Origin of the sequence: Gemmatimonas phototrophica (genome assembly GCF_000695095.2) — a bacterium.
Classification (GTDB): Bacteria; Gemmatimonadota; Gemmatimonadetes; order Gemmatimonadales; family Gemmatimonadaceae; genus Gemmatimonas; species Gemmatimonas phototrophica.
On sequence record NZ_CP011454.1, the window covers coordinates 3338452 to 3453144 of the forward strand.

At 64.9% G+C, this 114693-nt stretch carries 97 protein-coding genes (2 of these 97 cut by a window edge); 41 read left to right on the plus strand and 56 right to left on the minus strand.

Annotation, left to right across the window (positions count from 1 at the left end):
• Positions 1-1733, minus strand: partial view of a 1,4-alpha-glucan branching protein GlgB gene (glgB, locus tag GEMMAAP_RS14165; protein ID WP_145979153.1) — the 5' portion only. The gene continues 994 nt to the left of window position 1, outside the view; the window shows 1733 of its 2727 coding nt (coding positions 1-1733); the start codon lies at positions 1731-1733; its stop codon lies beyond the left edge, outside the window.
• A gap of 210 nt (positions 1734-1943) precedes the next feature.
• Here glgB and GEMMAAP_RS14170 point away from each other — a divergent pair, with 210 nt between their 5' ends.
• Both GEMMAAP_RS14170 and GEMMAAP_RS14175 read left to right on the plus strand, forming a co-directional pair.
• The gene (locus GEMMAAP_RS14170; protein ID WP_026848668.1) at positions 1944-2456 is read left to right on the plus strand and encodes a hypothetical protein; all 513 of its coding nucleotides are present in this window, start codon (positions 1944-1946) and stop codon (positions 2454-2456) included.
• Positions 2457-2567: 111 nt separating this feature from the next.
• Positions 2568-3071, plus strand: a complete 504-nt coding sequence (locus GEMMAAP_RS14175) for a hypothetical protein (protein WP_043579468.1) — start codon at positions 2568-2570, stop codon at positions 3069-3071.
• A 19-nt stretch (positions 3072-3090) separates the two neighbouring features.
• On the opposite strand, the gene GEMMAAP_RS14180 is transcribed toward GEMMAAP_RS14175, so the two are convergent.
• From GEMMAAP_RS14180 to GEMMAAP_RS14210, 7 genes are read right to left on the minus strand one after another with little or no spacing between them, the layout of a single operon-like run.
• Complete coding sequence (locus GEMMAAP_RS14180; RefSeq protein WP_026848666.1) at positions 3091-4605, minus strand: hypothetical protein; 1515 nt, start codon at positions 4603-4605, stop codon at positions 3091-3093.
• Positions 4602-5327 carry an ABC transporter ATP-binding protein gene (locus GEMMAAP_RS14185; protein ID WP_053333726.1) on the minus strand — a complete coding sequence of 242 codons (726 nt, stop codon included), beginning with the start codon at positions 5325-5327 and terminating at the stop codon, positions 4602-4604. Before GEMMAAP_RS14185 ends, GEMMAAP_RS14180 begins: the two co-directional genes overlap by 4 nt.
• Positions 5314-6537 carry an ABC transporter permease gene (locus tag GEMMAAP_RS14190; RefSeq protein WP_026848664.1) on the minus strand — a complete coding sequence of 408 codons (1224 nt, stop codon included), beginning with the start codon at positions 6535-6537 and terminating at the stop codon, positions 5314-5316. Before GEMMAAP_RS14190 ends, GEMMAAP_RS14185 begins: the two co-directional genes overlap by 14 nt.
• Positions 6538-6544: 7 nt before the next feature.
• A complete protein-coding gene (locus GEMMAAP_RS14195) occupies positions 6545-7426 on the minus strand; it encodes an ABC transporter permease (RefSeq protein ID WP_158514869.1) in 882 nt (293 codons plus the stop codon).
• Positions 7427-7448: 22 nt separating this feature from the next.
• On the minus strand, positions 7449-8246 hold the full coding sequence (locus GEMMAAP_RS14200) for a metal-dependent transcriptional regulator (RefSeq protein WP_082821343.1): 798 nt from the start codon (positions 8244-8246) through the stop codon (positions 7449-7451).
• A gap of 10 nt (positions 8247-8256) precedes the next feature.
• Entirely contained in the window at positions 8257-8697 is a 441-nt protein-coding gene (locus GEMMAAP_RS14205) for a universal stress protein (protein WP_026848662.1), read from the minus strand.
• Positions 8697-10070, minus strand: coding sequence for an Nramp family divalent metal transporter (locus GEMMAAP_RS14210; RefSeq protein WP_026848661.1), 1374 nt, complete (start codon positions 10068-10070; stop codon positions 8697-8699). The genes GEMMAAP_RS14205 and GEMMAAP_RS14210 overlap by 1 nt, the downstream gene beginning before the upstream one ends.
• A 146-nt stretch (positions 10071-10216) precedes the next feature.
• On the opposite strand from GEMMAAP_RS14210, the gene GEMMAAP_RS14215 reads away from it, so the two are divergent.
• Positions 10217-11335: a BamA/TamA family outer membrane protein gene (locus GEMMAAP_RS14215; protein WP_053333725.1), complete on the plus strand. Its 1119-nt coding sequence runs from the start codon at positions 10217-10219 to the stop codon at positions 11333-11335.
• Positions 11336-11350: 15 nt separating this feature from the next.
• Entirely contained in the window at positions 11351-14368 is a 3018-nt protein-coding gene (locus tag GEMMAAP_RS14220) for a helix-turn-helix transcriptional regulator (protein WP_026848660.1), read from the plus strand.
• 23 nt (positions 14369-14391) lie between these two features.
• Here GEMMAAP_RS14220 and GEMMAAP_RS14225 read toward each other — a convergent pair whose 3' ends face one another.
• Genes GEMMAAP_RS14225 through chrA form a run of 6 tightly spaced genes read right to left on the minus strand, consistent with a single transcriptional unit; the run spans position 14392 to position 20224 of the window.
• The gene (locus GEMMAAP_RS14225; RefSeq protein WP_158514870.1) at positions 14392-16146 is read right to left on the minus strand and encodes a gamma-glutamyltransferase family protein; all 1755 of its coding nucleotides are present in this window, start codon (positions 16144-16146) and stop codon (positions 14392-14394) included.
• Between the two features lie 60 nt (positions 16147-16206).
• Positions 16207-16806 carry an NUDIX hydrolase gene (locus GEMMAAP_RS14230; protein ID WP_026848658.1) on the minus strand — a complete coding sequence of 200 codons (600 nt, stop codon included), beginning with the start codon at positions 16804-16806 and terminating at the stop codon, positions 16207-16209.
• A gap of 35 nt (positions 16807-16841) precedes the next feature.
• Positions 16842-17198 carry a rhodanese-like domain-containing protein gene (locus GEMMAAP_RS14235; protein ID WP_026848657.1) on the minus strand — a complete coding sequence of 119 codons (357 nt, stop codon included), beginning with the start codon at positions 17196-17198 and terminating at the stop codon, positions 16842-16844.
• A gap of 51 nt (positions 17199-17249) precedes the next feature.
• The gene (locus GEMMAAP_RS14240; protein ID WP_053333724.1) at positions 17250-18203 is read right to left on the minus strand and encodes a S66 peptidase family protein; all 954 of its coding nucleotides are present in this window, start codon (positions 18201-18203) and stop codon (positions 17250-17252) included.
• 2 nt (positions 18204-18205) lie between these two features.
• Positions 18206-19057, minus strand: coding sequence for a D-amino acid aminotransferase (locus GEMMAAP_RS14245; RefSeq protein ID WP_043579464.1), 852 nt, complete (start codon positions 19055-19057; stop codon positions 18206-18208).
• An 18-nt stretch (positions 19058-19075) separates the two neighbouring features.
• Positions 19076-20224 (minus strand): chromate efflux transporter, encoded by a 1149-nt coding sequence (chrA, locus tag GEMMAAP_RS14250; protein WP_202969141.1) that lies wholly within the window; start codon positions 20222-20224, stop codon positions 19076-19078.
• Between the two features lie 151 nt (positions 20225-20375).
• On the opposite strand from chrA, the gene GEMMAAP_RS20610 reads away from it, so the two are divergent.
• The 7 genes from GEMMAAP_RS20610 (at position 20376) to GEMMAAP_RS14285 (ending at position 30086) form a co-directional block, all read left to right on the plus strand.
• Complete coding sequence (locus tag GEMMAAP_RS20610; protein ID WP_026848654.1) at positions 20376-23669, plus strand: Eco57I restriction-modification methylase domain-containing protein; 3294 nt, start codon at positions 20376-20378, stop codon at positions 23667-23669.
• The gene (locus GEMMAAP_RS14260) at positions 23662-26118 is read left to right on the plus strand and encodes an SNF2-related protein (protein WP_026848653.1); all 2457 of its coding nucleotides are present in this window, start codon (positions 23662-23664) and stop codon (positions 26116-26118) included. Before GEMMAAP_RS20610 ends, GEMMAAP_RS14260 begins: the two co-directional genes overlap by 8 nt.
• Before the next feature lie 30 nt (positions 26119-26148).
• Positions 26149-26793: an HAD family hydrolase gene (locus GEMMAAP_RS14265; RefSeq protein ID WP_053333723.1), complete on the plus strand. Its 645-nt coding sequence runs from the start codon at positions 26149-26151 to the stop codon at positions 26791-26793.
• 126 nt (positions 26794-26919) lie between these two features.
• Positions 26920-27483: an RNA polymerase sigma factor gene (locus GEMMAAP_RS14270; protein WP_202969142.1), complete on the plus strand. Its 564-nt coding sequence runs from the start codon at positions 26920-26922 to the stop codon at positions 27481-27483.
• A gap of 10 nt (positions 27484-27493) precedes the next feature.
• The gene (locus GEMMAAP_RS14275) at positions 27494-28321 is read left to right on the plus strand and encodes a hypothetical protein (protein WP_026848651.1); all 828 of its coding nucleotides are present in this window, start codon (positions 27494-27496) and stop codon (positions 28319-28321) included.
• Positions 28322-28329: 8 nt separating this feature from the next.
• Entirely contained in the window at positions 28330-29250 is a 921-nt protein-coding gene (locus tag GEMMAAP_RS14280) for a DUF4097 family beta strand repeat-containing protein (protein WP_145979154.1), read from the plus strand.
• Positions 29247-30086: a DUF4097 family beta strand repeat-containing protein gene (locus tag GEMMAAP_RS14285; RefSeq protein WP_053333722.1), complete on the plus strand. Its 840-nt coding sequence runs from the start codon at positions 29247-29249 to the stop codon at positions 30084-30086. Before GEMMAAP_RS14280 ends, GEMMAAP_RS14285 begins: the two co-directional genes overlap by 4 nt.
• 554 nt (positions 30087-30640) lie before the next feature.
• Here the strand turns inward: GEMMAAP_RS14285 and GEMMAAP_RS14290 are convergent.
• Positions 30641-30934 carry a 4a-hydroxytetrahydrobiopterin dehydratase gene (locus GEMMAAP_RS14290; RefSeq protein WP_026848649.1) on the minus strand — a complete coding sequence of 98 codons (294 nt, stop codon included), beginning with the start codon at positions 30932-30934 and terminating at the stop codon, positions 30641-30643.
• Positions 30935-31231: 297 nt separating this feature from the next.
• Between GEMMAAP_RS14290 and GEMMAAP_RS14295 the strand changes: the two genes are divergently transcribed.
• Positions 31232-32488, plus strand: coding sequence for a P-loop NTPase family protein (locus GEMMAAP_RS14295; protein WP_026848648.1), 1257 nt, complete (start codon positions 31232-31234; stop codon positions 32486-32488).
• Positions 32442-34160 carry a DNA polymerase Y subunit UmuC family protein gene (locus GEMMAAP_RS20780; RefSeq protein WP_158514871.1) on the plus strand — a complete coding sequence of 573 codons (1719 nt, stop codon included), beginning with the start codon at positions 32442-32444 and terminating at the stop codon, positions 34158-34160. Before GEMMAAP_RS14295 ends, GEMMAAP_RS20780 begins: the two co-directional genes overlap by 47 nt.
• A 40-nt stretch (positions 34161-34200) precedes the next feature.
• Here the strand turns inward: GEMMAAP_RS20780 and GEMMAAP_RS14305 are convergent, their stop codons facing one another.
• A complete protein-coding gene (locus GEMMAAP_RS14305) occupies positions 34201-35886 on the minus strand; it encodes a CocE/NonD family hydrolase (RefSeq protein ID WP_145979155.1) in 1686 nt (561 codons plus the stop codon).
• Between the two features lie 90 nt (positions 35887-35976).
• On the opposite strand from GEMMAAP_RS14305, the gene GEMMAAP_RS14310 reads away from it, so the two are divergent.
• Positions 35977-36681: a PadR family transcriptional regulator gene (locus GEMMAAP_RS14310; protein ID WP_053333721.1), complete on the plus strand. Its 705-nt coding sequence runs from the start codon at positions 35977-35979 to the stop codon at positions 36679-36681.
• 52 nt (positions 36682-36733) lie between these two features.
• On the opposite strand, the gene GEMMAAP_RS14315 is transcribed toward GEMMAAP_RS14310, so the two are convergent.
• The 5 genes from GEMMAAP_RS14315 to GEMMAAP_RS14335 are packed head-to-tail and all read right to left on the minus strand — an operon-like array spanning position 36734 to position 40960.
• Complete coding sequence (locus GEMMAAP_RS14315) at positions 36734-37576, minus strand: phosphate ABC transporter ATP-binding protein (protein WP_425482934.1); 843 nt, start codon at positions 37574-37576, stop codon at positions 36734-36736.
• A 7-nt stretch (positions 37577-37583) separates the two neighbouring features.
• Positions 37584-38381, minus strand: coding sequence for a phosphate ABC transporter ATP-binding protein (locus GEMMAAP_RS14320; RefSeq protein ID WP_053333720.1), 798 nt, complete (start codon positions 38379-38381; stop codon positions 37584-37586).
• A complete protein-coding gene (gene pstA, locus GEMMAAP_RS14325) occupies positions 38378-39280 on the minus strand; it encodes a phosphate ABC transporter permease PstA (RefSeq protein ID WP_082821349.1) in 903 nt (300 codons plus the stop codon). The genes GEMMAAP_RS14320 and pstA overlap by 4 nt, the downstream gene beginning before the upstream one ends.
• An 11-nt stretch (positions 39281-39291) precedes the next feature.
• Entirely contained in the window at positions 39292-40140 is an 849-nt protein-coding gene (pstC, locus tag GEMMAAP_RS14330; RefSeq protein WP_026848642.1) for a phosphate ABC transporter permease subunit PstC, read from the minus strand.
• Positions 40141-40147: 7 nt separating this feature from the next.
• Positions 40148-40960, minus strand: a complete 813-nt coding sequence (locus GEMMAAP_RS14335; protein WP_158514872.1) for a phosphate ABC transporter substrate-binding protein — start codon at positions 40958-40960, stop codon at positions 40148-40150.
• Between the two features lie 165 nt (positions 40961-41125).
• Here GEMMAAP_RS14335 and GEMMAAP_RS14340 point away from each other — a divergent pair, with 165 nt between their 5' ends.
• From GEMMAAP_RS14340 to GEMMAAP_RS14355, 4 genes are all read left to right on the plus strand, one after another.
• Positions 41126-43831 carry a cation-translocating P-type ATPase gene (locus GEMMAAP_RS14340; protein ID WP_053333718.1) on the plus strand — a complete coding sequence of 902 codons (2706 nt, stop codon included), beginning with the start codon at positions 41126-41128 and terminating at the stop codon, positions 43829-43831.
• Positions 43806-44747 carry a universal stress protein gene (locus tag GEMMAAP_RS14345; protein WP_026848641.1) on the plus strand — a complete coding sequence of 314 codons (942 nt, stop codon included), beginning with the start codon at positions 43806-43808 and terminating at the stop codon, positions 44745-44747. The genes GEMMAAP_RS14340 and GEMMAAP_RS14345 overlap by 26 nt, the downstream gene beginning before the upstream one ends.
• Positions 44747-45769 carry a sodium:calcium antiporter gene (locus GEMMAAP_RS14350; protein ID WP_026848640.1) on the plus strand — a complete coding sequence of 341 codons (1023 nt, stop codon included), beginning with the start codon at positions 44747-44749 and terminating at the stop codon, positions 45767-45769. Before GEMMAAP_RS14345 ends, GEMMAAP_RS14350 begins: the two co-directional genes overlap by 1 nt.
• A gap of 62 nt (positions 45770-45831) precedes the next feature.
• Complete coding sequence (locus tag GEMMAAP_RS14355; protein WP_158514873.1) at positions 45832-47055, plus strand: alkaline phosphatase family protein; 1224 nt, start codon at positions 45832-45834, stop codon at positions 47053-47055.
• Here GEMMAAP_RS14355 and GEMMAAP_RS14360 read toward each other — a convergent pair.
• Positions 47039-47470 carry a PAS domain-containing protein gene (locus GEMMAAP_RS14360; RefSeq protein WP_053333716.1) on the minus strand — a complete coding sequence of 144 codons (432 nt, stop codon included), beginning with the start codon at positions 47468-47470 and terminating at the stop codon, positions 47039-47041. The genes GEMMAAP_RS14355 and GEMMAAP_RS14360 overlap by 17 nt on opposite strands.
• 122 nt (positions 47471-47592) lie before the next feature.
• Between GEMMAAP_RS14360 and GEMMAAP_RS14365 the strand changes: the two genes are divergently transcribed.
• Positions 47593-51201, plus strand: coding sequence for a DNA polymerase III subunit alpha (locus GEMMAAP_RS14365; protein WP_053333715.1), 3609 nt, complete (start codon positions 47593-47595; stop codon positions 51199-51201).
• A 27-nt stretch (positions 51202-51228) separates the two neighbouring features.
• Here GEMMAAP_RS14365 and GEMMAAP_RS14370 read toward each other — a convergent pair whose 3' ends face one another.
• The 5 genes from GEMMAAP_RS14370 to GEMMAAP_RS20340 all read right to left on the minus strand — a co-directional run bounded on the left by GEMMAAP_RS14370 (position 51229) and on the right by GEMMAAP_RS20340 (position 55900).
• Positions 51229-52770 carry a two-component system sensor histidine kinase NtrB gene (locus tag GEMMAAP_RS14370; protein ID WP_043579457.1) on the minus strand — a complete coding sequence of 514 codons (1542 nt, stop codon included), beginning with the start codon at positions 52768-52770 and terminating at the stop codon, positions 51229-51231.
• Positions 52767-54212: a DUF7125 family protein gene (locus GEMMAAP_RS14375; protein WP_043579455.1), complete on the minus strand. Its 1446-nt coding sequence runs from the start codon at positions 54210-54212 to the stop codon at positions 52767-52769. Before GEMMAAP_RS14375 ends, GEMMAAP_RS14370 begins: the two co-directional genes overlap by 4 nt.
• A gap of 44 nt (positions 54213-54256) precedes the next feature.
• On the minus strand, positions 54257-54697 hold the full coding sequence (locus GEMMAAP_RS14380) for a hypothetical protein (RefSeq protein ID WP_026848636.1): 441 nt from the start codon (positions 54695-54697) through the stop codon (positions 54257-54259).
• Positions 54694-55404: a LuxR C-terminal-related transcriptional regulator gene (locus GEMMAAP_RS14385; RefSeq protein ID WP_158514874.1), complete on the minus strand. Its 711-nt coding sequence runs from the start codon at positions 55402-55404 to the stop codon at positions 54694-54696. Before GEMMAAP_RS14385 ends, GEMMAAP_RS14380 begins: the two co-directional genes overlap by 4 nt.
• A gap of 343 nt (positions 55405-55747) precedes the next feature.
• Positions 55748-55900, minus strand: coding sequence for a lmo0937 family membrane protein (locus tag GEMMAAP_RS20340; protein WP_145979156.1), 153 nt, complete (start codon positions 55898-55900; stop codon positions 55748-55750).
• A gap of 162 nt (positions 55901-56062) precedes the next feature.
• Between GEMMAAP_RS20340 and GEMMAAP_RS14390 the strand changes: the two genes are divergently transcribed.
• Complete coding sequence (locus tag GEMMAAP_RS14390; protein ID WP_026848634.1) at positions 56063-56251, plus strand: hypothetical protein; 189 nt, start codon at positions 56063-56065, stop codon at positions 56249-56251.
• Positions 56252-56282: 31 nt separating this feature from the next.
• Here GEMMAAP_RS14390 and GEMMAAP_RS14395 read toward each other — a convergent pair whose 3' ends face one another.
• Positions 56283-56738: a YidB family protein gene (locus tag GEMMAAP_RS14395; RefSeq protein WP_026848633.1), complete on the minus strand. Its 456-nt coding sequence runs from the start codon at positions 56736-56738 to the stop codon at positions 56283-56285.
• Positions 56739-56862: 124 nt separating this feature from the next.
• Between GEMMAAP_RS14395 and GEMMAAP_RS21080 the strand changes: the two genes are divergently transcribed.
• The gene (locus GEMMAAP_RS21080; protein ID WP_026848632.1) at positions 56863-57786 is read left to right on the plus strand and encodes a TerB family tellurite resistance protein; all 924 of its coding nucleotides are present in this window, start codon (positions 56863-56865) and stop codon (positions 57784-57786) included.
• A gap of 15 nt (positions 57787-57801) precedes the next feature.
• Here the strand turns inward: GEMMAAP_RS21080 and GEMMAAP_RS14405 are convergent, their stop codons facing one another.
• Positions 57802-58641, minus strand: a complete 840-nt coding sequence (locus tag GEMMAAP_RS14405) for a metallophosphoesterase (RefSeq protein WP_043579453.1) — start codon at positions 58639-58641, stop codon at positions 57802-57804.
• Between the two features lie 151 nt (positions 58642-58792).
• Between GEMMAAP_RS14405 and GEMMAAP_RS14410 the strand changes: the two genes are divergently transcribed.
• From GEMMAAP_RS14410 to GEMMAAP_RS14420, 3 genes are all read left to right on the plus strand, one after another.
• The gene (locus GEMMAAP_RS14410; RefSeq protein ID WP_026848630.1) at positions 58793-61231 is read left to right on the plus strand and encodes a TonB-dependent receptor; all 2439 of its coding nucleotides are present in this window, start codon (positions 58793-58795) and stop codon (positions 61229-61231) included.
• A gap of 57 nt (positions 61232-61288) precedes the next feature.
• A complete protein-coding gene (locus GEMMAAP_RS14415; RefSeq protein ID WP_075071535.1) occupies positions 61289-62332 on the plus strand; it encodes a CehA/McbA family metallohydrolase in 1044 nt (347 codons plus the stop codon).
• 81 nt (positions 62333-62413) lie between these two features.
• A complete protein-coding gene (locus GEMMAAP_RS14420) occupies positions 62414-65032 on the plus strand; it encodes a S9 family peptidase (RefSeq protein ID WP_026848629.1) in 2619 nt (872 codons plus the stop codon).
• A 250-nt stretch (positions 65033-65282) separates the two neighbouring features.
• Here the strand turns inward: GEMMAAP_RS14420 and GEMMAAP_RS14425 are convergent, their stop codons facing one another.
• On the minus strand, positions 65283-65957 hold the full coding sequence (locus tag GEMMAAP_RS14425) for a hypothetical protein (protein WP_026848628.1): 675 nt from the start codon (positions 65955-65957) through the stop codon (positions 65283-65285).
• Between the two features lie 107 nt (positions 65958-66064).
• Positions 66065-66277: a cold shock domain-containing protein gene (locus GEMMAAP_RS14430; RefSeq protein ID WP_026848627.1), complete on the minus strand. Its 213-nt coding sequence runs from the start codon at positions 66275-66277 to the stop codon at positions 66065-66067.
• Positions 66278-66639: 362 nt separating this feature from the next.
• Here GEMMAAP_RS14430 and GEMMAAP_RS14435 point away from each other — a divergent pair, with 362 nt between their 5' ends.
• The 5 genes from GEMMAAP_RS14435 (at position 66640) to GEMMAAP_RS14450 (ending at position 72776) form a co-directional block, all read left to right on the plus strand.
• Positions 66640-67653, plus strand: coding sequence for an alpha/beta hydrolase (locus tag GEMMAAP_RS14435; RefSeq protein WP_082821352.1), 1014 nt, complete (start codon positions 66640-66642; stop codon positions 67651-67653).
• A 66-nt stretch (positions 67654-67719) separates the two neighbouring features.
• Positions 67720-67896, plus strand: coding sequence for a hypothetical protein (locus tag GEMMAAP_RS20620; RefSeq protein WP_158514876.1), 177 nt, complete (start codon positions 67720-67722; stop codon positions 67894-67896).
• Entirely contained in the window at positions 67893-69749 is a 1857-nt protein-coding gene (locus GEMMAAP_RS14440) for a serine/threonine-protein kinase (RefSeq protein WP_053333712.1), read from the plus strand. The genes GEMMAAP_RS20620 and GEMMAAP_RS14440 overlap by 4 nt, the downstream gene beginning before the upstream one ends.
• A 57-nt stretch (positions 69750-69806) precedes the next feature.
• Complete coding sequence (locus GEMMAAP_RS14445; RefSeq protein WP_026848625.1) at positions 69807-70322, plus strand: hypothetical protein; 516 nt, start codon at positions 69807-69809, stop codon at positions 70320-70322.
• A 3-nt stretch (positions 70323-70325) separates the two neighbouring features.
• Positions 70326-72776: an ATP-binding protein gene (locus tag GEMMAAP_RS14450; RefSeq protein WP_026848624.1), complete on the plus strand. Its 2451-nt coding sequence runs from the start codon at positions 70326-70328 to the stop codon at positions 72774-72776.
• A gap of 55 nt (positions 72777-72831) precedes the next feature.
• On the opposite strand, the gene GEMMAAP_RS14455 is transcribed toward GEMMAAP_RS14450, so the two are convergent.
• Positions 72832-73680: a DUF547 domain-containing protein gene (locus tag GEMMAAP_RS14455; RefSeq protein ID WP_053333711.1), complete on the minus strand. Its 849-nt coding sequence runs from the start codon at positions 73678-73680 to the stop codon at positions 72832-72834.
• 12 nt (positions 73681-73692) lie between these two features.
• Here GEMMAAP_RS14455 and GEMMAAP_RS14460 point away from each other — a divergent pair, with 12 nt between their 5' ends.
• Positions 73693-74010: a hypothetical protein gene (locus tag GEMMAAP_RS14460; RefSeq protein WP_026848623.1), complete on the plus strand. Its 318-nt coding sequence runs from the start codon at positions 73693-73695 to the stop codon at positions 74008-74010.
• Positions 74011-74025: 15 nt separating this feature from the next.
• On the opposite strand, the gene GEMMAAP_RS14465 is transcribed toward GEMMAAP_RS14460, so the two are convergent.
• The 6 genes from GEMMAAP_RS14465 to GEMMAAP_RS14490 form a co-directional block, all read right to left on the minus strand.
• Positions 74026-74721, minus strand: coding sequence for a CAAX prenyl protease-related protein (locus GEMMAAP_RS14465; protein WP_082821353.1), 696 nt, complete (start codon positions 74719-74721; stop codon positions 74026-74028).
• A gap of 40 nt (positions 74722-74761) precedes the next feature.
• Complete coding sequence (locus GEMMAAP_RS14470) at positions 74762-75055, minus strand: hypothetical protein (protein WP_026848622.1); 294 nt, start codon at positions 75053-75055, stop codon at positions 74762-74764.
• Positions 75056-75195: 140 nt separating this feature from the next.
• Positions 75196-75879, minus strand: a complete 684-nt coding sequence (locus GEMMAAP_RS14475) for a DUF4412 domain-containing protein (RefSeq protein WP_026848621.1) — start codon at positions 75877-75879, stop codon at positions 75196-75198.
• A complete protein-coding gene (locus GEMMAAP_RS14480; RefSeq protein WP_053333709.1) occupies positions 75876-77231 on the minus strand; it encodes an aminotransferase class V-fold PLP-dependent enzyme in 1356 nt (451 codons plus the stop codon). Before GEMMAAP_RS14480 ends, GEMMAAP_RS14475 begins: the two co-directional genes overlap by 4 nt.
• A gap of 85 nt (positions 77232-77316) precedes the next feature.
• Entirely contained in the window at positions 77317-79014 is a 1698-nt protein-coding gene (locus GEMMAAP_RS14485; RefSeq protein ID WP_026848619.1) for a sensor histidine kinase, read from the minus strand.
• Positions 79015-79225: 211 nt separating this feature from the next.
• A complete protein-coding gene (locus GEMMAAP_RS14490) occupies positions 79226-79684 on the minus strand; it encodes a hypothetical protein (protein ID WP_026848618.1) in 459 nt (152 codons plus the stop codon).
• Between the two features lie 249 nt (positions 79685-79933).
• Between GEMMAAP_RS14490 and GEMMAAP_RS14495 the strand changes: the two genes are divergently transcribed.
• Complete coding sequence (locus GEMMAAP_RS14495; RefSeq protein ID WP_026848617.1) at positions 79934-81895, plus strand: alpha/beta hydrolase family protein; 1962 nt, start codon at positions 79934-79936, stop codon at positions 81893-81895.
• Between the two features lie 36 nt (positions 81896-81931).
• Here the strand turns inward: GEMMAAP_RS14495 and GEMMAAP_RS14500 are convergent, their stop codons facing one another.
• Positions 81932-84646 carry a TonB-dependent receptor gene (locus GEMMAAP_RS14500; protein ID WP_043579452.1) on the minus strand — a complete coding sequence of 905 codons (2715 nt, stop codon included), beginning with the start codon at positions 84644-84646 and terminating at the stop codon, positions 81932-81934.
• A 17-nt stretch (positions 84647-84663) separates the two neighbouring features.
• Positions 84664-85794, minus strand: a complete 1131-nt coding sequence (locus tag GEMMAAP_RS14505; RefSeq protein WP_053333708.1) for a FecR family protein — start codon at positions 85792-85794, stop codon at positions 84664-84666.
• A 148-nt stretch (positions 85795-85942) separates the two neighbouring features.
• On the opposite strand from GEMMAAP_RS14505, the gene GEMMAAP_RS14510 reads away from it, so the two are divergent.
• Positions 85943-86494, plus strand: coding sequence for an RNA polymerase sigma-70 factor (locus GEMMAAP_RS14510; protein ID WP_053333707.1), 552 nt, complete (start codon positions 85943-85945; stop codon positions 86492-86494).
• A gap of 98 nt (positions 86495-86592) precedes the next feature.
• Positions 86593-87504 carry a hypothetical protein gene (locus GEMMAAP_RS20625; protein WP_026848615.1) on the plus strand — a complete coding sequence of 304 codons (912 nt, stop codon included), beginning with the start codon at positions 86593-86595 and terminating at the stop codon, positions 87502-87504.
• Positions 87505-87714: 210 nt separating this feature from the next.
• Here GEMMAAP_RS20625 and GEMMAAP_RS14520 read toward each other — a convergent pair whose 3' ends face one another.
• The gene (locus GEMMAAP_RS14520) at positions 87715-88716 is read right to left on the minus strand and encodes a PorV/PorQ family protein (protein ID WP_026848614.1); all 1002 of its coding nucleotides are present in this window, start codon (positions 88714-88716) and stop codon (positions 87715-87717) included.
• A 17-nt stretch (positions 88717-88733) separates the two neighbouring features.
• Between GEMMAAP_RS14520 and GEMMAAP_RS14525 the strand changes: the two genes are divergently transcribed.
• The gene (locus tag GEMMAAP_RS14525; RefSeq protein WP_082821581.1) at positions 88734-89336 is read left to right on the plus strand and encodes a lysophospholipid acyltransferase family protein; all 603 of its coding nucleotides are present in this window, start codon (positions 88734-88736) and stop codon (positions 89334-89336) included.
• 78 nt (positions 89337-89414) lie between these two features.
• Here the strand turns inward: GEMMAAP_RS14525 and GEMMAAP_RS14530 are convergent, their stop codons facing one another.
• Positions 89415-91394 carry a methyl-accepting chemotaxis protein gene (locus GEMMAAP_RS14530; protein WP_026848612.1) on the minus strand — a complete coding sequence of 660 codons (1980 nt, stop codon included), beginning with the start codon at positions 91392-91394 and terminating at the stop codon, positions 89415-89417.
• Positions 91395-91640: 246 nt separating this feature from the next.
• On the opposite strand from GEMMAAP_RS14530, the gene GEMMAAP_RS14535 reads away from it, so the two are divergent.
• On the plus strand, positions 91641-93953 hold the full coding sequence (locus GEMMAAP_RS14535; RefSeq protein WP_026848611.1) for a 3-hydroxyacyl-CoA dehydrogenase/enoyl-CoA hydratase family protein: 2313 nt from the start codon (positions 91641-91643) through the stop codon (positions 93951-93953).
• A gap of 22 nt (positions 93954-93975) precedes the next feature.
• Entirely contained in the window at positions 93976-95142 is a 1167-nt protein-coding gene (locus GEMMAAP_RS14540; RefSeq protein WP_026848610.1) for a thiolase family protein, read from the plus strand.
• A 116-nt stretch (positions 95143-95258) separates the two neighbouring features.
• Here the strand turns inward: GEMMAAP_RS14540 and GEMMAAP_RS14545 are convergent, their stop codons facing one another.
• The 6 genes from GEMMAAP_RS14545 to GEMMAAP_RS14570 form a co-directional block, all read right to left on the minus strand.
• A complete protein-coding gene (locus GEMMAAP_RS14545; protein ID WP_053333706.1) occupies positions 95259-96359 on the minus strand; it encodes a phosphotransferase family protein in 1101 nt (366 codons plus the stop codon).
• A 6-nt stretch (positions 96360-96365) separates the two neighbouring features.
• Positions 96366-97580 (minus strand): acyl-CoA dehydrogenase family protein, encoded by a 1215-nt coding sequence (locus tag GEMMAAP_RS14550; RefSeq protein WP_026848608.1) that lies wholly within the window; start codon positions 97578-97580, stop codon positions 96366-96368.
• 23 nt (positions 97581-97603) lie between these two features.
• Complete coding sequence (locus tag GEMMAAP_RS14555; RefSeq protein ID WP_075071537.1) at positions 97604-98416, minus strand: SDR family NAD(P)-dependent oxidoreductase; 813 nt, start codon at positions 98414-98416, stop codon at positions 97604-97606.
• 126 nt (positions 98417-98542) lie between these two features.
• Positions 98543-99256, minus strand: coding sequence for a dienelactone hydrolase family protein (locus GEMMAAP_RS14560; protein WP_026848606.1), 714 nt, complete (start codon positions 99254-99256; stop codon positions 98543-98545).
• Positions 99257-99365: 109 nt separating this feature from the next.
• Positions 99366-100628 carry a 4-hydroxy-3-methylbut-2-enyl diphosphate reductase gene (locus GEMMAAP_RS14565; RefSeq protein WP_026848605.1) on the minus strand — a complete coding sequence of 421 codons (1263 nt, stop codon included), beginning with the start codon at positions 100626-100628 and terminating at the stop codon, positions 99366-99368.
• A 56-nt stretch (positions 100629-100684) separates the two neighbouring features.
• Positions 100685-101143 carry an acyl-CoA thioesterase gene (locus GEMMAAP_RS14570; RefSeq protein WP_043579450.1) on the minus strand — a complete coding sequence of 153 codons (459 nt, stop codon included), beginning with the start codon at positions 101141-101143 and terminating at the stop codon, positions 100685-100687.
• Positions 101144-101237: 94 nt separating this feature from the next.
• On the opposite strand from GEMMAAP_RS14570, the gene GEMMAAP_RS14575 reads away from it, so the two are divergent.
• On the plus strand, positions 101238-102158 hold the full coding sequence (locus GEMMAAP_RS14575; protein ID WP_026848604.1) for a universal stress protein: 921 nt from the start codon (positions 101238-101240) through the stop codon (positions 102156-102158).
• Positions 102159-102171: 13 nt separating this feature from the next.
• Here the strand turns inward: GEMMAAP_RS14575 and yjjX are convergent, their stop codons facing one another.
• On the minus strand, positions 102172-102729 hold the full coding sequence (gene yjjX / locus GEMMAAP_RS14580) for an inosine/xanthosine triphosphatase (RefSeq protein WP_202969144.1): 558 nt from the start codon (positions 102727-102729) through the stop codon (positions 102172-102174).
• 97 nt (positions 102730-102826) lie between these two features.
• On the opposite strand from yjjX, the gene GEMMAAP_RS14585 reads away from it, so the two are divergent.
• Positions 102827-103480 carry a CGNR zinc finger domain-containing protein gene (locus tag GEMMAAP_RS14585; RefSeq protein ID WP_026848602.1) on the plus strand — a complete coding sequence of 218 codons (654 nt, stop codon included), beginning with the start codon at positions 102827-102829 and terminating at the stop codon, positions 103478-103480.
• Between the two features lie 67 nt (positions 103481-103547).
• Positions 103548-104171 (plus strand): hypothetical protein, encoded by a 624-nt coding sequence (locus tag GEMMAAP_RS14590; RefSeq protein ID WP_145979160.1) that lies wholly within the window; start codon positions 103548-103550, stop codon positions 104169-104171.
• 113 nt (positions 104172-104284) lie between these two features.
• On the opposite strand, the gene GEMMAAP_RS14595 is transcribed toward GEMMAAP_RS14590, so the two are convergent.
• The 5 genes from GEMMAAP_RS14595 to GEMMAAP_RS14615 all read right to left on the minus strand — a co-directional run bounded on the left by GEMMAAP_RS14595 (position 104285) and on the right by GEMMAAP_RS14615 (position 111334).
• On the minus strand, positions 104285-104965 hold the full coding sequence (locus tag GEMMAAP_RS14595) for a sigma-70 family RNA polymerase sigma factor (RefSeq protein ID WP_158514877.1): 681 nt from the start codon (positions 104963-104965) through the stop codon (positions 104285-104287).
• Between the two features lie 125 nt (positions 104966-105090).
• On the minus strand, positions 105091-105708 hold the full coding sequence (locus GEMMAAP_RS14600; RefSeq protein ID WP_026848600.1) for a TetR/AcrR family transcriptional regulator: 618 nt from the start codon (positions 105706-105708) through the stop codon (positions 105091-105093).
• Between the two features lie 371 nt (positions 105709-106079).
• Complete coding sequence (locus GEMMAAP_RS14605) at positions 106080-108773, minus strand: DEAD/DEAH box helicase (RefSeq protein ID WP_026848599.1); 2694 nt, start codon at positions 108771-108773, stop codon at positions 106080-106082.
• A 127-nt stretch (positions 108774-108900) separates the two neighbouring features.
• On the minus strand, positions 108901-109887 hold the full coding sequence (locus GEMMAAP_RS14610; RefSeq protein WP_158514878.1) for a hypothetical protein: 987 nt from the start codon (positions 109885-109887) through the stop codon (positions 108901-108903).
• Positions 109888-110254: 367 nt separating this feature from the next.
• Positions 110255-111334 carry a 6-phosphofructokinase gene (locus GEMMAAP_RS14615; protein WP_026848597.1) on the minus strand — a complete coding sequence of 360 codons (1080 nt, stop codon included), beginning with the start codon at positions 111332-111334 and terminating at the stop codon, positions 110255-110257.
• Between the two features lie 165 nt (positions 111335-111499).
• Here GEMMAAP_RS14615 and GEMMAAP_RS14620 point away from each other — a divergent pair, with 165 nt between their 5' ends.
• A complete protein-coding gene (locus tag GEMMAAP_RS14620) occupies positions 111500-111976 on the plus strand; it encodes a pilus assembly FimT family protein (RefSeq protein WP_026848596.1) in 477 nt (158 codons plus the stop codon).
• A gap of 35 nt (positions 111977-112011) precedes the next feature.
• Here GEMMAAP_RS14620 and GEMMAAP_RS14625 read toward each other — a convergent pair whose 3' ends face one another.
• Both GEMMAAP_RS14625 and GEMMAAP_RS20355 read right to left on the minus strand, forming a co-directional pair.
• Positions 112012-113172: a DEAD/DEAH box helicase gene (locus GEMMAAP_RS14625; protein ID WP_053333703.1), complete on the minus strand. Its 1161-nt coding sequence runs from the start codon at positions 113170-113172 to the stop codon at positions 112012-112014.
• Between the two features lie 93 nt (positions 113173-113265).
• Positions 113266-114453, minus strand: coding sequence for a hypothetical protein (locus GEMMAAP_RS20355; protein WP_145979162.1), 1188 nt, complete (start codon positions 114451-114453; stop codon positions 113266-113268).
• 143 nt (positions 114454-114596) lie between these two features.
• Between GEMMAAP_RS20355 and GEMMAAP_RS14635 the strand changes: the two genes are divergently transcribed.
• Positions 114597-114693 carry the start of a hypothetical protein gene (locus GEMMAAP_RS14635; RefSeq protein WP_026848594.1) on the plus strand. 296 nt of this gene lie beyond the right edge of the window, so only the first 97 of its 393 coding nucleotides appear in the window; its start codon is at positions 114597-114599; its stop codon lies off the right edge, out of view.

Below are 114693 nucleotides of genomic sequence, written 5' to 3' on the forward strand. Positions count from 1 at the left end.
GTGCCCATGAAAAAGAGCGATTTCCCGGGGCGCGTGATGGAGTAGCCAATGAGCGTGCGCAGGTTGGCCAGCTTCTGCCAGGTATCGCCCGGCATCTTTTCCAGCATCGACTTCTTGAGATGCACCACCTCGTCGTGCGAGATGGGATTCATGAACTTCTCGCTGTACTCGTACCACATGGCAAAGGTCAGCTTGTCATGGGCGCCTTTGCGGAAGAACGGGTCAATCTTGTAGTAGTCGAGGGTGTCATGCATCCACCCCATGTTCCACTTGAAGGTGAATCCCAGCCCGCCATCACTGATGGGCGCCGTGACCTTGGGCCACGAGGTGCTCTCCTCCGCCACCGTGATGACACCAGGGTGCAATGACTGCACCGCGTGATTGAGCTGCTTGAGGAACGCCATGGCTTCGAGATTCTCCCGTCCGCCATGACGATTGCGCAGCCATTGCCCCGCCTCCCGTCCGTAGTCGAGATACAACATGGACGCGACCGCATCAACGCGGAGACCATCGAGGTGGAACTCTTCAATCCAGTACAGGGCGTTGGCCACGAGGAAATTGCGCACCTCGTGTCGAGCGTAGTTGAAAATGTGCGTGCCCCATTCGGGGTGATCACCCAGCCGCGGATCTTCGTGCTCATAACACGCCGTACCGTCAAAGCGCCGCAGGGCCCAGTCATCCTTGGGGAAATGCGCAGGCACCCAATCGAGCAGAACGCCGAGGCCGGCCTGGTGCAGTGTATCCACCAGAAACCGGAAGTCATCAGGCGTCCCGAAGCGCGACGTTGGCGCAAAATATCCCCCCACCTGATAGCCCCAGGAACCTCCGAAGGGATGTTCCTGGATGGGGAGCAGCTCGACGTGCGTGAACCCCAACCGACGCACATGTTCGGCCAGCTTGGGCGCAATCTCCACATAACTCAGCACCCGGTTGTCATCACCGCGCAGCCATGACCCCAGATGCACTTCGTAAATGAGCATGGGCTCACGCAGCGGGTCACTTTCCGCGCGTTGCGCCAGCCAGCTGCCGTCGTTCCAGCTGTACGTGCTGCGTCCCTGCACAATGGAAGCGAAGCCCGGTGACTGCTCCAGCTTGAAGGCATAGGGATCCGTCTTTACCCGCACCGTACCGGTGCGCGTGAGGATCTCATACTTGTACAGCGCCTCCGCGCCGACGCCGGGAATGAACAGCTCGAACACGCCGCTGGCGCCAAGAGCTCGCATGGCGTGTGCCCGTCCGTCCCACGCATTGAAGCCACCCACCACACTCACGCGGGCGGCATTGGGCGCCCAGACGGCAAAGGCCGTCCCTTCCACCCCATCCATCGTGCACGGGTGGCCGCCCAGCTTTTCCCACAGACGCAGATGGCGCCCCTCGTTGAACAGGTGCAGATCCATGTCGCCCAGCGTAGGCAGGAACCGGTAGGGATCGTCTTGCACCTGCTCCGTCCCGTCGGTATCCGTGACTGCCAGCCGGTACGGCAACGGCAGCGATCGATCCGACAGAAACGCCACGAACAAGCCATGCGGATCACGCTGCATGGGAACGTCGTGCTCGCCAAGCAGGACCCGTACCGCTGAGGCACGCGGCAGGAAGGCGCGGATGGCCACCCCCAGCACCCCATCGACTTCAGCCGAGTGGGCCCCGAGGAGATCGTGGGGATGCATGGACTCGCCCCGCACCAGACGGAGCGCGGCTTCGGAGAACGCAGATGGCAGTGGGGACGGGTTCATCCTCGAAATGTAGGGGACGAACGTCGCCGGTGGAGGCAGCAACTTCGGGAAACCGCCCGACGCGCGGGACAGGCATCCCGTCCCGCCCCGCATCGTCCGGAACCAGCGATGACACCTTCACGGGCCGTTGCCGTTTCGAAGCACTACAGGCCGTGCGACGGTCTGGTTGCTTCCATCGTTCAACTCACCGGTTTCGAGGAGCATATCCAAATGATTCGACTGATCATCGCCACCGTTGCCATCACTGTCGCGACCAGCACAGTTTCGGCCCAGGCGTTCACCACCGACGCGACCAACCGCAGCAGCCGCCGCATCATCGGCGTCCCGGCCCCGCTCTCGGCCGATGAACACCTCACCCTGGCTCGCCGCGCCGCCAGTCATGGCGACTTTGATATTGCCCGCCGTGAATACCTGGCCGCACGCGAACTCGAACGCGGCGCCGGACGCCTTGGTGTCGAAGCGACTATGGGGCTCGTGCAAGTGCTGTATGCCCTGTCATACACCCGTGAAGCCGCGTACGTGCTCGATGAGTTGGCCGACAGCGCGGCGCTGCGTGGCGATGACAACACCGAAGCACGGTCACGCGCCGATGCCCTGTGGCTCAAGGCGGAGGAGGGGCTCAAGCAGCAGGCCCGAGAAGACGCGCGACGCGTTCGCGCATTGCTGAAACAGGGACAGCTCAGTGCAAGCACACAGCGCTATGTGGCTGATCGACTGCGCTGATTTCAGGACGCGGTGACACAAAGGCCATCTCGCGGCGTAAGGCAGTCACGATGCCGCGAGATGGCGGACACACCGCCCGGCCCGTTCACATAGAGATTACGGAGAGACACCATGCTGACGATCGCTCTTGCTGCCCTCATCACTGTTGCACCAGTCCTGCCGTCTTCGCCTCGTGCGGTGGCGCAGGGTGGCGCGGGGCTGTTCGCACCGATGCTGGCGGTCATTGATTCGCCCCTCGAGCACATAGAGAAGGGGCGTACGGCGCTCGTGGCCGGCGACCTCGCAGTGGCAGAGCGCGAATTTGCGAAGGCCATTCGCATGCAGCGCACCGACGGTGTGCTGAGCGTTGATGCCTCGTACGGCGCCGCGCAGGTGTTCACCCTCCAGAAGCGTTTCCGTGACGCCGCCGATGTTCTCGATCAACTTGCCGCCGACGCCAACTTGCTGGGTGATGCGGAAACGGAAGCACGCGTGTTGCTTGATGCGGTTTCGCTCAAGATCCGTGGTCACCGTAGGGCCGCGGCGCGTCTGGATGCAGATCGCCTCAAGCAACTCGTGACGGATGTCCGCGTGTCCGACGCGACGCGCCGCCTGATCAAGGTGCGCCTCGTCTGACCACACGGCAGGGGGCGTGCTAGCGGTATGTCTCGAAAAACCCGCGCCCCCGTCCCTCCAGGACGCGCCCTCGAATACGTCCGCGCAGATTCGCCTCCCCGGCCATCTGGATGAACCAGGGCCGGGCGAGGCCGCGTGCATAGTTCCCCTCGCCCCGTTCAGCCAGACCAATACGCGTATCGGTCGCCACCGCATCATCAACGGTGAGCTGAAGGTGCAGCGTATCGCCGCCGCGCACATCAAAGAGGTCGGCCGTGGCCGGCACACTGAGATCGCCCGCCGCTGTGCGCACGACACGCGCATCGTTGTACTGAATGACCCGTGGGCGGAACAACGCGAGAAACCCACGTTCGTCAGTCACATACACGAACAGCGGTGACGTTCCACCGGTGGTGTCCTCGGGTGTCACCCGTCCGAACAGCAGGGTGTACGCACCGGCGCGCGTGGCGCCCCATTCCCACGTCACACCACGCCAGCCGCCCCAGTTGTGATCATGATACGCTTGTGCATTCTCGTATCGGTCACACCGGCCAGCCACGCAAATGGAACCTGTTGCCGCTGCGCGCAGCGCTGGCACGGCGTAGCCTGACGTAAAGTCACCACTCACGAGCGTGGCGCCGGGAAACTCCACGCGAGGTGCCGGAGAGACGACAAGGTCAACGGTCAACACCGCATTGGTGCCCACTTCGCGCCCAACCGACTTCACCGCATACCGGCCGTCGGGGAGCACCGTCACTCGGCCCTCACCAATCTGCACGTCGGCATCCTGCAGACTGAATCGCACCCGCTCCCGCGGGACATTGGTCACGAATCGCCGTGGGGGCCGGCCACGCTCGTGCAAGGTGACCAGCAGCTGGCCACCCCACTGCTGGCCACGCACATCGCCACCCACCAGGAAGGTGATAAAGGCCCAGCGTGACGCATCGGCCGACAGCACGTTGAAGTAGTGCCACTCGCCCCACGATTCGGCGTTCGCCATGCCATCGGCGGGACGGTGAAAGTGATCGATATCGTGGCGAAGCTCTGCGGCGGTTGGTCGCATCCAGCGCGCATCGCTGGCATCATCGTCCCATGCGCCCTGCGCAATGCGCGGCATGGCCCCCAGCTGGCGCGTGGCCGACGGGACTTCGCCCGACGCACGCACCGGGTACTCCACGCCGTCAGGCGTGGTGAGATACAGCAGCTTCCCTTCCAATTGCGGGGCAGCAACCCCTACGGCGTCGGCCAGCCGCGGTGCGCTCAGCACCTGACGGTGCACGAAACGCGCGTTGGGCACCGAAAAGAACAACCCGCCAAGCCCTCCGGTGGTGAGGACTTCAATGTCGATCCCTTCAGGAAGGACGGTGACTTGCCCGCCCCCCACCAGACGTTCCTGACTGGCTTGCCGCACCATGGCTTCGCCTACGGCAAGCAACACGATCATGACCCCCACGCCCACACCAAAGCCGCCGCACAGCAGCATCGCCCGCCACGGCCGAGTGCTGACGGTGCGCCACGCCAGCAACCAGGAGGTCGCCAATCGCCAGGCGTTCACGCGCGGGGATTCCGCGTATCGGAGGCGACGCGTCCGTCCAGGAGGCGAATGACCCGCTGCGCCGTATTGGCCACCACCGCATCATGCGTCACGAACACCAACGTGGTGCCGTCGCGATGCAACTGACCAAACAGCTGCAACAGGGTTTCGCCCGTTGCCGCATCGAGTTCGCCGGTGGGCTCGTCGGCCAGCAGCAGCGCCGGCTCATTGGCCAACGCACGCGCAATGGCCACCCGCTGCTGCTCACCGCCGGAAAGCTGTGTGGGGCGATGATCGCGGCGTTCGCCGAGCCCCACGTACCCCAGCAGCTCCGCGGCGCGACGACGACGTACCACCTTGGGCACGCCCGCTTCGGCGAGCGGCAACTCCACATTCTCCAGCGCCGACAACGTGGGCATGAGGTAAAAGCGCTGAAAGACGAATCCGATGTGACGCAGGCGAAAAGCCGTGGCATCGGCATCGTTCAACTGAGCCGTATCACGCCCATTCACCAGCACCCGACCGGCACTCGGCACATCCACCGCCCCCAGCAAATGCAGCAGCGTGCTCTTGCCACATCCTGATGGGCCCGTGATAGCGGCGAACTCTCCGCGACCAATGGTGAGGTCGATTCCGCGCACGGCCTGGACTGACGCTGCTCCCATGGTGTAGCTGCGTACCACCTGCTCGCAGTGAATCACCGGGTTGCCGGCGGGGAGATGAGGGAGTTCAGCCAACGGCATCCTCGCGCAACGCGCGCACAATGGGTATGGACGCAGCGCGCCAGGCGGGAATCAGTCCGGCAAGCGTACCGGAGACCAGCAACAAGGCCAGCGACTTCCAGGCCGCTTCCGGGCTCCACAGGAAGAAATCGAAAGCGGCCGGCAACCCGGGGAAATCGCGCAGAATGGCGTTGAGCCACTGCGCCGTGACAAGCCCCAGCACGAGCCCACCGGCAATACCGGCACTGCTCATGAACAGTCCTTCGAGAAACACCTGACGCAACACGCCGCCTTTCTGTGTGCCGATGGCGCGCAGCACCGCGATCTCGCCACGTCGTTCGTTCACGGAGAGCGTGACCAGCGTGGCGACCAGCAAAAAGCCAATACCGAGACTGATGGCCCCGAGCACAAAGGCGAGCTGCCGAAAGTACGACAGCCGCTCTTCCACCTGCCGAATGGCCGTCTCCGTGCTGATGGCGGTGATCCGCGGCTGTGTTGAGGCAATCCACGAGCGCACCGCTTCCACGCCGGCTGAATCACCGCGGCGGGATTCGGCCATGGCCACCGACATGCGGTCACGATAGGCCGGCCCCAGCAATGTGCGCACTTCGCGCAGCGGTAACGCCATGACCGGTGTTTCCGCCGGCACATAGAAGAAGCGCCCCTCACCCGTGAGGACCACCACGCGCGACCGTGCCGCGGTGCGCAGCTGCGCATCCAGCCCGGCAGCCACGGTCATGGTGTCTCCCAATCGTTTGCCACTACGCACCAGGAAGGTGCGATTCACGACGGCGGTGAGCGGCGCATTGGCCTGCACGCTGTCGCGCGGGCCGGTCATGTCCGTGCCGGCATCCAGGACATAGTCTCCCTGCACATCCCCTTCGAGTCCGAGCGTAAAGACCGAGGGGAATGTGTTTCCGGGAAGAGAGAGCGTGCTGCCCAGCGCCGGACTGACCGCGGTGATGTCCGGATTGGCCCGGAGCGCAGCGACGATGGCGGACGCCCCATCGATGGTGGCTTCGCTGTCGAACGGCAGCGTACCCTTGGGGGACACACGTAGCTGATAGCCGCGCGTGAGCAGCAGCGAGCGGAACGACTCGCGCATCCCGGTGGCCAGCATCACCATGTCGAGCAGCAGCGCCGCCGCCACGGCAATGCCGAGCACGGCGAGCAGCGTGCGCGCCGGGTTTCGGCGGAGCGTGGCAAACGCCAGGGTGACGCGCATGCTCATGCGGACCTCACCGTCCCAGCAAGGTGAGCGGCGGAGTGCGCACCAGTCGCCAGGCGGCCACCGTACCGGCGCCAATGCCGAGCGCCAGACTGGTGAGCGTGGCGAAGGCAAAGATTTCCGGCGTCAGCAGAGCAAACAGCAAAGGCGTGCGGTACACCTGCTGAAAGTGCGCGTTCACGATGAGGCTGGAGATCCATCCAATGCCCGCCCCAATCACGCTGCCGATCACCGACACGAGTGCCGCCTCCAATACAATCGCGCGCACGACGGTGCCGCGGGAAATCCCCATCAGCCGCAGCGCCGCAATATCCCGCCGGCGTTCCTCCACACTCAGCAGCAGCAGACAGAGCAGAAAGACCGCACTGGCGACCACCGTGATCAGACCAATGGCCTTGTGAAAGCGCTCCACCACCCGGAATGTGCGCGAGCTCTGCACGGCCACATCACTGGACTTGTGGGCCCGAAAGCCAAAGGCCACGTGATTGATGCGCGCCACGGCGGAATCCACGGATACCGAGTCGGGTACCCCCACGGCAAAGCGATCAACACGATCATCCAGTCCCAGCAGCGCCTGCAGGTGCCCCACGTGCGTGCGAATGCGATACTCGCGACGGGCCACTTCGGCGGGATCGGCCTTGCGCTCGAACACGGCGGCAATCTGTACACTGTCGCCCGGCACCCCGGGCGTCCCGGAGAGACGCACCACGCTGCCAGGGCGCAGACCAAAATCCTCCGCCATACGCACATCCACGGCGATGCCACGCAGTGCGGGGGCACGGCGTCCGTATGTTGGCGACAGCGCACTGTCGCCCTGCCCCTGCGCCGGGGCCGCGCCGGCAGCAACGAGCAGAATCGCCAGGGCGACGCGTGCCGCCATCCGGATTGTCATGAGCCCCTGCTCCCGCGCGGTGTCAGCGGGAGGATTTGCGGGTGCGGGGGCGTTCCACGGAAGGCACGTCGGCAGCAACTGAGGAGGACGCAGCGGCCGGGGCGGCGCTGACAGCATGAGCGGCAGTGGCAGAAGCAGACATAGACTCCACCAACACCTGGGCGGCAAGATTGGGTCCCACCACCGGCTCCTGTGCTCCCACCCGCAGCGTGATCGGCCCGTCGAAGGGCGCCCGGTCCACCAATGTGATCTCCGCGCCCGGCTGCAGTGCGATTTCGGCGAGATAGCGCAGCAACGACGGATCCTTGTCGCTCACCCGGACCATGCGCGCGCTTTCGCCCACCGCGAGATCGGCCAGGGTGCGATGGACGCGCTCGTCCACCACGCCGTCGGCGGTGGGGATGGGGGCGCCGTGCGGATCTTCGGTGGGGTTCCCAAGGGCAGCGGCCATTCGATCGATAAGATGATCGGAGGCCGCATGTTCGAGCCGCTCCGCTTCATCATGCACACGATCCCAGGGATAGCCCAGCACGCGCGTGAGGTACGTTTCGAGGATCCGGTGCCGACGGATGGTGCGCAGCGCCGCCTGTCGTCCGGCCTGGGTGAGCTGTACCCCACGGTAGGGCACGTGATCGAGAAACCCTTGCGTGGCCAGCCGACGAATCATCCCGGTGACGGACGCCGGCGCGACATCGAGCGCATTGGCCACATCGGAGGTCGCCGCCGCGCCGAAGCGGGTCTCGAGCTCGTAGATGGCCTTGAGATAGTCTTCGACCGGCTCCGTAAGGAGCGGTGGGGCGGAGGCGGCGCGCTCGGACATATGACAAAGATCAGCGAGGGCGACCACCAGCGGGACCCCTGACCATCAACACCGGCACCATGGTTCGGTGCCGAACGCCATTGGCGGTGGTCCCATACAGCAAGTCCTGCAGGCCGCGATGCCCGTGAGTCGCCATCGCAATGAGGTCACACTGCTCCCGATCGGCGGCCGCGGCAATTTCCGTCGCCGGGTCTCCCGCCGCCAGCACGGCTTCGGTTTCGTAGCCCTCCGCGCGCAAGGTGGTGCACAGCGCTTCGATGTACCCGCGGTCGAGCCGCATCTCCTCGGACTCCCGCAGCTTGAGCGAGAGTTGATTGCGCGCGGCCCAGCCATCGGCCACGTGAATGAGCACCAGCGACGACTGACACATGGCGGCCAACTGGCGCACATGCGCCAGAATGACCTGGTCGTACGACGAGTGCTCCAGGGGGACGAGAATGCGACGGTACATCAGGCCATCCATCCGCTGACGGTTTGCACCAGCAACCACACATTCAACGTCGCAATCACCGCCGCGACGGCGTACGCAGCCACCCTGAGGGGCTTCGAATTGACGAACTCGCCCATCTTGCGGCGGTCAGAGGTAAACTGCACCAGCGGGAACACGGCAAACGACAGTTGCAGCGACAGAATGACCTGACTGAACACCAGCAGCTTGGCCGTGCCACTCTCCCCGTATAGTATCGCCACGATGGCAGCCGGCACGATGGCAATGGCCCGGGTAATCAACCGGCGCAGCCAGGGGCGGATGCGCAGGTCGAGAAACCCTTCCATCACAATCTGTCCCGCCAGTGTGCCGGTGAGCGTGGAATTCTGCCCGGACGCCAGCAAGGCGAGCGCGAAGACGGCACTGGCGGCGCCCACGCCCAGGAGGGGCGTGAGCAATTTGTACGCGTCCTGAATTTCCGCCACTTCGGTGTTGCCCGTCGTGTGAAACGTCGCCGCCGCCACAATCAGAATGGCGGCGTTGATGAACAGGGCGAAGGTGAGCGCAATGGTGGAATCAAGAAAGGCGAAGCGCACGGCTTCCCGCTTTCCTTCGGCATTCTCGGCGTACTTGCGCGTCTGCACGATGCTTGAGTGCAGATACAAGTTGTGCGGCATCACCGTGGCGCCCAGAATGCCGATGGCGATGTAGAGCATCTCAGGATTCCTCACGATCTCCGCCGTGGGGACAAAGCCCCGGGCCACCTCGCCCAGGTCGGGGCGCGAGATGAACAGCTCAAAGAGGAAGCAGCCTCCCACCACGGCGATGAGCGCGATGACCATCGCTTCGAGCAGCCGAAAGCCCTTGTTCTGCAAGAGGAGGACGATCATCACGTCGAACGCCGTAATGGCGATGCCCACGGGAAGAGACAGCCCGAAGAGCAGATTGAGGGCAATGGCGGTGCCAATGACCTCGGCCAGATCACAGGCGGCAATCGCCAGCTCACAGAGCACCCAGAGGGCCAGCCCCGTTCGACGCGAGTAGTGATCGCGGCAGGCCTGCGCAAGATCGCGGCCGGTGACAATCCCCAGTTTGGACGCGAGCCCTTGCAGCAGCACGGCCATGAGATTGGACAGCAGAATGACGGACAGCAGCGTGTAGCCAAAGCGCGAGCCGCCGGCGAGATCGGTGGCCCAGTTCCCCGGGTCCATGTATCCCACGGCCACCAGATATCCCGGACCGGCAAAGGCCAGCAGCTTGCGAAACCACCCGGTCCCGTTGACTTCGACCGAGCGATAGACCTCCGCCAGCGACGGCGCCAACCGGGCGCGACGCCAGCCCGGTTCCCCTTCGGGCGTCTCCGGCGATGGTGTAGAAGCAGAATTGGGCAATATCATGCCTACAGTTTAGGCTCACCTAAACTTTGTGGCAAGTGAGTGCACGGGAACCCCCGACTGCGGCGCCTACGTCAGGTGACGTATCGATAGGACATCCCCTGAGTCGCAGTTTGCCGGAGCTCGACGCACCCCTTCCGGTTACCGCCATGATGAACCTCACTTCACGGCACGCGGCCACCATGGCGCTGCCTCTCCTGTTCGCCCTCGCCACTGCTGTGCCGGCCCAGCAGGCACCAGCCGATTCGACCGTCGGTCGTCGTCGCATCCAACCCTTTCCGGCCTTCGGCTCGGCGCCGGAAACCGGTCTGCAGTTTGGCCTGACGGTGCTCTCCGTCTTTGAACCTCCCGCCATGCGCCATGCCCGACCGGCCTCGGTGGTGGCAACGGCCCTGCGCAGCACCAAGGGGCAGACCCGCGTGAGCATTGAAGGGGAACGCTGGTCTGCCAACAATGACCGACGCCTGCAGGGGCTGCTGGCCTGGCAGAAATTCCCGCTTCCCTACTATGGCCTTGGCGCCACTTCTCCGGAACAGGCCAAAGAGCTGTATACGCCCACCGGAGTGGAGGCGACGGCATCGGTGCAGCAACGGCTGCGCGGCGCCTGGTATGCGCTGGCCACGGCCCGTTTCCTTTCGCAGGACATCACACCGGACAGCGCCACCGGTGCGTTGGCACTCAATACCCGCATTGTGGGGCGCACGGGCGGACGCGTCGGTGAACTGGGCCTTGGCGTACTTCGAGACTCGCGGGACTTCGTCTTCAACCCGACACGCGGCACCTTCGCGCAACTGACATACGCCGTCAGCGCGGAGGCGACCGGCTCCGAGTTCGCCTACGAGCGGCTCCGGTTCGATGCCCGCAAATACGCTTCCCTCGGCGGTGAACATGTCCTGGCGTGGCAGGCACAACTCATTGGGACCACGGGAGCACCGCCATTCGATCAATTGGCGCTCGTGGGTGGTGGTGACATCATGCGCGGGTACGCGCGCGGCCGTTACCGTGAAGCGTGGTTCACCGCCGCGCAGGTTGAATATCGTTCGCCCATCCGTCGCCGATTGGGGATGGTGGCTTTTGCCGGAGCGGGCACCGTGGCCAGCACGGCTGGAGGGCTCGCGGATTTCGTGGAGGGCACCCTGCTTCCCACCTACGGCGCGGGGGCTCGCATCCAGATTGATGCGCGTCAGCGCACAGCCGTGCGGGTGGACTACGGCCGTGGCACTAAAGGCGCGAGTGGGCTGTACATCGGGTTCAATCAGGCGTTCTAATTAGGCGTGCCCATCATGTCCGCTTTCGCATTGCCATTCAGCGGTCGCCACCGCGAACTCGAACTCGTGTCACAGGTGCGCGGCGAGGCCGCGGCCGGGCATGGTCAACTCCTGCTGCTCTCGGGCGATGGCGGTGTTGGCAAAACACGACTGGTGCAGGAAGCCGCCACGGCTGCCCGCGCTGCCGGATGGCAGGTTGCCATTGGGAACGCGTATCCGCTGGAAACCGCCATCCCGTACGCATCCTTTGCCGATGCCCTGGGACCACTGCTCGCCGCACTCGATTCCGGTGCGCTGATGCGACTCACTCGCGGCGATCGCGGTGTGATGGCGGCACTGGCTCCGCAACTCGCCGAGCGTACAGGATCGGGTGCGCTGTTCCCCGAAAGCGTGACCCCGGGCGAACAGCGGGTGCGGCTGCATGCCGCCATTCTGCAGCTACTCGCCAGACTGAGCGACAAGCACCCGCTGATGCTCTGTCTTGAAAATCTGCAGTGGGCAGACAGCTCGTCGGTGGAGCTCCTGCACTTTCTCGGTCGTCAATTGTCCGGTCACAGAGTGCTGCTCATCGGCAGTTGGAACGAGACCGACCAGCCACTCGCCGCCGACTTTCGACTGGCGCTGCGCTCCCTCCGCGGACTGGGCGCCGCCAACGATGTTCGCCTGGCCCCCCTCGCGGCTGACGATGTGCAGCTGATGCTGGCGCAGCACTTTGGCGTGGACAGCGAAGTGATTCATGCGTTTGCCTCGCGCCTTCATCACGCCACTCAAGGGAATGCATTCTTCATTGAACAAACCCTGCGTGAGTTGATCACCCGGGGAGATCTCCGCCAGCAGGGGGGAGCGTGGATTGGCTGGCACATTGAAAGCTTGGTGCTGCCCCCTTCGGTCCGCGATGTGCTGGATGCCCGATTGGCGCGGTTGAGCACGGCGGCGCGGCAGGTTGCCGAAATAGTCGCGGTGGCCGGAACGACCGCGACGCACGATGTGTTGCATGCGGTGACCACCTCCACCGTGCCACTCGACAGTGACACGCTCCGCAGCGCGCTCCACGAGCTCCGTGAGGCCGGGCTGATTACCGAGGGCGCGGCCGGTCAGGATATTTCGTACGCGTTCACCCACCCCATGTTGCAGCAGGCACTCGTGCAGGCGTTTGGCCTGGCGCGTGAGCGCGACATGCACGCGGTCCTGGCGCTCGCGCTCGAACAGGCCGCCGGCGGCCAGGCAAGCAATCAGGCGGAAGCCATTGCCGCGCACTGGTTGCGTGCCGACCCGCGTGCACACCCGGCCATTGCCGTCCGCTGGCTGATGATGGCGGGGCGTGTGGCGCTGCGGCGATTGGCCCGCCGTGAAGCGGCCGCATCCCTGCGGGCGGCGCTCGACCGCACTGATGCACATCCCGAGGTCGTTCCCGCTGCGACCGCCGCGGAGCTGGTGGACGAACTCGCGCGAGTGTATCGCCGACTGGCCGAATATCACGAGGCCATTCTCATGTCGGAACGCGCCCGCGATCTGGCGCACGCCGCAGGCACGCCGCAAGGTGTTGCCGTGGCCGAACGTCGCATAGGCCTGTCGCTGCAGGGATTGGGGCGACGCGAAGAGGCTTTGCAGCACTTCGATGAAGCCATTGCCATTGCGCGCACGCTGCGTGACGACACGTTCCTGGTGCGTTCGCAGTTGGCCAAGGCCGATTGCCTGCAGGCACTGGGGCTCGTGGAGGATGCCAAGCGGGAGGTAAACGAAGCATTGGCTACCGCGGAACGGCTCGATCAATTGCCAATGCTGGCGCGCGCCCATCGTATGCTGTTGCTGCTGCACGTTTGGACCGGCCCGGCGCACCGCGCCTGGACGCATGCACGCAGCGCGGTGGTGCTGGCCGAACGCAGTGGAGAACGCAATCTGATTTGGTCAGCCCATTACGCGGCCGCGGTGCTGGCCGCGCTGACCTCCAATACCGCTGCCCTCACCGCGCATTTGTCCGAGACCATGCGGTTGGCGCAGGAACTCGCTTCTCCGTTGCTGGAACTGCGGACCATGGAGATTGCCCTCGAATACCGCGCCGCCATTGGCGAGTGGGATCGGGCCTTGGCCGATGGCGAGCGGGCACTGGGGCTGGGTCGTGCACTCGATCAGACCACCCTGCTGGCACGGATCGCCCATTGGGTGAGCGGGGTGTACATGCAGCGCGGTGATCTCTCTGCTGCCCAGCGGCTGGTTCAGGAAGCCTGGGATGTGGCCGGTGCCGCCGGGCTCGATTTGTCCCGTCCGTTTGAAGTGCATGGTGTGCTCCCCGCCTACGTGGCGAAAACGCGGTACCTATACGCAGTGGGGGAACACGCGCAGGCACTCGTGCACGGGCAAACCGCGCTGGCCATTGCCGACCGAACTGGCTACATCGCCTGGGCGGTGTACCGTCTGCTGCCCACGATGGCGAGCGCCGCACTCATACTCGGTGATCGCGAGACGTTGCATCAGGTGCGCAACCGACTGGAAGAAGATGCCGAGCGGTTGGCCCATCCCATTGGACAGGCGTGGGTGCGCGTCATTGATGGTGAGAGCGCGTACGAAGCTGGCCGCCTCGACGAGGCGGTATCTCAGCTGCAGCGTGCCATTGCGGCCCTCGAAGCGATTCCCTATCCGTTTGATGCGGCCGAAACGCGCGTCCGGCTTGCCCGCGTACTGGCCGCACAGGGCGCGCGTCACGATGCGGTGCACGAAGCGCGCGAGGCCCTCACCATGTTTGAACGACTGGGGGCACGTCCGGCCGCTGAACAGGCGCGCACTCTGTTGCGTGAACTCGGGGCCCGCCTCCCCAGCGCACCGTCCACGTCGCTGTTGGCCAACCTCACATCACGCGAGCTCGAGATTGTGAAGCTGGTGGCACAGCGATTGTCCAACAAGGAAATCGGTGCGCGACTGGGCATTACGGCGCGTACGGCAGGCACGCATCTCGCCAACGTGTTCGACAAACTGAACGTGCGAGATCGCACGGCCCTCGGCGATCTCGCACGCGAACAGGGGCTCCATCGTTGAGCCCCTGAGTTGTTGGCGGCGCGCTACTGTCCGGCGGCCACTCCATCACGGCGCGGATCCGCCACCCCAATGCGTCGGCCATCCTTGCGCACATACACCGCGTGGACGCCACCCATGGTGATGTCAGCGACACGGCTCACCGGGCGATAGCCCCTGGTGACCAATGCCGCGTACACCGCCGACGTGAAGCCCGGCTCCACTTCCACGTCTTTCTGCGAGGCCGAAGCGTAGATACGCGGTGCCGCAATAGCCGTCCACGGATCTTCTCCAAAGGCCAGCGTGCGCACTGTGACTTGCGTGATGGCTGGCTGAATATACTGGGACCCGGCGGCACCAATGACGAGGCGTACGTCGTTGCCCTGCAAAATGAGCGTGGGCGACATCGTGCTGTTGGCGTAGCGATTGATGCCGCGTGTGCGCGCATCGAAGTTGGACCCCGACGAGTTGAGCCAGAAGCCATCGGTGTACACGCCCGACCCAAAGAGCACGCCAACCGTGGTGGTAGCCGATACGGCATTGCCGCGGGCATCAACGACGGACAAGTGCGAGGTCAGGCTGTGCCCCTCGGCGGGCTCGTCGCCCGCGGCGGGCGTTTCGGGTTCCGGCGAGGCGACCGCCGCCACCAATGCTGGGTACGGATCAAAGCGGCGGCAGGCGTCGGGGATAGCCGTGGTATCGAACGCCAGGGCATCACCGGCCTGAACGGTATCCGGCAACGCGCCCCCCACCAAACCGGCGCGCTGCTGCGCAAAGCCCGGGGTGGCCACGCCACGCGCGGGGACGCGCATGGTGAGCGGATCGCCGCGCCAACGTCCGGCGTCAGCGTTGGCGAGCCGCAGAATATCGGCCATCTTCACCACCGCGTCAGGTTCCGACGTAAAGCCGCCGGCCGTGGCCACACCAGACTGTTCGGCCATCTGCAACATCTCCAGCACCGACGAACCACCCATTGGTGGCGGGGCTCCCAGTACCGTGAACTCACGCCACGTGGTGCACAGGGGACGCAAGGCAGTGACCGGGTACTGCCGCAGATCGCTCACGTTGATGAGCCCACCGAGGGACTTCACCTTGGCGCTCAGCCGTTCGGCAATTGCCCCGGTATAAAAGGCGTCACGGCCACCGTCGCGCACACGCTCCAACGTATTGGCCAGCTCTGGCTGCACCAGTCGTTCGCCAGGCCGCAGCGCCTCACCACGCGGCATGAAGCGCGCCATGGCCACGCTGTCCGCCTGCATCTTGGCGCGGCTGGACGCAATCGTGCGCGACAACAGCGGCGAGACAATGAACCCGTCACGGGCCAGTCGAATGGCTGGCGCCATGACCACGGCGCGCGTGAGGGAGCCCCACTTGGCATGTGCTTCCAGCAGCCCCGCCACCATCCCGGGCGTTGCCGCCGCGCGCCCCATGGATCGCCCACGCGAGCTGTCGGCCTGGGCCCACAGCGGATCGTTGCCGGTGCGCGGATAGAACGACAGATGCTCCACGCGACGTGTCTTCGCATCGTAGAACGTCATGGCCCCCCCGCCGCCAAGTCCGGTCTGCGACACGTCGGTCACCGAGAGCGCAAACGCGGTGGCCACAAACGCGTCAACGGCGTTGCCTCCTTGTGCCAGGATTGCCGCACCGGCGGCGGCGGCATCGGGATGCGACGCCGCCACCATGCCACGGTCACTCTCCACCCGCTTGCCAGCCATGGGCGCCACAGCCGAGGGCGTGGACGACGAAACGCAGGCCCCCAACAGCACGGTGCTGCACGCCGCCATGGCGACGGATTTCACGGTTACGCCCATCTCACTCTCTCCAGGTTAAACGCCACCGCCTCCACGCACCTTGTGGAGTTACGGTTCCAGCAGCGCCAGCAACTGCTGGACAATTCGCTCCGTCAGTCCCCACACGATATGCTGCTCTACGCGGAACCCGGGGAAACGGGCCCGTACTCCGTTAATAGTCATCACGTGCTCGGCACGGGTGTCCTCGTGACGCAATACGGCCAGCGGCACCCAGAACGTTGCCGCCACTTCCTCACTCGGCGAGAAGATGACATCCGGTGGGACCACTGCGACAAACGGCCGGATGAGAATTGGAGGGAGCACAGGGTTTCGCGGCGCCAGATCGTCGAGCCGACCCAGGATGCGGCCGCAGGTGAGATCAAGCGCCAGTTCCTCCATCGTCTCCCGGCACGCCGTCGCCTCGAGCGACGCATCGTGCGGCTCGTGACGCCCCCCGGGGAACGCCATGTGTCCGCTCCAGGGATCTCCTTCGTGCTCGGAGCGCTTGATGAACAGCAACTCCACCGTCCCCTCAACCACGCGCAGCACCGCCGCCACGGCCGCGAGGCGCGTGTCCTCCCGCACCGTCGCGTCAACCGCCACCCGCGACATGAGATGCGACGACAGCAGCGCCACGTCCGGATGCTGCAGGGCGTGGTGCAAAGGCACGTCGAGAGGAGACCACGTCAACGGAGTTGACCCGCTCAGTCGGCGACGGCGCCGCCGGACGCCACCCAGTCACGGAAGCCACCCGCGAGCGATGCCACATTGTTGTAGCCCATTTCCGTAAGCGTCACCGCTGCCAGGGCCGAGCGGTTGCCGCTGGCGCAGATGAGCACCACGCGTGCGTCACGCGGCACCTTGGCCTCGATCTGACTCTCCAGCACGCCACGGCCGATATACTGCGCCGGCGCCGCATGCCCCATGGCCCACTCGTTCTGCTCGCGAATGTCGATGAGCGTGAGCGACTCGCCTTGCGCCAGCGCGCGTTGTACTTCCTGCGCGGTGACTTCGGTAATGGCGGCCTTGGCTTCAGCGATCAGCTGTTGGGCGGTCTTCATGAGAGTGTTGGGTTTGGAGTGGTGGGTATTGAGTGGTGTGAGCCGCAATGTTCACGTACTGAGCCGGTGCAACTGCAGGGTACGGGCGTCGGCGTTGAGCGTGGCGCGAGCGCCCAGTGGGAGCGTCCATTGCTCATCAATGTGCCCAACGGGAATTCCCATCAGCGTGGGGACCTGCAAGGCAGCGGCCAATTCTTCGATGATGGCCACGATGCTACGTGAGCCGTCGTCGGTGCTATCGGGACAATCCGTGAAGTGCCCCACGGCCAACGCGCGGCAACCGCGAAACGCATCGGCCAATCGCAGTTGCGTCAACATGCGGTCAATGCGGTAGCTGGCTTCGTTGATGTCTTCCAGCACCACAATGGCGTCGTCAAAGTGACAGGCCCATGGCGTGCCGCACAGTGAAGCAATCAGCGCCAGATTGCCGCCTGCCAGCCGTCCGGTTGCTTCGCCGCCGTGCACCACCAGCGCCTCCGACGCCTGCCACACGGGCGCAGCGCCGCGCTGCACCACGTCCACCAAAGTCGCACGAGAAAAATCGGACAACGGCGAGCGCGCCGTGGGCCCGTGAAAGCTCACGAGCCCGGCCCGTTGCCAGGCCGCATGCAACGCCGTGATATCGCTATAGCCAATAAGCGTCTTGGGGCGCATGACAGGCAACGCCTCCTGCACCCGCGGCAGCAGACGGGCCGCACCGTATCCTCCCCGAAGGCACCAGATGCCATCCACGCGATCATCGTGCATGGCGGCAATAAGATCATCGCCCCGCTGCGCATCATCACCGGCGAAGTAGCCGGTGCGGGCCAGCGCATGGGGACCCACCTGCACCGTCCACCCCAACGACTCCGCCGTCGCGACGGCCCGCTCCAGTTCATGCGGTCCGTTGAGCGGCCCCGACGGCGACACCATAGCCACGTGGGCGCCCGGCGGCAGCGGCGGCGGTTCACGCCACGCGCGCGGCGTGGGTGCCGAAGTGGACGGGTGCGACGCTGACAGACTCACGACTACGCCGTAAGCCGCGCGGCACGGGCCAGATAGCCCTCACGCAGCCGCTGCGTCAGCGGACCAGGCGCTCCGCTTCCCACCACGTGATCGTCAATGCGCGTGATGGGCAGAACAAAGCTCGTCGCGCTCGTCATGAGACATTCGTCGGCGGCCAGCGCCTGCTCCAGCGTAAAGGCCCGCTGCACGACCGTGACGCCCGCGTCATCAGCCACATCAAAAATCACGTCACGCGTGATGCCGGCGAGAATATCGTGCGAGGTGGGGCGCGTGTAGGCAATCCCGTCGCGCACAATCCAGATGTTGCTGGACCCCCCTTCGGTCACGAGCCCGTCTTCGTGCATCAGCGCTTCAAACGCCCCCGCTTCGCGTGCGGCCTGCTTGGCCAGCACCTGCGCCAGCATGGACGTGCTCTTGATATCGCACCGCTGCCAGCGCAGATCGGGCACCGCATGCACCCGTACCCCCGCCGCATTGGGGTCGTCGCTCAGCTTTTTGGGGCGCGCATACGCAAACACGGTGGGGTGCACCTGAGCGGGAAACGGGAAATCACGTTCCGCCGCGCCACGCGTGACCTGCAGATACACCAACCCTTCCTGAATGCCGTTGCGGGTGGCGAGTTCCTGCATCACCCCCATGAGCGTGGCCGCGTCGTAGGCCGCCGGCAGGCCAATTTCGCGCTGCGAACGCGCGAGCCGCACCAGATGACGATCGGCGTCGAGCAACTGGCCGTTGAACACCGCGGCCACTTCGTAGACCCCATCGCCGAACAGCAGCCCACGATCGAAGATGGAAACGTGCGCCTGCTCCTCGGCGATGTACGTCCCGTTGAGCCAGCAGGTTCGGAGAGACACAGGAGTGATGGCAAAAGGTCAGGAAGCGGCCAGCAGCAGCCGCAGGAGGCCGGTGACGGCCCCCCCCAGCAACACCCATGCAGCTCCCACGCGGGTGTACAGCAGGAGGACGCTCGCCCCGATCAAGATAGCCAATGCGGCGGGAGAGGGGGCGATTCCGCGGCCAATGAGCAGCACCGCCGATGCCATCAGGGCCAACGACACGGCGTTCACGGCATCCAGCGCGCGTGACAGCACCGGGGAGGTGCGCAGCCGGTGTACCAGGGGCGCCGTGAGGGCCACGCCCGCAAAGGCCGGGAGAAAGATCCCCAGCGTGGCGACGAGTGCCCCGGCATGTCCGCCCAGCTGGTATCCCACAAAGGTGGCGGCCGAGAACACCGGCCCCGGGGTGACTTGTCCTACGGCAATGGCATCCAGCAGTTGTCCTTCAGTCAATACTCCCAACCGAGTGACAAACTCACCACGCAGGAAGCTGAGCAGCACATAGCCACTGCCAAAGAGCACGCTGCCAATTTTGGCGAAGCTGAGAAATATCCCGCCCGCACTCAGCGTAGACGCGGCAGCGGCCGCGCCGGAGGGGAGCAGCGCGCCCATGGGAAACAGCATGCCGGCCTCGGGCGAACCGTTCGCTTGGCCGCTGGCACTGATCGTCAGGGCAATGGCGATGGCCCCCAGCAGCAGGTACAGCTCGGAGACCCCAAGCAGCGCCCCGATAAATGCCGCAATGGCCAGCCACCCGCCAAGCCGAGTGCGCGCCAGGCTGCCCTTGAGCCGCCAGATGGCTTGGACCACCACCGCCAGCACCGCCGGCTGCAGCCCCTGCAGCATGGCCTGCACTTCCACCCGGCCCCCGTAGCGGCCGTAGGCCCAGGCCAGCCCCCACACCATGAGCACGGCAGGCACAATGAAGCAGATGCCCGCCACCAGCAATCCCCTCCACCCGGCGCGGCGATAACCGAGGTGAATGGCCAACTCGGTGGAGTTGGGACCGGGAATGAGGTTGGCGGCGCCTACGAGGTCGGCAAACTCGTCACGCGTGACCCACTGCCGTCGGGAAACCAGCTCGTCTTCCATGGCCGCGACATGCGCCGCCGGGCCACCAAAGGCGGTGACACCGAGGCGGGTGAATACCTGGGCGACTTCGGCGAGCGGAGCGGACGGGGACATGTCACACAAGATGTCGCGGGCGCCTCCCATTCGTGCAGTGCGGGCGGAACAGGCGGAAGGACCGATCGATCCAACGGCGAGTGCGTTGGAAAGATGGCATCGCCGCAATTGTGGTGACACACGTTGCCGGCAGACGTGACATCGTGGCGTCGTGCTTACTCTCCGAACTGCCGCCCAGACCCTTGCCCGCGCGGACTCGCTGCCAGCGCTGCGGGCCATCGCCCAACTCATCGGCTTCACCAGCCCCCCTCACGTGGCCGATACCGCGCTCTGCCGGCGGCTTGGGGTGGCACCACTGGTCAGTGCCGCGGAACTGCTCGAAAGCCGCGGCGCACTGCGGCTGTTTTGTGCACTGCTCAGTGAGCCACGAGAACCACAGGAGGTGTCGGAACTGCGTGAACGCACCCGACGCCTTGCGGCCGCGCTCTGCCGCCACGCTCCCGACCGGCAGTGGTGTGTGCTCACGCTCGACATCGACAGTCAATCACTCTGCCTCGCTACCGTGACCCCCGCAGCGAGCGGCGTGCAAATGGCCGCGCTGCGGGTGGATGTGCACCGCGTTCTTGATTCCGATGCGGAAACGCTGCGAGCGCTCGCCGCGGTCACCGAAGACGATGATCTGCTGCGACACGCCCGATTCACCGACATTCTGCGGCGGGATGCATTGGGGCATCGGTTCTACCGGGCCCTGGAGCAGGTGGTCTCGGCCCTGGCAGCATCGCTCGCACCGGTACGTGGCAGCAACCGCGCACCCTCGACGGCTGAGCGTCGCGAGCTGGCGCTGCTCTGTGCTTCGCGCTGTCTGTTCCTGGCCTTTCTCGAAGCCAAAGGCTGGCTAAATGGTCGGCGTGATTTCCTGTTGCACCACTGTGTGCGGGTACTGGAACAGGGTGGCCATCTGCATGAGCGCCTGCTGCGACCGCTCTTCTTCGGCACGCTGAATACGCCCCGTGCCCAGCGTGCGTCGGCGGCCATGCAGTTTGGTGCCGTCCCGTTCCTCAACGGCGGCCTGTTTGCCCCTACGGCCCTGGAAAAGCGTCTCCGCCATTGGCACTTCGGAGACGACAGCATTACCACACTCGTGGCGTCGCTGTTGGACAAATACCGATTCACGGCGCACGAAGAGTCGGACCAATGGTCGGAGGCGGCCGTTGACCCCGAGATGCTGGGACGCGCGTTCGAAGGGCTCATGGCCGGCGAGGAACGTCGTCGCTCCGGCTCGTACTATACGCCGCCCGGGCTGGTGGCCCACACCGTGCGCGCTGCGCTACGCTCCACGTTTGCCGAGTCACCTGCCCTGCTTGGCCTGCTCGCCGATGAGAATGGAGCGCAGCGAACCACGACGGTACCTGCCACGTGGCCGGAGTCGGAACGGGCCGCGCTGCGAAGACAGGTGGAAACGCTGCGCGTGCTCGATCCAGCCTGTGGCTCCGGCGCGTTTCTGGTGCATGTGCTGGAGGCGCTCGATTCGTTGCTGGCAGCGTTGCACGATAGCCGCGATGCGCATACCCGTCGGCGAGAGATTCTGGCGCGCTGTGTTTTCGGGGTGGATCGACAGCCCATGGCGGTATGGTTGTGTGAATTGCGTCTCTGGCTGTCAGTGGTCATTGAGTGCCCCGAAACAGAGGCCTCGCGCATTCCGCCGCTCCCCAACCTCGACCACCATATCCGGGTTGGCGACTCGCTCGCGGGCGGCAGCTTTGCCTTTGCCCCTCCGGGGGGCCGAGCACTCACCGTGCTGCGCGAGCGATACGCTCGCGCTTCGGGCGCGCGCAAACAGCGCATGGCGTGCACACTCGACCGCGAAGAGCGTGGTCGTGCCGTCGCCGAACTGGCACGCCGGCGTGCCGCCATGCAGGAGGAACGACGGTCTCTGCTGACTGCCCTGCGGGGGCGTGATCTGTTCGGGCACCGCCGGCGCGTGCAACGCGCGGAGCGCCGGCGACTCGACACGTTGAGGAGCCACACCCGTGCCCTGGGTGCGGAGTCGCACCGGGTGCAACTGGGCGCTGCCCTTCCCTTTCGCTTTGCGGCCATGTTTGCCGACGTTGCCGCCGCCGGCGGGTTCACGCTGGTGGTGGGGAACCCACCGTGGGTACGCCCACACGCGATGCCCGCCCCGGAGCGCGAATGGCTGCGAAAGGAGTTCCGGGTCATGCGGCATGCCGCGTGGCAGCACGGTGCTTCGCGGGCTGGCGCCGGCACGGGCTTTGCCGCGCAGGCCGACCTGGCCACGGCGTTCATAGAGCGCAGCGTGCAGCTGCTGGCACCCGGCGGCGTGATGGCGCTGCTGGTGCCGGCCAAACTATGGCGCACACTGTCCGGGGGCGGCGTGCGTCGCCTGCTCCTCGACGAAACGCATCTGCGCGTGTTGCAAGACTGGAGCGATGCACCCGCGCAGTTTGATGCGGCCACCTATCCATCGCTGGTGGTGGCGCAGCGACCGTATGCAGGGACACGCGTGCCCTCCAACACTGAGAGCACCACGCCGGTGCGCTGCGCCGTCACGCGAAAGCAGACCGTCTCCTTCGAACGACCGTTGGCAAGCCTGTCGCTGCAGAGTGATCCGGGCGCCCCCTTTCTCCTCCTCCCGTCCGCCGCGTTTCAGGCCTTTGAGGCACTGCGCCACGCCGGCACTCCGTTGGCGACCACTGCGTTTGGCCGCCCATTGTTGGGTGTGAAGTGCGGCTGCAATGCCGCCTTCCTGGTACACGCGGAAGAACACCACGACGATGGTGCCACGGTGTCCGCTCTCATGGGCCCCCCACGACAGGCGGTCATTGAACGCACCCTGTTGCGGCCGGCGCTGCGGGGCGAATCCATCGGCGGTGGTTCCAAGCGGTTGCTCAGCACGACCGCACCAGATGCCCGCATTGTATGGACGCACGGAGCTGACGGGCGCCCGCTGCGAACGTTGCCCCCGGCCACCACTCGCTGGCTGGCTCAATGGCGTCCCCGACTCCAGACCCGTGGTGACGCGCGACATAGCCAGCCGTGGTGGACGCTCTTCCGCACCGAGGCCGCGCGCAGCGACACATCGCGCGTGGTGTGGGCCGATATTGGCCGCACGTTGCGTTCCACAGTACTCACCGCCGGAGACCCTACGGTTCCGCTGAACAGCTGTTACGTCGTGCGTGCACCAACGCAGGCCGATGCGCTCGCCCTGCACGCGCTGTTGTCGTCCACCATTACCAATGCGTGGCTGGATGCACTCGCGGAACCGGCACGCGGCGGCTTTCGCCGTTTCATGGGATGGACCGTTGCTGCGCTGCCCCTCCCCGCCAATTGGGCGCGCGCCGTACGACTGCTGCACCCGCTGGGAGCCGCACTGTCCGACCGTGGTCCCCACCTCTCACCCGCGGCGCTCGATGCCGCGGTGCTGGAAGCATACCAGCTCACACCACTGCTCATGGCCCCGCTACTGGAATGGTATCACCATGATTGATCGTTCACTCCTCACGGAAACCCATCTGCCTGACCGGCCTGGCGAGTCGGCAGTACCAGATCGTGTGCGCGCCATCAGACGACGCATGGCACTCGCCATTCTCCCGCCCCTTCCCTCACCGCGGCTTGGCACCATCACGCTGCTCACGCATCAGCAACAGGCCGCGGCTCGGCTCCTTCGTATGCTGGCCTGGCACCGCGGGGCACTGCTGGCCGACGATGTGGGCTTGGGAAAAACGTTCACCGCGCTCGCCGTGGCGCAGCGCTACCAGCAGGTCCACGTGCTCGCCCCGGCCGCGCTTGTGCCCATGTGGCAAGGTGCCCTGCTGCGCAGCCAGCAAGCACACATCACCGTCCATTCGCTGCACAGATTCTCCCGTCGCACACCACCACCGGTCAAACTCGTAGCGTCACCCACTACGGGCGCAGGCCCCCATCCCCTGATCATCGTGGACGAAGCCCACGCGCTGCGCAACCCGTCCACTCTGCGGTACCGCCACTTGGCTGCAGCCGTGGCTGGCTGCCATGTATTGCTTATCAGCGCCACCCCCCTGCACAACAGCCCACGGGACCTGCATGCGCTCTTTGCGCTATTCCGCGGCCAGCAGGCCGACACGCTTCGCCCGGATGTGCTGTCGTCACTGATCGTCCGTCGCGACCAGGCGCTGACACACCCACGCACGCCCCGCGCGCCGGCGGGTCGTCGGGAGCAGACCACCGTGTCGGGAGCCATTCGCCCGGACGTGCACACCCACCGTGCGCTGGTCGTTCCGCAGGACCGACGCACACTCGATCTGCTGCTCGCGCTCCCGGCGCCGCTCCCGGCCCACGATGGTGCCGTGGCCGGTGCGCTCATCCGACTGGGGCTGTTGCGCGCCTGGTGCTCTAGTGATGCGGCCCTCGCGCAGGTCGTGACCCGCCGCATACAGCGCGGCAGTGCCATGCGCGATGCTCTGCACGCCGGGCGACATCCCACCAATGCGGAGCTACGCGCGTGGGTGCTGGGCGACGACGGTGGCACGGAGATGCAGCTGGGGTTTCCCGAATTGCTGGTGCAGCAGACGGCCCCCGACATGACGGCCAACGGTAAGCCGCCGCTCGTATTGCTCGACCGTCACCTCGAAGCGCTCCGCCTGCTCCGCGATCATCATGCAGCAACGGCGCAGGCCGATGCGGTGCGTGCCGCCATGTTGCGCACGGTCCGCGAACGGCATGCGGGGGTGTCGGTGGTCGCGTTCTCGCAGTACAGCCGTACCGTGCAGGCGCTATACCGCGCCCTCAGCGATATCGCCGGCGTGGGGCTGCTGACGGGAAGCTCCGCCCGTATTGCCAGCGGCGCGGTATCCCGGACGGAGTTGCTGGAGCACTTCGCGCCGCGCGCGCACGGCCGTCCTCCACCGCCGACGCACCAGGCGGTCACGCTGCTGCTCACTACCGATCTCATTGCCGAAGGCGTGAATCTCCAGGACGCCGGCGTCATCGTCCATCTCGATTTGCCGTGGACATACGCGCTGCGCACACAGCGCACCGGCCGCGTGGCCCGCCTTGGTTCGCGCTTTCGCGTGGTGCATGAGTATCGCGTACAAGCCGCGGCCGCGGCCCGTCGCGCTTTACGGGCAGAGACGCGTGTGGCGCGCAAAGCGGCACTCACGGCGCGCTATGTGGGCGGCATACAATCCGGATGGTCGGGGAGCAGTCGCGTTGCCGTCAGTGCTGCAGACGTCACCAGTCAGTGGCTCAACTGTCTCGACTCATGGATGCAAGACGCGCCTGTCGCGCCGCAAGAAGACGCGCCATGGTTGGCGGTGCAGACGCGCGAGGGCACCGCATGCACCGCACTGGTACTGACCACGGTGGCTGATGGGCATACACTGCTGGCACTTATGCAGCACCACGGACGGTGGCGCGTATCATCGCGCCCCGCCGCGCTGTTGCGGGTGGCCGAGATGCAGCGACAGGCCACTCCGCTATCGGCGCCCTCGGGCGTGGACGCACATGCCTGGGGTCACCGGATTTGTCGAGTGGTACATCAATGGCATGTCCGGCAGAACGCGCGACGCGTATCGGGGCTAAGCGCCCATGCGCCGAACCCCGATGGCCCACCGCTGGCCCCTGCACAACGGCGCGCGATGGCGTGGCTGCTGCGCATCGTGTCGGCCCTCTCAACGGTGCACCGGCAACAATACGCCCATGCCATCGCCGCCGCCCGGGCGTGCATTGAGCACGCCTATGGCACAGCGGCAGAACGGGCACTGACCACGTGGATGCAGACCGGCCCCTCGGACCCTACCCGGCAATTGCTGGCGTGGCGTGAGTTCGACGTATTGGTGCGTGGGGTCCCGACTGTGAGTACGCGCAGCCGGGAGACCGTCGCGGCCTCGTCACACTCCGGCGGGGATGTGCTGGCCTGTCTGCTGTATATAGGAGTCACGGGCGAATCGCCGCCGTGATGCGCGGCGCGTCACCCATTACACTTGGGCATGACACGTCCTGCCCTGCTTTTTGATCTCGACGGTACGCTCATCGACTCCATTGGTCTGTTGTTGGAGTGCATGCAGTACGCCTTCGCCGACCGTGCGCGTAAACCGACCACCGCCGAGTGGGTCGCGGGTATTGGCACCCCGCTGCGCACCCAATTGGCGGAGTGGTGCGCTGGGCCAGACGACGTGGAGGCCATGGTCGGGCGCTACCGCGACTATCAGGATCTGCATCTGGAGCGGCTCACCAGCCCCTTCCCTCACGTGCTGGACACCATGCAGTGGGCGCGCGCCGAGGGGTTTCCCACGGCGCTCGTGACCAGCAAGGGCAAGGGTATGACCAAGCGCTCCCTCGACCACGTGGGGCTGGGGCAATCGTTCGACGCGGTGGTCACCTTCGAGGAAACCACGCGCCACAAGCCGCTCCCCGACCCCGTCTTTCTGGCCCTGGAGCGGCTGGGAGCCCATCCGGAACAGGCGCTGTTTGTGGGCGATTCGCCCCACGACATGCACGCCGGCCGCGCCGCCGGTGTAAAAACCGCCGCCGCCCTCTGGGGGCCGTTCAGCCGGACGGAGCTGGCCGTGGCCACCCCGGACTTCTGGATGACCGGATTTGGGGAACTGCCGGGCATTGTCGCAGGGCTCTAGCCCTTCCCCCGCCCCCCAGCGCTCCGAACCCGGTGGACCAGTTGGCAACCCGGTTCAAACCCTTGAGCCCCCCACGCCGTCCAATCGGGTGCCAAGTTACCGGAGCCCACACTGCTTGCCCTGCGCGTGACTGAACCCACCCTCGATACCCGGCCGTCCCAGCCTTCGGCGTTCTTGCCGGATGCCGCCGACGTGGCCGCCGCCGCCGGCGGCGACCGCCGGGCGTTCGAACGGGTGTACCGGACACACGTGCCCAAGGTGTACAGCCTCTGTCTCCGCATGCTGGGCGATCGCACGCTGGCCGACGAAGTCACGCAGGATGTGTTCGTGCGGGTCTGGGAGAAGCTCCCGGGCTTCCGCGGGGACTCGGCCTTTGGTACCTGGCTGCACCGGGTGGCGGTGAACGTGGTGCTTACCCGCCGCAAAACCAGCGGCATCCAGCACGGGCGCGCCGCCGACGACGACGCCCTGGAGCTGGCCCCCACGCGACACGAACCCGTGGGTGACCGGCTCGACCTCGAAGGCGCCATTGCGCAGCTGCCGAAGGGCGCTCGTACGGTGTTTGTGCTGCACGACGTACAAGGCTTCACGCACGAAGAGATTGGCGAGCAACTCGGCATTACGCCGGGGGGTAGCAAAGCTCAGTTGCACCGCGCGCGCCTGCTGTTGCGCGCCGCGCTGACCCGATAGGACATCTGCCATGACCACGGAACTCCGCCTCACCACATCCGCTGCCGACTGTGCCCGTTTCGAGGCACAGCTGGGCGCGTGGCTGGAACAGGATTTGGGCACCGCCGACCAGGCCTTCATGACACGGCATCGGTCCAGCTGCGCCACCTGCGACCGCATGGTGCGCGACCTGGAACAGCTCGTAGCCGACGCGGGGGCGTTGTCGGATCTCACCCCGCCCCGTGATCTGTGGCAGGGCATTGAAGCCCGACTGGAAGCGCCGGTTATTCCCATTTCGTCGGTCGCGGCGGCAACGCCGGTCCGTAAAGCCCGCACCGTCTCCGTCCGCTGGTTTGCCGTGGCTGCCACGCTGCTCGTGTCGGTCAGCTCGGCCGTGACGTGGAAATTTGCGCAGTCGCGGAGCGCTGTCGGTGCGGGTGGCTCCACAGTGGCCACACAGTCGCCACAAGACACCGACAGCACCACCGTGGAAACTGATGTGTTGCCCAGCGCGACCGTCGAACTGGCCGTGGGCATGCCGTCGGCCACCACGTCGCGGGGCAGCAGTACGCCCACCCGTTTGGCGTCGCGGTTCAACGACGAGGGTGAAGTGCCTGATGCGCACTCCACCTACGAGCGTGAAATCTCGGCGTTGCGGCAAATCGTGGACGAGCGCTTCGCCGAGCTCGATCCCGGCACAGTCACGGAGTTGCGCCGCAATCTCGATATCATTGACCGCGCCATTGCCGACAGCAAAGCGGCGTTGGCCGGCGATCCACGCAGTGCGCTGGGCTCCACGCAGCTGGACCGCGCGTTGCAAGCCAAGCTCGATCTGCTCCGTCGGGTGGCGCTGCTGTGAACTCGCACATGTCCTTTTCCCGAGTGTCGGCCGTGATGACCATCGCTGCAGGTGCCATGCTCATGGCACCTGCGCCGGCCCTGCAGGCGCAGTCGCGCGATACGACGGTGCGCGTCACCGGCAGCGCCGTGGTGGATGTTACCGTGCGCACTGGCAAGCTCGTGGTACGTGGGGTTGATGGCTCCACCGGCAGTGTGCGCGGCGGCAGCAGCAATTACGAACTGCGCAGCACCGGTGTGTCGCTCACGCTGGTCTCGCGTGACGATACGCGCCGCAATGCACGCGCCGACCGCGACGAGAGCACCATTGAACTCGATGTTCCTCGTGGGGTGCGGCTGGTGGTGTCCACGCTTTCCGCCGACGTAGACGTGCGGGACATCGGCGGCAGTGCGGAAATTCGCACCACCAGTGGTGACATCCAGCTGACCGATGTGTCCGGGCGAGCCATCGTGGAAACCATCTCCGGCGATGTGCGCACCACCGGCAGCGGTGCGCTATTGCGTGTCACTACCGTGAGCGGAGACCTGCGGGTGCGGGAAGCGCGCGGCGAGCTGGATCTGCACACCACCAGTGGCGACGTGAGTGTAAGCGGCGAGCGTATCGGCCGTTTTGCGGTCGAGAGCATGAGTGGAGACATCCAGTTTGACGGGCTGTTCACAACCGATGCCCGTGTACAAGTCAGCACCCACAGTGGCGACGTCACGTTGCGCGTGCCCGATGGGGCGCGTGGAGAACTGTCGCTGTCCACGTACAACGGCGAACTCACGGCCGGTGGCCCGCTCACCCTGCTGCCGGGCGAGTCGTCATCGGCACGGCGTGGGCGCAATACGCGGCGCTATGCCTTCGGGACCGGCCAGGCGCCGGGGGTGTTGCTCGACATTACCACGTTCACCGGCGACGTCCGCCTTGTTCGAGGAGTACGTCCATGACCATTCTGCTTTCGGAGTTCCGTATGCGTTCACGTGTCCGTCCGTTGACCGCCATTGCTACCATCACGGCGGCCTCGCTGCTGTGCGCCACCGCGCTTGCGGCTCAGGATACGCGTCGCGAAAACGCGTTCACCTGGTCGGGCAGTGTCCCGTCGCGCGGCACGCTGTTCATCAAGAACATCAACGGCGGCGTGGAAGTGGAGCGCAGCACCAGCGGCCGCGTGGAAGTCACCGGTGAAAAGCGGTGGCGCCGTGGCAATCCCGATGATGTGCGCATTGAAGAAAAGAAGTCGGGTGACAACGTGGTCATTTGCGCGCTGTACAACGAAGGGGCCACCTGTGACGAGCGGGGGATTCGCTCCGAGCGGCGTATGCGCTGGAACGACCGCAACGACGTGTCCGTGCGTTTCGTGGTGCGGGTGCCGGAAGGCACGCGGGTTGATCTTTCCACCGTGAACGGCGGCATTGAAGTGCGTGACGTGAGCACCGAAGTGCACGCGACCACGGTGAACGGCAGCATCACGGCACGCAGCGCTGGTGGCCCGGTGTACGCCAAGACCGTGAACGGCAGCATCAACGTCTCCATGGGGTCTCTGGGCCGCGCCGACGACCTGGAGTACGAGACCGTGAACGGCGCGATCACCCTCGAGTTTCCCGCCAACTTTGGGGCGGAGCTCGAACTGAGCACGGTGAACGGGCGTGTCTCCACCGACTTCCCCATTACCGTGTCGGGCACGCTCTCCCCGCGTCGGTTGCGCGGCACCGTGGGTGATGGCCGCACCCGCGTGCGCGCCAGCACGGTGAACGGTTCGGTCACGCTGCGAAAAGGGAGCTGACGGCAGCGCACACGCGCCGACCGTGTACGGTGGTGTACAACAGCGGCCGAGTAATGCCTGAAGGGCGTTACTCGGCCGTATGACTTTGGGGGTCATCCAGGAGTTCCGGGAAATACCCTGCGGCTGTTGAGGAGGCGGAGAATGACCTCGTGCGGCCTTTCTAACGAGGCGTGCCACTGCCACCGGTGCGTAGGCCGGCAACGCTGAACTGCATAACGAGGACTGGCCCGTGCAATCGGACAGAGCGTCCAGCGAGGACTGCAACGGTGGAAACGACCGGGACTCTCCACCTCCTCGAGATCCAAAAATCAAAAAATGAACGCCTTGCCGCAGCAGTACGCCGCCCGCCCGTGCCGGAGCCAGTCCTCGTTTGGAGGCCGTGTCCGCCCAATCGGAGCAGTCCTCGTAATGCAATTCCAACGGGACTAGCCACTCGTACTGGTGTATAGGTTTGCACCGGTGATACGGGCCTTTCCCGAACGTTCCGGAAGACCCGATGTTTGAGCGCCGGCCCGCGTGGCCTTCGTAACGGAAGGAGTTCTTCCGTGCAACCGTTACTCGGCCGCGAGTGTTTCGATGGCCGTGGCGAGCGTGAAATCTTTCACCGTAATGCCACCGCTATCGTGGGTGCTGAGCGCGAAGGTGACCTTCGTGTAGCGGATGTCCACGTCGGGGTGATGCTGCTGTTCTTCCGCCACGGTGGCCACGCGCGCGATGAACGCAATGCCGTCGGGGAAGGTGGCAAAGTGATAGCTCTTGGTGATGGTATCACCTTTACGCGACCACCCCGGGAGGGGGCCCAGGCTGCGCTGGATCTCGATGTCGGAAAGCGCGGGAGTAGGGTTCATGAATTGACAGTACGGGGAACGCCAGTCGGTCACAATGGGTCTTGCAACTTCGGTTTTTATTCGGTAGGGTCCAATGCAGGTCGTGACCACCCGCCCGACCATGGCACAATGACAGCTTCCCCTCGCCCCGGCGTTTCGGCGATCCGGCGACAGGAAAGAACAGCAGATACCAAGGAAGAATTACAGACACCCTTCGGTATTGTCAGACCGCTCCCTCTCTTTTGGCGCACCCGACCGTCGATCCCCCCGGCGGATTTTTCGGCCCTGATATTTCGGCATTTATTCGGTTTCTTCCCCATGCCCGTTCTGTCTTCCCTGGCGACAGCTCCCGATTTTTCCTCCATCCCCACCCCTCCCCCCACGCTCAGCCTTGAGGGGCTGCAGGCACAACTGCAGGCGGTGGTCGTGGGTGGCCGTACCGCCGGGGAGCCGTTCAGTACAGGGCTGCCGGCGCTCGACGCGGCGCTGGGGGGCGGTATTCCCCGTGGGCGCATTACCGAACTCACCGGGGCGCTGGCGGTGGGCAAAACCGCGCTGCTGCGACGTGTGGTGGCGAGCGTGCTGCACACGGGGGTGTGGGTGGCCTGGATTGACGCCACCCGCACGCTCACCCCGGCGCCGTGGGCCGATCTGGGGAAGCGCTTCGTGGTCATCCGTCTGCCCGAGGGGAAACGCGCCGCCTGGACCGCCGACCTCCTGCTGCGCAGCGGGGTGTTCGGGCTGGTGGTCATCGACGGGGCCCCGTCGCTGTCGCGGGTGCACGGCGTGCGGCTCGCCCAGCTGGCACGGGAGCGGGACGCCGCCTGCGTGGTGCTGGAGCATATCGCGCCGGGAGCCACCCGTCGCCCCAGTCGGCTGGCCGGCACGGTGCGGGTGCAGGTCGCGCTCGCGACGCCGCCGTCGCTGCAGGAGCCCTCGCGCTGGACCCCATTGGCCACACGACGACGATCACGCACGCTGGTGGCCGAGTCACCGCCGGAACCCATCGGACCACGGCCGTCGGCGTCCCCGGCGGCGCCCCCGTCGGCATTCCTCGCGGCATCCCCAGCCCCCGCCCCCGCCCCCGCCCGCCTGCAGGTCACGGTGGAGAAAGGGGCCTCGCTTCCCAACTGCAAGACCATCGAGGTGGATCGTGTCGTCGTCGTGGCGCGTCGCGTGTGTACGGATTCCGAGATTCCCGATCGGCGCGGGGTGGCGCGAAGCGCGCGTCGTGTCTGGACCGCCCGCGGCAACAGTACCGACGCCAACACCGAGCCCGACCGCCAGCAGCAGGAGCACCCCGTTACCTGGGGGGGACTCGGCGTTGGCGCGCACGACCTGTACGGAATTGACGTTCCGGGGCATCCAGCTCGACTTGCTGCTGGACTCGACCTCCCCGGTGACCGGCTCCCCAGCGACCGGCTCCCCGGTGGCGGCGACCGGCACGAACAGGAACTCGACCGCCGCACCCGCGACTGGACGACGTACAAAGGGCGGCGACGCGCTGCGGAGTCCAGCTTCGGGCGCCGTGGACGGCGCGAAGCCACGCGAAGCAGCCCCGCGCCATTGGGATGACATGCCGCGCGCGCTGGCGGTGGACACCCGCCTGCGCGCCGTCTCGCTGGCCGCCGGGCGCGCCGGTGTACGGGCCGGCATGACCATTCCCGAAGCGCGGGCGCGCTGTGCCGACCTCGATGTGCGCTTGTGGGATGATCACGCGCTGGCCGATGCCATGCTGGCCGCCAGCACGGCGCTGCTCGGGGCCAGCCCCCAGGTCACCCCCGCCGCCGGTACCCCCGGCATGTGGTGGGTGGGAGCGCAGGGCTTCGACGCCCTCGGCGGCGAAGAGCAGCTGGCGCGCACGCTGCTCGTGCTGGCGCAGCAGTGGCACCCCGGCGCGCGCGTGGCCATTGCCGACAGCTGTGTGGCGGCGCGGGCGGCGACGTGGGCGCCGATAGCGGCGGAGAGGAAGCAGGCAACAGGAGGGAGGCCTCCTCATATAACCATCATCCCGCGCGGCGGCTGCGCGCATTATCTCGCGCCGGCCCCGCTGGGGCTCGTGCCCATGGAGCACGAGCTGCGCGAAGGGCTGCAGATGCTGGGGCTGCGCACCGTGGGCGCGCTGGCCGCACTTGAAGCCGGCGATGTGGAGCAGCGCTGGGGGCACACCGGTCTCATGGCGTGGCGACTCGCGCGCGGCGATGACCCACGGCGTCCGGGGCTCGTGCGCGTGGAAGCGGCGCGCAGTGCGAGTGTGGAGTTGCCCAGTGCGGTGGAAAGCGCCGAGCCGGTGCTGTTCGTGTTGCGCGCACAGCTGCAGCGGTTGTTGCACGAGTGTGTGCGCGATGGACGCGCGGCCGCGGCCGTGGCCATTACGCTCGTGCTCGATGCCGGTCGGCAGTATCCCATTGATGACATTGGCAGCGAACTGCGGGGGCATGTGCATGTGCCGGAGACGAGTGATGATACAGCGCAGGGAGCAGGAGGCAGGGGGCAGGAGGCAGGAGGCAGGGGGAGCGTGCTGCCAGGAAGCAGGGAGCAGGGGGAAGGGGTCAGGGGGAAGGACCTTGGGGCGTCGCTGTTGGGCATTCCGCAGCGCACGATTACCCGGGAAGTGCGACCGGCGCGTCCGCTGGCGCGTCTCGAGCCACTTTTCGATCAGTGTCGCTCGCTGTTGGAGCGCTGGAATATTCCGGCCCCCATCATTGGCGTAACCGTCAGCATTCCTGCCACCGCGCCACTCGCGGCCGATCAGGGTGATCTGCTCGTGCCCTCGTGGCGTGATGCCGCCATGAACGCCGAAGCGGTGCTGGCGCGCTTGCGCACGGCCCTCGACCCGGACAATCGCGGGGATGTGGTGGTGCACCCCGAAGCGCGCGATACGCATCGCCCCGAACAGACCGGGGTGTGGAGCAGCGCCGATGCCATTACGCTCGCGGCGGCGCCGTTGCCGGCGGCGGCGGGAACCACCGCATCAGCGCAGGCCACCTCTACCGCCGTGCTGCGCTTGCTCCCCACCCCAGAATGCGTGGAGGTGGAAGCACCCCACGGTGCACCGGCCGCACTCTGGTGGCGCGGGCAACGCCTGTCCTTTACCGCGGTGCATGGCCCCGAGCGACTCAGCGGCGACTGGTGGCGCGGCGATGCGTACGCGCGCGACTACTGGCGCTGCACCGCCCACCCCGAGGGCGAGTATCTGCTCTTCACCAGCGACCACGGCTGGTATGTGCAGGGGTGGTATGATTGAGTTTCCCCGCATGGGAGAGCGGGTTGCCGGTAGGCGGCAATCACCGCACCACCGGCACCGTCAACCGGCACCCCTCACCAGCGAACTGCATGCGCTGCGCACCCGCCGCCGGCACCCGCTCAAAGCTCGGCGCATCCGCCCCGGCGACCGACAGGCGCAGCGACCACCCCGCCGGCAACTCGAACGCCACCGGCCGGATGCGCACCGTCGCCTGGCCGGCGCCAATACGCTGCACGCCTTCCGTGAGCAGCCGCACACGCCCTGAGCGATCGACCGACTCCACGTAGACATGCAGCGCCGCCTCCGGTGCGTCGAGCGCCACCCGACAGACGAACTCCGGCGCGCCGAAAACCGACAGCGGTGCCTCCAACGCGGCGGACTGCCACGAGATCACCCCCCGCGCGTCGGATCGATCAGGGGCATCGACGGGTCGCGCGAGCCCAGTCGTCCAACGCGTGTTCTTTCCGGTGGATGCCGAAAAGTCCACCGTCAGTGAACGCGGGGCACTCGCCGCGGCCGTACTCACCAATTGCTCGCCAACCAGATAGAGCGTGCGTGGTGCGGTAACCGGCCAGCGTTCGGCCGACGTCCACGCCTCGGTGCCCGCGACATACCACGACATGCGCGGAACCGCTGGGGCATTACGCTCCACCAGGTGACGCCGAAAGAACGCGACCACGGCGTCGAGATCGACCGTCGCGCGTTCGCTGTCGTCGCGACGCAACGGGCTGGCGTTGCTGGTGCCTTCGTGCGCCCACGGCCCAATCACCGCTTCGCGTATCGGCATCTGCTCAACGGCTCGGAGCACCGCGTCGGCCGTGGCACCATCCCACCAGCTGCCCCAGATGCCAACAACCGCCGAGGTCGCGGCCAACGCGGCAGCGTGGCCAGCGGGACCGAGTGAATCCGCCGGTGGACCACTCCGGCCGAATCGATCACTCCCGCGGCGCACGGCCACGACACTCCCCGCCACATCCGTCGGCGGACGGCGCTGCTGCAGCGACGTGAGCAGCACACCGGTGCTGTCGTCGTCGATCGGCTGCACCCCGCGAATACCGAGCCGGGCGAGACGCGGGAAAAGTTCGGGAAACCTGCCGTGATCAAGCGCATCAACCGAGCGGCTCCATGAACTGACGAAACCCACGTTGCGCACATTGCCGGGCGCGATGATCTCGTCAACCAGATTCCACTCCAGCTCACGCGCAAGGACGGCGCGGAGGGCGGGCCGACCAGCCCCCGCCGCCAGCAGTGCGGTGGTCCCCTCATACGACACACCGGTCGCCCCAACGGCGCCATTGGACCAGCGTTGCGCGACGATCCAGTCAATGACCGGCCCCATGTCGCGCACCTCGCCCTCCGACCATGGCCACGGCCACTCGCCCCCCGACGCGCCCGTGCCGCGGACGTCGGTCACCACCACAGCGAAGCCTGCCGTTACCAGTTTCTCGACGATTGCCTCACGAGGGCCCATCGGGACCGTGTTGTTCCGCGTCCCACCGCGCAGGTGGAAGCTCCTCCAATAGCGGGTCTGGATGAACACCACGGGCACCCCGCCGTCCGGAACAACGGGCGGCAGAATCACATCGGCGGCGATCCGGACGCTGTCCGCCGCCATGATGCCCTGGTGCGTCACGACCGCCGGCACGGCATGGCAGGCAGAAAGGAGTGCCGCCGCAGCGAGCCATGAGAACGCCGCGCGTGTTCGAGACTGCAAGAATGCGTTCACGTGCTTGATATGCTATGGGATTTATCTTATATATGATTCTACATATATCAACACATTGAACAGCAGGCGCAACCCCTACCCTGGCCGCCCTTGTCGCTCCGCTACGCCGTTCTTGGGTTTCTGACCATCCAGCCGTTCAGCGGCTACGACATCAAGCGCTACTTCGACAACTCCGTCAAACACTTCTGGAGCGCGGATCAGGCCGCCATCTATCGCACACTGAACGACCTGGAACGCGACCAGCTGGTGAGCTACGACCGTGTCGAACAGCAGCATCGGCCGGACCGGAAGGTTTATCACATCACCCCCGCTGGCGTCGCAGAACTCGACGCATGGCTGGCCACCCCGGCCGCCCCGGTCGTGCGTCGCGAGCCGTTGCTGCTCAAGCTGTTCTTTACCGGACGGCTCGACCCCGCCGGACTCGGCACAGTCCTGCAGTCCGAGCTCACCGCCGTCGACGACGAATTGGCGGCGTTCAAAGCGATCCTCACGTCAATCGAGCGCGACCGCGCGGATGTGCTCGGCCAGCTGGGCGAAGGTGAAGCCGCTGACGCGTACCGTCGGGTGCTCGTCGGCCCGCTCATCACACTTACCAATGGTCTCCGACTCGGCCTCGCCTATCGCGACTGGCTACGGGGGCTCGGTGAGGCAAAGGATCAGGGCACGCTGACTGACACCGCGATGCTGGCCGAGCTTCATCGACTCGTAGACCAGGTCGATGACCATCCGGGACGACCGCCTACGACTGTGGCAAACGCCAACCACCGTGCAACGCCAACGGAGACGTCGTACTGACGTCTCCGTTTTTCATTATGAAGCGATTTCAGGCCTTACTGAACCTGGTGAATCACCCGAACCGCCCCGCCACATAATCGGCCGTGCGCGTATCCCGCGCTGCCTCAAACAGCTGCGGTGTGAGCCCGAACTCCACCAGCTCGCCCATGAGCATGAAGCCGGAGTACGTGGACACGCGCTGCGCCTGCTGCATGTTGTGCGTCACCACAATGATCGCCCGCTCGCTGGCCAACCGCAGCATGAGCGCCTCAATGTGCTCCGTGGCCACCGGGTCCAGCGCAGAGCACGGCTCGTCCATGAGCAACACCGCCGGCCGCGTGGCCAAGGCCCGCGCAATGCACAACCGCTGTTGCTGCTCCGGCGACAGTCGCAGCGCCGACGTGTGCAACCGGTCCTTGAGCGCCTCCCACAACCCCACCGCCTGCAGCACTTCTTCCACCAGCACCGTGGCATCACTGCGCGACAACGTGCCATGCAACCGCGGGCCGTACGTGAGGTTCTCCGCCACACTGAGCGGAAACGGATTGGGACGCTGAAACACCATCCCCACCAGGCGCCGCAGCTCCTGCACCGGCAACTGCGCACCAAGCACATCCTGCCCCGCCACCTGCACCTGCCCTTGCACGCGCACGCCGGGCACCAGGTCATTCAATCGGTTGATGCACCGCAACAACGTGCTCTTTCCGCATCCAGACGGACCAATCAGCGCCGTGATGGTGCGATCGGGGATCTCCACCGACACCTTGGTCAACGCCTGAAAGGCGCCATAATGCAGATCCAGATCGCGTACCGCCACCACCGTCGGCGGCGCCGGCACATCCGCCGCCGGCAACACGTACCGATTGATTCGCCGCGCACTGCCCTGCTGCGCTACCACTGGCATCGCTGTCGTCATCGTCATCTCAGCCGAATTGACCCGCAAGATAGGCGCGCGTTTTGGGGTGCGACGCCGCGTTGAACAGATCCGGGGTGGGCGCCGTCTCGATATGTTCGCCCATCAAGAAGAAGCTCGTGGTATCACACACCCGCTCGGCCTGCCGCATGGTGTTGGTCACCAGCACGAACGTGATGCGTTCCTTGAGCGTACGCATGGTCTCTTCAATACGCGCCGTGGAGATGGGATCCAGCGCCGAGCACGGCTCGTCCAGCAACACCACCCCCGGGTCGAGCGCCAGCGTGCGCGCCAGACAGAGCCGCTGCTGCTGCCCGCCGGAGAGTTGCATCCCCGACAGCGACAGACGCGACGAGACTTCATCCCACAGGTGCACCGCTCGCAACGATCGCTCCACGATGGCATCGAGCGCCGCCTGCTCCCGCACGCCGGCAATACGCGGCCCATAGGCCACGTTCTCGTAAATGCTGCGCGGCAGCGGCTGCGGCGTGGCGAACACAATCCCCATCCTTCGTCGCAGACGAGCCAGACCGTGGGCATCCACCACCACGCCGTCACCCAAAATTGCCTCCCCATCCAACGCAATACGCCCGTCGGCCGTGGCGCCATCAAGCTCCACACTCATGCGATTGAGCGTGCGCAGGAATGACGTCTTCCCGCTCCCCGCCGGGCCGATGATGCCGTGAATACTGCCCGGCGCAATGCGTAGCGACATGGGCTGCAACGCCACATGCGCGCCGTAGCGGATCGTGAGATCCGTGACGTCGAGCGCGCAGGCGCTCGCCGGTGCCTCAGTCGCCCAGGTCACCGATACCGCCGCGTCATGCGGTGCATCAGGCTGTACGCCATGATATTGAGCAGCAGGATCGTCACCACCAGCACGGCCGCCGTGCCGTACGCCTTCTCGTCGGAAATCCCTTCCATGGTGAGCGTGTAGAAGTGCACACTCATGGTACGGGTGGACGAGAACAGCGACGTGGGCATCTCCAGCGCCACGCCGGCCGTAAAAATCACCGCCGCCGTTTCGCTGATCGCGCGCCCCACGCCCAGTACCACGCCCGTGGCCACACCCGGCGCCGCCACGGGCAACACCACCGTGCGTATGGCGTCCCACTTGCTGGCCCCCAGCGACTGCGCCACATGCCGGAATTCCCGCGGCACCGCCCGCAGCGCCTCTTCGGCGGTGCGAATGATCGTGGGCAGAATCATTGCACCGAGCGTGAGGCCGCCGGAAAGAATGGACCATCCCAACCCCAACGTGGTGACAAAGAATGCGAAACCAAACAGACCGAAGATGATGGACGGCACTCCGGCCAGGCTTTCCGTACCACTCCGGATAATCCGCGACACGCGCCCCTCCGCCGTGTACTCGGCCAGGTAAATCGCCGCCCCCAGCCCTATCGGTGTTGCCAGCAGCACGCCGGCTGCGGTGACATACAGCGTGCCCACAATCATGGGCCAAATGCCGCCTTCAGCACCCGACCGACTGGGCGCCTGGCTCAGGAAGTCCCACGTGACCTGCGAGAGGCCGCGCTGCATGACGAAGACGATAATGAGCACCAGCAACGCCAGCGTAAGCAACGTGGCCGACCACAAAGCCACGGTCGCCACGCGCTGTACCAGCAACGCGCGACCGGTTGATGGCGCCGTGGGACCGCCGGGATTGCGAACCGCCTCCGAAAACGCCGGCGACGTTGGTCGCGACATCGTTGGCACCGTCATGTGTGCCCCGTACGTCGCGCCCGCCCGGCGAGTGCATTCAAGCCGAGCGTAACGACGAACAGCACAATGCCCGTGGCAAAAAGCGCCTGCTCATGCTCTCCCGAGGCATATCCCATTTCAAGCGCGATGTTGGCGGTGAGGGTACGCACCGGGTCGAGCAGGGACCCCGGAATGAGCACACTGTTGCCCGCCACCATGATGACCGCCATGGTTTCGCCCACGGCACGCCCCATGCCGAGGATGACGCCGGCCACAATGCCCGTGCGTGCCGCCGGCAGCACCACGCCAACGATGGTTTGCCATTGCGTGGCGCCCAGCGCATACGATCCATCGCGATAGGCACGCGGCACCGCCTCGATGGCATCTATGCTGATGCCAATGATCGTGGGGAGCACCATGATGGCCAGCAGAATGGAGGCCGCCAGCGCGGAATACCCGCTGCCGCCCAGCCATGCCTGCTCGCGGATGAACGGCACCAGCAGTTCCATCCCAATGAAGCCGTACACGACCGACGGGATGCCCGCGAGCAACTCGATCATGGGTTTGAGCAGACGGCGCCACTTTTTGGACGCCAGTTCCGCCAGCGTCACCGCGCACGCCAACCCCAGCGGCACGCCCATGAGCAACGCCCCCACGGTCACCATGGCAGACCCGGCAATCATGGGGAGCAATCCGAACTGCCCCTTAGTGGGCGCCCACGTCGCGCCGGCGATCATGTTGAGTACGCCGTGGTTCACGAACACGGGCAAGCCTTCGCGCGCAATGAACAGCGCAATCAGCGCCAGCGTCCCCACGGCACTCATGGCGCAGAGCAGGAGGATGCGTTCAATCAGCTTGTCTCGCATCTGATGCTCAGGGCGTCAGCGAGACAGGAGCCAACCCTTCATCGCGGGCAATCTGCTGCCCACGCGGCGACAAGACAAAATCGAGAAACTGTCGCGCCGCGCCCGTGACTTCACCGCGCGACACAAAGAGGAACGGTCGCTGCAGCCGGTATTGGCCACTGGCAATCGTGAATTCCGAAGGCACCACACCCTCAATCGCCAACGCCCGCACGCGGGCATCCACCTGACTGAACGTCACATAGCCGATGGCCTGGGGATCTTCTGCCACCATTTTCCGCAGGCCGCCCGAGTACGCCGTCACCAGCGCCCGTACATCAATGGAGTGACCGTCCGTCAGCACCAGATGTTCAAAGGCATCACGGGTGCCTGAGCCTTCTTCCCGCGTGATCACCGTAATGGGGAGGTCCGCACCACCCAGGGCGCGCCACGAGCGGATTTGTCCGGTGTAAATCGCGCGCAACTGCGCGAGCGACAGTGCCGTGAGCGGATTCGTGGCATGAACAATGACAGCAATGCCGTCACGGGCCACCGTAATGGCCTGCAGCCCCGCTGCTTCCTCCGCATCCAATGCCCGAGAACTCATACCTAGCTGTGCGGTTCCCTGACGGGCGGCCCGGATGCCGGCCGTGGAGCCACCCGCCTGTACCGTCACGTGGCTGCTGCCACTGGCACCGGCATAGACCTCCGCCCACCGTTCTGCAAACGGTTGTACCGACGTGGAACCAGCCAAAACGACGTTCGTTGCCGGGAGCGGACGAGCGCCGCTGCCCGAACACGCCGACAACAAGACCAGCAAAAGAGCAGGCGGGGAAATCCGCATACAGAAGCCCATCCTCTAGCATACCGGTGAGCGGCCCCCCCGCAGCGCACCGAACGTCACGAATGGGTCACGGAGCACCCCGCGCGCCAGCGTACACCATTGCCCCACTGACTTGTCGGAAAATTCCTGCTCGACCGTTGACCCTTTGTCCTCCATGCTAATCTGATGTCTTCGTCCAACGCCGGAATAACGCCTGCGCCTGCCGGCACGCCGCCATCGACCGCCTGGCACACGCTGACGGCGACCGCTACGGTGGAGTCGCTGCACACGAATGTGCACACCGGTCTTGGCATGCCCGATGTGCAGCGACTACGCGCTGAACACGGCGACAACGTGCTGGAGACGGCCGTAAAGCGCGGACCGCTTCGCATGCTGCTCGCGCAGTTCACCGATGTCATGGTGCTGGTGCTGCTCGCGGCGGCGGCTATCGCCGCCTTTGTGGGCGACCCGGAAGACATCATCGCGATCATCGCGATCGTGCTGCTCAACGCCACCCTCGGCTTCGTTCAGGAATACCGCGCCGAAAAGGCCATGGCAGCGCTTGGCGCAATGGCCGCCGCAACCGCCCGCGTGCGACGCGAAGGGGCGGAACATACCATTGCCCCGCAGGAACTGGTGCCCGGCGATATCGTGCTACTGGAGGCCGGCACCGTCGTACCCGCCGATCTGCGGCTGCTGGAACTTGCGCAACTGAGCGTGGAAGAAGCGGCACTTACTGGCGAGTCGCTGCCAGTACAAAAGACCACCGCGCCGACGCTCGACGCAGATGCTCCGTTGGGCGACCGCACCGCGATGGTGTACAAGGGTACGAACATCGCCAGCGGCCGTGGGGTTGGTGTAGTAGTAGCCACCGGCATGCGTACCGAACTGGGGCGCATTGCCGCACTGCTGCGCGCTGATACCCATCTCCAGACGCCGCTGCAGCAGCGCCTGACGTCGTTGGGCCGATGGCTCGCCGTCACAGTGCTGGTCGTGTGCGTTGCCATTTTCGTGACAGGACTGATCCGCGGCGAACCCGTCGTGCTGATGTTCATGACGGCCGTCAGTCTGGCGGTGGCGGCCATTCCCGAGGCACTGCCCGCCGTCATTACGGTATCACTCGCGCTGGGTGCGCGGCGCATGGTCAAGCACCATGCCCTCATTCGCCGGTTGCCCGCCGTGGAGACGCTTGGGTCGGTCACGTATGTCTGTACCGACAAGACCGGCACTCTTACCGAAAACCGCATGCATGTGGATGCGGTGCGCACGGTGGACAATCAGCCCGGTGAGTCTTTGGCAGCGGCCGTACCGCTGAGTGAGGCACCGCTTGCCTTTGCCCAGGCCCTCACACTGTGCACCGACGTGCAGTTGACGAAAGACGGGGCCCTTTTGGGTGACCCCACCGAAACGGCTTTGGTACGTTGGGCAGCCGAGCAGGGCGTTGAAATGTCATCCCTGCGCACTGCGTGGCCGCGTACCGGGGAACTACCGTTCACCTCCGAACGGGCCCGCATGACCACCGTACATGCCACGGCCAATGGCGCGCATCGTGTGGCGTGTACCAAGGGGGCCCCCGAACGGGTCATTCCGGCGTGCACTCGCATGTGGCAACAGGGGGCGCTCGTTCCGGTTGATGCCGCGGCGGTGATGGCATACGCCGAGGCGATGGCGGCAAGCGGCTTGCGGGTGTTGGCGATGGCAATCAACAGCGACCAGCAACCGACTGGCGCGGCCATCGAATCGCTGGAAGATCAGCAGGTACTGCTGGCGCTGGTGGGGTTGCTTGATCCCCCGCGCGCAGAAGCCCGTGAAGCGGTACGCACCTGCCATACGGCCGGCATTCGGGTGGTCATGATCACCGGCGATCATCCGGCCACCGCGCGTGCCATTGCGTCCCGTCTGGACATCATCAAAGACGGCGTGGGCGACCAGGAGGTGCTGACCGGTGCAGTGCTGCGGACGCTTGATGACGAAGCGTTGCTGGCGCGGGTGGAACATGCGCGTGTCTACGCCCGGGTGACTCCGGAAGACAAGCTGCGTATCGTGACCGCACTGCAGTCGCGCGGTGAATATGCCGCCATGACCGGCGATGGCGTGAATGACGCCCCGGCGCTGAAGCGGGCGAACATTGGCATTGCCATGGGGCGTGGTGGGACCGATGTGGCCCGCGAGGCCGCCGATATGGTGCTGCTCGACGATAACTTCGCCACCATTGTGGTGGCCGTGCGCGAAGGGCGCCGCATTTACGACAATATCCGACGCTTTGTGCGCTTTGTCCTGTCCACCAACGCCGGTGAGATCTGGACGCTCTTTCTGGCGCCGCTCATTGGTTTGCCACTCCCCCTTCTCCCCATCCACATTTTGTGGATGAATCTCGTCACGGATGGACTCCCCGGGCTGACGCTGGCTGCGGAGCCCGCCGAAGCGGACATCATGGAGCGCCCCCCGCGTCCACCGCAGGAAAGCATCCTGGCGCACGGTCTCTGGCAGCACGCCGTTTGGGTGGGGTTGCTCATGGCGGCGCTGGCACTCGGCACCCAAGCCTGGGCCATTCGCACAGGGCATGGCCACTGGCAGACCATGACGTTCACCGTTCTCACCGTCTCGCAGCTCACACATGTTTTGGCTATTCGCTCGGAGCGTACATCACTGTTCCGACTTGGCTTGCTCAGTAACCCGTTGCTGCTGCTGGCGGTGGGGGCGTCGCTGGGGCTGCAGCTAGCCATCATCTACGTACCCGTTTTGAATTCACTATTCCGTACTGAGCCGCTCAGTGCGGGTGAACTCGTGCTCTGTTTAGCCGTCTCCACGGTAGTCCTTCTTGCGGTAGAATTGGAGAAGTACCTGATCCGTCGCCGAGGATTGTATGCCGACCCTGCTCGTTCCCCTTGATGGATCGCCGCTGGCCGAGGCGGCACTGCCCGTAGCCATTGGCCTTGCCCGACACATGCGCGCAACGCTGCATCTGGTCAGCGTGCTCGAAGTCTCGCCGTGGCGGTACGCCACCGGAGGGGCGCCAGTGGCTGATACTCAGCTGACGCGTGAGCATCAGGCCGAGTGGCGAACCGCGATGGCCGGGAAACTCGAGGCCTGCCGTGTCCGGATCGCGGCGCTACCAGACGCCCCGCCGACCGTGGTCAGCATTGTCGCCGGACCGGTTGTTGAGTGCCTGTTGGAGCAGGCGCGCAACGTTGACGCCACCATGTTCGTGCTGACCACGCACGCCCGTGGCGGCGTCTCCGCAGTGTGGATGGGTTCCATTACCGAGGCGCTCGTGCGGCAATCGCCAGTCCCGGTGCTCGCCGTCCGGCCGGATGTTCAGGCCGCTGCGGATAACGAGGGACACAACGAGTGGACCCCTCGCCGCGTGCTTGTCCCGCTAGATGGGACAGCACCTGGGGAACAGGTGTTGGAGCCGTTACAGGCCTGCCTGGGCAAAAATCCGGAATACGTGCTGATGCGAGCCGTTTCGCCACTCCCTCCAATGCTGCGGGCGATTGCCACGGGCGAGGAGTACGATCGGGATCTCGTACGGCAGCGTGACCTTGTCGCCGAGTATCTGCGGGGTACCGAAGCGCGACTCCGTGCACAGGGGACGACGGTGTCGCACTGTGCCCATGTGGAGTTGGATCCCCCGCGCGGCATTAACGACTGTGCCGAGGGGTATAACGTTGATCTGATTGCGTTGGCCACGCATGGACGTGGTCCCGTGGGTCGCTTTTTGCTGGGCAGCGTCGCGGACAAGGTGTGGCGAACCGCGACACGACCAGTGCTGCTCTTCCGGGTGGCAATCCCTGAGGCGTTGTAGTGCTGGGAGAGCTGCTACTTCGCTTTGTTCTCGCCGCCGTGATTGTCATCGCGGCCGGCACGGTACTGGCGCGCAGTGGTGATGTCATTGCCGCGCGCACCAAGCTGGGGGGCGCATGGGTGGGGTCCATTTTTCTGGCCCTCGCCACGTCGCTCCCGGAAATCACCACCGATATTGCGGCCGTACGCATGGGCGCGGTTGATCTGGCGGTGGGCGATCTGTTCGGCAGCAGTATGGCCAACATGCTCATTCTGGCGCTGATCAGCCTCGCACCGGCAGGGGTCGATCTCTTTCGGCGAGCGGCACTCGACCACGCGTTGTACGCCAGCCTGGCCATTGTGATGACACTGCTGGCAGCCATGGCGCTGCAAACGCGCGCCACGGCGACCGTCGCCGGTATCGGCGTCAGCTCCGTGATTCTCGTCGCGACCTACATCGTGACGTCGAGCTTTGCCTTCCGCCATAGCACCGTCACCCGAGAAGCTGGCGAGGTGATGGAGATGGCGCGATCCGGCGACCCCGCCACTTTGGATCATGTGTCCTCCACCTCTTTACGACTCGCGATTCTGCAGTTTCTTGCGGGCGCTGCGGTGGTCGTGCTGGTCGCGCCGCAGTTTGCCCATGCGGCCGAAGGACTGGCCGAAGTAAGCGGTGCAGGACGCACATTTGTCGGGACGTGGCTCGTGGGGCTCTCTACCTCGCTGCCGGAACTGGTGACCTCCATGGCCGCCATCCGATTGCGCGCCTTCGATCTGGCGGTTGGAAACCTGTTCGGCAGTAACGCCATGAACATGACCCTCTTCGCGCTGCTGGACGTGGTGAATGGTGGCGTGCCCGTGCTGTCGATTGCTGCTCCCGCACATCTCCTGACGGCCTTGACGGCGACGCTGCTCACAACCATTGCCCTGGGCACCTTGGTCCTTCGATTCAAGCGCGTCGCGAGCGTCCGTGAACCCGGCAGTCTGCTGATTGTCGGAGGATATGTGGCAGGGCTCGCGCTCTTGTTCTGGCATACCCAGTGATTCCCCATGTGCGCGTTGCGCTGAGCACCATGCGTCTATCCCGGTGGTCTTTCGTTCTGTGGTTGAGTGCAGCCACCATGCTGACGGCGGGGTGTCGTCGCACATCACCTGCGGATCGTGCCAGCAGGCAGCCACCAGCATTGGTCAACGCCACCGTCCTCATCTCGCTTGATGGCTTTCGGGCCGACTACCTCAACCGTCCAGCCGCTGTCCGCCTGCGCCTACTGGCCGCGCGCGGTGTGCGCGCCGAACGGCTGATTCCCGCCTTCCCCAGCAAGACCTTTCCCAACCATTACACCATTGTCACCGGGCTGTATCCGGAGCACCATGGGATCGTGGCCAACACCATGCGCGACGAGCGCATTGGCACCACGTTCACCATCGGCGACACCACCATTGCCCGCGACCCGCGCTGGTGGGGCGGTGAACCCATCTGGAATACCGCCGAGCGGCAAGGCGTCCGCACGGCCGCCTTCTTCTGGCCTGGCAGTGACTACGCCGTGAACGGGCGGTATCCCACCTACTACACGCCGTACGACGGGAGTATTCCCAATCGCACGCGTGTGCAGCGCGTGCTCGACTGGCTCACGCTGCCGGTGGCAGAGGCGCCACGCTTCGTGACGCTGTACTTCAGTACGACCGACGACGTGGGGCACAAACACGGACCGCGCACGCCACAGGTGGACGCGGCCATTGCCCACGTGGATTCATTGGTCGGTGCGCTGGTGGACGGGTTGGCGGCACGACGGCTCACGGAGCGTGTGAACCTCGTGGTGGTGTCCGATCATGGCATGACGGAAGTGGACAGCACACGGGTCATCCGACTCGACGAGTATGTGGACTTGGCCGACATGGAGGTGGTGGACTGGATGCCCGTCACTGCCGTTACCCCCAAGCCAGGGAAGCTGGCGTCGGTGTACAACGCGCTCCGCCGGGTACCGCACCTTCAGGTGTACCACAAAGACAGTGTGCCGGAGCGCTTTCACTATCGCGCCAATAGCCGCATAACCCCGCTGGTGCTGCTGGCCGATGAAGGGTGGACCATTAGCAGCAGTGAACGCCTGCGACTATCCGGCCCACCAGTGGGCGCGACCCACGGCTACGACAACATGCTGCCCAGCATGGGTGCCCTGTTTCTGGCGGCCGGGCCCGATATCCAGCAGGGACGCGTGATTGGCCCCGTGGCCAACGTGCATGTCTATCCCCTACTGGCCCGGCTCCTGGGCGTCCGGCCAGCACCACACGATGGCGCGGCCGACTCACTCCACATTACTCGCTGGGAGTGAAGGTTTCCGATTCGGTGGTGGCCAGCGGCTTTCCCTCGTGATCGGAAATCAGGACCCACACCGTGCGTGACCGCTTGGAGTACAGCAGGCGCACGGTGACATCGCGCGGGTTCTGCTTGAAGGCGAAGTGAAAGTGGAAGCTCGTATCGAGTGCTTCACGTATCACGCCTTCCTTGAAGCGCCCGTAGAACTCCTGCACGCGCGTGCACGGCGCAATTTCCGTAAAGAATTGCTTGCCAATGGCGTCTTCCTGCTTCAGCGACGCCAGTCGCGACTCCACGGCGTTGTAGTGCAGAATGCGCCCGCTCGAATCGAGCTGGATCATGCCGTACGGCAAACGATCCAGCTCTTCGGCGTTCATGCGATCGGCGGCCTCAAGGACCTGATCGATCTGCTGCTTGTAGCGATTGGGCATCGGTGCGGACGGGGGCGTACAGGGGAGGATCCCTGAAGAATAACGAGGCGTCGCAGGCCAGCGGGAATCCCCCCTGATCCGGGCGCCCACGCGCCTCTTTCTTCGGTGTATATTCGGTCTCTATGCAGTACGCCGAACTTCATGCCCATTCTGCCCTGTCGCTGCTCAACGGGGCCTCCCTCCCCGAGGACCTTGCCGAGCGCGCCGCCCAGCTCGGATATACCGCGCTGGCCCTCACCGACCATGACGAGATGGGGGGCGTGGTACGCTTTGGCACCGCCTGCGACACCCTCCACCTTGGCGGCATTCTTGGCGCACAGCTCACCGTGCGCATGCCGCAGCTGAACGGCCGCGGCGGCGAGCGCTCCACCCATCTGGTCCTGCTGGCGGAAACGCGACAGGGCTACCGCAACATTGCCTCCCTCGTCACCCGCGCCCGCATGGACAGTGAGCGGGGGTGCCCGAGTGTACCCTGGGCGCTCGTCACACGCCATGTGGACGGGGTGACGGCCCTCACCGGCTGCCCGCGCGGCTGGATTCCGCAGCTGCTCGCCGAAGGCCTCCCCGATCAGGCGTGGACGGCCGCCACCGAGTTGCGTGATGTGTTTGGCGAACATCTCGCCGTGGAATGCTGGGATCACCGACTCCCCGAAGAGCGCGCACTCGTCAACCAGCTCCGCCCGCTCGCCCGCCACCTGGGCGTGCCGTGGGTGGTCACCAACCATGTGCACTACGCCACCCCCGACCAGCGCCTTGTACACGACGTGCTGCACACGCTCCGCCACCAGCGCACCCTCGACACCATGGGCACGCGCCTCAAGCCCAACGCCGAGTGGGCGCTCAAGCCCATCGCCCGCATCTATCAGCGCTGGCGTGGCGCCGAAGAAGGCATTCGAGCCTCCGTTGCCATTGCCGAACGGTGCGCCTTTCGGTTGCAGCAGCTCAAGCCGAGCATGCCGGCGTTTCCGTTGCCACCCGGCGTAAGCGCGCAGGAGTACCTCGCACGACTCGTTGAACAGGGCGCGTATGAACGCTGGGGCACTGCGCGGACGCCCAAACATGACCGCCAGCTTGCCCACGAACTCGGCATGATCCGCAAGCTCGATCTGGCCGGATTCTTTCTCATTGTGTGGGACATTGTGCGCTTCGCGCGACGCGAGGGCATTCTCTGTCAGGGGCGTGGCTCGGCGGCCAACTCCGCCGTCTGTTATTGCCTCGGGATCACGGCCGTTGATCCCATTCGCATGGAACTGCTCTTCGAGCGGTTTCTGAGTGAAGAGCGCAAGGAACCGCCCGATATCGACATCGATTTCGCGCACCGCGATCGCGAACGCGTGTTGCAGTACGTGTACAACCGCTACGGACGCGAACACGCGGCCATGGTGTGCGAACAGATCAGCTGGCGCGGACGCAGTGCCGTCCGCGATGCCGCCCGCGTGCTGGGGTTCAGTACGCAGCAGGCCGATGCGCTGGCAACGCTGAGCGATCGATTCAGCGCCAAAAGCACCGCCGCGGCGCTGCGTACCGATGCCCCACCACCGGAGTCACCCACAACGCCACTGACCAGCGACACGGCGCCGGCCGCCCACACACCCACACCCACACCTACACCTACACCTACACCTACACCTACACCTACACCTACACCAAACGCGCAACGCCTCCCCAAGGGCGTCACCGAACGTGATGCCACATGGGCACAGCGCATTGATCTGCAGGCCGAGCGCAAGCTGGCCAACGATGAACGCGCGCAGTTGGGCCCACTGGCCAAGGGCGCGGAAAAGCCCACGCACGCCGAGTATGTGGAGGGGCGCAATCGCGCCACCGGCACGCGCGATCAGAGCAGTGGGCGGGAACTGCTGCAGCGCGCCGGGCTCGACCCCGACGACCCGCGCGTGCAACAGCTCGCGCGCGTGGTAGACGGACTGCATCTGCTGCCGCGACATCGCTCCATTCACGTGGGCGGGTTCATTCTTACCGAAGAACCGCTGGGGAGCCTTGTACCGCTTGAGCCGGCCTCCATGCCCGGGCGCACGGTGATTCAGTGGGAGAAGGACGATCTCGACCCCGTGGGGCTGGTGAAGATCGACCTGCTGGGGCTGGGCATGCTCACCGTGGTGCAGGATTGCCTGCTGTATATCCGGCACACGCGCAACGTGAACATCGATCTCGGTCAGCTCGACATGAGTGATCAGGCCGTGTACGACGTGATGTGCCGCGCCGATACCGTGGGGCTGTTCCAGATTGAAAGTCGGGCGCAGATGAACACGCTGCCGCGCCTCAAGCCCCGCTGTTTCTATGATCTGGTGGTAGAAGTGGCGCTCATTCGCCCAGGGCCCATTCAAGGAGAAATGGTGCACCCCTACCTGCGCCGGCGCGCGGGATTGGAGCCTATTACGTATCCGCATCCAAGTGTGGAGCATGTGCTGCGACGGACGCTGGGCGTGCCACTCTTTCAGGAGCAGGGGATGCAGGTGGCGATTGCCGCCGCCGGCTTTACGCCCGGCCAGGCCGATGTGCTGCGACGCGCCATGGGGCACAAGCGCTCACGCGAGCGCATGGCCGCCATTTGCGAAGAGCTCATTGCCGGCATGGCGCGCAACGGGATACCCGAAGAGACCGCGCGCCGCATCTACAATCAGATCAATGCCTTTGCCGACTACGGATTTCCCGAGAGTCATGCCGCCAGCTTTGCGCTGATTGTGTACGCCACCGCCTGGCTGCGGCACTATTACGCCCCCGAGTATCTGTGCGCCATCCTCAACGCACAGCCCATGGGCTTCTATGCCCCTGGCACGCTCATTGAAGACGCCAAGCGTCACGGCGTGGAAGTGCGCCCCATCGATCTCACCAGGAGCGTGTGGGACCACAGCCTTGAGCTCTCAGACGGCCGCACCCTGATTCCCAACGACGGCACCGTGCGAATGGCCCAACCCACAACCCACAACTCAAACGCACACCCCCAAACTGATCAGTTTCGCCCCCACGCGCCTGCGCCGGCTGTGGCCGTCCGCCTCGGCGTCCGCCTCATCCGCGGCCTCGGCGCCAAAGCCCGACGCGCCCTCGAGGCCGCCCTGCACCACGGCCCATTCACCAGTATTGACGACGCCGTGCGCCGCGTGTCGCTCGACAAGAGTGCCTGGCGACATCTGGCCGAAGCAGGGGCATTCGACAGCATGTTTGCGCACGAGCCGCCGGACCGACGGCGTCGGGTGGCATTGTGGGAAGTACTCGCCGCCACCCGCGGACCGGAGTTGCCGCTCGCGCCGCGTGCCGCGCCCGCCCCTGCCCCGCAGCTTCCCGCGTACGCCCCCGTCGAGCTCACCGAAGCGGATTACCGTATGACCGGCCTTTCGCTGGCCGGGCATCCCATGAAGCATGTCCGTGAACATCTCGCGCTCAATGGCGTGCTCACGGCAGCCGCGGCACAGACGCAGGGCACGGACGGGCAGCCCGTTGCGGTGGCGGGCCTCGTGATCTGCCGTCAACGCCCCGGCACCGCCAAGGGGTTTGTGTTTCTCACCCTCGAGGACGAAACGGGCATGATCAACGTTGTCATCACGCCCGATCGCTTTGAGCAGCATGCGCTCCTCATTTCCACGTCACCGCTACTGCTCATTCGCGGCACGCTCCAGGTGGAGCAGCAGGTGGTGAATGTCCGGGCCAAACAGTTTCGCGCGCTTGCCCTGGGCGGTGGGGAGCAGTACGTGCAGGGGCATAACTACCGATGAACGCTCCAGGTCACCTCTGGCAAAAGGCTAGTGCACAGCAGCCGGACCGCCGGTCTCCCGCAGCAGTTCCTGCACCCGCGTCACCAGGGCGTACTCGGACCACAACGCGGGGAGCGTAAACCACGTCTCCTCAACGGACGCACTGAGGGCCGCTGGGACAGGTGCAGCATCCGCCCCCAACGCCAGGATACGCAACAACGGCCACTGCGCCTGTAACGACCGACGTAACCGTGGATACCGCGTAGGTATCCTCTCCCCCACCACCACCAAGGCCGGGCATCCGATATGCGACAACACCTCCATGGTCTCCTCGGCGGATCCCACGGCGAGCACCCGGTAGCCCACCCGTTCAAGACCGCGAGTCATGCGGATTCGCGACGCGGCCTGCTCATCAACAACCACAATAGTGGTGGATAGCGACACCGCTGGCGAAATACGGCGAGCGGCTTCGCCAACATCTGCGCTGGAAGCCTCGGGAAACCACAGTATGAACTCCGATCCCTGACCCGGTACGCTGGAAAACGTGAGAAAGCCGCTGTTCTGTCGGAGCATGCCCTGCACCGCTGACAGGCCCAGCCCGGCAGCATGCCCCATCAGATCGGTGGTAAAGAACGGCTCAAGAATGTGGCGTTGCGTTTCGAGCCCAATGCCATGCCCGGTATCGCGCACGGCTACGGTGACATACCGTGCCGCCGACATACGCCGTCCGTCACTCGCCAGTTGGGGCGCGCGCAGCGTAACGGCGCATACCCGCACATCAATTTCCCCGTCCCCTACCGTCGCGTGGCGGGCGTTCTCCAGCAGGTTCTCCAGCATCTGCCGCAACTGCCCCGGATCTATTCGAACGGCGGGGACCTCCTCAACATGGCACCGCAGGCGGGTCCGGGGCGTCACGCCGTCGCGTCCAAAGTCACGCACAACGGCGTGGGTAGTTACACCGAGGAGCACCGGACGTTCGTTGTGCGGGGCATCGCTTGCAATCTGCAGCAATTGACGGGTAATGCGGGCACACTCGTTGGCGGCACGATTGATCTCCGCAATATCCGCCCGCTGATCGGCAGCCAACGCGGACTCCGCAAGCTCGCCGCTGAAGCCGAGGATGATTTGGAGTTTGTTGTTGAGCTGGTGGGCAATGCCGCCCGCGACACGCCGGGCTTCCACAGCATGTTCGCTCAGCCGCGTCTGTTCAAACGCTTCTGCGGCCACCTGCTCCGCTTCCACAAGCTCCTGCGCATCATGCAACACCAGATGCGCCGTGGGACGACCGTACTCCAGAAACAGTTGGGCCGACACCTCGACGATGCGGACACTACCGTCCAGCCCGTGCAACCGCTCACGCACAAACCGCGCCCGATCGGTTGCGGGGGATGTGCCACACAGCATCTGCGCCACGGACTTGAGATACGGCCGCTCAAACAGTACCGATACCAACTGCCCAACAAGTTGCGAGCGATGCGTGGCGCCTGCCAGCCGCAGCGTCGCTGCGTTTACCGCCACGATGCGATGGCCATCGTGAATGATCATGCCATCCGGCGCCTGCTCCACCAGTTGCGCGTAAAAGCCCCTCATGGGCCGGCGCGCAGTGACCTCTTGGGCACACCGGTCACGATGGCATCGTACTCACCAAAGGTCTCTCCCATGGTAATACCGGCCTCCGTGGACTCGTACAACCGGAACGCGCGACTATGATCGCTGCCGCGCATCTTCACGATGAGCAACGCTTTGCGCAGCTCTCCCTCAATCTCCACGTACCGCTGACTCAGGATGATGTCGGTGAGAAACGAGACCCGGTAACCAGTAAGCGTCGCCTGATCCTGCGCTTCAATTTCCACCGTGGAGTACATCGTGACGCCCAGACTCGTCAGCGTACCAATCAACCGGTACAGTGACTCACGGAAATCTTCCCGGAAGGTGGGCGCCAGAGCCATTTCGAAGCCATTGATCGAATCGATGACCACGCGACTGGCCCCAATGGCAGCGACAGCCTCGCGAATTTCCTGCAAGGTTTCATCCACCGAGAGATCCAGCGGGCGCAAGTAAATGATGCGCAGGCGATCACTCGCAACAGCATCCACAAACGCTGGGCCAAAGCGGGCAGCGCGCGCCAGATACACATCGGGACGCTCTTCGAAGACAGCCACCACGGCGGACTCTCCTGCCAGCAGGCCGGCCAGCACGAACTGCATGGCAAACGTGGTCTTGCCGGAGCCGGTGGGGCCGGCCAGCACGAGGGAATCCCCTGCCGGAATGCCTCCCCCCATCAGTGCATCCAGCCCGTTGATCCCCGAGGACAACCGGGGGCCACCTAACGTGTGCGTCGTGGTCCGCTGAATCGGAACGCGAGGAAAAACCTGGACGCCGGCCGCGGTGATCTTGAGGGTGTGCAACCCCGGCATGTGCTGCACGCCGCGAGACTTGACCACCTGCAGCTTGCGCACGACGGAGTTCCGATCGACATCCTGCGTCAACCAGAAAATGCCATCGGCGACCGTAAAAACCGGGTTGCGCAACTCCTGGTGCTGATACTCGCCAATGAGGATCGACGTGATGTTCCAGGTGGTGAGGTGCAGCGCCAGCCGCTGGACAAAACGCTCGATCTGTCCGTCCGGCATCTCGTGCTCGGCCGTCCGTACCAGAGAGCGAAACGAGTCCACCACGACCAACCCCGGGCGCAATGTCTCCACATCGTGAACGATACGTGCCAATACGGCGTCGAGATCCCCATCCAGCGCTTCCTCGCTGAGATTCAGGAAGTGCACCCGACTCCCCACGGCCGTCGGGTCGAAGAAGTCGAAGCACTGCTGGTAGCGCAGCATCTTGAGCGATGTTTCGCCAAGGAGCGTGATGAACAACCCGGGTCGATCCACTGTTGCCGTGGCGAACAGCATTTGCATGGCCATGGTCGTCTTGCCTGACCCCGGGCCACCGGCAATCAGGTTGAACGAAAGGGCCGGAAGCCCACCGCCCAGCACCTCGTCGAGTCCGGGCACTCCGGTAGTCAGCAGCGGCACAGTGTGAACCGTGCGGTGAGACGTGGGCTCTGCGTTGTTCGTGTTCACGGGTCGTTGGCGTCAGGTCCCGCGATACCGCGCGGGGTCGGTGTTCCACTGAGTTCGATCAGACGAATGGCCATGGCATCGCCGATGATGCCGCCAAGCTGCTGCATCATGGCCGCCATCAGGGCAATAATCGCGTCACGCTGCACCGCCGCGTCGGCGACAGTCGCCGGCACTTGAGGCGTTGCTGGCATCCCTTCGTCCGCCCCGAGATCGGAGATGGTCGACAAGACGGGATGTCCCGGCAGCGTGTCCGCCACAGATCGCGACAACAGCGCCGCATATCCTTCGGCGCCAACCCAGCGCCGCAGACCGGCTTCCAACCGCGTGAACAACCGGTCGACAACCGACTGCACATCACCGGCAGGCTGCGCATCACGCTCGGCCAGAGCCCAGAGCGATTGCGCGACCTCAAGCATTCGGGGGTCGGCCGTGGTCATCGCCGGTTCCCGGGTGATCGTGAAAATGCCGCCACTTCGAGCCGACTGCTCAGCGACAGTTTTTCGAGAATGTTGTGGACATGGCTCTTGACCGTATGAATCGCGATGTACAGGCGCGCGGCAATTTCCTTGTTGCTGAGCCCCTCGCCTAGCAAGGCAATGATTTCCTTCTCGCGCGTGGTGAGTCGGACGCTTTCCTGGATTACATCAGGGCTGGCGTAGTCGCCGTCACGCATGATCTGTGTGAACAGCGAGGAAGTGAGGGCGCGCGGCAGGCTCTGCCCTCCCGCCGCGACGTGCCGAATGGTCGCCACGAACTCCTCGGAGGTGGCGTCCTTCATGATGAATCCAACCGCACCGGCGTGCACGAAGTCGGCCACATCGTCCTGCAAGGCCGCCATCCCCATCACAATGATGCGCCCTCCAGGCGTGCTCGCGATCATCCGGCTGCACACCGCGAGACTGTCATCGTCCACCAGCCCGACATCAAGCAGCACGATCACCGGTTCGCGGTGCGCACCGGTCTCCGGCACGTCACGCGAATCACCAACGGCCGCCAGCACCGCGACGTCCGGCTGCTGCCGCAACATGGCGGCAATCCCCTCGCGAAGCAGTCGATTGTCTTCGATGATGATCACGGAGACCGGCTGTGCCAGCGCCTCGGGCGCGCGGGGGACCGCGTCGGCCGATGGCGATGGGTCTGGCATGGTGCTCCTGGGGTGTTGTGAATCGGGACGCGCGTCCTGCGCAGCGTCCTCGTGCGAACAGTGTGTGCAGCGACCTGCAGCCGGGCTGTCCGCACGCACCACGTCAACGCCGGCGGATTCCCAATGTACTGCATGCAGCATGGTCACGTCATATCCCATCACCAAACAGGGTGCCTTGGGAGATTTCCGTTCCTTCGCAGGTGACGGCATCAGGGCGGCAACACCGACACCTTGCTGGCGCGTGCCGACGCTGAATCCTACGGTTTTCCACCCCGGGAGGCTATCGCTCGGAAGATGGAGTCCCCCCCACCAACGCCACGCCCCGCTTCGTCGTGGCAGGTCGTCAGTACGCGATCTGAAACGCGCGTCCCCGCACCATCTGCATCAGAAACCCCGCAATGGCGAGCACCAGGAATAGGTGAATGGCTCCACCAAGCGTCACGGACAATGTCATTCCCAGCACCCACGCCGTTAGGCACATCACAATCGCCAACATGGTACCTCCTTTCCTGATGATACGTCACAGCATAGGGATGTCTCCCAGTGCCTCCCATAAGATCATGAGCTCGGAGCGCTTCGGGTATCCATCATGCGATGCATTTGCGACGGAGAGCCTCTCGGGGGCACATTGCACAGGCACTTACTTGGAGAGAGCACCATGAAGGGCGGCAAAGGCGGCACCGGGCGCAAGAACAGTTCAGTGCGCCCGGCGGAGAAGTCGAGGAATCCACACGATGGACCAAAACGCGGGGCACCCAAGAAAGACTGGGGCGCGGTGGAGAAAGATCCATTCGCCACCCCCGGGAAGAAGGCCCCCCGCATTCCGTCGCGCTCCACGCCGCGCTGACTCGCTGACGCGCAGACGCTGATCCTGCGGCTTAACCGCGCAGCATGCCCAGCACGCTGTTGATCAGTGCACCGCTGTTGGCCGGCAGGGATCCGCCGGGGGTGAGTTGATTCACGATCTCCGGAAGCACCGAGGCCATCCCCTCCTGGATCTGTGCCGGTGCCACTCCAGCCTGTGATGCGACCGCGGCCAGTGCATCGTGCCCGAGGACCTGTTCGAGCTGCGCACCACTCACCGGCGCATTGGCTCCCGTTCCCACCCACGACTGGACCACGTCGCCCAATCCGCCTGCCTGAAATTTCTGCACGATCGCTTCGAGCCCCCCCTGCTGTTGCACCAGGGTCATGGCGGCTGCAAGCAGCCCGTTGCTGCTCCCTTGGCCATTGAACTGCTTGAGCAGGCCGCCCAGCATTTGCTGCGCATCGCCACCCTGGCCGCCCAGCAACGACCCAGCCACATCCCCCAACGCTCCGTCGAACAATCCCATCGAACCCTCTCATCGGTTGAGTACGTACGTCAGTGGGGCTCAGGCGCTGCGACCTGCCTCCCGCAACCTGTCCCCTGTGTCCTGAGCGAAACCTAGCCCCACAACCCTTCTTCCCGGACTCTTCATGACGTCGCAGGATGCCCAGGCGACCATCGCCATTGCCACACTCGCCGCCTTGGCCGATGGGCAACAGGAACCCGCCGAACGGGCGCATATTGCCGAGGTCGCAACAGCCCTGGGGTTGGCCGGAGCCACGCAGGTTATGGCGCAGGCGGAATCAGGCGCGCTCACGCTTCCCATGATCGCCGCCCAGTTCTCGTCGCCGGAGGCCCGGCAGACGGCGTACGACACAGCGGCGGCGATCTGTCTGGCCAATGGCTGGACCAACCCCAGCGAGGCCGCGTTTCTGCGCGAGTTGGCCGCCGCCCTGCACGCCAATCCCGATGCGGCCGCCCAAACCGTCGCCAACGTCCAGCGCGCCACCACGGCCACGGCCGCCCCCGACACTACCGCAGACAGCGCCCTTGAGGAACACATCCTCGATCAGGCCATCATCACGGCGGCACTCGAGATCCTCCCGGACCGTCTGGCCAATCTCGGCATTTTGCCCCTGCAATTGCGTCTGGTGCATCACATTGGCCGGCAGCATGGCCACCAGCTCGATGCGTCGCAAGTGAAGGATCTCGCCGCCACACTGGGGCTCGGCGCGGCCGCACAGCTGCTCGAGACGATGGTCCGCCGCACCTTCGGGGGGCTGGCCGGTGGGCTGCTCGGCGGCGCGCTTGGCGGATTGATTGGCGGGGCGGCCGGCTCGGCAACCGGCCTTGCGTCGGGGGCCGCGGTGACGTTTGCCGCCACGTATGCCCTCGGCCATGTCGCCACCCAGTACTACGCGCAGGGGCGTCAGCTGTCCACGGCCGATCTCAAAGCACTATTCCAACGCTTTCGCGCCGACGCAGAGACCATCTTTCCCCGCGTCGAACACCGGATCCGGAGCAAAGCCCAGGGCACGTCGCTGGATGGTGTACTGCGCTCCGTGACCCGCTAACACCGCGCCACAGCGTCAGGCGGCACGCAGCGTAAACATGGTGACTTCGGGGCGCACGTTGAAACGCACCGGCAAATAGGTCCCCACGCCACGACTGATATACATCTGCCGACCGGCGGGGAGGTCGAACGCCCCGCTGGTGTAGCGCCGGTTCTGCACCGGCAGAATCGGCGGTGGCAGGAAGGGGGCCTTGCACTGCCCCCCATGCGTGTGACCGGCCAGGATCCATCCATTGTACGAACCCCACCCCGGCAGGTCCGCGGTATCCGGGTTATGGCTCAGCACGAGTTGCGCCAATGCGGGATCCACCTGCGCGAACGCGCGTTCCGGGCGAAACGCGCCCCCCCACAAGTCCCCCAAGCCTACGATCTGCAGCCCGGCAACCACGGCAACCTCGTTCACCAGCACCGTGGCGCCGAGGTTTTCCATGATGCTGCGGAGCGAGGCCGCCACGTCGGGCTGCTGCCAATTGATTCCGTAGTCGTGATTGCCAAAGCTCACGAATGTCCCCAAGGCCCCCAGCGGCATCTCGGCGTACATCGCCTCCGCATGCGGGAACTGCCCGACGTGGTGCGAAATGAGATCACCTGTGACCACCACGATGTCGGGGCGCAGCGCCCGCACCCGCGCAAAGGTGTCCCGCACATAGGCATCACGAACACGGGGCCCCACGTGAATATCGGAGAGCTGTACCAGGCGTTTCCCGTGCAACGCCGGTGGCAGAGCACGCACTGGTAACTCGCGCGTGGTGACGTCCAGCCATTCCGGCTCGACAAAACGCGCGTAGCCACCAACGGCGGCGCCAGCGCCCAGCAGGCTGGCCGATGTGGTCAGAAACGCGCGGCGGGAGAGCATCAGTAAGGGTATACGGGGCGGCAAGGGACGGAACTGTTACCGAACACCGACCAGATGATGACGGTCTTGGGACGGGGCCGTCACGAGAGGTGCACACACTGTCACGGTCAGTGTTTCGACCTGTTGTGGTTGTCCCTCATCGATTCCCCCCATGCGACCAGACTTTCAGCCGCACCGCGCCATTCTGATTGGCGCTACCTCCTCGCTGTTGCTCATGGCCACGACGTTGCAGGCGCAGAACGCCAAGCGCGACAGCGCCCAAAGCATGACCAAGGTGGTCGTGACAGGTGTAACGGGCCGCGGCAGCAGCCGCTCGGCCTCTGCCGTGGATTCGGGCACCCTGCGGCAAAGCGCCCCAGGCGTTAGCGCCCTTAAGGTGATCGAGCGCGTTCCGGGCGTAAACATGCAGTCGGCCGACGGATTGGGCATGTACGAATGGTCCAACCGCATCACCATGCGCGGCTTTCAATCGGCGCAGATTGGGCAGACCATGGACGGCGTGCCACTGGGCGACATGTCCTATGGCAATTGGAACGGATTGGGCGTTGGACGTGCCGTTGATGCCGCCAATCTCGAGTCGGCGGCCGTGACACAGGGCACGGGTGCGCTCGGCACGGCCTCGGCCAACAACCTTGGTGGTGTTGTGCAGTACGCGACCGGTGAACCCACGGGCAAGCCGCGGTTTCTCCTGCAGCAGATGGGCGGCCAGTATTCGGCGCGGCGCACCATGATGCGCTATGACATGGGGCTCAAGACCTTCGGTGGCAGCAACGGAGTGTCGGCGTTCGTGTCCCTCTCCCGCTTTGACACGGACAAATGGAAGGGGGGCGGCGATCGCTTCTCCAATTTCCCGGGCGAGAACAATCTGCTCTTCGGTCAGAATGGCTTCTTTGGCAATGCCGGCGAAACCTGGCACGAGCAGCTCAATGTCAAAGCGAACGCCTTCATCGGCTCGAGCCGCTTCACGGCGTTCTACAACTACGCCAACCGGAAGGAAAGCGACTTCATGGACCTGTCGCTCTCCGTCTTCAACAAGACGGCACCGGGTTCGTCGAACTTCGGTTTCGGCCCCATGTTCGACTACCTCACCAACTGGAGCCAGGCGAAACAGTTTGCCGAAGCGAGCATTCCCACGTACACCCCGCTGACAGATGCCGCCTATTTCAGCTCGGCGCAGGGGGCCCGCATGGATCACCTGGCGTACCTCAAGGGTGAGTTCAAGCCGTGGACCAACGGACGCCTCGAGATCCAGCCGTATCTGCACTTGAACCGCGGCGGTGGTGATTGGCACGCGCCCAGCTACGGTGCGGCGTACAGTCCTGACCCGATCATGTTCCGGCAGACCCAGTACAATGCCAATCGTTCGGGCGTCATGGCCAAAGCGACAACGACCTTCAACGCCGGAAGCAGCGCCAATCAACTGGAAGTCGGCGGCTGGTACGAGATGAACGAATCCAGCAACCGCCGTCCACGCTGGCGCCTCAAGAACTACCAGCAGGGACCGGAAGTGGATTTCTCCAATGTCCTGCGTCTTGACTACGATCGCACGGCCGATGTCACCACGAGCATGGCCTACGTGCAGAACACCACGCGGCTGATGTCCGATCGTCTGTCCCTGACGTACGGCGCGAAGTACCTCCAGGTGGGCGCCGACTTCAAGAACAACGGCAATACGCCGGTGAACGGCAAGACGGCCCCCATTTTTGCCGATGCCGGGCGCCCATCGCTGACGATCGACATGGACGGCGCCCTGCTGCCGCAGATTGGTGCCATCTACAAGCTCGGTGAGCGCGATGAAGTGTTTGCCAACTGGTCGGAGAACGTCAATCAGTTTCCGCTGAACCCGGCCGGGGGCGTATACAACACCGCCGTCACCACCTTCGAATTCTTCAAGTCGACGGCCAAGGCCGAGCGCGCGTCCACGCTGGAATTCGGCGCCCGGACCCGCCGCGGCAAGATGGAGGCGGGACTTACCGCCTATACGGTGGACTATCGCAACCGGTTGCTCGGCGTGGCGCTGTGCCCGCAGACGGTGACCTGTGCCTCCGGCTTCGGCAACGTGGGTTCGGTGAACACCATGGGGCTGGAAGCGGTCACCAACATCGAACTTGGCCGTGGGTGGCGGGCGTTCGGTTCGGCAACGTACAACAGCTCCAAGTTTGCCGACGACTATCAGACCAACCCCACCGATCCGGCTAGCCGCGTGAACACGAAGGACAAGTTCGTGCAGGACGCGCCGCAGCAGATGCTGAACGCGTCGCTCGCCTATGCCCGCAAGCAGTTTGGCATGTCGCTGGGGGGCCGCTTCGTCAGCGAGCGCTACTTCACCTATACCAACGATCTGGCGACGGCGGGTGACGGCAACGGAAAGGTCCCCAGCTATTTCGTGTCGGACCTCTCGGCGCGCTACCGTTTCGGTCAGATCGGCGCGCTCAAGGCACTGGAAATGCAGCTGAACGTGAGCAACCTGCTGGACGAGCGGTACATTGCCACGATGGGCAGCGGCGGCTTCGTGGCGCGTGGCGACCTGCCCACGTTCCTCACCGGCGCGCCCCGTCAGCTCTTCCTCACCATCAGCACGACGTTCTAAGTTCTCCGGTCTCCCTGCCTGTTGTCGCCACGTCCACTTGCTCCGCAGCCCATGTCCATGCGTCACACAGCTACTGCCCTCCTGAGTAGCGCGATTGCGCTGGTGAGCATCTCCGGAGACGTGGCGGCACAAGGCAGCGCCCCGGCGCGCTTCGCGGTTCCTGCGGTGCCCACGAACGCGCAGTGGTTCAAGGGCAACACGCACACCCATACCACCAATTCCGACGGCGACACGCCGCCGGAGGCCGTGGCTCGCTGGTACAAGAGCCACGGCTACCGGTTTCTGGTCCTCTCCGACCACAACGTCTTTACCAATCCGGCCACGTTGGCCTCGTTGATGGACTCGACGTTTCTCCTGGTCCCCGGTGAGGAGGTCACCACCTCATTCCAGAGCGCGTCGGTGCATGTGAATGCCCTTGAGATCTCGCGGCTCATTCCGGCGCCCAAGGGCGGGTCGCTGGTGGAGACGGTGCAGAACACCATCGACGCCATCCGGGCCGAGGGGGCGGTGCCGCACATCAACCACCCGAACTTCCGGTGGAGCCTCGACACGGCGGTCCTCTGGCGCGTCAAGAACGACCGCCTGCTGGAGATCCACAATGGGCACCCCACGGTGCACAACGAGGGTGGGGGCGAAACACCGGGCATGGAAGATGCCTGGGACGCCCTGCTCACGCGGGGGAAACGTCTGTATGGCATCGCAGTTGATGATGCGCATCATTTTCAGGGCGAGTTTGCCCCGGAGCGTGCCAACCCGGGACGCGGGTGGGTGGTCGTCCAGGCCACGACCCTCAATGGGCGGGCGCTGGTGGAGGCGCTCGACGCCGGCCGCTTCTACGCCAGCAGTGGTCCGGTCCTCGAGGCCATCACCATCACGGAGTCTCAACTCAGCATTCGGATTACCCGTCAGGGGGACTTCAAGTACACGACGGAGTTTGTGGGGGCGAATGGGCGCGTGCTGGCGGTGAACAAATCGCTCACCCCGCAGTACACCCTGCAGGGCGACGAAATGTATGTCCGCGCCCGGGTTATTGACTCGGCCGGGCGGGTGGCGTGGGTCCAGCCGGTGTTCACCACCCGCTACGTGGAGCGCCAGCCGTAGGGGCCCGGCGGGGCCCGTCTCAACGAGCCTCCCCGAGAAGTAGTATTTAGGGTGAATTCTCACCCTCCGGAGGCTCGCTGCATGTCGTCCCACGTCCGTCGCCTCGCCAGCACGCTGTTCCTGCTTGGCGCGACAACGTCCCCCCTCGCTGCTCAAGCCGGCCCGCAGGGCGCCCAGCCTGATGAACAGCGTCCGGCGAAGGCCAACTGGTCTCTCGCCAACCGCTTCTCGGCTGCGTCACTGCGAAGCATCACGTACACGTTTGGTGTGCAGCCGCGGTTTCTCGGCAAATCAGACACCATGTACTACAACTGGCGTGACCGGAACGGGTCGCGCTTCGTAATGTACGTCCCGTCACCCAGCGGCGGCAGCAAGCGGCTGCTGTTCGACCCCAGCAAGCTGGCCGAACAGCTCACGCTCCTGAGCAAAAAGCCGTACGACGCGACCAATCTGCCGTTCCAGACCATCACCTTCCTCAAGAGCCACAAGGCGTTCCGCTTCACGGTGGACACCGTCCGCTACGAGTGGGCACTGGCCAACGAGACGCTCAAGTCGCTCGGTCGCGTGGTGCGCGGCGCCCTGCCCCCCGACGACGAAGAGCGTGACACCCAAGGTGGCGGTGGCGGTGGTGGCGGCGGGCAGTTTGGCGGCGGTGGCGGTCGCGAGTTCCGCAACTTCGCCCCCGACAGCACGGTGTTTGTCTTCGCCCGGGATCACAACCTGTTTCTCGTGGACGTCAAGAAGGGCGACACCACGAAGATCAGCACCGATGGCGTAGAGGACTATTCCTTTGGCGCGCGCGACACGACGGAGAATCGTCGTCAGCTGAACGCCCTCAGCGGTGGCGGTGGACAGAACCAGGGCGACGAAGACGAACAAAACGACGCCAGCAGCCGCGACATGCGCGTGCGTCCCAATGTGGTATGGTCACCGGACTCGCGCAGTTTCTCGTTCGTGCGCCGCGACCAGCGCAAGGTGAAGGACCTGTTCCTGGTGAACGTGCTGGCCAATCCACGCCCGGTACTGCTGCACTACAAGTACACCATGCCCGGCGAAGAAAATGTGACCCAGAGCGAGCTGTGGGTCTATCGGCGCGGTGAACCGGCCGTCAAGCAGATCAACGTGCGCAAGTGGAAGGACCAGTCACTGCAGGATGTGCACTGGCCGATCAGCGGCGACAAGGTGCGCCTGGTCCGCCGCGATCGCCCGCAGCGCACGGTGGATTTCATCGAAGTGGACCTCGCCAGTGGCGGCATCAAGTCGCTGCTGACCGACGCCATTGAGGGCGCGGCGCTCGAACCCAAGCCCATCCGCTACCTCAAGAAGGGCGGTGATTTCCTCTGGTGGTCACAAAAGACCGGCTGGGGCATGTTCTACGTGTACGGCTTTGACGGTGGCGAGAAGCTGCCGCTCACGACCGGCCAGTGGAATGTGAATTCCATTGTGAAGATCGACTCCACCACGCAGCAGGTGTGGATTTCCGGTCAGGGCCGCGAACCGGGTGAGCAGCTGTACCAGACGCACCTGTACCGCGTGAACGGCAACGGCTCAGGGATTACGCTCCTCGATGCCGGAAACGCCCATCACGCCCTCACGCTGGGCGAAAACGGTACGCCCAGCGTGGTGTCGCCGTCGGGCCGGTACGTGTACGACACTTACTCGCGTATGGATCAGCCGCCGGTATCGGTGGTGCGCGACGGACTGACGGGACGGGTACTCACCAAGCTTGAGGAGATGGATCTCTCGAAGCTCAAGGAGATCGGGTTCCAAGTGGCCACACCGTTCTCGGTGAAGGCGGCCGATGGCATCACCGAGCTGTTCGGCAACATGTGGAAGCCATTCGACTTTGACAGCACCAAGAAGTATCCGGTCATCACCTACGTGTACCCCGGACCGCAAACCGAAGCGGTCACCACCGGGTTCAGTGTGCGCACGCCGCTCATGCAGCTGGCGCAGCTGGGGTTCATCGTGGTGGAAGTTGGCCATCGGGGCGGCTCGCCGCTGCGTTCGCTGGCGTACCATCGCTATGGCTACGGCAACCTGCGGGACTACGCCTTGGCCGACAAGAAGTCGGCGCTGGAGCAGCTCGCGTCGCGGCATGCGTTCATGGATCTCGACAAGGTGGGCATCTTCGGCCACTCCGGAGGCGGGTTCCTCACCGCGGCGGCCATGCTGCTCCCGCCGTACAACGAGTTCTTCAAGGTGGGGTGGTCGGAATCGGGGAACCACGACAATAACATCTACAACCAGAACTGGAGCGAGTGGAACCACGGCGTGAAGGTGGTCGCCAAGAACGATACCGCACGCGGTGGGGCGACACGCGGCGCGGCGACGACGCAGCGTCGTGGCGGTCCAGGTGCCGGCAACGGAGCCTCGCGCGAGGTCGTCCAGGATTCCACCAACTACGACAACGTGAAGTTCGAAATCCGGGTCCCCACCAACGATGAACTGGCCGGCAACCTCAAGGGCAATCTGGCGCTCATCACCGGTGACCTCGACAACAATGTGCACCCGGGTGGCACCGTGAAACTGGCCAGTGCGCTCATCAAGGCCAACAAGCGGTTCGATTTCTACGTGTATCCGGGCGAACCGCACGGCTATCGTGGTGCCGTGGGCACGTACAACCAGCGCATGCTCATGGAGTACTTCGCCGAGCACCTGATGGGCGACTACTACCGCGGCAACGGCGAGATCAAGTAAGGGCAGCTGTCAGTGAAGACTGCCAGTTGCAATTGAGGACTGAGAGCTCAGACTGAAGACTGCCAGTTGAAACTGAAGACTGAGAACTCAGACTGACGACTGACAACTTGAACTGACCACTGAGAACTCGTTGAGGCACACGAGTTGTCAGTGGTCAGTTTGAGTTTTCAGTGGTCAGTTGGAGTTGTCAGTCTTCAGTCTTGACTCTCAGTCTTCGGTCTGATTTCTCAGCCGTCAGTTTTTGAACGGGCTACTCCAGCACCGGCAAGGCCCGCAGTTCGCCGCCATTGACCTGCCGTCCCTCCCGGTGCGCAACGAATACCCCGACCGTGTCGGGCGACGTGCCATCCACAGCCATCTGCAACCCCGTGCACAGATAGCTGTTGCAAATCGCACTGCGCATCTCGCGCGGCAGCGTGCATCCGCGTTCGCCCTGATACACACATCCCGGATGCAGCGCATGCGTTGGCAGGTGCGCCAGATACGCCTGCACGATGGCCTCGTCGGTGTGCTCCGGATGCGCAGCGGCGTAGTCGCGCAGAGTGCGTACGCGCAGAAAGGCGTGCTCCCGACCGTTGGTGCAACAATGCCCGCGACAGGCGCTGCACACGGCCACGACAACCCGTGTCTGGTCGTGCGACAGCGGCGCCGGTTGCTCAATCAGCCCATCGTCCTGATCCGCGGTGGTCTGTCGCATGGTGGCGAGCAGTTCGCGAATGCGCTGTGCCAGCATGGCATGGCGGTGAGCGGACGTTTCGTGGAGTGGCGCACGGCTCAACGGCACCAGCGCAATCGGCACCGTGGCGGTGGTGTGCGATGGCATCGCGAGCGCCGCAACCGCCGTATCACGCGCATGGGCGACGTCGCGATACATGCTGTCGAGCAGGTCACGTGCAGCGCGATGGCCACTGGTTGGCTGGGACATGGCAACAATCTGCTACAAATCCGGTACGCCGCGTATCGCGCAATACAAAACAAGCGGGCCACCAGTCACAAGACTGGTGGCCCGCTGTCAGTCAGCGAAGTCGCAGCTTAGCCGCGGATCTTCACGACCTGCTCGGCCGCGGGGCCCTTCTGGCCCTGCACGATGTCGAATTCGACACGCTCGCCCTCAGCCAACGTGCGGAAACCGCCGCCCTGAATGGCCGAGTGGTGAACGAAGCAATCCTTCGAGCCGTCGTCGGGCGTGATGAAACCAAAGCCCTTGGCGTCGTTGAACCACTTCACCTTGCCGGTCGTACGCATGGCACTACTCCTGTGTGTTACTGGGTGTTCGGAGTCCGGCCCTGCCGTACGCACCGAGCACTCGTGTTGATTCGCGGACCGTTCCCCCGCGCGGGTTAGCAATCGTCGTGCAACGGCTGCCAAGCAATCGTCTCGTCGTGTACCGCCACGCAAAAGGGACCCGCGTGCAGCCAGGTCCCCGAAGTCGCCTGCTCCTGCGTTCCCGCGCCGTGGCGCGCCCACTGTGATCTGAGTGCTGCAAGACGGTAACGCTGTCGGAACTACCCGTCAATACTGAATTCCTGAGACAGTAGTCACGCACTGGTCACACTCACGACACTGACGGCTGGACGCCGTGGAATGTCACCCACAGGTTCAAGTTCATGACGCTTCCTTGCCTCTTTCGTCGCTTGCCTGCTTCCGCGAAGGGCTGCATTCCCCGAGTCCTCGTCGGCCTGCTGGTCGCGAGTGGCGGCGCAGCAGGGATCGCGGCGCCTCTCCCCGCACAGACGCCCGCCTCGGCGCCGCGCTTGCTGCGGGCTGGCGATGTCGACACCCTCCCGCTGCGCGACCTCGGACGGCGTATCGCCTATGGCCCCGATTCGCTGCAGTTCGGTGAGCTGCGACTCCCCACCGCGCCAGACGAACCACGGGTGCCCATCGCCATCGTCCTGCATGGCGGCTGTTGGATTTCCTCGTTCGCCACCGTGCGCAACACGGCGCCGCTGGCCGACGCTCTGACCCGCCAAGGGATCGCGACCTGGAACGTCGAGTACCGCCGCAGCGACAGTCCGGGCGGCGGATGGCCCGGCACATTCCAGGATGCGGCAGCCGCTGCGGACTACGTGCGGGTCCTTGCCCGGCAGTTCCCCATCGACACGACACGTATCGTGCTGCTGGGCCATTCCGCCGGCGGACAGCTGGCGCTCTGGCTGGCTGGGAGGCACCGCCTCGCCGCAACTAGCCCGCTCGCTGGAGGCATGCCCCTGCCAGTACGGGGGGTCCTGTCGCTAGGCGGCGTGACGGACCTTGAAGAGTTCGCAAAAAGGCAGCCCAATGGCTGTGGCCGCGGTGTCTCGGCGCTCCTGGGTGCCCCACCGGATTCGGTACCCAGCCGGGTACGTGAGGCCTCCCCCATTCTGCGGGTACCGCTCGGCGTTCGCACGGCACATATCGCCGGAGAAGATGACCGCATTGCCCCCGCCCCGGTGCAACAGGCCTATCGGCGTGCGGCTGAGACTGCCGGAGATTCCACCGCCGTCATCGTCTCTGTCCCCGGGGGGCATTTCGAAGTCATCGCCCCACACACCAACGCCGGACAGACGGTGGTCGGGCTCGCCTTGGCCGCGGTGGGACGAAGTCCGCGGCGGTCACCACCGGGTTCTTCCCCCCGGTAGCCTTTACAGCGCCCCGTTCCGGCGGCAACGTCCATGGTAGGTTTCCCAAACCAACCCGGAGTCACTATGAAGGACAATCAGCTCAAGTCGCTGCTCAAGAAGACCCAGGCCAAGGCCGCGCAGGTCAAGAAGCCCACCAAGCAGGCGTATGACCCCACGCTGCAGGCCACGCGCAGTGCCGTCGAAGCCGATGACAGTGACGCGAAAGAAATCTTCAAAGAGATGAAGCGTCGCGAGTTTTGACCGATCCGTCTTTCCTTGCCCTGCAGTCCGCCGTCGCCGGTCGCTTCTCGCTGGAGAGTGAACTGGGGCGCGGCGGCATGGGCATTGTGTTTCTGGCCCGCGACGTCATTCTCGAACGTCCGATCGCCATCAAGTTGCTCGCCCCCTCGCTCGCGGCACGAGCTGACATGCGGCGGCGCTTCCTGCGTGAAGCGCGGCTCGCGGCACAATGTTTTCACCCCAACATTGTCCCCATCCACGAAGTCGCTGAAGCGGGCGATCTGGCGTGGTTCGTCATGGGCTATGTGCCCGGAGAAACGCTGGCCGAGCGGTTGCGCCGCACGGGTCCTCTGCCAGCCAACAGTATCCGACGCATTGGTCGCGAGATTGGCTGGGCCCTCGCCTATGCGCACGAACGCGGCGTGGTCCACCGTGATGTGAAACCCGAGAACATTCTCCTCGAACAGGGCACGGATCGCGCACTGATTGCCGACTTCGGCATTGCCGTGGCGGACAGCGGTCCGCATGCGAGCGGTGAAGTGGCTGGTACCGCGCGATTCATGGCACCGGAACAGGCGCTTGGCGAGGCTGTTGATGGCCGCGCCGACCTGTATGCCCTGGGCGTTACGCTGTACCTCGCCGCCACCGGCACCTATCCGTTCGAAACCGGTAGCGCGCTGGCGTTGGTGGTGCAGCAGTCCTTGCAACGGGCGCCCTCGCTTCGCGAGAAGGCACCTGCGTTGCCCTCGTCATTGGCCGACGCCATCGATCAATGCCTCGCCGCGCGCGCCGACGAGCGGTACGACCATGCCGCGGCCTTTGTTGCCGCGCTGGAACGAACACCGGACGGCGGCGAACTGCCGGTCGAAGTGCGCGCGGTGCGTACCGGGATGGCCAGCACCCTCTCACTGACTGATTGGGCGCTTGCCATCGCGTATGCGTCGTTCTTTCTCGTCCTCGGCGAAGAGGCGCATTCATTTGGGCGCGCCATCATGAATGGCCTGGTACAGGGCATCCTCACCTTCACCGCAGGCGCAACACTGCTGCGGGCCGGAGAAACCCTGCTGGCGGCCCGACGGGCGCTCAAGCAGGGCGTTCGCCCCGACGACGTGATCGAGGCCCTGGCACCGCCGCCCGTGCCGCCGGTAACGCCGCTCTCTACGGGCAAGGGTCTTGCCCTGCTACTTGCTGGCGCGGGCGTGGCGCTTGGACAGGCCCAGATTGACGTCCTCGGCCTGCCCTCCACACTTGAGATGATCGGCAACGTCTTTACCTGGATTGCCCCGCCACTGCTCGTGCACCGGGCCATGGTGGGAGCCCAGTATGCGTCGGGATTGAGTAGCTGGGTCTACGCCTTTGTGCGGAAACCGTTGGCGGCCCGCGTGGTGGGGTGGCTGAACGGGCGGCACGCCTCGCCACCGGTCAAGGCCGTTCCGGCGAGCGCACCAACAGAGGTGCTGCTGGACCGCGCGGCACACGAGGTCTTTGCGCGCCTGCCGCAGCATATGCAGCAGGAGTTGCGCGCTTTGCCGGAGGCAACCGCCGCGCTGGCACAGGAAGCCGTCGCGCTGCGCGCCAGAGCACAGGAGCTCTCTGGCGCCCTGCGGGCGCACCGGCAGTCGCCCGCTGCCGGCGAGAATGCACTGGCCGCGCTGCAGCAGGAGCAGGTCGTGGTGAACGCCCGCCTCGCGACGGCCATCACCGCACTCGAGGCCATCCGCCTCGACCTGCTGCGGCTCGACGCCAACCGCTCATTGCCCGGAAACCTCACGGACCACCTCAACGTGGTTCGTGATCTGCAAAACCGCGTTGACGCCGATGACGACGTGCGCCGCCTGTTGCAGCCCCTGCGCCCCGAGCCGACTCCCGTCTGACGGAGTATCTTGGGCAGGTTCGGTTGTCCCTCGACAATCCCTGCTCCAAGGTGCCCCATGTTCCGGCTTCGCCACACCCTCGTGCTCGCCCTCTCCGCGGGCGCGCTCTTCGCCTGCGGTGGTACCGACCGCGCCACGTCCGACAGCACCACGGCATCATCCGCTGCCGCGGCAACTGCCACGATGGCCACCGCCGACTCGGGCGCCATGCAGGACGGCGATGAAAACATCGCCTGGACCAGCAACATCACCGATGGCGCCATCACCGAGATCACGGAACAGGTCACCTTTGGTACCGATGGCACCGCCAAGCGCGTGCTCCGCTTCAGCAAAGACGGGGCGCTGCTGGAATACACGGAAACGCGCACGCAGATCGCACAGCAGAGCGACACGAGTCCGGCTCCCATGACGGTGGCCATGCAACTGACCTTCGCCGGTGATTCGGTGAGCTCGTCCAGCAAAACGGTGGATGGCGCCAACACGCCGGTACGCCCGTACGAAGTGGAAAACATTCGACGTCATGCCACCAGCATTCTCGAACGCCTCCGTACACCGTCTGCTCCACGGAACTGACACGTGACTGATTTCGAAACCCTCGGCGCCCTCTACCTCGGCAAGCGCTACGACATCCCCACGCGCACGCGCAGCCAGGACTTCGTGCTGTACGACGCGAAAGATCTGACGACGCACGCTGTGATCATCGGCATGACCGGCAGTGGCAAAACCGGTTTGGGCATCGGCCTCATTGAAGAAGCCCTGATCGACAAGGTGCCGGTCATCGCCGTTGACCCCAAAGGCGATCTTGGGAATCTGGCGCTGCGCTTTCCGAGCCTCGCGGCCAATGACTTCAGACCGTGGGTAGACCCGCAACAGGCCACGAACGCCGGGCTGTCGGCCGATCAGTTTGCCGAACAGCAGGCGTCGTTATGGAAGAACGGATTGGAAGGTTGGGGGCAGGATGGTGCGCGCATCCAGCGTTTTCGCGATGCCGCCGACATCACCATCTACACGCCGGGCAGCACCGCCGGCCGTCCGCTTTCGCTACTCAAGGCATTTGATGCGCCCCCGGCGGTCGTGCGCGAGGATGCCGAGGCGCTGCAGGAGCGGGTCAGTGCCACGGCCACCTCGCTGCTGGCGCTGTTGAACATTGAAGCCGACCCGATCTCCAGCCGCGAGCATATTCTGCTCGCCAACCTGCTGCATCATGCGTGGCAGGAAGGCCGGAGTCTCGATCTGGCGGCGCTCATTGGCGGCATTCAGAATCCGCCGTTCAGCACCGTGGGCGTCATGCCGCTCGACACGGTGTTCCCGCCCAAGGATCGCATGGCGCTGGCTATGCAGCTCAACAATTTGCTGGCGTCGCCGGGATTCAAGACGTGGATGCAGGGCGAAGCCCTCGACACGGCGAGTCTGTTGTACGACCCCAGCGGGAAGCCGCGCGGCAGCGTGATTTCCATTGCGCACCTCAATGATGCCGAGCGCATGTTCTTCATGACGCTCCTGTTGTCGGATATCCTGGCGTGGGTACGCACCCAGCCGGGCACCGGTTCGCTGCGCGCCATTTTGTACATCGATGAATTGTTCGGCTACATGCCACCGGTGGCCAACCCGCCCAGCAAAGTCTTGCTGCTCACACTGCTCAAGCAGGCGCGCGCCTTTGGGCTGGGCGTGGTGCTCTCCACACAGAACCCGGTGGATCTCGATTATCGCGGATTGTCGAACACCGGAACGTGGTTCATTGGTCGTCTGCAAACCGAGCGCGACAAGATGCGCGTGATGGAAGGCCTCGAAGGCGTGTCCGGTGGCCAGCCATTCGACAAGGCGGCCATGGAGCAGACCATCGCCGGGTTGGGCAAGCGGGTCTTCCTGTTGCACAGCGTGCACGAACCGGCGCCCATCACCTTCGAAACCCGCTGGACCATGTCGTATCTCGCGGGGCCCATGACCCGTGAACAGATCAAGAGTGTGTCGGCGCAACAGGCATCGGCACCCGTCACGGCGGCGGGTACGGCATCGGCTCCGGCGCTGAGTACCAGCGGCACGGGCGGCGGACTGGCGGCGCTCGACGCGCGCGCGGCCACGCAGGCTCCGGTGTTGCCGCACGATGTTGCCCAGTACTACCTACCGCCCACCAAGGGCCATGCCGGTCCATTGGTCTATAATCCAGTAGTCCTCGGGCTGGCCGACGTCAGCTTTGCCAACGCCAAGTTGGGGGTCACGGAGCAGCGGCGCGTCGCATTGCTGGCGCCGGTGGATGACGGCCCCATTGCTCTCGAGTGGGACAGCGCCGAGTCGGTCGAACTGGAGCCGTCATTGCTCGAACAGTCGGCGCGCGATGGCGCCACCTTTGGGGCACTCCCTGCCGCCGCCAGCAAAGCCAAAAACTATGCGGTGTGGGCGAAGACGCTGCAGAAGTGGGTGGTGACCAACCAACAGGTCTCGCTCTTCAAGAGCGTCGCGTTCAAGACCACCTCCAACCCCGGAGAGTCGGAAGCGCAGTTCCGTATCCGCTTGCAGCTGTTGGCCCACGAAGCACGGGACGCAAAAATTGAGCAACTGCGTGGCAAGTACGCCACCAAACTCACCGCCATGCAGGACAAGTTGCGGCGTGCCGAACAGGCCATGCAGCGTGAGCAGGCGCAGGCGTCACAAGCAAAAATGGACACGGCCATTTCGGTGGGCGGCGCCATTCTTGGCGCGATCTTCGGCCGCGGCAAGGTGGGCGTGGGGACCCTTGGCAAGGTGGCCACGGCCACGCGTGGCGCTGGACGCGCCGCACAGCAAGCCGGCGACGTCACGCGCGCGCAGGAAAGCCTGGAGGCCGTGCAACAGCAGTACGCTGACCTCGAAGCCAAACTGCAGGCCGAGGTGGACGCATTGGGCGCCGCCTACGACGCCCAGCAGGAAGCGTTGGAGGAGGTCGTCGTGAAAGCAAGGTCCGGCGACGTACAGATCCAGCTCTGTGCGCTGCTCTGGGTTCCCTTCACGAAAGATCCGCACGGTATGGTGACGGCGGCCTGGCGCTGACGCGCCAGCCGACCGACGTCACCTGACGCGTGCCCCAAGCACGATCAGATGGCGTTCACCGTGGCCGAGGTAACGCGGCGGGTGGGGTGACGGAAGCGCCGGCCGGCCGCGCGGGCGCCTGGACGTTCAGCGACCAATCATACGATCGCCCCTGAACAAACACGGGCGGATTCCCCTCCGTGAGCCGTTTCTTCTGTTCTTCCTGGGCACGCAGGGTCACGTACGGCGCGACAAACTGTACCAACTCCTGTCGCGAGGAGGCAAAGTCGCGTTCGTACGCCACCATGACCTGGTTCACCCCCAGCACCCCACGGCGGTACCACGTCCACATGGTGTCCGACAATAGTCGCCGCGTCTGATCTTCCAGCTGCTCTTCCAGCCGGGCGCCCGTGTACGCCTCACTGCGCAACGGTGGCGCCCCCTTGGACGCCGGCACCACGGCGAAATGCATGCGAGGTTCGCGAAACTGCTTGCGCAACACCCGATGAAACACCTCGTCAAGGGTGTACACCTTCCCGCCCGCTCTCACCAGGCGCTCATTCCACGGCCCCTTGAGCTGCAACAGCCCCAGCGACCGATTGATGTTCCGAATGGACTGGCGCTCGTGGTGCGTGAGAATGAGCTGGACGGTGTAGGCGTTGTAGGCGTTGATCCAGAAAGCCAGTCGCCCGTTTTCATCCAGCGCCTCCACCGTCACGGTGTCGAGTGAGGCCAGATAGCGCGTAAACGCTGGCGCCCGTTCCAATGCGTCGTAGTCCACCAGCCCCTGGCGGACATGCGCCTTGAGCAGGCTGTCCCACGGAGCATGCAACGTGGACTGTGCCTCCGCGGTGCGCGCAGGCCAGAGGCTTATGGCGAAGAGTATCGCCAGCCCGACGTGGTGCACCTGCTTCCCGAATCGCATTATCGTTCACCCATGTCGACCGACTGGTTGCTGGGCACATGGCGCCTGATGCGCGCCGATGAACCGCTGGATTTTGCTCCCGGCGTGAGAATGGAATTTCTCCCCGCTGGGGTGCTGCGCTACCACGTGGATGTGGGCGGCACCGATCGCATCATCGAACTGGTCTACCGCGTGGACGGGGATCTGCTGCACACCGATAACCCCGCCGCGCCACACTCCATGTCCGTACGGATGACGCACGGCGAAGGTGACAGCCTGCTCTTCGACTTTGGGGGACCACAGGCGCTGCTGGTTCGTGAAGCCGCCGTGTTGCGGGGGCCCCTGCCATAACCGGCAGCACCAGCGCTACATCCAGTACGCGTACTGTTTGGTGACCAACACAAACGCCGACAACGCCGCATTGGTGACCGCGTGCACCAGCACCAGATCACCCAGCGACTTCGTCTTCCACATGTACCAGTTGTAGATCACTCCACACAGCAGCCCCACTTCCCAGTAGGGGCCGTGTTCGCTGGCAAAGAGCAGCGCCGTACCGACAAATGCGAGCGTGTTGTACGTGCCCATGGGCACCCGCTCCCAGTTGTTGTCCACGATCCAGCGCGGCAAAAATCCGCGCCAGAACAATTCCTCGAGAATGGGCACCAGCAGGGCCGCCCGAAGCACCCGCAGCGACAGCACCAGCGGATTGCTCAGCTCCCCTTCCGGAATGGACGTGGTGATCTCCCCCGTGACGCTGTTCTGGAAGAGCCAGTGTGAGCGGTAGCCTTCAAACAGCTGGTCGGGCAGCACCCACATGCCGCACACGACCAGCCCCAGCAGCGTACTGGGGATCCAGTGTCGCACCCGCAGCGAGAAGACCACATCGCGCGAAATGGTGAGCAGTACGGCAAGCAGTACGCCCACCCGCACGATGGATTCCCACGGCTGCGGCAGTCCCAGTGACGGACCGACGGCCAGCCACAGCATGAACACGGCAAAGGGCGCAACCCACGGCGTGGCCGAGGACTGCGGGGTCATTTCAGAAGGCAGGGGAGCAGACATTCGCCAAAACTACATACGCCGACCGGCCCCGCGCACGGGCTTACGGCCCGTACACGATGGGCGAGGTGCCCTGCCGGATATCCCGAGCCCCGGCGGCCACACCTGAACCGACCGCCAACGCGGCGGTGAGGGCGGTGCCAAGCCCCACAATGGGGAGCACGCCGACAGCCGCGCTACCCACCAGGAAAGCGGCGCCGCCTGCGAGCCACGGGGCCAGCGACTTCTGCACGGCGTCCACGTAACGCAGACGATTGCGGACAAACTTGCGCGTCGTGCCGTGCAGCACGATGGCGACAAGGCTCGCGATAGCGAATGAGAGCAGGAGCGCGATCATGGGACCTCCGGTAATTCAGACGATGCCGCCGGAACGAGCGTCCGTTCCGTAGCGGGGTTGTATCCCCTAACGACAAAGCGGACCAGAGGTTTCACCCCGGATCCGCCGTGTCGAAGTGTCACAGGGAGACCGCAGCGCGATCAGCCCGGGGGACGTCCGCCAGGGGCGGCGATCTTGGTGTAATTCGCCGGCACCGAAAACAGATCGTTGGCCAGGCGTTTCTTCTCCACCTTGATGACCTCCATGGCCACACTCCCGTCGGGGAGCGACACCTTGAGAGGGAAGCCATCCGCAATCTGCTTCTGCCACGCGGGAGCCGGGCCGCGCCGCATCCCCTGCATCGGATCCATGTACCGACCGAGGGCCGTGGTGAGGCACATATCGGTCCCCTCACCCTTGGCCGGTGTCAGCAGCACGTGCTCGCAGGTGAGACCGGCCACGACTTCCTTGCGCCCGGTGCGGGTCACCTTGACGTCGTCGGTCGATGCCGCGGCGGCCGCCTGTGGCGGCACCATGGGCATCTCCATGTACGATTGCTGTGCCACCATGAGCATATAGAGCTTCTGCTCCTGCGGTACCGCCAGCATGGCCATGCCGCCCGCCATACCGCCGCCCAGGGTCACCCGCACTTTCCCGCCACGAACCTGGTACTCCATCTGCTGCGGCATGGCCGCCTGCCCCTGCGTCGCCGCTCCTCGTCCAGTGGCGTTGAGACGCATGGTGATGATGCCTTCAAACGTCTGGGCCAACATCACCCCTGGCGCGCTCACCAGTGCGCCCAGGGTACCCAGGGTGCCCAACACCACTGCTCCTGCACGGATCATGCAATACCCTTGTGAATGGCCGTGAGAACGAGTTCCGCAAAACGGTCGATCTCCTCCAACGTGGTATACACGTTGGGAGTGACACGGATCCCCTTGAACTCGGCATGCACAATGGGCGTCTGGACCACCCGGTGCTTGCTCAGGAGCCATTCGCCCAGCTTGGTCGGCTCCAACCCGTCCACGTTGAAGAACCCCAAGCCGCCCCCCCATGGGCTGTCGAGCGGCGTGAGCACCTTCACGCGCCCCTGCCCTTCAGCCAGCAGTCGCTTCGCCCACCGGTCGCGCAGGTAAATCAGGCGTGCCGACTTGCGCCCCGGGCCGAGCGCCCGGTGAAACGCCAAGGACACGGACACGGCGTTGTGGTTGGCCGCCGGATGCGTACCGACCTCCTCGTATTTCCGGATGTCGTTTGTCTGCCCGTCGTTCTCCGCGTACAAGGGCCAGATGTTCGGGATCTTGTTGCGGCGCACGTAGAGGAAGCCGGTACCAATCGGCGCCAACAACCATTTATGCAAACTCGTCCCGTAGTAGTCACACCCCAGATCGTCGCGCGTGAAGGGGAATTGCGCGAAGGCGTGCGCGCCATCCACAAACACCTCGATATTCTTGGCCCGCGCCATTTCCACAATGGCCTTCACCGGGAGGATCTGTCCGGTGAGGTTGGTGATGTGCGTGATCTCGATGACCCGGGTACGCTCGGTAATCCCGGCCGCAAAGGCATCGACAATCTGCTGCGGCGTGGTGCACGGTACCGGGAACGAAATCTCCTTCACGACAATGCCCTGTCGCCGGGCCCGCTGCTTCCAGCCATTGATCATGCGGCCGTAGTTCTGGTTACTCAGCAGCACTTCATCCCCCGCCTTGAGGTCAAGGCCGTGGATGAGGGTGAGCAGGGCTTCTGACGCGTTGCGCGTGAGCGCCATTTCTTCCGTGTCGCAACCGAACTCACGCGCCATTTCCCGGCGCACCACCTCAATGCGGGGCTCGAGTGTCTGCCACATGTGAATGACGGGCAGTTCGTTCGAGAAGCGGAGATCGCGTTCAAGCTGCGCCATGACATGCGACGGCGCCGGGGAGCAGCCGCCGTTGTTGAGATTGATCCAGGTGCGATCGAGATCAAACGCGCGCTGGACCGGCTCCCAGAAATCCTCGTCACTGGCGAAGGCGAGATCCTCGGCGGCACTGCCGCGCCACAACGGCGCATCCGGATCCAGCAGGCGCGTCCCACGGCTTTTGGCAACGTCCGCCGCGTCGAGCAGTCGGCGGATGGCCCCGGGCGCGAAGCGGGGTGAGGCAAAAGCCGGAAGAGCGGTTGTTCCGGCGAGCGCGGCGACGAACAGGCGGCGGTCCATGAGGGCATAACATGCGCCCAAAGCACACGCCCCGCGAGAGCCGAAGCATCTCGCGGGGCGATCCGGACGAACGGCCGGGTATGCCTTACAGGCCGGCGACGACCCGGCGCGGCGGTACGGCTGGCACTTCCGGCTTCGCCACCTTCGCGCGGGTCCGGTACCGCGGCAGGACAATTTCGAACCGGGCGCCCAACTGCCGGTACTTGTCGATCCGGAGTTGCCCGCCGTGAATCTCCACGGCACGGCGCGCGGTCACGAGCCCCAGTCCACTCGCCCCTTCGGCCGATCGGGTGGTGGCCATGGGCTGGAAGATCCAGTCATGGCGCTCTTCCGGCACGCCCGGACCGTTGTCTTCCACCGCCACGATAATCGTGTCGTCGGTGTGCTGGACCGACACCTGAATGACGCCCCCGCTGCGCTGCGCATCCCATGCGTTCATCACCAACGCCGTCAGCACCTGCTGCAACTGCGACTCGCTTCCCCGCACCAGCACGTCTCGCGCACCGCCGTCCCAGGTCAATTGCACATGCTCGGGGAGCATTTGCCGGAACAGCTCAAGATGCGTGTCCACCAACGCGCGAATATCCACCAGCGATGCCGGGTGCTCCTGCTCCGATGCAATGGCCTGCAGCGCATCCAGCAGCGTTTCGCTTTGCGCGAGCGTGCCGCGCAGCATGGCCGCGTGGGTGGAGCTCAGCACCAGGTCGCTCCCGGGGCGCACGCCAGCCAGCGGCGACATGGACTGCGACACCGCCGACAGCAGCCCACGAAGACGGCTCGACAGGTCGAGCGTTTGCTGGCGATCAAGTGCCCGCCACCGACCGGCATTGAGCGCCTGCTCCGCCCGTCGCTGGTCGCGACGATCGCTGAATTGCGCCGCCACGACCGGCCCCTGCGCCGAATCTTCGAGACGCACCAAGCGCACCTTGACTGGAATCCCGCGCACCGGCGTGACGCCCATGGTGCATTCCAATTCAACCACGGTGCCCGCAGGGGCACTGAACAATGGCGTGACCGATTCCGCCTGCGGCGTGCGATCGGAGGGGACCATCAGCTGCGCGAGATCCGACCCGACGGGCGACACCCGCTGTCCGGTCATCTCCTGCCAGAGGGTCTGCAACGCCTGATTCGCCTCCCGCACGCGCCCGTCACGGTCGATGAGCGCAATCGCCATGGGCAGCGTGTCGAGCAGCGTCGTTGAAGGCGCCAGCTCGCTCACGGTGCGGCGCGTAGCCGATGTAATGAGCCGGCGTAGGGCGCGGACGCTCGAGAGTACCTGATCGGCCCCGGCCGTATCATCAACGACCGCATCGGCGCCCGCATCATTGAGCTCCGACGGCGTGCCTTGCAGCACGAGTCGCGACTGCCAGGCAATGACCGGGACCGGCGCATGATGCGCATCAAACTGCGCACGCACCGCGCGGATGAGCTTCCCTCCCAATACGGTATCTGACGCGCTCACGATGATCGCATCGGGATCCATGAGACGCAGAGCATCCGCCACATCCAACGCATCGCTGGCGGTAATGACGCGAGCGGCTCCCCCCTCGGTGAGCAATTGTCGACGCTGCGTGCGACGCGCCGAATCGGCATCAACCAGCACGACCGCGTACCCCGCGGTGTTATCGAGGACCCGACGGTGCGCCGTAGTGTCCGGCGAGTACGTCCCACCGCGAATCCAATCGAACTCGTCGAGCGGGGTGGGGAGAGCGGGCGAGGTGCGATCAGTCGGTGAGACTGCGCTCCGCAAGACGCCTTCGTCGGCGGCTTTCAACGGATTCATGGTGCGGTTGGGTTGGGGGGATGAACCGTGTATACGGTGTGGACAAATCCTCCCAAACGCCAGAGCACTTCCGTGAATATGATGAATATTTAATTATTGAAACTCCTTAATTTGGAGGAGCTTAGCGTGATCTAGCTCACCAAGTATCTCAGGTAGACAGGCACGGGTTTTGACAACAGCTTTGTGTCCGCTCGTTTCGGGAGCGTACGATTTACCCCCTCAAATGCACGTCTCGCATAAGCCGCCGGAGGGCGAACGCGTTGGCCAGTAAATCGGTGGTTGAGGATGGGGCCTCAAGCACACTGTCGGCCCCGATGTGGAGCATGATGGCGCGGCTGGCACACGGACCGGTGGCGTCTACCTGCCAGGCGATCAGGGGGACCGATTCTTCTGCGGCAGTGATCTGAGCACGGGTTTCGTGGACCAGCTGTTGACAGACAGTCGGATCGTCGGCGCAGACGACCACGACATCGACATGGGCAGCCCGCAGCGCATTTGCCACCCGCGAGGCATCAGGGAGTTCGGCGACACGCGCCCAGCAGCCTCGCAGCTCGGTAGCCCGCGCCGCACGACGCACCGGGTCTGGATCAATGAGCAGAATGAGCGGGGAAGACAAATCCGATTCACCCCGTGTCCGCTTGACGGAAACACACGCGTCGGCGTCGGTCATCAGAAGCACTGGCAGGAGGGTTAGGCGCGATTGGTTGTATGCCTGAGCTCGCTAAGTCTTTAGGGCTACGACCAAAGTCGCTAGGCGCGCCACATTAGTTTTCCATTAACACGATATAAGACAATAACTTACCAGTTTCCGGATGGCTTCGAAACACTGCCGCGAAGAGTATAAACCACTCCCCGTAAAAACGTGAGTTCGTCGATGAGCCGTATCGCGCCAAACCGCGTCCCCACGTATCCTGACCAGATGCGAAGCTCCCTGCACTTTCGCGAGACCTCCGTGTCCCGCGCCGTCGCCTCCACCGTCGCCTCCGGCGTCCTCGCGGTCGTCGCGCTGGCCACGTTCAGTGGCTGCGTGCAACCCCTCACCATTGCCCCCAGCGACGCCGGCCGTGTGCTCGCCAACCGCACGGTGACGGCGCCGAACCCCGGCCTTCCCGGGCCGCTCGCCGTCCGGCGGCTGTACTATGGCAGCGGCAAGGACACGCGCCGGCCGGAATACCGCGACTCCGTCACCTATCGGACCGGGACGGTGGATGCGTCGGCGTTCGCGCGCACCGAGCCCGCCAACGCCAAAGCCCGCAAGAAGTATTGGGGCTTCGACAATACCGCCTTTCCCCTCAATGCACGCGTCTGGTATCCCGAAGGGGATGGCCCATTCCCCCTCGTGCTCGTCGTGCACGGCAATCACAACATGCGGGAGTTCTCCGATCCGGGCTACCAGTGGCTCGGCGAACTGCTGGCGTCGCGCGGGTTCATCCTGGCGTCCATTGACGAAAACTTCCTCAACGGGAATCTCCGCGGCGAAAACGATGCGCGCGGCTGGATGCTGCTCAAGCACCTGGAAGTGTTCCGGGCCCTGAACGACAGTGCGGGCAAACCGCTCTTTGGCCGGATCGACATGAAGCGCATTGCGCTCATGGGGCATTCGCGCGGCGGCGAAGCCGTGGCCATTGCCGGCGCCTTCAACCGCCTGTCGCATTATCCCGATGACGCCACCGTTCGCTTCAATTTCAATTTTGACATCAAGGCGCTCGTTGCCATTGCGCCGGTAGACGGACAGTACAAGCCGGCCGAACAGCCCACGCCGGTCAGTGACTACAACTATCTCGTCATCCACGGCTCGCACGATGGCGACGTGTCAAGCTTCATGGGACTCACGCAGTACAATCGGTTCCGCTTTACGCGCGCCGGGCCAGAGTTCAAGAGCGCCATTTGGATGCACCGCGCCAACCACGGGCAGTGGAACACCGTGTGGAACAACAAGGACAACGGCACGTATTCCGTGCGGGCGTTGCAGCTCAAGGCCCTCGTGGAGGGCGAAGAGCAGCGCCGGTTTGGCCGCGTTGTGATTGGCGGTTTTCTCGAGGCCGCCCTCAATGGTCGCACCGAGTACCAGGCAATCTTCCGCGATCATCGCGCGGCTGGCGACTGGCTGCCACCGGAGATGTACATCACGCGCTACGCGGATGCCCGAACACAGTGGTTGGCCACCTTTGAAGAAGATGTGGACGTGACCACCGGCACGGCGCCGGGGGTCCGCATTCAGGCCGACTCGGTGAGCGTCTGGAAGGAAAACGACTCGCCGGCGCGTGCGCGCGCCTCAACGTTCCGCAGCAACCTGGCCACGATTGGCTGGAACAACACGGCACTCGGAAAGGATACCACGGCGGTGCGGTGGCCGGCGCGCGTGTCTGTGAGTGTGCCGGATTCGCTGCGGCGCGCCTGGCAGATTTCCGGCACCAGCACACTCATGCTCACGATCGGAAGTACCGACCAGAAGCCCGGTGCGCGCAAACTGCCTCGGGATACGACCAAGCGTGATAGCACGGCGCGCGACAGCACAAAACAATCGGCCGCCAAGCGGCCGGATGTCCCGAAGCCCAAGACGCCATCCAAGGATACCGTGGCGCCCGATCTGACCGTGGAACTCGAAGATGGGAGTGGCCGCATAGCACGCCTGCCATTGAGCACCTTTGGCCCGGTACGCATGCCCATCGAGAGTTACATCTACCGACGCAAGGGCCGCGACAAACGCCAGTTCCCCATGTTGGCGGAACCCGTGATGCACACCTTCGTCGCGCCTTTGGCGGCGTTTACCGCCACCGGTTCTGGCTTTGATCCCGCCTCGCTGCGCACGATTCGTCTGGTCTTCGACCGCAAGAAAGTCGGTGCCATCACGCTCGACGACATCGGGATCAGCCGTTAACGGTGCCGCCGATGCACTGGGCCCGCACCTGCGTGCTCAAAATGTGGTGCGCAGTCCGAGCGTGAGCGTGCGCCCCGCAATGACGGTGGCATTGTCGGGGGCGCCGGTCTGCACGTTGAGCAGATTATCGCCGCCCAGCAGCATCGACAGATCACTGCGCACCCGGAGCGTCACGCCGCCACGCAGGCGCGTGACGCCGGGATAGCGGAGCCAGTAGCGGCGCAGGTTGGCGCCCTCAAACTCGCGTGGCGACAGTTCATTCGCCGAGAGCGCGGCGCCAATCGCGGCGCGGTCGTACCCTATCCAGTCGGTCGCCCGAATCGCACTGCCAGTCAAGGTCCAGCGCCCCGCGCTGTAGGCCCCGGAGAGACTCACGGTGCTGGACGGAACATCGAGCATGCGATCACCCACCCGCATCTCGCCGCGATAGCCAGCGGCCAATTGCGCCACACGACTCTCCACCAGTGCCAGGGTGCCGGCGACCGACAGTCGCTGCACACGTGTCGTCGCCTCAAGCTCCCAGCCACGGTTGTCGATGGCCCCCACGTTCTGCAACGTGTACGTCATGGCACGACTGATCCGCCCGTTCGCTCCCACCGCCGTCACCAGCGACGACACGGGCTGTATGAGCCCCGACGCACGCTGATCGAAGCGGGTGAGATGCAGGGCGCTGCGTGCGCCCATGAGCAGATCCACCCCGACTTCGGTACCGCTTTGTTTTTCCGGTTCAAGTGCCGAGAGCGCGGCCAGTTGCCCCTGTCCGAGCCAGGAAGACGACCGGACCAGCGCACGCGCCGGACGAATGCCCGTACCAAAGGCGCCGCGCAGCTTGACCACCGTGTTGCCCACATCCCGGACATAGGCCGCCCCCACCATGGGCAGCAACGATTGCTGCGCCGTGGGTGTGGCACCATCGGTCCGTTCGCCGCGCACCCCCGCCGACGCAAACCACCGGTCGCGCCAGGCGATCTGCGCCTGCGCCGAAAGTCCACTGTTGTCATACAGCGTGCGCTGCGACGGAACGCGGTTGGCGGGTCGCGTCAGCAACTGACCCACCACCGCACCGGGACCGGCCCCACCTCCTGGGGGAGCAGCCGCGTATCCCAACTCACTACGCACCACTTCGTTCGTGAACGCCTGTTCCGCCGCAAAGGTCAACGTGAGCAGCGTGGCAGGGGCCACGTCAAACCGCCCCACCGTACGCAGGCGCAACGAGGCCCGATCGGCCGCCCCCTCACCGTTCCCCGCCAGCGCGGCGTTGGACAACGTTTGCGGACCCGCCAAGGCAAACGCCGACAATCCACGCATCCGGTACCCATCCACACCGGCAATGACGGTATGGGTCCACAGCAGACTGGGCATCACGGCAATGCTGCCGCCAATCGTATACTGCGCGACATCCTGTCCGCTGGCACTATCGGCCGTAACCACCCGTGGCAGTGAATCACCAGGCAAGCGCCCACGGGTACTGTCGCCCACGGCGGCTGCGAGCGTGGTACGTACATCGTTCACGCTCCCCGCCAAGGGGAGCCTTGTCAGCGCCCGGCCAGTTGAAAAACCCGCCAATCCATCATTGCCAAGCATCAGTGACGAGCCGGCGTTCGCGCGCTGCAGCGACAGGCGCGCCATGCCGGTAAAAATCGAATGCTGTCGCGAGAAGCGCCCATCGGCATCGACCAGCAGGCGACGTTCCGAGGCCCCCGGTACATAGGCGCCCACTGTACCCACATTCACGCCGAGTCCGAGGTTCCGGGCCGCAGACCCACGGCGGAACGACAGCGAATGCTCCTGCACGAACGGGTCGCGGGCGGCGTAGGAGGTATTGGAAACGCCGGCGCTGGTGGACATCTGCAGCTGGCGTCGCCCCTCTGGCGCGCCATCATGACGCGTCAGAATGTTCACCACTCCGCTAATTGCGTCGGCGCCGTATAACGCCGCCCCCTGCGGCCCGCGTATGACTTCGACCCGGGCCACGCGCGCGGGATCGAGCTGGGTGACCAGCAGCGGGTTTGCCACCTCGATACCGTCAAGGTAGATCTTGGGCGCGCTCGCCCCAAATGAACTCGCACCGCGAATACTCCCGTAACGCGCCGTGACCGAGCCCGCCGTGGCGGTCCAGGTCCACACACCAGGCACTGATAACTCCAGCGCCTCCCCCAGCGTATTCACGCCGTGCTGGGCAAGCAGTGCTCCATCCAGCACGTCGAGCGCGTAGGGCGATCCACGCTGTGCCGCACCGTCGGGTGATCCCGTCACCACCACCCGGTCCAATTGACTGGCGCGACGCGATATTCCCCCGTCTGGTGCATGGGACGCCGAAACACGTGATGGCGCCAGCACCACTTGGGTGCTCCCCAGGACAATCGGGCGCAACGGGCTGCCCTCAAGCAGCAAGTCCAGCACGGCGCCCACCGGCACGCGCTCCAACGCGAGACAGACGCGGCGATCGGTGGGCAACAGGTCCGCACTATACGACACTTCAAGCTTCGCCACGGCCGCCAGGCGATCCACCGCGTCACGGACCGAGAGATCGGAGATGCGCAGCGTAACGGTGCGATCAAGTGGCGGGGCCCAGAGCGACGCCCGATCGGCCGACGGCACCGACACGGTGCACGGCGGCTCACGAAGCGACCCCGTGTCATGCCGGGGGGATGCGCCGAACGCCGAAGCGGGCAGCAGCGCCCCTGCCAACTGCAAGGCCGCTACGCCCGCCAGTCGCCACCGGCGCTGCGAGTCGTGCAATGGAGGCATGCGCCGGTGCGCCTCGATCAGGGGATCGGCGTGGGGCTGAGTCCTTGCGGCTGAAGCAGCACCGTATCGCCCTGCTGAACCACGTCAGCGCCAAGAGCGAGCGCGATCACCCGCACCACCTGCGTGGCGGAATCACCCCGGAAGGACGCCGTCAGCGTACGACGGGCGAGGACACTGTCTGCGATACGCAATTCGAGCCCATACCACCGCTGCAGGTCGGCACGCACTTCGGCGAGGGATGCGTCGCGGTAGGAGAGCACCCCCCGCGTCCATGCCACATCATCGGCGGTCACGGTGCCACGCCGTACCGTGACGGCCTGCTGCGCGAGGACGCCTCGATCACCCGCCCGCAATTCCACCGGCGCGGCAGCGTTCGCGCGGGCACTCAACGCCACGATGCCATGCGTTACATCTACCGCCACTTCCCCATCAGCCGCCGTCTTCACGGAGAACGCGGTGCCGATGTCGCGAATGTCGGCACTGGCCGTGTGGACGGTAAACGGGTGCCCTTCATCGTGCTGCACATCAAAGTATGCCGCACCCTCAAGCGTGACCTCGCGAGTCCTGGTGCCGTAGTCGGCGGCCAGCGTCAGGACACTGCCGGGCGCGAGCACCACGGTACTGCCGTCGGGCAGCCGCACGGAATCGCGCTGACCTACCTGAGTGCGGTACTCCTGCGCCACGCCGGCACCGGACACACTTCCGGCGCGCCACTGCCCCACCGCTGCGATGGCCGCGAGGCCCGCCGCCATGGCGAACCCCACCACGCGCCACGACCGGCGTGGTGCGGCCACCGCGGCAGCCGGTCGTGCCCCCGACGATGCCGCCGCTCCGCCCCGCTCCACCCGCAGCATGGGGGGGGCGTCGTTCTGGGCCTCGGCATCAATCCGGGCCCGCACGCGGGCCAGCGCCGCCTCGGTGTTCACGGAAATATCGGCCTGCTGCACCACCCGTTCCGATCGGGCCTTAACGACTGCCGCCAGGGCGGCGTCTTCCGGATGGGCCTCCAACCAGGCACGCATGGCGGTGGCCTCCAACGCCGGGCTCTCCCCCGCGACATAACGGGCGAGGGCTTCCCAGTGGTCGTCGTCCATGGCCAAAGGCGCCAGGTCGGAGTCAGGACGGATTTCGTCGGAACGGTCGGACATGCCAGAGAAACACGGGGGCCAAACGATACCCTACGTCCCGGAGCCGGGATGGCAGGCAGGAGGGAAAATAGCATCGGAAACCGCGGGTACGGGTGTAAGATACCAGCAACCGCCGCACCGGCACGCCCACTTCCTTCCCGCATTCACCGTGACCGACTCCGACCTGCTGATACGGCTCCGTCAGGGCGATCACGCAGCATTTGAGACGATCTTCCGGCAGTGGTACGAACCGGTGGTTCGGTCGGCCAACCGCATTCTGCACGAGCCGCAGGTGGCCGAGGAACTGGCGCAGGATGTGTTTCTCGAATTGTGGCGCCGCCGTGAGCAATTGCCCGAGGGGAGCAGTGTGCCGGGCTACCTCATGCAGGCGGCGCGGAACCGTGCGCTCAATCATCTGCGACACCTGCAGGTGCAAAAAAAGTCGCAAGTCTTTGTAGAAGCGCTGAGTGAACCGACCGAACAGGCGGATGCCGATGCGCAGGCCAATGAACTCGACGTCGCCATTCGCGAAGCGATTGCCGAACTGCCGCCGCGTACCCGCGAAGTGTTTCTCATGAGCCGCGAGCGGAATCTCAAGTACAGCGAGATTGCCGAACAGCTGGGCATCACGGTCAAAGCCGTGGAAGCCAATATGAGCCGGGCATTGCGACAGTTACGTGAGAAATTGTCGCCGTTCTTGCGCCGCACCGACAGCACATAGGGTTACGCGCCGAACACGTGTTGCAGAGGATGAACGCCCAGACGATTCCCCGGCGACGGTCGCCGGCCCCGTTTGGCCGCAAACAGGAACCTCCACATATGTCACGCCCATTCTTCCGCACGCTGGCCACGGCAACCGCGCTGCTCAGCGCGACTGCGTGCACGCTGGACAACTTCGGTGGCCCCAACGACACCATGCAGTTCGACACGGCGTTCGACAGTGCGCCGGCGGGCATGGATGTGACCTCGAGTACCTTCGCCGCCGATAGCAACGGCGCCTGGGGCGGCCCGCGTCGCGGCCGTGGCCCCGGCGGACCGGGGATGTTGGGGCTGATGGGCGGTGGCATGGGGCCGGAATTCATGGGCAGTGGTGGCATTGGCCGCGGCGCGCATCGCGGGCCGTTCGCCATTCGCATTGATTCCAGCTGTACGGTGGCAGCGGGTGATGTGACCTGCACCCGTACCCATAATGGACTGACCGCCACGACGATCTACACGATCAAGGATGCGGGTGGCGCGGCGCAGACGAAGCTCGACACCATTACCACGAACTCGGTGCGTACGCGCACCACGGTGAGCGGCACCACCACACGTGGTCGCGATGGCGCGAGCGTCACGGCGACCGTCAGCAACTCGAGCGACCGCACCGTCACCGGGCTCGCGGCGGCCAGCACGCAGCGTACCGTCAACGGCACGTCCGCCGGGAGCGAAAGCACCACCGGCACCAACCGCGACGGACAGGCCTTCACCGCGGCCCGCGTCTCCTTCGACACGACCACCGGGCTGGTGATCCCCGTGTCCACCACGGCCCAGACCTTCCCCACAGCGGGCAAAGTCATTCGCCGCATGAAGGTCACCACGACGGTGGCTGGCAGCACGCCTTCGGTGCGTGAGCGTCGCGAAGAAGTGACGTACGATGGATCGGCCACCGCCAAGGTCGCCATCACGGTCGATGGCAGCACCAAGAACTGCACCATGGCACTGCCGCGCGGTCGCCCGAACTGCGGCTGATCGGTTGTGGGTCTGAACGCGTAAACCGCCCCGCATCGTCCACGATGCGGGGCGGTTTTTTCGCGGCCATGGGTACGGCGCGGTGTTCGGCCAGTGTGTGTGTGTAATCGGCGTATGCGATCGGCGCATGCGATCGCGAGGCCGCAACACGGCCCCCTCAGCGAGTCTGTTCGGGGCAGCCGTGCGCTTCCGCGCGGCACGACCGAAGTATCAGCGAATGCGCACGCCAACCCTGTGCGCCACCGGTCGGCCGCCGCGCATGGGCTCCATGGCGTAGTCCAGCGAGAACCGATCGACGTTCACCCCCACCCCCGCGGTGACCAGCGACTCGTCGCGCTCGCGGGGCAAGCGCAGTCCCTGGCGCAGCACGATCGCCACCCCTTCCACCGGCACGTAGCCCAGCTCCACCCCACCCGCCGGACGAACGAAGCCGTCGCGCTCCACGCTGAGTTGGGTCTGCATACCAATGTCCCAATGCTCCCAGATGGGAAAGAGCCCGCCGCCATACCCCACGGTCACTCGCGTGGGCAGGGCGCCGTTCACGCCCCCCAGGGCTGGCGATGCTCCGAGATTCTGGATGCTCGCGCTCAAGGTGGCGGGGCCCATGGCTTTGTTGATCCCCACATCAACGGCCAGCGAACCGTCACGCACGTCGGCGAGGCGCTCTTCGGCATACTTCACGCTCGCGCCGAGCCGCAGCCCCTTGATGGTGTGCGCCACCCCAACGGTAAACGCGCTGCTGGACGCGGACACCGGTCCGCCATCGGAGAGGCGTGTAGCCCCGGCACGTACCGCGGCGTCCAGATCGTTATAGCCCGGCGCACCGTAGTTGAGCGTTTGCGCCCCTATCCCAATGGAAAACGACCCGAGCGCCTGCACACTGCCGAACGCCCCCGTCGTGGCCTGCGCGCCGTATCGCTGGACCGACACCGCCACCCCGCGCGCCTGCGCCAGCATCCCCGGGTTGTAGAAAATCACATCGCCATCATTGCCGGACACCCCGGCGTTGGCCATGGCGGCGTACCGGGCGCTGGCCGGCAGCCGCAGCACCAGCGGCGCCTCCGGGCGCCCTGACGTTTGCGCCAACGCCTCGCGACCAGCCACGAGGGCGAGGGCGGCACACATGAAGGCTCGAACAGAATACCGCGACCGGCGCAGCATACGATGGCGGGCACCGTGAGGCGTCCGTCCCTTGCGGAGCAAATGGGTCATGAGTTCAAATGAACGCCATGTCGCAATCCGTCGCCAGTTGGCAGCTCGGTCCCGAAGCTCCCCAATCCCATCGTCCCTGGCTGCGCGCCCTCGGATGGTGGATCCTCCGCCGTGCCGGATGGGACTTTTCCGGGCAGATGCCGAACATCCCCAAGTTTGTGGCTATCGTGGCCCCGCATACGTCAAACTGGGACTTCCCCATTGGCCTCGCAGCCAAATGGGCGCTGGGGTTTGATGCCCATTGGTGGGGTAAGGACTCCCTCTTCAAGCCGCCCCTCGGCTGGTTCATGCGCGCGAACGGGGGTATCCCGGTTGTGCGGACCAACAAGAACAATGCCGTGGAGCGCACCGTGGAGCTGGCGCGCCGCAGTGAGCGGTTTGCACTGGCTCTCGCCCCCGAAGGCACCCGCAAGAAAGTCAGCGATTGGCGCAGTGGCTTCTGGCATGTGGCCAAGGGTGCCGACATCCCCATCTGCTGCGTGGCGCTGGACTGGGAGCACAAGCTCGTGAGACTTGGCCCTACGGTCACCGCCGACGAGGATGATCCCGCCGTTGGTATGGCCCGTATTCAGGCCCTGTACCATGGCATCAAGGGCTACAACCCTTCGCAACAGCTATAGGGCACGGGCCGTTCGCTCGGTGGAGGGCACCCCATGGCATGATTGCCAACGTGCCGCCGTGAGCGGTGCTCCCAATCGTTACGCCACGCGCACCGGTGCTCCGTACGATCGGGGCGCGATTGACGGAGTGACGAGCACATCGTTCGACGACTCCAGCTCAAAGCGATCCACCTGATCCAATACGCGCTCGGCATCGGTCAACACCACCGTCGCCACCTGCACCGTGGCATCGGCAGCCCGCGCCGTCTCCATCAGCTGTGCTCCCAGCAATCCCAGCGACGCCGCCTGATCATGCACATCAGCCGCTTCCTGAGCGACCTCGTCCGCTTTTTCGGCCACCCGGTGCCGGAGCTGCGCCACGTCCTGCTGCACAACAACCAGTTGGGCCGCAACGGCATCGGCAAACTCCGATCCGTCACGCGCCGCTTCGGCGGAGCGCGCAATCAACTCCCCGGTCTGTCGTGACGCTTCGGCAGCGCGGAGGGCAAGGCTTCGCACCTCCTCAGCCACCACGGCGAATCCACGACCCGCGTCGCCGGCGCGCGCCGCTTCAACCGCCGCATTCAACGCTAACAGATTGGTCTGGAAGGCGATCTCCTCAATAGTGCGGGCGATACGCGCACTTTCCGCGGTCGAGGACCGCACGCGCTGCATGCGCTCGGCCACGCCGGTGACCGCTTCTGCCCCCGTACGCACGGCGCCATCGACCCGACCCGCCTCGTCACGCAGCTCCAGCATCTCCCGCGACGACAGGGTGATCCGTTCCACCGTCTGATCCAACAACCGGGCCACGTCACCAAGGCGGCTGGCCCGGGCCGATGCATCATCGCGCAACTGGGTGTTCACGTCCACCAGGTCATGGGCATGCGAGCGGGTTTCGTCCGCGGCTTCCCGAATCTCCAGCAGGGCAGTGGCCAATTGTCCCAACGCGGTATTCACGGCGCTGGAGATCGCCCCAAACTCACCCGGCAGGTTCGCCGGCATCCGGCCCTGCAAGTTCCCCTCTGCAGCCTGCGCCAGCACGGTTTTGGCCGAACGCATAGGGGCGGCGACCGCAGCAACGGCACTGTCCAACGCGGCATGCAAGTCGCCGTAGACGCCGGGGTGGACGCTGCCACGTGTGAGATTTTCCGGCGAGAGATCACCGACTTGGACCCGACCGATGCGCTCCTGCATCGTGGCGAGCACCTCTTCCAGGGCCGCCATCGCCTCCCCCACGCTGCGCACGACCGCGTCGGCTTCGGAGGCAATTGCATTACTACTATCGGCAATGGCGCCAATTTCGTCTTCGCGCTGCAACGCCAGCGGCGCGACAACCGCGACTTCGCTGAGTTCGAGCTTGCCAATCGAAATGGCCTGGGCTGACGACGCCAGTGGCGCGACGACCTGCGTCCGCACCAGGTCAAGCTGGCGCGAGACCGCCAGGACGGGCTGCGTAATGCCACGGATCACGCGCCAGCCACCTACCGCCAGCCCGCCGCACATGAGAATTGCCAAAATCGTCAGGAATACTTCATCACGCGCCAGCTGGGTCTTGTGACTGCCGGCGGTCGCTTCCAGATCATCGGCCACCATGTCGACCAGAGAATCGAGGGTGGCCACCGGCGGGCGGTCGAGCCCCTTGACCTCAGCGTCGGCGGTGGCCGCGAGCCGATGTGTGTCGGCCTCGAAGTTCGCCATCGCGGCGAGATACCGGGTATTCAGTGTGCTGTGACTGTCGCTGAACCGCGCCAGGAGCGCGTGCTGGGTGCTGTCGGGAAGGAGGCTATTCAACGTGTCAGCCAGCGCTTGTACTGTGCGCGATTCGTCCAGGAATTGCGCGCGGTATTTCTTCAGGCTCGCATCGTCCTGTCCACGGAGCAGCACATTCTTCCACTCCTGCACCTGCATCTTGAACGCCACTTGGGTTCGCCGAGCCATGAGCGCAGCCCGCACCGTTCGACCGATCAGCTGCTCTTCCTGGCGCCCCAGGTCCCGAACGTGTGCAAGGGTGAGCATAATGATTCCCGCCACGGCCGCGAGGCCAGCAGCAAGGATCCATGTCAGACGAGTCGTCATCGACTTTGACATACGTTCGGCGAGCGTGTTGTTGGAGATCCAGCGTTGTCCAAGAAGGCTTCGGACGATATGACATGACGCTGAAGTCATTTTTCACGGCCGTTACAGAGGGCGCCATTCCGTTACACCCGGCACCTGGCAGTTTCTGGAAAACATGACGCCGGCGTCGTGTTTCTATCCCTTACCCCCTTCCGCCCGGCCGTTCCGGCATGGATGTTTTCCGTATCCCTTACGGAGAGAGCCTGAATGCGTGTGACGACCGTCGGCGTGGTGGGCGCCGGCGCCATGGGGAGCGGCATTGCCGCGCTCGCGGCGTCGGCGGGCTGCCGCGTCGTGCTCCTCGACATCCCCGGCGACGCGGACCCCGCCTCGCCCAATCGCAGTGCCCCCGCAAAGAACGGGCTTGCCAAGGCCATCAAGAGCAAGCCGGCGTCCTTCATGGAAGCCGCCGCGGTGGCGCGCGTGCGCGTGGGGAACACCGACGACCATGTGTCCTGGCTCGCCGAGTGCGACTGGATTTGCGAAGCCATCATTGAACTGGCGGAACCCAAGCAGCAGCTGTTCGCGCGCATCGAAGCGCTCATGAAGCCCACCGCGATTGTGTCGTCGAACACATCGGGCATTCCCATGGCTACGTTGCTCGAGGGACGCAGTGAGAAGTTCCGTCGCCGGTTTCTGGGCACGCACTTCTTCAATCCGCCGCGCTACATGCACCTGCTCGAAGTCATCCCTACCCCGGAGACCGATCCCGCGGTCATTGGTGCGATGAATGGCTTCGCCGAACGCACGCTGGGCAAGGGCATCGTGATCGCGAAGGACGTGCCCGGATTCATTGCCAACCGATTGGGCGTCTACGGCATGGTGGCCACCATGCGCCGCATGCAGCAGCACGGTCTTACTATTGACGAAGTGGATGGTCTTACCGGCTCACTCATTGGGCGCGCCCGTTCAGCGACCTTTCGCACCGGCGACCTGTCGGGGCTGGACGTCCTCGCGCACGTCACCAAGGGAATAGGGGCCGCCACCGGCGAGGATTTTGCGCTGCCTACCTGGGTGCACGAGGCGCTGGTGGGCACCGGCAAGCTCGGTGACAAAACCGGTGGCGGTTTTTACAGCAAGACCAAAACCGGCACCCTCACCTTCGACTGGAAGACCACGAGCTACGTTCCGCAGCAGCGGCTTGAAGGTGGAGACATTAGGCAAGCCATTCGGTTGCCCATTGCCCAGCGACTCCCCGTCATCAAGACGCTGCCGGGGGCGCAGGGCGCCTTTGTGCGTGATCATGTCGTGGATGCCGCGCACTACACGCTCACGTTGGCGTCGCAGCTCGCCCACGACATTGTCGCCATCGATCGCGCCATGGAGTGGGGTTACGGCTGGGAAGCAGGGCCGTTTCAGGTCATGGATGCCCTCGGCATTGACTGGCTGCGGGAGCAGTTCAAGGCGGAAGGGCTGGATGTTCCGCCGCTGTTGGAGCTGGCACAGGGATCGTTCTACAAGAATGGCGAATACCTCACCTTCGATGGTCAGTACGAACCCCTCCCCGCCATCCCGGGACGCATCTCGCTGGCCGGATTGGCGCAGAGCGGACGCGTGCTCGAAGACAACGGCCTCTCGCGCCTCATCGACCTTGGTGACGGCGTGGCCTGTTTCGAGTTCCGCTCCAAGATGAACAGTCTTGGACAGGGCGTGTTGGAAGGACTCGAAAAGTCGCTGCGCAAGGTGGAGAAGCTGGGCTTCAACGGCCTGGTCATCGGCAACGAAGACCCGCGCGCTTTCAGTGTGGGCGCCGACCTGTCGCTGGTGTCGTTTGCCGTCTCGGCCGGCGCGTGGGATGACATTGAAGCCTCCATCCGCACGTTCCAGGATGCCGTGATGTCCATTCGTCGCGCACCGTTCCCGGTGGTGGTGGCGCCGGCGGGCATGACGCTTGGCGGCGGCTGCGAGTTCACGCTGCACGCCGATGCCGTGCAGGCGCACGCGGAAACGTACATGGGGCTCGTGGAAGTGGGCGTGGGCCTGCTCCCCGGTGGCGGCGGCACGAAAGAACTGCTCATGCGCTTCACCAGCGAATTGCAGAACTACGAAGAGGTGGATCTCTTCGCCGCCGTAAAGCGCGCCTTCAAGCTCATCGCGTTTGCCACTACCACCACGTCGGCTTTCGAAGGCCGCGCCTTTGGCTTCCTGCGTGATCGCGATCGCATTTCCATGAATCGTGATCATCAGCTCAGCGATGCCAAGCAGCGCGTGCTTGATCTGGCGCCGGGCTATCTGCCGCCCATCGAGCGTACGGTGCGGGCGCTGGGCCGTGAAGGGATTGGCAATCTCGAATACGCCCTCTGGGCGGCCAAGGAAGGCGGACAGGCCAGTGCGCATGATGTCCGGGTCGGCCGCGCCGTCGCCTATGTGCTCTGCGGTGGTGATGGATCACCGCGCGATGTCACCGAGCAGGACCTCCTCGACCTCGAACGCGAACAGTTCCTGTCGCTCCTTGGCACCAAGGAAACGCAGGAGCGCATCGCGTATACCCTCAAGACCGGCAAGCCGCTGCGCAACTGAGCGCGCGACAGGAGATAACGAGATGACCGAGGTCGTGATTGTCAGTTGTGCGCGCAGCGCCGTGGCCCGCGGAAAGGCCGATGGGGCGCTGGCGAACGTGCATCCGGTGGATCTGTCGTCCACCGTCATGAAGGCTGCCATCGAACGGGCCGGGGTGGATCCCGTGCTGATTGAGGATGTGCAGTGGGGGTGCGCCATGCCGGAAGCATCCCAGGGGCTTAACCACGCGCGTTTGGCGTGGCTACGCGGCGGATTGCCGGTGGAAACGGCAGCGGCTACCGTGAACCGGTTCTGTTCATCAGGGTTGCAGTCGGTGGCGTATGCCGCGCAGGCCATCATGGCTGGACAGGGCGACGCCATCATGGCCGGTGGCATCGAGATGATGTCGCAGGTGCCCATGAGCGGCTACAACGCGCGGCTGGCACCGGAAATCACCGAGAGCTACATCGGCATGGGCTTCACCGCCGAGCGCGTGGCCAAACGGTGGGAGATCACTCGCGAACAGCAGGATGCGTTTGCGCTGGCCAGTCAGCAGAAGGCCGCCGCCGCCGTGGCGAGCGGCGTCTTTGCGCCGGAGATCGTCCCCATCCATACGCAGCGCTACCACTGGAAGGGCGCCAGCAAGACGGTCACCGACATGGTGTTCGATACGGACGAATGCCCACGTGCCACAACGGCCGAGGCTCTGGCCAAATTGCGCCCCGCGTTCATGCCTACGGGTTCGGTAACGGCGGGCAACGCGAGTCCCTACTCCGATGGTGCCGCCGCCGTGCTGGTGATGCGCGCCGACACGGCCAAGTCCCTCGGCCTCACGCCGCTCGCCCGGTTCGTGAGCTTCGCGGTAGGCGGCGTGGAGCCGGACATCATGGGTGTGGGCCCCATCAAGGCGGTGCCCAAGGCACTCAAGCGCGCTGGCCTGTCGCTTTCCGATCTCAAGCTGATCGAGTTCAACGAAGCGTTCGCCGCGCAGGCGCTCGCCGTGATCAAGGAGCTCGACATGCCCACGGACATCATCAACGTGAACGGTGGCGCCATTGCCCTTGGCCACCCGCTCGGCGCCACCGGCGCCAAGCTCACGACCCAGTTGGTGCACGAACTCCGCCGCCGTGGTGGTGGCTACGGCATGGTCACCATGTGCATTGGCGGAGGCATGGGCGCGGCGGGAGTCTTTGAAGTGTACCCGCAGTAGGGGATAACAGCAGTAACAGCGTTATGGGTTATGGGTTATCGGGTTACCGCGTTAACGCGGCAACCGCAGTTCCCGCAGTTACTCGGTAACCCGATAACCCATAACCCATAACGCAGTTACGCTGTTAAAACCGCCCTTTCCGCTCTCTCTCCGAGCGCCGCGACTACGTTGCCCAGCGACGCAAACCGCGGGTCTGCGGTGAGGCCTTGGCGGTAGCGCGCATAAATCTGCTGGGCAATGACCGCGACCTTGAACAATCCGAAGGCCAGGTAGAAGGGCGCATCACTGATGTCACGCCCACTCGCCGCTCCGTACGCGGCCACCAGTTCGGCCCGCGTGTACGCTCCGGGCAAGGCGGTGACTCCCAGCCCCAGCGAACGAAAGATCGGCGCGTCATCGGCTTCCACCCAATACGCCAGTGAGGTGCCCAGATCCATGAGCGGGTCGCCCACCGTGGCCATTTCCCAGTCGAGAATGGCCAGCACCTGCGACAGGTCGGGGGACAGGATCAGGTTATCCAGTTTGAAATCGTTGTGCACCAGACTCACGCCGCGCTCTGGCGGGCGATTGGCCTCCAGCCATGTGGCCACCCGGCTTATCGACGGCACATCGTCCGTGCGTGATGCCTGCCATCGCTTGGTCCACCCCTGCACCTGACGCTGCACATAACCCTCAGGGCGTCCCAGGGTTGCCAGTGGGCCATCATCTACGGGCACCGCATGCAACTGCGTCAGGGTGTGCACGAAAGTGCGGGACAACGCCCGCAGGCGCCCCGACACTGTTTCGCCGTCCTGAGGCAGTGACGGCGGCGCCGCTCCGCGCAGAATCACGCCGCGCACATGCTCCATGAGATAGAACGGCGCGCCAATTACCGACGGCTCGTCGCATTTCACGAGAGGGCGCGGGACGGGTACTCCCAGCGGATGCAACGCAGCAAGAATTCCGTACTCACGGGCCACATCATGCGCGATACCACCGCTCACGCCGCGGGGCGGTCGGCGCAGCACCAACCCGCTGTCCCCATGTTCATGGTGCAGGGTGACCAGATACGTCAGATTCGAGAACCCGGCCGGGAACTGCCGCACGTCCATCGTACTGCCGGCCGGCACCAACATTGGCATGGCCGTGGCCAACCAGCCCCGTAGCGCTTCCACCGGCACGTCCTCGCCGGAACGCACCGCTGTGGTGTCAGCAGCGGCGCCTGCAACATCACCCATACAGGCTCAGTGCTCCCTGGGAATCCGGGGGGCCACCTCGAGATACGGCCGTAGGGCCCGACGGGCAATGACGGTCTTGTGCACTTCGTCCGCCCCGTCGTAAATGCGGGCGGCGCGTTCGTGACGGTACCACCACGCCAGCGGTGTGTCGTCCGTCATGCCCAGCGCGCCGTGTACCTGAATGGCGCGATCCAGCACCCGTTGCAGCGTATTGGCGACGAACACCTTGATATAGGAAATTTCCTCCCGCGCCGACTCCTGCCCCTCACGCGCCATACGGGTTGCGGCATCCAGGACCATCAATCGCGATGCGTGAATCTCCAGACGGGATTCGGCAATCCAGAACTGCACCTGCTGTTTGGTGGCCAGGGTTTCACCCGGGGCCACTTCGCGGGTAGTGGCGTAGCGGCACATGAGATCGAACGCCCGTTCACAAATGCCAATCCACCGCATGCAATGGTGAATGCGCCCCGGCCCCAGACGCTCCTGCGCCAGCGCAAAGCCGTGCCCTTGCAGTCCCAGCAGATTGCCCGTCGGCACACGCACGTCATCAAAGCGCACTTCAGCGTGACTGGCCCAGCCGCCGCCGGCCTCACCCATCACGGAGATGTTTCGCACGAGCTTGTACCCCGGCGTTTGCAGCGGCACGATGATCTGACTGGCCCGGTAGTGGCGCCGAGTCTCATCGGCGTCGGTGACCGCCATGACGACGGCAAACGCGGCACCATCGGCACTGCTCGTAAACCACTTGTGCCCGTTGATGACCCACGCCCCCGACTCATGGACTGCCGTGGTGGATAGCTGCACCGGGTTGGACCCCGCATGTTCCGGCTCCGTCATGGCGAAGCAGCTGCGAATCTCGCCGCGCGCCAACGGCTCAAGGTATTCCTGCTTCTGCGCGTCCGACCCAAAGGCCAGTAGCAGTTCCATGTTCCCCACGTCCGGCGCTTGGCAGTTGCACACGTAGTGCCCAAAAGGCGACCAGCCAAGCACTTCGCTGAGCCGGGCAAAGGCATCCAGCGGCATGTCGAGCCCACCGTACTGTGCGGGGAGAAACGGGGCCCACAACCCCAGCGCCTTGGCGCGGACGCGCAAGGCATTGAGCGTAGGCTCAGCCACATGCCAAGGCGCACCAAGCAGGGTGGCCTCAAGCGGTACGATTTCTTCGCGCACAAAGCGCCGTGCGGTGGCGAGCAGCGCATCGTGATCGACCGGCGTCATATCCGACGGGTACGCCGTAACGATCACGACAGGTATCCTCCGTCCACCATGTACACCGATCCGGTGCAATAGGCCGACGCATCGGACGCGAGAAAGAGCGCCAAGCCGGCCACATCGTCCGGGACCCCGATGCGTCGCAGTGGCTGATGTCCCAGCACCTTGTCGGCGATCGCATGGTCCTGCCAGAGCGCCGAGGAAAACTTGGTCTTGATGAGACCGGGGCAAATCACATTGGCCCGGATACCGTCGGCTCCCCACTCCTGCGCCATCACCTTCGTCAGGGACACGAGGGCCGACTTGCTCATGCTGTACAGCCCCAGTCCGGCTTCCGGCGTAATACCACCGATGCTTGAAATGTTCACGATCGCCCCACCACCACGCTCCACCATGACGGAGTGCGCCGTTTTGCACAGCTCAAACGGCCCCTTCACGTTCACACTGAAAATCTTGTCGAACGCTTCGTCGGTCGCCGTTTGCAGCGGACCGAAAATTGGATTGGTGGCGGCGTTGTTGACGATGATATCAATGCCATCGAAGTGCTCCACGGTGCGAGCCGCCAGTTCGTGGGCATCGGCCGCCTTCCCCATATTGGACGCCAACCCCAGCACGTCGTGCCCCTCAGCCCGCAGGGCGCGGACCACCGCCTCCACATGCTCGGCCTTGCGACTCGAAACCATGACGCGGGCGCCAGCGCGGGCAAACGTCGTGGCGATGGAGAGCCCAATACCACGTGTGCCCCCGGTGACGATGGCCACCTTTCCGTCGAGGCGAAACCGGGAGATGGCATCGGCGCCAACAGGGGTCAGCGGATCAGGAAGCGCGTTCGGGGAGTTCATGGGGAGTACCGGTGAAGAACAGGGAAACGCCTCTGCTCGCAATGTGCACCGATCATGCTGATCGGTCGAGTCGGAGCAGCGGCCGTCTTGCGGCGGCGGCGTTACCAGCCGCCGGTGTCCAGCTCATCAATGCGCCTCGAGGTTGATATGCAGAAACTCCAGGGTCCGGGTCCACGCCAGCTGTGCGGCCTGTGCGTTGTAGACCACGTCCCGGGAATCATTGAAAAATGCATGACCGGCTTCGTAGAAATAGCCGTCACATTCGGCGCCGGCATGTGCCATGTCCCGCAGCAGCCGGTCGGCCTTGTCACGCGGAATCGACGCGTCGTGCACGCCAAAATGGGCCAGCACCGGCGCCCGCAGTGCTTTGAGATTCACCGGCACATTCGGGTTGAACACCCCGTAGAAGTCCACCACGGCATCAAACATTTCCGGATGGATGGTGGCGGCGTAGAGCGCCAGCTGGCCACCCATGCAGAAGCCGAGGACGCCCACCCGTTTGGGGTGCACCGCATCGTGCGCTAAGAGATACTCGGCCGCACCGCCGAGGGCCTGGGCCGCGAAGGGGAGGTCAAGCGCCATCATGAGACGCTGCGCATCGTCGGGACTGGTGGCCGATTTTCCCTTGTACAGGTCGGGGGCCAACACGACATAGCCCGCCTCGGCAAAGCGGTCCGCCACGGACTTGATGTGATCCACCAGCCCCCACCATTCCTGCAGCACGATCAACCCGGGGCCGGTTCCCGCGGGGGGCAGGGAGAGATAGCCGTGGGCCTGTCCGCCAGCGGTCTCCTGACCGGGGGCACGGAAGTCCATCATGCTGCCACGAAGCTCGCTCATGGGATGCTCGGAAGGGGGATTCCTGAACATTCGCCAAACGACGACGCGGCGCCAGTCTCCCGGCGCCGCGTGGGCTCACGTACGCGTTGGTATTGTCAGCCGCTCGTGATCAGACGACCGATGCCGGATCAATCCCGCGAATGGCGAAGACCCGGGCCACGGCCTGACCGATCTTGTTGTTGGGCGTGCTGGCCCCGGCGGTAATCCCCACCCGCAGCGGGCCGTTGGTGGGCAACCACGGCGCCATCGTGTCTTCCACGTGATGCTTGGCAATACGGCGGAACCGCACCGCATTGTCCTCCACCAGAATGTCGTCCGGATCGGCAATGTGATACGTGGGCACCTGCTCAGCGCACAGTGCCGCGAGCGAGATGGTGTTGCTGGAGTTGTAGCCGCCAACCACCACCATGAGGTCCATGGGTTCCCGCATCAGCTCCATCACCGCATCCTGACGGTCCTGCGTGGCACTGCAGATCGTGTCGAACGTGCGAAAATGTTCCGCCTTGTGCGACTCGCCGTAGGCACGGGCCATCGCCTCGCCCACCGCCGCGCCAATGGCCAACGACTCGCGCGCGAGCATCGTGGTCTGATTGGCCACCCCGATACGATCAAGATGCAGGTCCGGATCAAATCCGTCTGACGCACCCACGGAGAACTTCTCGAGGAATGCTTCACGGGAAAGCGGCGTACGCGGCGGGGTGAGCCCCGCCTTCGCCTCGATGTAGTCCATCACCATGTCCGCCTCGGCCATGTCCCGTACTACGAGGTACTGTCCATTCGGGTACTTCTCCACCTGCGACGCCGTGGCACGGGTCTCTTCGTGGTAGTACTTGCCGTGAATGAGCGAGGTATACCCGTCTCGGGCGTACACTTCCACGCGCTTCCACACGTTGAGCACCGAGCCGCATGTCGTGTCGACAATCACGCAGCCCAGGTCGCGTAGTGTCTGGAAATCCTGAATCGTCACACCAAAGGCGGGCAAGATGACCACGTCCGGCGCTTCCACCGGCGAATAGTCAAACCCCTTGCCGCTGGCCGATAGAAAGACCACGCCCATTTCGCGCAGCTTGGCATTCACATGCGGATTGTGAATGATCTCGCCCGCCAGAAAAATGCGCTTGTCGGGAAACTTGATGCGCGTCTGATAGGCATAGTCCACCGCGCGCTCCACGCCGTAGCAGAACCCGAACTCCCGGGCGAGCCGGATGGTGGTCTCTCCCACGTTGAGCGAGTAGTCGCGCGCGCGCAGCAGGTCCACCAGGTGACCGGTATAGTCGGCCGCGAGGGTATCCTGGACTTCGGCCTTGAGGCCGAAGCCCTTGCGCACGTAGGTAGCGGCGGGAGACGAGGTCTCGGAAGAGCTGTTGGACATGCGACAAATCTAGTCGGGAATGCTCGGTCCGGCGCCTCCCCCGGGAGTTCGGGAGGTTACGGTGTCGGGGTCGCGCGCGCGTCGTCGTCAGCGCACAGAAACGGGGCCATGGCGTCCCGGAGAATCCGCGGCAACGGGCGTTTGGCGAACCCCTCCACGGCCACGCACACCACCACCAGCGAGACCGTAGCCACCATCCGGCCGTCGTCATGCCGGAGGTGCATGGTGAGCGTGAGGGAGGTCTCCCCAAGTCGGGACACCCAAATGACCATATGCAGCAGATCGTCGAGACGCGCCGGGATCAGATAGTCTATCGACAGATGCCGGCGCGGCATCCACACCTTCGGGGCTTCAAAGATGAACGTGTATGGCAGCCCAGCCGCCCGCAGCAGTTCCTGCTCGGCCGTATCCAGGAACCGGGTAACGGCGCTGTACCGCATGATGCCCACCAGATCCACATCCGCCCAACGGACGCGGTCGGAGCAGAAAAACGGACGGGGGGACTCCACCGACATGAGCGATCTACCGGATGAGGGAGGCACCAGCTTGTGACAAAGGGTCAGGACTTTCCCTCTGGCAAAAATAGCGCGGTTGGTGCACCGTCACAGTATGTATACGTCCATCTTCGTGCCTTTCGATGGCTCGGCGCACAGTGCGCGAGCCCTGCCTGTCGCGGCCGCGCTCGCCGCCCGCACGGGCGCCAGCGTTCAGCTCGCAATCGTCCACGATCCCAGCGCGTATATCCCTTTCGTACCGGGCGAAGTCGCCATCCCGGTTTATGATCAGGAACTGGTGCAGGCACACCGCGCGCATGACCAGCAGGTGCTGGACGCGGCGGTCGCGCAACTCACGCAGCAGGGCGTAAACGCCAGCGGTGTGCTGCTCGACGGCACTATTGTTGAAGCGCTGGAGGAACACCTGCTCACGTCGCACGCCGACCTGGTCATTCTGACCACCCACGGGCGCAGTGGGTTCGAGCGGTTGCGCCTGGGGAGCGTCGCGTCCGCCTTTCTCACCCGCGCCACAGCGCCCGTCCTGCTGGTGCGTGGCGCCGGTAGTGAACCCGGCAACGAGCAACCGGTGCTGCCAACAGGCTCACTGCTCTGCGCCCTGGATGGATCGGCGTTTGCCGAGGCAGTCCTCCCGCACGCCCGTACCTTCGCAGAAGCCACCGGCATGCAGATGCATCTGGTGGCGGTGACCGTGCCGCACGCCATTTCCATGGCGCCCTTTGGCACGGAGGCTCTGTTGGCCGACGACAGCGCACTCGTGGCCGAGGAACATCTGCGGGAGGAATACCTGCAGCGCATGGCGGCGACCTGTCCACCCGGCACCACGGTGCACGCGATCACGGACATGAGCGTATCCCGTGGGCTGCTCGATGCCACCGATCAAAAGCCATGTGCGGCCATTGCCATGGCGACACACGGCCGCGGTGGCTTCAAGCGCTTCATGCTGGGCAGTGTGGCGGACGAAGTGATTCGCCACGCCCATGTACCACTGCTGGTGTATCGCCCCAGCGCCCAATAGCCAACTGCGCAGGTCAGGCGTCGAAGAAGGCTGGCGCCAACCATGGTGCCAGCGCGTACGCCACCATGGGCTCGTAGGCCCGTTGCCGGTCTACGAGCCCCGCTGTGAGGATGCCCACCGCCCCACGCCCATGCTTGGTCCCCACCGTGTCCGCCTCAGCGTCCATGGCGTGCCCAAGCTCTTCACCGGCGCGAATGCGGGCGGCCACCCGATCAGGGAGCGGCATGGACAGAGAGCCGCCAATTCCCTCCCGCCCGTGGCAATCAACCACCACGGCCCAGGCACAGCTGCGCATCCGTCCGTCGGGAAGCACCACCACGCCGCCTTCGAGTCCCACGGCGAACGTCGCGCCCTCGGTGCTCGCCAAGGCAGATCGTGCCCGTTGACGGGCACCGGCCTGCGTTTCCTCATCACCCACGGGCTGACTGGGGACGCCGCTGGCGACCGCCACGCCACGCACCGTGGCGTTTGGCGCGATGCGCGCCACCACCGCCTGCACGGCGGCCACTTTCACCGGATTCGTAGACCCAACGATCACCAGGTCCATGTTCAGCGGGGTTTGGGCGTCCATGGGCCTCCCTTGAGAGCAAAAACGTGAGGAAGTAACCGGCAACCCGCTTGCTTGCAGGCACGTAGAGAAGTAACCTCTGTACAACCGCTACCACCATATGCCCGTTTCCACATCCGAATCGCGGCGGGCAGATTCGCGCGAACGGTCGCCGGGACCGGTACCACCGCGCACGCGACTCTGGCTCGACTTCGTAAACACCGACGCCGCCGCGCAATTGCCCGGGGGCGATTTGTTGCGCGATTTCGAGGCGCTGCTGTCGTGGCTCCAGGGGCAATCGGCGGTGGATGACGAACGAGGATCGGGTATTCGCCGCCGGGCCGTGTTGCAGCCGGCAGCAGCAGCGGCCACACTGGTGGACGCCCGTCGGGTGCGGGCGGCGCTGCGGGCCCTCGCTGAGCGCGGAGACACCCAGGAACGCGTTCGCGAAGACGCGGTGGTGGAGATCAACCGGGTTCTCGGGCGCAGTGCAGGCACCCGCCGACTGGATCCGTTACCGGATGGAGGGTTCCTTCGCAGCTTCGTGCCGACGGGTGATGCCTTTGCCGGTCTCATGATTCCTATCGTGGAATCAGCGGCCGACTCGCTCATTGAAGATGAACTGCCACGGGTGCGTCGCTGCGCGGATCCGCGCTGCCATCGGGTCTTCCTCGACGGCACAAAGAACGGACTCCGTCGCTGGTGTGATATGGGGACGTGCGGCAACCGGGCCAAGGCGGCCCGTCATCGCGCGCGCCATGGAGACAGCCGTTGACGGCGCTCTCGCCCTGGTGCCTCGCTGAATGACCACACCGCGGACCCCCTCCCACGCGGTCGGCAGCGTGCCTACACCTCCCGTCGCTCAGGATCTGTCACTGGAGCGCGGCTTTGTGGCGTCGCTCCGGTGGCTTGTCTCCGAAGGCGATGCCCGTGGCGTGCGGCGCATTGCCGTGGAACTGCGGGCGCTCCGCGAAGCGCTGGCCACGCTCGACGAAACCCGTACCGCCCGTGATGAGCAGGTGCGCCGCAACACCGAACTCGATCGCGAAATTCAGTCGGCATTGTCCATTCTGGGGCCGGGCACCGCAGTCAATGGCAACGGGACGCTGGTGCAGCGCCTGATCAAGTTGCGTGAGCGCCTGGCCGAGGATACGGCGGCCCGACAGCAACTCACCTTGGAGCGCGACGCCTGGCGCGCCATGTGCACGTTACTCACGCACACGCGCGCTGGCGTACAGGAGTTGCTCACGCGCACGGAAGACGAGCGTGACTACGCGGTCTCGCAACTCGAGGTCATGCAGGAGCGCGTCATGGAGTTGGCGGTAATGCACGATGATGCCGCGGCCCAGGCACAGGCAACTCGGCAGGAAATGTCGGCCCTGCGCGAACAGTTGCGGCAGTGGAGCGGCACCGTGGAACGGGCGCTCGCCGAGCTGACGCAGGGGGCACGCGAGCTGGCGGACTGAGCGTCCTACGGCAAACCCAAAACACAAGACCCGAACGCCTGACCCGAAACTGATCCGTTCCGGGTTATGCGTTCGGGCCTTGAGTATTGAGTCTCGCGGGCCGACGGTACTACTTACGCGCTCATCAACGTCGTTACCGAGGGCTGCATCACCGCACGCACGACCGACTCCTTGAGGTATCCCATTTCGACGGCATAGTTGGCCAGCTTGCGCTGCAGCAGACGACGCCCGCGGAACAACCGCGACTTCACCGTTCCTTCCGGTACGCCAAGCACATTGGCGATTTCCGCGTAACGCAACCCCTGCAGATCGCTCAACACCACCGCCGAGCGATACTCTTCTGGCAACGAGCGGATGGCCCGCGTGATTTCGTCGTCGAGGAAGGAGTCGTAGAACTTGCCTTCCGGATCGGCCTCCCCCACCGCTTCGAACAGCGCCCAGCCTTCGGTATCCTCAGGCTGCTGCACCTCGCGGGCATCGATGCGCCGCTTGCGGCTCACGAAGACATGGTACAGGATCGTGAACAACCAGGCCCGGATGTTCGTGCCGAGATGATACTGCTCCCACCGCTCCAGCGCCCGGAGCAATGTGTCGGAGACGAGATCTTCGGCGTCATCGCGCGAGCGCGCCAATTTGAGCGCAAACGAGTACAGCGCATCGAGGTGGACAAGCGCCTCGCGCTCGAACTGCGCACGCCGGGCGGCGCGCTCCTCGGCGGAGAACACCGTTGGCCGCGTCTCCTCGGCGTCGCTTTCGCGATCCACCACCGCCTGCTGCACCGCGTTGTCGTTCATGCTCACCATGATCCGTCTCCAAGGTCGCGTCCTGCGCAACCAGTTCCGTCTGCGTGTCACCGCGTGGACCGACATGCCCTCGCGCGTGTGTGTCCCGGTCATGCCCCTACGTCGGAGAACGAGGGTTACTCGTGACTCCGATTTTGCTGCATGGCCGCGCCATCGCGCACATGCATCGCGATAAATCGCTTGAGGTCGGCCGCGATTCCTTCAAGCACCGACAAGTCGCGCTTCACCCGCGTCATGAGCACGGCCCCTTCGAGCGCCGCGATGATGAACCGCGACAGGCGTACCGCATCCACGTCGTCGAGCAGCTGCGGCCGCGCTTCCCACAGCAGTGAGCGGATCTGACTGGCCCAGCGTTCGAACACGGCTTCGATGCGCACCCGGAACCCCTCGTGCGCGTCGGCAAGTTCGGCCGCCAAATTGCCAAATGGCGAACCGCGCCGACCGCCACTTTCCGACTGCAACGCCACGACCGCATCGATGAACAGATTCAGACGTTCCAGCGGATCAATCATCGGCTCACGCAGAATCGCGAGACCGCGCTCGGCAAATCGTTCGAACTGCCGGTTCAGTACTTCATAGCCCAATTCTTCCTTGGACTTGAAATAATGATAGAAATGGCTCTTCCCACTGAGCTTCGCCCCCTTGATCACATCGTCAACCGACGTGGACGTAAAGCCCCGTTCGGAGATGAGTGTGGCGGCGGCGTCGAGGATCTGCGTGCGTCTGTCTGACATTATGGAAGGTATATTAGGACCAAGTGGTCCTAAGCGCAAGTGCGAATTAAATGGATTTGTAACTTCTTATTTAACAACGCTTTATAAGCTATCGAGACATCTCGATGAACTTTTAAGAGTCGCGTTTATCCCATCAGACTAGGACCATTTGGTCCTAGTCAAGACACACCACCCTCGACCACTATTCAGGTACGTTCCTCGACAGCATCGTTATCGAGGCTCGTCCCGCCTAAAGGGAATCGCCGGGATTCGTGCCATTGCAGGTTCCCGGGCGCGCCACCACTTCGCTCGCAGCAGGCGGAGACGTCAAGCAGTCCTCCTCGCCCCCAAGGAAGCGGGAGCCCGTTAACAGGCGTGAAGCGGGGCGCGGTCTATCGACCGCGCCGCTTTCCCGGATGACGCCCACCACCCTTGCCGGGCTTTCCCCGCGGCCCACCACCCTGACGCCCACCACTCCGTTCGTGACGACCGTGACCGCGCACCTCCCGCTCGCGTCCTTCACGACCGCGTGACACCCGCGCATCGTGCGCCGCACGTTCCTCGTCGGTAAACGGCAGGTCGAGCCTGTCCTGCAGCTCCAGTAAGTCATCAGCGCGCACCGAACCGCGCTGACCGCGGGGCACCATGAAGCGGAGCGATCGGTCGAGCACAGGCAACTCCTCGTGCACGATCGTGCGCGCCAGCTTCTCCGGCAGTCGAAGACGCGCAACCGGCACCCATCCGCCGTCGTGCTCCTCGACGTCATAATCAATGGAGACCGTTCGGTCACGAATCTCCACCGCCCCCGGCAGGGCCCGAGCCGTCGCCAGCTGCGCCTCACTCACGAAGTCCCGACGATCGAGCAGCATGGGAATGGCCCGCACCTCTTCCCAGCTGCGGGCGTCGCCCATGCGTGATTCATACCAGGCCGTGAGTTCCGCCTGACCAAGTCGCGGCGTAATGCCTCCCAACCGCCGCCACACCTCGCGGATCTCTTCCACAACCGGCTGATTGCGACGCACCGCTGTATGCCGCAACTCCCCACGCGCCGCCGCCTCGGCCAACAGATGACGCGCCCCGGGCGCGAACTCGTCGGAGAACACGGTGAGCGGCTCACTTTCACGCGACAGCTCGAATCCGTAGTACGTCACCCGACGCCGCAGCAACACCGGTGAATGTTTGCGCTCCGCGTCCAGCGCCAACTCCGGCGGGTGACGCTGCGCATACTGCCGGACCAGATCCATCGAGAGCTGCGTGCCTTCAATGGCGGCGCGCGGAATACCATGACGGTCGGCGAAATAGCGCAGGGATCCGGCAACGGCCCCCCACGATCCGCACACGCTGGTCTTGGACACGCGGGCTTCGTGGCCATCCACCGTCTCCTCCTCAATCACCAGATCGAAGGGCATGAAGCGCGCCAGCAAATCGGCGAATTTGCGGTGCATGACCTGGCCGGCAATGGGCAGGGTCTGCGGCAGCGGCATACCCACACTGCGATACACACTGGCCATCGCCAGTGCGGCATCTTCCAATGCCTTCACCAGCACCGCGCGCTGCTCAGCCCAATGGGCAATACGCTCAGCGTCGAACATGTGGCGCGGTAATCCGTACACTTCGCCAATGTATCCAGCCACCCGGAACGCGTCGGCGTACAAGTTGTAGGCCGTGAGATGATCGCTGCCGCGTACCACCAGCCCTTCCAGATCACGCCCTTCGCGCGTCATGCGGTGTAGCGACTCGATCCCACTCATGACAGCCAGTGCGGGCAGCAGCTCGTCGTCGCCGTTCACAATGAGTTCGCCCCAAGCGCGATCAACCGGGAGCGCTTCTACGGCGCGACCATATCCGGTGAGGCGCCCGTTCTCAATGAGCCCGCGCTCCTCGAGCCGCAGCAGCGCCTTGCGATACGCCGCACGATCCAGCGGAACCGGGAGATCCAGATCATCGGCCCGCACCCCGAGCCCCGCACAGGTGAGCGCCACGCGCTCGCTGTCGCCGGCCAACTGGAACTCAGGCTCCGTGGGGCGAAGCGCTTCGAAGCGAATGTCGCGGTCACTCAAAATGTACACGCGTCCGCCTTCCACCCGCCCGTGTACGCGCCCGGCCATCTGCAGAATTTCGTTGGCACCCAGATGCACGCGCGTGAGCACGTTGCGGCCACGATCAATGAGATTCGTGAAGCGCGTATCGTCGATGATGACGGTATCAAGCCCCGGCACGTTCAGCGCGCTTTGCCCCGCCGCGGTCATGGCGATGAAGAACGGCTTGGGCACCACGCCCTCGAGGAACGGGCGGATGACCCGAATGGGTTCGCCACCGTGGTAGTGCGCGGCCGTGATTTTGGGGAAGCGCGTGCGCACCCACTCCGCGGCTTCTTCCACACTGGCGCGCGTCGGCATGAACAACGCCACGCCGCGTTCGCTGCGCGCGAGTTTCTGCAGGAACTTGTCATCAAGAAAGTTGAGCGGCTGCTTGCGCTCCACTTCCACCTTGGCGGCCTTGCTGGCGTCAAACGCTGACACCTGCAAGACATCGGCACTTTCGAGATACCGGGAGTAAAACGCCGGATCAACGGTTGCGGACAACCAGATATAGCGGCACCCCACACGCTTGCCGAGCGCGAGGCAGAGCTCAAGTTCGGCGCTGGTCTGGTGAATCTCATCCACGACCAGCGTGTCGCTGGCCTGGATATCGCCATCCTGAAACCAGCGACGCGCTATACCGGTGGTTACCACCACCACATTCCAGGTGGGCGTCTCCGGTGTGGCTTCACGCTCGCGATTCACGACGCCGACGCGCAGCGTCTCCGTGCCAAGAATGGTCTCGGCAATAGGGCGGATGGCCAGTGTTTTGCCGGTCCCTGTACCGGCCACAATGCCAAACCCCTCGCCGCTGCCAGCCAGTCGGCGCAAATCATCGCCACGGGTACGCTCGAGGAAGGTGTCGAGATGCAGCCCAACGGCCAACTCAATCGTTTCGCATGCGGCGCGCGTGGGCGCAATCACGATGATGCGGCCCGTAGGCGGCTTGGTCGCGAGATAGGTCTCGCGATCCGGCGGGAGGTATCGGTCGGTGGTGTGTCGCACCTGTGGAATGTACGACCTAGACCCGTACAGGGGGATACTCACCACTTGCAACCCCAACGCAAAACCCGGAACTGATCAGTTCCGGGTTCTGGGTTTGAGTCATGAGTTATGGGTGCGGCTTACATAACTACCGCTGAATCAACTTGACCCGCTGTCCGCCCTTGAACACCTCGATGCGATCGGCACGACCGTCGCGATTCACATCCGTCCACACCTGCAACAGTTCGCTGTTGGTGTCGAGGAAGATGGCGCGCCAGGGAATACCGCCTCGTCCCTGGTCGGGAATTCGCACAATGAATTCGTTTGTCCCGAGCCACTGCATGATTTCGTTGCTGGGCCGTCCTTGCACGACATCCAGCGCACTCCGCATGGCCGGAAGTACCTGCGGGTAGGCGCGCGACGCGAACTCCGGCAAGTCGTCGCACCGTCCGTCCTTGTCGCGATCGGTGCACACGGGCGGCCCGTAGCGCAGATCATCGCACCATCCATCGCCATCGCGATCCAGACAGGTGGCACTGCCGAAGCCCGGCGGTGGCGCGTTGGGTGCGAAATAGCGCGGATCGTTGACTCCCCCAGGCACCACCACACCACCCGGCGTCACGTACCCGCCATATGACCCTGCAGGCCCCTGCGGTGACGGTTGGGGGCCAGGATACAACGAAGCCGGCGAATTGCTCGCCGGCCGGTCGCCGTACAACTGCTCATCGGAAATTTTCTTGGCCTCCCACGCGTCACGGGCCCGGGGATCGGCCTGTGAGAGATCCGGCGGGACCAGTGGCGGGCCCTTCTTGTCGGTACCGCGCAGACTCTTGATGGGGAGATCGTCGATCTTCTTGCCCTTCGACTTGTCTTCTCCGTACACCACCCGGCCATTGGACGGCTTGTTGCGCACCGCCGAGGCACAGTCGGTCGGGGCGGGCTGCTGCTGCGCCGGCACGCCGTCCACCCACACTCGGCACATCCCTGCCGGGGGAAGATATTCGCGCGGGACGCCACCCTTGGCGTCCTTGTCCTTGTCTTTCGACTGTGCCCATGCGCGATCCGCCGTCACTGAGAGACTCAGGACGACAGCCGCCGCAATCAGGCGCCAGGTAGTAGTTCGGTGGGGCATCATCACGCACGTCCTCCAGCAGAGCCCTCGTGAACGCTCACCATTGAGCGATCAGTGGATCTCGTGCCGGCTACAGGGGCAGAGGGTGTGCCATCCCCAGCCAGAGTGGCTGAGTCCTCGTAAGTATCGGCAGATTGGTACCCTACGGACAGGGGGAGGGTCCGATCGGTCACGGGGGTGTCCAGCAGAGGGGACACTTGGGTGTCCCCTCTATGCCAAACTGACCTCTGAAAACTCCCACTGAAAACTCAATACTCCCACTGAGAACTGAAAACTCGCCACGGGCCAGGAGTCCTCAGTTTTCAGTCGGAGTTTTCAGTTCGCAGTGGGAGTTGTCAGGTTTCAGTTGCTCCGCGTTCGCGGCGACCCCTCAATCCCCGAAGCTGATCCCGATCATGCGGGCGGTCTGGACAACGTCGTGCTTGGGGTCCACGCGTTTGGTCTCGCGCAGGACTTCCTCAATGGGAATGGTCACGAGGTGCGGCGACTGCAGAGCCACCATGTGCCCCCACTTCTTGTCGGCCACGGCCTGCACCGCTGCCGCGCCGAAGCGGGTAGCCAGCAGGCGATCGTAACCCGTTGGCGAGCCGCCACGCTGCAGGTGCCCCAGCACCATGGAGCGGGTTTCCTTCCCGGTCAGGCGCTGAATGTCATAGCCCAGCCGTTCGGCAATGCCGCCAAGCCGGCGATCCTGCCCCGGCAGGGACTCCCCGATGATGGACTCATGCCCGCCCTTGGGCTTGGAGCCTTCCGCCACCACCACGATGCTGAAACGCTTCCCGCTCGCATCGCGCGCCATGATCTTCTCACACACCTTGTCGATCTCCCACTCGATTTCGGGAATGAGAATCACGTCGGCTGTCCCGGCCACACCGGCATGCAGCGCAATGAACCCCGCTTCGCGCCCCATGACCTCAAGCACCATCACCCGATCGTGCGATTCGGCGGTGGTGTGCAGCTTGTCGATCGCTTCCATGGCCGTATTCACGGCCGTATCGAACCCGAACGTGGTAATGGTGCCGGCCACGTCGTTGTCGATCGTCTTGGGCACGCTCACCACGCGGACCCCCTTCTCCTGCAACTGCTGGGCAATCTTCAGCGAGCCGTCGCCGCCAATGGAGATGATCGCTTCAATTCCCAGATTGCGGGCGTTCTCCACCAACTCGTCCGACCGGTCCACGTTTTTCCACGTGCCGTCGGGCTGCTGAATGGGATAGGCGAATGGGCTGCCGCGATTCGTGGTCTTGATGATCGTACCGCCCTGACCGGCAATACCGCGGACGCTGTCCGTGGTCAGGGGGACGATCTCGTCTTCACCAAGGAGGCCCGAAAAGCCACGCTTGATGCCGAGGACGTCCCAGCCGCGGGTACGTGCCGAGAGCACGGCCGCCCGGATGACCGCGTTGAGGCCTGGGGCGTCACCGCCGCCGGTGGAGATGGCAATCCGCATGTTTCTGAAAATGACGTGGGTATAGGGAGTGAGGCGTAATGTACCTAGAGGACCGGAATTGGGGAGCAGGGGCAGGGGCGTGGAAATGGGCGGATGCGCAACAATTTGATGACAGGAAACCAGCGCTCCGGTGACAGGTTGGGTCGTCTCCCACCCTCACTTGCCATGACACAGCGCACCGCCGGTATCCCCTCCACTCGCCAGCTCCCCATGCGTGGCCCGTGCCGCCGCGGTACCACCACTGTGGAGCAACTCCTCGTGCTCGTCACCCTCGGTATCCTGTTCGGGCTCGCCTGCACCAGCGGCATGCCCCTGCTGCAGGCGGTAGCTGTTGAGACGGCGTCACGTGAAACAGTCAGTCTCTTTGCCCTGGCCCGCGACCATGCGCTGGCGACTGGCGCCCGGACGGCCGTGCGCCTGGATGAGCGGCGCCAGCGGGTCCTCGTGCACCGGGGAATCGACACCCTGGCCGTGGCGGACTTCGTGCAGCGCGGGGTCCGGTTGGAGGCCACCCGCGACTCCATGGCCTACGGCGCCTCGGGGCTCGGGGTGGGCGCCGCCAATCTGCGGGTCATTCTTTCCCGCGGGAGCCGCGCCGACACCCTCACCGTCTCACGATTGGGACGGGTTTCCTCGCAATAGCCCGTGAGGCCCCCTTGGGGACCCCACGGCCCCCGTCAGGTCCCGAAATCGAACCCCGGCACGCTCACACGTGGAATCTCCTGCCCAATGGTGCGCTCAATCGTGCGCACCATGCCGATATCTTCGGCGCTCATGAACGTGTACGCGTCGCCCGTGCTGGCGGCCCGACCGGTCCGGCCAATTCGGTGCACGTAGTCTTCCGGCTGTTGCGGCACGTCGTAGTTGATCACGTGCGTGATGCCACTGATGTCGAGCCCGCGCTGCGCAATATCGGTGGCCACGAGCACCCGGAGCGTGCCGTTCTTGAAGTCTTCCAGTGCCGCCATGCGCTCGCGCTGTGACTTGTCCGCATGCATGGCCCCGGCCCGCACACCCGCCTTCTCGAGATCACGCACCACCCGGTCTGCGCCGCTCTTCGTGCGCGTGAACACCAGCACCGAGTCGTGGGAGTCCTTGGTGAGCAGATGCACCAGCAGGTCGTTCTTGCGGTGACGGGGCACCGGGTACACCGCGTGCGTGACCGTGATGGCCGCACTCGAGCGCCGGCCCACCTGCACCACCACCGGCTTGCGCAGATACTTGCGGGCCAGCGCTTCCACTTCAGGAGGCATGGTGGCCGAAAAAAGCAGCGTCTGACGATAGCGGGGAATCTGCTCCACAATCCGGTTCAGCTGCGGCGCGAAACCCATGTCGAGCATGCGGTCCGCCTCGTCGAGCACCAACGTCTCGAGGTAGGTAAAGTCCACGTTGCGCTTCTCGAGATGGTCGAGCAGACGGCCTGGCGTGGCCACGACCACGTCCACCCCTTGCCGCAGCGCCTTTTCCTGCGGCTCGTACCCCACACCACCAAACACCGGGATCACGTTGACCGGGGCATGGCTGGAGTACTTCCGCACGCTTTCTTCCACTTGAAGGCACAGTTCGCGGGTGGGCGTCAGCACCAACACGCGGGTACGGCGCGGTCCGCCAATGAGGCGGTGCACCATGGGCAGCGTAAAGCTGGCCGTTTTGCCGGTACCCGTCTGGGCCAGACCGATGAGGTCACGCCCCATGAGCGCAAGCGGGATCGCTTCGCGCTGGATGGGTGTGGGACGTTCGTAGCCGGCGTCGCGCAGGGCATTGAGCAGGGGCTGGGCCAGCCCCAGGTCGGCGAATGTTACGTCGCCGACGAGCGTATCAGGATCGATGACTGTCATGTGTGTACAGGAAAGGTAATGCCATGGGCCTTTCCCTGGGGTATCCGGGGGCAAACACAGCGGTGGCAGTCCGTCCCTCGGGGGCCGCCGCGGTCAGAGCAATTCCAGGGTACGTCCGGCCAGCTTGGCAATCAGCCCTAGCCGGAACGTCACATCGGCGGAGAGCACCGCATCCAATTCGCCCCCACCCGTACTGTCTCCCAGCGGGAGCACCGGCCATGCCCAGGCCGGCACCTGCGGGGGCATCACCACCGAACGAGGCGGGGTCCACACCGCCTTCCGGCTCCGGTCATCCAGCGTCCGGTCGAGCAACTTGACCCAACCGTCGTGCCGCATCAGGAAGCCCATACGGGCCATGGTTTCCAGCCACGCCAGCGCACTGGGCATGTCGCTATCGAGAGCACTGCGCGTGGTGAGAAAGTCCCCCAGCACGTAGTGCGGCTGCTCAATAAGCCGTTCGCCCATTTGCTGCATGGGCACCTGACGGGGCCAGGGCTGCGTCAGCCACGCATACAGCTGGTCCATGAACTGGTAGTGCTCACTGCGGAACTGCGGCATGTAGCTGAGCATCACCAGCAGGTGAAACGACGGCGGAGCGACTTCGGGGGGGAGCACATGCTGGTTCCCTACGCGGATCCACGGCTTCTGGGCCAGCGGCGATTTGAAGAACGTGTGCACGCGGTCAATCAGCCGCCGAGCCGCCCCACGCAGCCGGGGGTCATCCTCAAATCCCGCCTGAGCAAGGGCTGCCGCCGCGGCTTCCCGCAGCTGCAACCGGCCCCGGAGCACCAGATCCTCCTCGTCATCCGCCGGGCGCAGCTCGGCCAAATACGTTGGGTCCGTGTCCTCGGCCAGCAGCCGGAAGAGCAGCCGCTTGGTCACCGTCATGCCCGGGGTTTCGGTGTCCCACCCCAACTCCACCATCCGACGATAGGCCGGGATGGTGCCCACCCCCTCCAGTCCGAGCCCCTGGGGAACGCTCAGCATTCCCCCCGGCCAAGTCCCGTCGTGGTCCTGCATGCCCAGCAGATGCCAGCCGGCCCGACTCCCTAACGGCACGCGGGACCACCCCGGGTGGTTTGGAGGGGACCCCACCACATCGCGCATCACGCGGTACTGCACGGCGGGACTGCCGTGCCCCAGCAACCATGTCACCGGCACCGGCACCACCGCTGGCGGCGGCGGGGGCGGCACGTAGACCGGGCGCGGTACCGTCAGTTCGCCAGGGACAAGTACAGCGTCCGGGCCCGGAAGCGGTGGGATCGAGGGAGGAAGGGTCACAATTCCGCTATTGTACGCCCAATTCGCGGGTTCGCCAGAGGCGCCTTAACACTTTCGCCCCTTTCGACGTCTTCACTTCAAGGCACGCGACGCGGCGCAGGGGCGCCATTGGCCGTGCCTACCCCACCCCACGGACCATATCCATGAAGAACACCCTTCGTGTTATTGCCGCAGTTGCCGCTCTTGCATTGGCTACGCCGGCGTTCGCCCAAGGTGGCGGACGTGGCGGCGGCGGAATGC

What these genes read in the sequence shown, in the direction of transcription:
- chrA (WP_202969141.1), bottom strand. Translation starts at nt 20,224, where the DNA reads ATGTCCCCGTCCGCTCCGCTCGCCGAAGTCGCCCAGGTATTCACCCGC.
- GEMMAAP_RS14520 (WP_026848614.1), bottom strand. Translation starts at nt 88,716, where the DNA reads ATGACCCATTTGCTCCGCAAGGGACGGACGCCTCACGGTGCCCGCCAT.
- GEMMAAP_RS14420 (WP_026848629.1), top strand. Translation starts at nt 62,414, where the DNA reads ATGTCGTCCCACGTCCGTCGCCTCGCCAGCACGCTGTTCCTGCTTGGC.
- GEMMAAP_RS14360 (WP_053333716.1), bottom strand. Translation starts at nt 47,470, where the DNA reads ATGCCCAATCGCTACAAGCAGCAGATCGATCAGGTCCTTGAGGCCGCC.
- GEMMAAP_RS14195 (WP_158514869.1), bottom strand. Translation starts at nt 7,426, where the DNA reads ATGACAATCCGGATGGCGGCACGCGTCGCCCTGGCGATTCTGCTCGTT.
- GEMMAAP_RS14170 (WP_026848668.1), top strand. Translation starts at nt 1,944, where the DNA reads ATGATTCGACTGATCATCGCCACCGTTGCCATCACTGTCGCGACCAGC.
- GEMMAAP_RS14615 (WP_026848597.1), bottom strand. Translation starts at nt 111,334, where the DNA reads ATGCGGATTGCCATCTCCACCGGCGGCGGTGACGCCCCAGGCCTCAAC.
- GEMMAAP_RS14625 (WP_053333703.1), bottom strand. Translation starts at nt 113,172, where the DNA reads ATGACAGTCATCGATCCTGATACGCTCGTCGGCGACGTAACATTCGCC.
- GEMMAAP_RS14530 (WP_026848612.1), bottom strand. Translation starts at nt 91,394, where the DNA reads ATGACGACTCGTCTGACATGGATCCTTGCTGCTGGCCTCGCGGCCGTG.
- GEMMAAP_RS14620 (WP_026848596.1), top strand. Translation starts at nt 111,500, where the DNA reads ATGACACAGCGCACCGCCGGTATCCCCTCCACTCGCCAGCTCCCCATG.
- GEMMAAP_RS14565 (WP_026848605.1), bottom strand. Translation starts at nt 100,628, where the DNA reads ATGTCCAACAGCTCTTCCGAGACCTCGTCTCCCGCCGCTACCTACGTG.
- GEMMAAP_RS14495 (WP_026848617.1), top strand. Translation starts at nt 79,934, where the DNA reads ATGCGAAGCTCCCTGCACTTTCGCGAGACCTCCGTGTCCCGCGCCGTC.
- GEMMAAP_RS14435 (WP_082821352.1), top strand. Translation starts at nt 66,640, where the DNA reads ATGACGCTTCCTTGCCTCTTTCGTCGCTTGCCTGCTTCCGCGAAGGGC.
- GEMMAAP_RS14175 (WP_043579468.1), top strand. Translation starts at nt 2,568, where the DNA reads ATGCTGACGATCGCTCTTGCTGCCCTCATCACTGTTGCACCAGTCCTG.
- GEMMAAP_RS14345 (WP_026848641.1), top strand. Translation starts at nt 43,806, where the DNA reads ATGCCGACCCTGCTCGTTCCCCTTGATGGATCGCCGCTGGCCGAGGCG.
- GEMMAAP_RS14200 (WP_082821343.1), bottom strand. Translation starts at nt 8,246, where the DNA reads ATGTCCGAGCGCGCCGCCTCCGCCCCACCGCTCCTTACGGAGCCGGTC.
- GEMMAAP_RS14490 (WP_026848618.1), bottom strand. Translation starts at nt 79,684, where the DNA reads ATGACCGACGCCGACGCGTGTGTTTCCGTCAAGCGGACACGGGGTGAA.
- GEMMAAP_RS14485 (WP_026848619.1), bottom strand. Translation starts at nt 79,014, where the DNA reads ATGAATCCGTTGAAAGCCGCCGACGAAGGCGTCTTGCGGAGCGCAGTC.
- GEMMAAP_RS14395 (WP_026848633.1), bottom strand. Translation starts at nt 56,738, where the DNA reads ATGGGATTGTTCGACGGAGCGTTGGGGGATGTGGCTGGGTCGTTGCTG.
- GEMMAAP_RS14600 (WP_026848600.1), bottom strand. Translation starts at nt 105,708, where the DNA reads ATGTCAGACAGACGCACGCAGATCCTCGACGCCGCCGCCACACTCATC.
- GEMMAAP_RS14575 (WP_026848604.1), top strand. Translation starts at nt 101,238, where the DNA reads ATGTATACGTCCATCTTCGTGCCTTTCGATGGCTCGGCGCACAGTGCG.
- GEMMAAP_RS14430 (WP_026848627.1), bottom strand. Translation starts at nt 66,277, where the DNA reads ATGCGTACGACCGGCAAGGTGAAGTGGTTCAACGACGCCAAGGGCTTT.
- GEMMAAP_RS21080 (WP_026848632.1), top strand. Translation starts at nt 56,863, where the DNA reads ATGACGTCGCAGGATGCCCAGGCGACCATCGCCATTGCCACACTCGCC.
- GEMMAAP_RS14585 (WP_026848602.1), top strand. Translation starts at nt 102,827, where the DNA reads ATGCCCGTTTCCACATCCGAATCGCGGCGGGCAGATTCGCGCGAACGG.
- GEMMAAP_RS14385 (WP_158514874.1), bottom strand. Translation starts at nt 55,404, where the DNA reads ATGCCAGACCCATCGCCATCGGCCGACGCGGTCCCCCGCGCGCCCGAG.
- GEMMAAP_RS14335 (WP_158514872.1), bottom strand. Translation starts at nt 40,960, where the DNA reads ATGCGGATTTCCCCGCCTGCTCTTTTGCTGGTCTTGTTGTCGGCGTGT.
- GEMMAAP_RS14560 (WP_026848606.1), bottom strand. Translation starts at nt 99,256, where the DNA reads ATGAGCGAGCTTCGTGGCAGCATGATGGACTTCCGTGCCCCCGGTCAG.
- GEMMAAP_RS14545 (WP_053333706.1), bottom strand. Translation starts at nt 96,359, where the DNA reads ATGGGTGATGTTGCAGGCGCCGCTGCTGACACCACAGCGGTGCGTTCC.
- GEMMAAP_RS14405 (WP_043579453.1), bottom strand. Translation starts at nt 58,641, where the DNA reads ATGCTCTCCCGCCGCGCGTTTCTGACCACATCGGCCAGCCTGCTGGGC.
- GEMMAAP_RS14480 (WP_053333709.1), bottom strand. Translation starts at nt 77,231, where the DNA reads ATGGACCGCCGCCTGTTCGTCGCCGCGCTCGCCGGAACAACCGCTCTT.
- GEMMAAP_RS14380 (WP_026848636.1), bottom strand. Translation starts at nt 54,697, where the DNA reads ATGACCACGGCCGACCCCCGAATGCTTGAGGTCGCGCAATCGCTCTGG.
- GEMMAAP_RS14340 (WP_053333718.1), top strand. Translation starts at nt 41,126, where the DNA reads ATGTCTTCGTCCAACGCCGGAATAACGCCTGCGCCTGCCGGCACGCCG.
- GEMMAAP_RS14215 (WP_053333725.1), top strand. Translation starts at nt 10,217, where the DNA reads ATGATGAACCTCACTTCACGGCACGCGGCCACCATGGCGCTGCCTCTC.
- GEMMAAP_RS14595 (WP_158514877.1), bottom strand. Translation starts at nt 104,965, where the DNA reads ATGAACGACAACGCGGTGCAGCAGGCGGTGGTGGATCGCGAAAGCGAC.
- GEMMAAP_RS14390 (WP_026848634.1), top strand. Translation starts at nt 56,063, where the DNA reads ATGAAGGGCGGCAAAGGCGGCACCGGGCGCAAGAACAGTTCAGTGCGC.
- GEMMAAP_RS14425 (WP_026848628.1), bottom strand. Translation starts at nt 65,957, where the DNA reads ATGTCCCAGCCAACCAGTGGCCATCGCGCTGCACGTGACCTGCTCGAC.
- GEMMAAP_RS14475 (WP_026848621.1), bottom strand. Translation starts at nt 75,879, where the DNA reads ATGATCCGTGCAGGAGCAGTGGTGTTGGGCACCCTGGGTACCCTGGGC.
- GEMMAAP_RS14295 (WP_026848648.1), top strand. Translation starts at nt 31,232, where the DNA reads ATGCCCGTTCTGTCTTCCCTGGCGACAGCTCCCGATTTTTCCTCCATC.
- GEMMAAP_RS14505 (WP_053333708.1), bottom strand. Translation starts at nt 85,794, where the DNA reads ATGTCCGACCGTTCCGACGAAATCCGTCCTGACTCCGACCTGGCGCCT.
- GEMMAAP_RS14455 (WP_053333711.1), bottom strand. Translation starts at nt 73,680, where the DNA reads ATGCGATTCGGGAAGCAGGTGCACCACGTCGGGCTGGCGATACTCTTC.
- GEMMAAP_RS14370 (WP_043579457.1), bottom strand. Translation starts at nt 52,770, where the DNA reads ATGAGGGGCTTTTACGCGCAACTGGTGGAGCAGGCGCCGGATGGCATG.
- pstA (WP_082821349.1), bottom strand. Translation starts at nt 39,280, where the DNA reads ATGTCGCGACCAACGTCGCCGGCGTTTTCGGAGGCGGTTCGCAATCCC.
- GEMMAAP_RS20340 (WP_145979156.1), bottom strand. Translation starts at nt 55,900, where the DNA reads ATGTTGGCGATTGTGATGTGCCTAACGGCGTGGGTGCTGGGAATGACA.
- GEMMAAP_RS14525 (WP_082821581.1), top strand. Translation starts at nt 88,734, where the DNA reads ATGTCGCAATCCGTCGCCAGTTGGCAGCTCGGTCCCGAAGCTCCCCAA.
- GEMMAAP_RS14220 (WP_026848660.1), top strand. Translation starts at nt 11,351, where the DNA reads ATGTCCGCTTTCGCATTGCCATTCAGCGGTCGCCACCGCGAACTCGAA.
- GEMMAAP_RS20620 (WP_158514876.1), top strand. Translation starts at nt 67,720, where the DNA reads ATGAAGGACAATCAGCTCAAGTCGCTGCTCAAGAAGACCCAGGCCAAG.
- GEMMAAP_RS14190 (WP_026848664.1), bottom strand. Translation starts at nt 6,537, where the DNA reads ATGAGCATGCGCGTCACCCTGGCGTTTGCCACGCTCCGCCGAAACCCG.
- GEMMAAP_RS14470 (WP_026848622.1), bottom strand. Translation starts at nt 75,055, where the DNA reads ATGATCGCGCTCCTGCTCTCATTCGCTATCGCGAGCCTTGTCGCCATC.
- GEMMAAP_RS14185 (WP_053333726.1), bottom strand. Translation starts at nt 5,327, where the DNA reads ATGCCGTTGGCTGAACTCCCTCATCTCCCCGCCGGCAACCCGGTGATT.
- pstC (WP_026848642.1), bottom strand. Translation starts at nt 40,140, where the DNA reads ATGCGAGACAAGCTGATTGAACGCATCCTCCTGCTCTGCGCCATGAGT.
- GEMMAAP_RS14210 (WP_026848661.1), bottom strand. Translation starts at nt 10,070, where the DNA reads ATGATATTGCCCAATTCTGCTTCTACACCATCGCCGGAGACGCCCGAA.
- GEMMAAP_RS14550 (WP_026848608.1), bottom strand. Translation starts at nt 97,580, where the DNA reads ATGACGCCGGTCGATCACGATGCGCTGCTCGCCACCGCACGGCGCTTT.
- GEMMAAP_RS14610 (WP_158514878.1), bottom strand. Translation starts at nt 109,887, where the DNA reads ATGATGCCCCACCGAACTACTACCTGGCGCCTGATTGCGGCGGCTGTC.
- GEMMAAP_RS14540 (WP_026848610.1), top strand. Translation starts at nt 93,976, where the DNA reads ATGACCGAGGTCGTGATTGTCAGTTGTGCGCGCAGCGCCGTGGCCCGC.
- GEMMAAP_RS14445 (WP_026848625.1), top strand. Translation starts at nt 69,807, where the DNA reads ATGTTCCGGCTTCGCCACACCCTCGTGCTCGCCCTCTCCGCGGGCGCG.
- GEMMAAP_RS14555 (WP_075071537.1), bottom strand. Translation starts at nt 98,416, where the DNA reads ATGAACTCCCCGAACGCGCTTCCTGATCCGCTGACCCCTGTTGGCGCC.
- GEMMAAP_RS14280 (WP_145979154.1), top strand. Translation starts at nt 28,330, where the DNA reads ATGTCCTTTTCCCGAGTGTCGGCCGTGATGACCATCGCTGCAGGTGCC.
- GEMMAAP_RS14265 (WP_053333723.1), top strand. Translation starts at nt 26,149, where the DNA reads ATGACACGTCCTGCCCTGCTTTTTGATCTCGACGGTACGCTCATCGAC.
- GEMMAAP_RS20625 (WP_026848615.1), top strand. Translation starts at nt 86,593, where the DNA reads ATGTCACGCCCATTCTTCCGCACGCTGGCCACGGCAACCGCGCTGCTC.
- GEMMAAP_RS14465 (WP_082821353.1), bottom strand. Translation starts at nt 74,721, where the DNA reads ATGTCTGCTCCCCTGCCTTCTGAAATGACCCCGCAGTCCTCGGCCACG.
- GEMMAAP_RS14315 (WP_425482934.1), bottom strand. Translation starts at nt 37,576, where the DNA reads ATGACGACAGCGATGCCAGTGGTAGCGCAGCAGGGCAGTGCGCGGCGA.
- GEMMAAP_RS14205 (WP_026848662.1), bottom strand. Translation starts at nt 8,697, where the DNA reads ATGTACCGTCGCATTCTCGTCCCCCTGGAGCACTCGTCGTACGACCAG.
- GEMMAAP_RS14365 (WP_053333715.1), top strand. Translation starts at nt 47,593, where the DNA reads ATGCAGTACGCCGAACTTCATGCCCATTCTGCCCTGTCGCTGCTCAAC.
- yjjX (WP_202969144.1), bottom strand. Translation starts at nt 102,729, where the DNA reads ATGGACGCCCAAACCCCGCTGAACATGGACCTGGTGATCGTTGGGTCT.
- GEMMAAP_RS14235 (WP_026848657.1), bottom strand. Translation starts at nt 17,198, where the DNA reads ATGAAGACCGCCCAACAGCTGATCGCTGAAGCCAAGGCCGCCATTACC.
- GEMMAAP_RS14500 (WP_043579452.1), bottom strand. Translation starts at nt 84,646, where the DNA reads ATGCCTCCATTGCACGACTCGCAGCGCCGGTGGCGACTGGCGGGCGTA.
- GEMMAAP_RS14410 (WP_026848630.1), top strand. Translation starts at nt 58,793, where the DNA reads ATGCGACCAGACTTTCAGCCGCACCGCGCCATTCTGATTGGCGCTACC.
- GEMMAAP_RS14275 (WP_026848651.1), top strand. Translation starts at nt 27,494, where the DNA reads ATGACCACGGAACTCCGCCTCACCACATCCGCTGCCGACTGTGCCCGT.
- GEMMAAP_RS14570 (WP_043579450.1), bottom strand. Translation starts at nt 101,143, where the DNA reads ATGTCGGTGGAGTCCCCCCGTCCGTTTTTCTGCTCCGACCGCGTCCGT.
- GEMMAAP_RS14290 (WP_026848649.1), bottom strand. Translation starts at nt 30,934, where the DNA reads ATGAACCCTACTCCCGCGCTTTCCGACATCGAGATCCAGCGCAGCCTG.
- GEMMAAP_RS14285 (WP_053333722.1), top strand. Translation starts at nt 29,247, where the DNA reads ATGACCATTCTGCTTTCGGAGTTCCGTATGCGTTCACGTGTCCGTCCG.
- GEMMAAP_RS14260 (WP_026848653.1), top strand. Translation starts at nt 23,662, where the DNA reads ATGATTGATCGTTCACTCCTCACGGAAACCCATCTGCCTGACCGGCCT.
- GEMMAAP_RS14535 (WP_026848611.1), top strand. Translation starts at nt 91,641, where the DNA reads ATGCGTGTGACGACCGTCGGCGTGGTGGGCGCCGGCGCCATGGGGAGC.
- GEMMAAP_RS14460 (WP_026848623.1), top strand. Translation starts at nt 73,693, where the DNA reads ATGTCGACCGACTGGTTGCTGGGCACATGGCGCCTGATGCGCGCCGAT.
- GEMMAAP_RS14415 (WP_075071535.1), top strand. Translation starts at nt 61,289, where the DNA reads ATGCGTCACACAGCTACTGCCCTCCTGAGTAGCGCGATTGCGCTGGTG.